This window comes from Mycobacterium gordonae (genome assembly GCF_002101675.1).
GTDB classification, from domain to species: Bacteria; Actinomycetota; Actinomycetes; order Mycobacteriales; family Mycobacteriaceae; genus Mycobacterium; species Mycobacterium gordonae.
This window is the reverse complement of sequence record NZ_LQOY01000019.1, coordinates 1-114,047: the sequence shown is the minus strand read 5'-3', so window position 1 is coordinate 114,047 and position 114,047 is coordinate 1. Positions and strand designations below refer to the sequence as shown.

106 protein-coding genes, 1 tRNA gene, 1 other RNA gene and 6 pseudogenes (1 of these 114 running past the window's edge) are annotated in these 114,047 nt (G+C 67.4%); 54 read left to right on the top strand and 60 right to left on the bottom strand.

Annotated elements, in window-relative coordinates; translation table 11 throughout:
• On the top strand, window positions 1–416 hold the 3' portion of the coding sequence (locus AWC08_RS03725; RefSeq protein ID WP_069434737.1) for an Rv0361 family membrane protein. 250 nt of this gene lie to the left of the window's left edge; only the last 416 of its 666 coding nucleotides appear in the window; its start codon lies off the left edge, out of view; it ends in the stop codon at window positions 414–416.
• A gap of 4 nt (window positions 417–420) precedes the next feature.
• Here the strand turns inward: AWC08_RS03725 and AWC08_RS03720 are convergent, their stop codons facing one another.
• Window positions 421–777, bottom strand: coding sequence for an iron-sulfur cluster assembly accessory protein (locus AWC08_RS03720; protein ID WP_065133487.1), 357 nt, complete (start codon window positions 775–777; stop codon window positions 421–423).
• Between the two features lie 88 nt (window positions 778–865).
• Entirely contained in the window at window positions 866–1,942 is a 1,077-nt protein-coding gene (locus AWC08_RS03715; RefSeq protein ID WP_167544930.1) for a glycerate kinase family protein, read from the bottom strand.
• 158 nt (window positions 1,943–2,100) lie between these two features.
• Here AWC08_RS03715 and AWC08_RS03710 point away from each other — a divergent pair, with 158 nt between their 5' ends.
• Genes AWC08_RS03710 through AWC08_RS03695 form a run of 4 tightly spaced genes read left to right on the top strand, consistent with a single transcriptional unit; the run spans window position 2,101 to window position 5,121 of the window.
• Window positions 2,101–2,775, top strand: coding sequence for a DUF3043 domain-containing protein (locus tag AWC08_RS03710; protein WP_065133486.1), 675 nt, complete (start codon window positions 2,101–2,103; stop codon window positions 2,773–2,775).
• A 14-nt stretch (window positions 2,776–2,789) separates the two neighbouring features.
• Window positions 2,790–3,323, top strand: coding sequence for a bifunctional adenosylcobinamide kinase/adenosylcobinamide-phosphate guanylyltransferase (locus AWC08_RS03705; RefSeq protein ID WP_069434735.1), 534 nt, complete (start codon window positions 2,790–2,792; stop codon window positions 3,321–3,323).
• A complete protein-coding gene (cobT, locus tag AWC08_RS03700) occupies window positions 3,320–4,387 on the top strand; it encodes a nicotinate-nucleotide--dimethylbenzimidazole phosphoribosyltransferase (protein ID WP_069434734.1) in 1,068 nt (355 codons plus the stop codon). The genes AWC08_RS03705 and cobT overlap by 4 nt, the downstream gene beginning before the upstream one ends.
• Window positions 4,384–5,121, top strand: a complete 738-nt coding sequence (locus tag AWC08_RS03695) for an adenosylcobinamide-GDP ribazoletransferase (protein WP_069434733.1) — start codon at window positions 4,384–4,386, stop codon at window positions 5,119–5,121. The genes cobT and AWC08_RS03695 overlap by 4 nt, the downstream gene beginning before the upstream one ends.
• Window positions 5,122–5,148: 27 nt before the next feature.
• Here the strand turns inward: AWC08_RS03695 and AWC08_RS03690 are convergent, their stop codons facing one another.
• Together AWC08_RS03690 and gcvT are read right to left on the bottom strand one after the other, a co-directional pair.
• On the bottom strand, window positions 5,149–6,255 hold the full coding sequence (locus AWC08_RS03690; protein ID WP_069434732.1) for a branched-chain amino acid aminotransferase: 1,107 nt from the start codon (window positions 6,253–6,255) through the stop codon (window positions 5,149–5,151).
• A 53-nt stretch (window positions 6,256–6,308) separates the two neighbouring features.
• Window positions 6,309–7,412: a glycine cleavage system aminomethyltransferase GcvT gene (gcvT, locus tag AWC08_RS03685; RefSeq protein ID WP_069434731.1), complete on the bottom strand. Its 1,104-nt coding sequence runs from the start codon at window positions 7,410–7,412 to the stop codon at window positions 6,309–6,311.
• A 62-nt stretch (window positions 7,413–7,474) separates the two neighbouring features.
• On the opposite strand from gcvT, the gene AWC08_RS03680 reads away from it, so the two are divergent.
• Complete coding sequence (locus tag AWC08_RS03680; RefSeq protein WP_083271310.1) at window positions 7,475–8,575, top strand: adenylate/guanylate cyclase domain-containing protein; 1,101 nt, start codon at window positions 7,475–7,477, stop codon at window positions 8,573–8,575.
• A 31-nt stretch (window positions 8,576–8,606) separates the two neighbouring features.
• Window positions 8,607–10,157, top strand: coding sequence for a leucyl aminopeptidase (locus tag AWC08_RS03675; RefSeq protein ID WP_069434742.1), 1,551 nt, complete (start codon window positions 8,607–8,609; stop codon window positions 10,155–10,157).
• Between the two features lie 12 nt (window positions 10,158–10,169).
• Here AWC08_RS03675 and AWC08_RS03670 read toward each other — a convergent pair whose 3' ends face one another.
• Complete coding sequence (locus tag AWC08_RS03670; RefSeq protein WP_065136504.1) at window positions 10,170–11,765, bottom strand: phytoene desaturase family protein; 1,596 nt, start codon at window positions 11,763–11,765, stop codon at window positions 10,170–10,172.
• A 2-nt stretch (window positions 11,766–11,767) separates the two neighbouring features.
• Entirely contained in the window at window positions 11,768–12,232 is a 465-nt protein-coding gene (locus AWC08_RS03665) for an SRPBCC family protein (RefSeq protein ID WP_069434741.1), read from the bottom strand.
• Between the two features lie 162 nt (window positions 12,233–12,394).
• Between AWC08_RS03665 and AWC08_RS03660 the strand changes: the two genes are divergently transcribed.
• Window positions 12,395–12,739, top strand: coding sequence for an aminopeptidase (locus AWC08_RS03660; RefSeq protein WP_065136505.1), 345 nt, complete (start codon window positions 12,395–12,397; stop codon window positions 12,737–12,739).
• Here the strand turns inward: AWC08_RS03660 and AWC08_RS03655 are convergent.
• Window positions 12,736–14,517 (bottom strand): SDR family oxidoreductase, encoded by a 1,782-nt coding sequence (locus AWC08_RS03655; protein ID WP_069435335.1) that lies wholly within the window; start codon window positions 14,515–14,517, stop codon window positions 12,736–12,738. The genes AWC08_RS03660 and AWC08_RS03655 overlap by 4 nt on opposite strands.
• Window positions 14,518–14,747: 230 nt before the next feature.
• Between AWC08_RS03655 and sucB the strand changes: the two genes are divergently transcribed.
• From sucB to AWC08_RS03625, 6 genes are all read left to right on the top strand, one after another.
• On the top strand, window positions 14,748–16,574 hold the full coding sequence (gene sucB / locus AWC08_RS03650; protein WP_069435336.1) for a 2-oxoglutarate dehydrogenase, E2 component, dihydrolipoamide succinyltransferase: 1,827 nt from the start codon (window positions 14,748–14,750) through the stop codon (window positions 16,572–16,574).
• A 15-nt stretch (window positions 16,575–16,589) separates the two neighbouring features.
• On the top strand, window positions 16,590–17,501 hold the full coding sequence (locus AWC08_RS03645; RefSeq protein ID WP_065136508.1) for a TIGR01777 family oxidoreductase: 912 nt from the start codon (window positions 16,590–16,592) through the stop codon (window positions 17,499–17,501).
• A gap of 86 nt (window positions 17,502–17,587) precedes the next feature.
• Window positions 17,588–18,340, top strand: a complete 753-nt coding sequence (locus AWC08_RS03640; RefSeq protein ID WP_069435337.1) for a flavodoxin family protein — start codon at window positions 17,588–17,590, stop codon at window positions 18,338–18,340.
• Between the two features lie 27 nt (window positions 18,341–18,367).
• A complete protein-coding gene (locus AWC08_RS03635; RefSeq protein ID WP_069435338.1) occupies window positions 18,368–19,219 on the top strand; it encodes a hypothetical protein in 852 nt (283 codons plus the stop codon).
• A gap of 16 nt (window positions 19,220–19,235) precedes the next feature.
• A complete protein-coding gene (locus AWC08_RS03630; RefSeq protein WP_065136511.1) occupies window positions 19,236–19,895 on the top strand; it encodes an RraA family protein in 660 nt (219 codons plus the stop codon).
• Window positions 19,892–21,559 (top strand): acetolactate synthase large subunit, encoded by a 1,668-nt coding sequence (locus AWC08_RS03625; protein WP_069435339.1) that lies wholly within the window; start codon window positions 19,892–19,894, stop codon window positions 21,557–21,559. Before AWC08_RS03630 ends, AWC08_RS03625 begins: the two co-directional genes overlap by 4 nt.
• A 1-nt stretch (window position 21,560) precedes the next feature.
• On the opposite strand, the gene AWC08_RS03620 is transcribed toward AWC08_RS03625, so the two are convergent.
• A complete protein-coding gene (locus tag AWC08_RS03620) occupies window positions 21,561–21,917 on the bottom strand; it encodes a DUF1622 domain-containing protein (RefSeq protein ID WP_065136513.1) in 357 nt (118 codons plus the stop codon).
• A 60-nt stretch (window positions 21,918–21,977) separates the two neighbouring features.
• Here AWC08_RS03620 and lipB point away from each other — a divergent pair, with 60 nt between their 5' ends.
• From lipB to AWC08_RS03600, 4 genes are all read left to right on the top strand, one after another.
• Complete coding sequence (lipB, locus tag AWC08_RS03615; protein WP_069435569.1) at window positions 21,978–22,667, top strand: lipoyl(octanoyl) transferase LipB; 690 nt, start codon at window positions 21,978–21,980, stop codon at window positions 22,665–22,667.
• On the top strand, window positions 22,664–23,599 hold the full coding sequence (gene lipA, locus AWC08_RS03610) for a lipoyl synthase (protein WP_065136515.1): 936 nt from the start codon (window positions 22,664–22,666) through the stop codon (window positions 23,597–23,599). The genes lipB and lipA overlap by 4 nt, the downstream gene beginning before the upstream one ends.
• A 26-nt stretch (window positions 23,600–23,625) precedes the next feature.
• Window positions 23,626–24,378 carry a DUF4191 domain-containing protein gene (locus tag AWC08_RS03605; protein ID WP_069435568.1) on the top strand — a complete coding sequence of 251 codons (753 nt, stop codon included), beginning with the start codon at window positions 23,626–23,628 and terminating at the stop codon, window positions 24,376–24,378.
• Between the two features lie 380 nt (window positions 24,379–24,758).
• On the top strand, window positions 24,759–27,095 hold the full coding sequence (locus AWC08_RS03600; protein ID WP_085087377.1) for a PE family protein: 2,337 nt from the start codon (window positions 24,759–24,761) through the stop codon (window positions 27,093–27,095).
• Between the two features lie 3 nt (window positions 27,096–27,098).
• Here AWC08_RS03600 and AWC08_RS03595 read toward each other — a convergent pair whose 3' ends face one another.
• Window positions 27,099–27,521 (bottom strand): RDD family protein, encoded by a 423-nt coding sequence (locus tag AWC08_RS03595; RefSeq protein ID WP_065136518.1) that lies wholly within the window; start codon window positions 27,519–27,521, stop codon window positions 27,099–27,101.
• Window positions 27,522–27,749: 228 nt separating this feature from the next.
• Between AWC08_RS03595 and glnA the strand changes: the two genes are divergently transcribed.
• The 4 genes from glnA to AWC08_RS03575 all read left to right on the top strand — a co-directional run bounded on the left by glnA (window position 27,750) and on the right by AWC08_RS03575 (window position 34,406).
• Window positions 27,750–29,186, top strand: coding sequence for a type I glutamate--ammonia ligase (gene glnA / locus AWC08_RS03590; protein WP_065136519.1), 1,437 nt, complete (start codon window positions 27,750–27,752; stop codon window positions 29,184–29,186).
• A 139-nt stretch (window positions 29,187–29,325) separates the two neighbouring features.
• A complete protein-coding gene (locus AWC08_RS03585) occupies window positions 29,326–31,998 on the top strand; it encodes an ATP-binding protein (RefSeq protein ID WP_232007897.1) in 2,673 nt (890 codons plus the stop codon).
• 121 nt (window positions 31,999–32,119) lie between these two features.
• A complete protein-coding gene (locus AWC08_RS03580; protein ID WP_142283391.1) occupies window positions 32,120–33,703 on the top strand; it encodes a protein kinase family protein in 1,584 nt (527 codons plus the stop codon).
• A gap of 211 nt (window positions 33,704–33,914) precedes the next feature.
• Window positions 33,915–34,406 (top strand): DUF2231 domain-containing protein, encoded by a 492-nt coding sequence (locus AWC08_RS03575; protein ID WP_069433908.1) that lies wholly within the window; start codon window positions 33,915–33,917, stop codon window positions 34,404–34,406.
• Here the strand turns inward: AWC08_RS03575 and pdxR are convergent.
• A complete protein-coding gene (pdxR, locus tag AWC08_RS03570; protein WP_083271177.1) occupies window positions 34,396–35,766 on the bottom strand; it encodes a MocR-like pyridoxine biosynthesis transcription factor PdxR in 1,371 nt (456 codons plus the stop codon). The genes AWC08_RS03575 and pdxR overlap by 11 nt on opposite strands.
• Window positions 35,767–35,846: 80 nt before the next feature.
• Between pdxR and AWC08_RS03565 the strand changes: the two genes are divergently transcribed.
• Window positions 35,847–36,740: a class I SAM-dependent methyltransferase gene (locus AWC08_RS03565; protein ID WP_085087374.1), complete on the top strand. Its 894-nt coding sequence runs from the start codon at window positions 35,847–35,849 to the stop codon at window positions 36,738–36,740.
• A gap of 12 nt (window positions 36,741–36,752) precedes the next feature.
• Here AWC08_RS03565 and AWC08_RS03560 read toward each other — a convergent pair whose 3' ends face one another.
• The 7 genes from AWC08_RS03560 to AWC08_RS03530 all read right to left on the bottom strand — a co-directional run bounded on the left by AWC08_RS03560 (window position 36,753) and on the right by AWC08_RS03530 (window position 47,587).
• Window positions 36,753–37,613 (bottom strand): TIGR03619 family F420-dependent LLM class oxidoreductase, encoded by an 861-nt coding sequence (locus tag AWC08_RS03560; protein WP_069433905.1) that lies wholly within the window; start codon window positions 37,611–37,613, stop codon window positions 36,753–36,755.
• Entirely contained in the window at window positions 37,610–38,263 is a 654-nt protein-coding gene (locus tag AWC08_RS03555) for a PaaI family thioesterase (RefSeq protein ID WP_069433904.1), read from the bottom strand. Before AWC08_RS03555 ends, AWC08_RS03560 begins: the two co-directional genes overlap by 4 nt.
• Window positions 38,260–41,259: a bifunctional [glutamine synthetase] adenylyltransferase/[glutamine synthetase]-adenylyl-L-tyrosine phosphorylase gene (locus AWC08_RS03550; protein WP_069433903.1), complete on the bottom strand. Its 3,000-nt coding sequence runs from the start codon at window positions 41,257–41,259 to the stop codon at window positions 38,260–38,262. The genes AWC08_RS03555 and AWC08_RS03550 overlap by 4 nt, the downstream gene beginning before the upstream one ends.
• Window positions 41,260–41,423: 164 nt before the next feature.
• Window positions 41,424–42,764, bottom strand: coding sequence for a glutamine synthetase family protein (locus AWC08_RS03545; RefSeq protein ID WP_065133989.1), 1,341 nt, complete (start codon window positions 42,762–42,764; stop codon window positions 41,424–41,426).
• Between the two features lie 67 nt (window positions 42,765–42,831).
• The gene (locus AWC08_RS03540; RefSeq protein WP_142283390.1) at window positions 42,832–44,397 is read right to left on the bottom strand and encodes an alpha/beta hydrolase; all 1,566 of its coding nucleotides are present in this window, start codon (window positions 44,395–44,397) and stop codon (window positions 42,832–42,834) included.
• 139 nt (window positions 44,398–44,536) lie between these two features.
• Window positions 44,537–46,096, bottom strand: a complete 1,560-nt coding sequence (locus AWC08_RS03535) for an alpha/beta hydrolase (RefSeq protein WP_069433902.1) — start codon at window positions 46,094–46,096, stop codon at window positions 44,537–44,539.
• 99 nt (window positions 46,097–46,195) lie between these two features.
• A complete protein-coding gene (locus AWC08_RS03530) occupies window positions 46,196–47,587 on the bottom strand; it encodes a WS/DGAT/MGAT family O-acyltransferase (RefSeq protein ID WP_069433901.1) in 1,392 nt (463 codons plus the stop codon).
• A 131-nt stretch (window positions 47,588–47,718) separates the two neighbouring features.
• Between AWC08_RS03530 and panB the strand changes: the two genes are divergently transcribed.
• On the top strand, window positions 47,719–48,564 hold the full coding sequence (panB, locus tag AWC08_RS03525) for a 3-methyl-2-oxobutanoate hydroxymethyltransferase (RefSeq protein ID WP_065135839.1): 846 nt from the start codon (window positions 47,719–47,721) through the stop codon (window positions 48,562–48,564).
• A 111-nt stretch (window positions 48,565–48,675) separates the two neighbouring features.
• Here the strand turns inward: panB and AWC08_RS03520 are convergent, their stop codons facing one another.
• Complete coding sequence (locus AWC08_RS03520; RefSeq protein ID WP_065133742.1) at window positions 48,676–49,035, bottom strand: heme-binding protein; 360 nt, start codon at window positions 49,033–49,035, stop codon at window positions 48,676–48,678.
• A gap of 198 nt (window positions 49,036–49,233) precedes the next feature.
• Here AWC08_RS03520 and AWC08_RS03515 point away from each other — a divergent pair, with 198 nt between their 5' ends.
• The 4 genes from AWC08_RS03515 to AWC08_RS38925 all read left to right on the top strand — a co-directional run bounded on the left by AWC08_RS03515 (window position 49,234) and on the right by AWC08_RS38925 (window position 53,967).
• On the top strand, window positions 49,234–50,769 hold the full coding sequence (locus AWC08_RS03515; RefSeq protein WP_069433900.1) for a CYTH and CHAD domain-containing protein: 1,536 nt from the start codon (window positions 49,234–49,236) through the stop codon (window positions 50,767–50,769).
• Window positions 50,770–51,019: 250 nt separating this feature from the next.
• Window positions 51,020–52,192 carry an MFS transporter gene (locus AWC08_RS03510; RefSeq protein WP_065136794.1) on the top strand — a complete coding sequence of 391 codons (1,173 nt, stop codon included), beginning with the start codon at window positions 51,020–51,022 and terminating at the stop codon, window positions 52,190–52,192.
• Window positions 52,189–52,614, top strand: a complete 426-nt coding sequence (locus AWC08_RS03505) for a hypothetical protein (protein WP_159459958.1) — start codon at window positions 52,189–52,191, stop codon at window positions 52,612–52,614. Before AWC08_RS03510 ends, AWC08_RS03505 begins: the two co-directional genes overlap by 4 nt.
• A gap of 18 nt (window positions 52,615–52,632) precedes the next feature.
• The gene (locus tag AWC08_RS38925; protein WP_065136792.1) at window positions 52,633–53,967 is read left to right on the top strand and encodes a PE family protein; all 1,335 of its coding nucleotides are present in this window, start codon (window positions 52,633–52,635) and stop codon (window positions 53,965–53,967) included.
• A 43-nt stretch (window positions 53,968–54,010) separates the two neighbouring features.
• Here the strand turns inward: AWC08_RS38925 and rnpB are convergent.
• Window positions 54,011–54,429, bottom strand: an RNA gene (gene rnpB, locus AWC08_RS03495) — RNase P RNA component class A.
• Between the two features lie 104 nt (window positions 54,430–54,533).
• Between rnpB and AWC08_RS03490 the strand changes: the two genes are divergently transcribed.
• Complete coding sequence (locus AWC08_RS03490) at window positions 54,534–55,244, top strand: 2OG-Fe(II) oxygenase (protein WP_065136791.1); 711 nt, start codon at window positions 54,534–54,536, stop codon at window positions 55,242–55,244.
• Window position 55,245: 1 nt separating this feature from the next.
• Here the strand turns inward: AWC08_RS03490 and AWC08_RS03485 are convergent, their stop codons facing one another.
• Complete coding sequence (locus tag AWC08_RS03485; protein ID WP_065136790.1) at window positions 55,246–55,674, bottom strand: MarR family winged helix-turn-helix transcriptional regulator; 429 nt, start codon at window positions 55,672–55,674, stop codon at window positions 55,246–55,248.
• 67 nt (window positions 55,675–55,741) lie between these two features.
• Between AWC08_RS03485 and AWC08_RS03480 the strand changes: the two genes are divergently transcribed.
• Window positions 55,742–56,173 (top strand): DUF1398 family protein, encoded by a 432-nt coding sequence (locus AWC08_RS03480; RefSeq protein WP_065136796.1) that lies wholly within the window; start codon window positions 55,742–55,744, stop codon window positions 56,171–56,173.
• Here AWC08_RS03480 and AWC08_RS03475 read toward each other — a convergent pair.
• Genes AWC08_RS03475 through AWC08_RS03455 form a run of 5 tightly spaced genes read right to left on the bottom strand, consistent with a single transcriptional unit; the run spans window position 56,164 to window position 61,949 of the window.
• The gene (locus AWC08_RS03475) at window positions 56,164–57,294 is read right to left on the bottom strand and encodes a bifunctional RNase H/acid phosphatase (protein WP_065136789.1); all 1,131 of its coding nucleotides are present in this window, start codon (window positions 57,292–57,294) and stop codon (window positions 56,164–56,166) included. The two genes, AWC08_RS03480 and AWC08_RS03475, sit on opposite strands and share 10 nt — an antisense overlap.
• The gene (locus AWC08_RS03470) at window positions 57,291–58,028 is read right to left on the bottom strand and encodes a zinc ribbon domain-containing protein (protein WP_069433898.1); all 738 of its coding nucleotides are present in this window, start codon (window positions 58,026–58,028) and stop codon (window positions 57,291–57,293) included. Before AWC08_RS03470 ends, AWC08_RS03475 begins: the two co-directional genes overlap by 4 nt.
• Window positions 58,029–58,050: 22 nt before the next feature.
• The gene (locus AWC08_RS03465) at window positions 58,051–59,172 is read right to left on the bottom strand and encodes a Nif3-like dinuclear metal center hexameric protein (RefSeq protein ID WP_069433897.1); all 1,122 of its coding nucleotides are present in this window, start codon (window positions 59,170–59,172) and stop codon (window positions 58,051–58,053) included.
• Entirely contained in the window at window positions 59,169–60,239 is a 1,071-nt protein-coding gene (gene cobC / locus AWC08_RS03460; RefSeq protein ID WP_069433896.1) for an Rv2231c family histidinol phosphate aminotransferase CobC, read from the bottom strand. Before cobC ends, AWC08_RS03465 begins: the two co-directional genes overlap by 4 nt.
• Window positions 60,240–60,293: 54 nt before the next feature.
• Window positions 60,294–61,949 (bottom strand): PE family protein, encoded by a 1,656-nt coding sequence (locus AWC08_RS03455; protein WP_085087371.1) that lies wholly within the window; start codon window positions 61,947–61,949, stop codon window positions 60,294–60,296.
• A 124-nt stretch (window positions 61,950–62,073) separates the two neighbouring features.
• On the opposite strand from AWC08_RS03455, the gene AWC08_RS03450 reads away from it, so the two are divergent.
• Genes AWC08_RS03450 through AWC08_RS03440 form a run of 3 tightly spaced genes read left to right on the top strand, consistent with a single transcriptional unit; the run spans window position 62,074 to window position 64,056 of the window.
• Window positions 62,074–62,742, top strand: a complete 669-nt coding sequence (locus AWC08_RS03450) for an HAD-IA family hydrolase (RefSeq protein ID WP_174900752.1) — start codon at window positions 62,074–62,076, stop codon at window positions 62,740–62,742.
• Entirely contained in the window at window positions 62,735–63,229 is a 495-nt protein-coding gene (locus tag AWC08_RS03445) for a low molecular weight protein-tyrosine-phosphatase (protein ID WP_065133761.1), read from the top strand. Before AWC08_RS03450 ends, AWC08_RS03445 begins: the two co-directional genes overlap by 8 nt.
• Window positions 63,230–63,231: 2 nt before the next feature.
• A complete protein-coding gene (locus AWC08_RS03440) occupies window positions 63,232–64,056 on the top strand; it encodes an SURF1 family cytochrome oxidase biogenesis protein (RefSeq protein WP_142283393.1) in 825 nt (274 codons plus the stop codon).
• Here AWC08_RS03440 and AWC08_RS03435 read toward each other — a convergent pair.
• From AWC08_RS03435 to AWC08_RS03430, 3 genes are all read right to left on the bottom strand, one after another.
• Window positions 64,038–64,976, bottom strand: coding sequence for a cobalamin biosynthesis protein (locus tag AWC08_RS03435; RefSeq protein WP_065133762.1), 939 nt, complete (start codon window positions 64,974–64,976; stop codon window positions 64,038–64,040). The two genes, AWC08_RS03440 and AWC08_RS03435, sit on opposite strands and share 19 nt — an antisense overlap.
• 31 nt (window positions 64,977–65,007) lie before the next feature.
• Complete coding sequence (locus tag AWC08_RS36270) at window positions 65,008–65,181, bottom strand: hypothetical protein (protein WP_156781216.1); 174 nt, start codon at window positions 65,179–65,181, stop codon at window positions 65,008–65,010.
• Window positions 65,182–65,302: 121 nt separating this feature from the next.
• Window positions 65,303–65,812: a nuclear transport factor 2 family protein gene (locus AWC08_RS03430; protein WP_156781217.1), complete on the bottom strand. Its 510-nt coding sequence runs from the start codon at window positions 65,810–65,812 to the stop codon at window positions 65,303–65,305.
• Window positions 65,813–65,996: 184 nt separating this feature from the next.
• Here AWC08_RS03430 and AWC08_RS03425 point away from each other — a divergent pair, with 184 nt between their 5' ends.
• Window positions 65,997–66,812, top strand: a complete 816-nt coding sequence (locus tag AWC08_RS03425) for an oxygenase MpaB family protein (RefSeq protein ID WP_065133765.1) — start codon at window positions 65,997–65,999, stop codon at window positions 66,810–66,812.
• Between the two features lie 149 nt (window positions 66,813–66,961).
• Here AWC08_RS03425 and AWC08_RS03420 read toward each other — a convergent pair whose 3' ends face one another.
• From AWC08_RS03420 to AWC08_RS03405, 4 genes and pseudogenes are all read right to left on the bottom strand, one after another.
• Window positions 66,962–68,086 carry an epoxide hydrolase family protein gene (locus tag AWC08_RS03420; protein ID WP_069433864.1) on the bottom strand — a complete coding sequence of 375 codons (1,125 nt, stop codon included), beginning with the start codon at window positions 68,084–68,086 and terminating at the stop codon, window positions 66,962–66,964.
• A 9-nt stretch (window positions 68,087–68,095) separates the two neighbouring features.
• On the bottom strand, window positions 68,096–68,290 hold the full coding sequence (locus tag AWC08_RS03415) for a hypothetical protein (protein ID WP_055577209.1): 195 nt from the start codon (window positions 68,288–68,290) through the stop codon (window positions 68,096–68,098).
• A 109-nt stretch (window positions 68,291–68,399) separates the two neighbouring features.
• A pseudogene (locus AWC08_RS39815) lies at window positions 68,400–68,520 on the bottom strand (lycopene cyclase family protein); the annotation flags it as partial.
• Window positions 68,521–68,554: 34 nt separating this feature from the next.
• Window positions 68,555–69,301: an esterase/lipase family protein gene (locus AWC08_RS03405; protein ID WP_232007892.1), complete on the bottom strand. Its 747-nt coding sequence runs from the start codon at window positions 69,299–69,301 to the stop codon at window positions 68,555–68,557.
• A gap of 312 nt (window positions 69,302–69,613) precedes the next feature.
• Between AWC08_RS03405 and AWC08_RS34875 the strand changes: the two genes are divergently transcribed.
• The 3 genes and pseudogenes from AWC08_RS34875 to AWC08_RS03390 form a co-directional block, all read left to right on the top strand.
• Entirely contained in the window at window positions 69,614–69,859 is a 246-nt protein-coding gene (locus tag AWC08_RS34875; RefSeq protein ID WP_063892936.1) for a type II toxin-antitoxin system Phd/YefM family antitoxin, read from the top strand.
• 10 nt (window positions 69,860–69,869) lie between these two features.
• Complete coding sequence (locus AWC08_RS03395) at window positions 69,870–70,235, top strand: PIN domain-containing protein (RefSeq protein ID WP_082986546.1); 366 nt, start codon at window positions 69,870–69,872, stop codon at window positions 70,233–70,235.
• A 14-nt stretch (window positions 70,236–70,249) separates the two neighbouring features.
• Window positions 70,250–70,387, top strand: a pseudogene (locus AWC08_RS03390) (DUF5131 family protein); the annotation flags it as partial.
• 44 nt (window positions 70,388–70,431) lie between these two features.
• Here AWC08_RS03390 and AWC08_RS03385 read toward each other — a convergent pair.
• Together AWC08_RS03385 and AWC08_RS03380 are read right to left on the bottom strand one after the other, a co-directional pair.
• Window positions 70,432–71,028 (bottom strand): annotated as a pseudogene (locus AWC08_RS03385) (DUF5131 family protein); the annotation flags it as partial.
• A gap of 750 nt (window positions 71,029–71,778) precedes the next feature.
• Entirely contained in the window at window positions 71,779–72,501 is a 723-nt protein-coding gene (locus AWC08_RS03380) for a peroxiredoxin (RefSeq protein WP_172835052.1), read from the bottom strand.
• 228 nt (window positions 72,502–72,729) lie between these two features.
• Here AWC08_RS03380 and AWC08_RS37555 point away from each other — a divergent pair, with 228 nt between their 5' ends.
• On the top strand, window positions 72,730–72,945 hold the full coding sequence (locus tag AWC08_RS37555) for a hypothetical protein (RefSeq protein ID WP_197522004.1): 216 nt from the start codon (window positions 72,730–72,732) through the stop codon (window positions 72,943–72,945).
• A 995-nt stretch (window positions 72,946–73,940) separates the two neighbouring features.
• Here AWC08_RS37555 and AWC08_RS03370 read toward each other — a convergent pair.
• A complete protein-coding gene (locus AWC08_RS03370; protein WP_055580838.1) occupies window positions 73,941–75,911 on the bottom strand; it encodes a heavy metal translocating P-type ATPase in 1,971 nt (656 codons plus the stop codon).
• Window positions 75,908–76,321, bottom strand: coding sequence for an ArsR/SmtB family transcription factor (locus tag AWC08_RS03365; protein ID WP_063892938.1), 414 nt, complete (start codon window positions 76,319–76,321; stop codon window positions 75,908–75,910). Before AWC08_RS03365 ends, AWC08_RS03370 begins: the two co-directional genes overlap by 4 nt.
• 156 nt (window positions 76,322–76,477) lie before the next feature.
• Here AWC08_RS03365 and AWC08_RS03360 point away from each other — a divergent pair, with 156 nt between their 5' ends.
• From AWC08_RS03360 to AWC08_RS03340, 4 genes are all read left to right on the top strand, one after another.
• Window positions 76,478–76,744 (top strand): hypothetical protein, encoded by a 267-nt coding sequence (locus AWC08_RS03360; protein WP_256101437.1) that lies wholly within the window; start codon window positions 76,478–76,480, stop codon window positions 76,742–76,744.
• Between the two features lie 27 nt (window positions 76,745–76,771).
• On the top strand, window positions 76,772–77,380 hold the full coding sequence (locus AWC08_RS03355) for a class I SAM-dependent methyltransferase (protein WP_055580846.1): 609 nt from the start codon (window positions 76,772–76,774) through the stop codon (window positions 77,378–77,380).
• Between the two features lie 17 nt (window positions 77,381–77,397).
• On the top strand, window positions 77,398–78,024 hold the full coding sequence (locus AWC08_RS03350; RefSeq protein WP_055580847.1) for a methyltransferase family protein: 627 nt from the start codon (window positions 77,398–77,400) through the stop codon (window positions 78,022–78,024).
• A gap of 320 nt (window positions 78,025–78,344) precedes the next feature.
• Window positions 78,345–78,740, top strand: a complete 396-nt coding sequence (locus AWC08_RS03340) for a YHS domain-containing protein (protein WP_065136434.1) — start codon at window positions 78,345–78,347, stop codon at window positions 78,738–78,740.
• Window positions 78,741–78,841: 101 nt separating this feature from the next.
• Here the strand turns inward: AWC08_RS03340 and AWC08_RS37855 are convergent.
• A pseudogene (locus tag AWC08_RS37855) lies at window positions 78,842–79,021 on the bottom strand (two-component sensor histidine kinase); the annotation flags it as partial.
• A gap of 126 nt (window positions 79,022–79,147) precedes the next feature.
• On the opposite strand from AWC08_RS37855, the gene AWC08_RS37850 reads away from it, so the two are divergent.
• Window positions 79,148–79,540: a methyltransferase domain-containing protein gene (locus tag AWC08_RS37850; protein WP_232007891.1), complete on the top strand. Its 393-nt coding sequence runs from the start codon at window positions 79,148–79,150 to the stop codon at window positions 79,538–79,540.
• Between the two features lie 92 nt (window positions 79,541–79,632).
• On the opposite strand, the gene AWC08_RS03325 is transcribed toward AWC08_RS37850, so the two are convergent.
• The 8 genes and pseudogenes from AWC08_RS03325 to AWC08_RS03285 form a co-directional block, all read right to left on the bottom strand.
• Window positions 79,633–80,256, bottom strand: coding sequence for a hypothetical protein (locus tag AWC08_RS03325; RefSeq protein WP_172835242.1), 624 nt, complete (start codon window positions 80,254–80,256; stop codon window positions 79,633–79,635).
• Between the two features lie 626 nt (window positions 80,257–80,882).
• Window positions 80,883–81,035: pseudogene (locus tag AWC08_RS39510) on the bottom strand (IS256 family transposase); the annotation flags it as partial.
• Between the two features lie 741 nt (window positions 81,036–81,776).
• Window positions 81,777–82,079: a hypothetical protein gene (locus AWC08_RS03310; protein ID WP_055580841.1), complete on the bottom strand. Its 303-nt coding sequence runs from the start codon at window positions 82,077–82,079 to the stop codon at window positions 81,777–81,779.
• Window positions 82,076–82,303 carry a ribbon-helix-helix protein, CopG family gene (locus AWC08_RS03305; protein WP_055580842.1) on the bottom strand — a complete coding sequence of 76 codons (228 nt, stop codon included), beginning with the start codon at window positions 82,301–82,303 and terminating at the stop codon, window positions 82,076–82,078. The genes AWC08_RS03310 and AWC08_RS03305 overlap by 4 nt, the downstream gene beginning before the upstream one ends.
• Window positions 82,304–82,841: 538 nt before the next feature.
• Window positions 82,842–83,525 carry an RES domain-containing protein gene (locus tag AWC08_RS03300; RefSeq protein WP_142283387.1) on the bottom strand — a complete coding sequence of 228 codons (684 nt, stop codon included), beginning with the start codon at window positions 83,523–83,525 and terminating at the stop codon, window positions 82,842–82,844.
• 44 nt (window positions 83,526–83,569) lie between these two features.
• Window positions 83,570–84,280 (bottom strand): hypothetical protein, encoded by a 711-nt coding sequence (locus tag AWC08_RS03295; protein WP_065136438.1) that lies wholly within the window; start codon window positions 84,278–84,280, stop codon window positions 83,570–83,572.
• A 735-nt stretch (window positions 84,281–85,015) separates the two neighbouring features.
• On the bottom strand, window positions 85,016–85,807 hold the full coding sequence (locus tag AWC08_RS03290) for a hypothetical protein (RefSeq protein WP_133438100.1): 792 nt from the start codon (window positions 85,805–85,807) through the stop codon (window positions 85,016–85,018).
• 648 nt (window positions 85,808–86,455) lie between these two features.
• A complete protein-coding gene (locus tag AWC08_RS03285; protein WP_069433862.1) occupies window positions 86,456–86,833 on the bottom strand; it encodes an STAS domain-containing protein in 378 nt (125 codons plus the stop codon).
• 1,174 nt (window positions 86,834–88,007) lie between these two features.
• Between AWC08_RS03285 and AWC08_RS03280 the strand changes: the two genes are divergently transcribed.
• Together AWC08_RS03280 and AWC08_RS39810 are read left to right on the top strand one after the other, a co-directional pair.
• Window positions 88,008–88,475 (top strand): hypothetical protein, encoded by a 468-nt coding sequence (locus AWC08_RS03280; protein WP_055576974.1) that lies wholly within the window; start codon window positions 88,008–88,010, stop codon window positions 88,473–88,475.
• A gap of 125 nt (window positions 88,476–88,600) precedes the next feature.
• Window positions 88,601–89,075 (top strand): annotated as a pseudogene (locus AWC08_RS39810) (IS110 family transposase); the annotation flags it as partial.
• 200 nt (window positions 89,076–89,275) lie between these two features.
• Here the strand turns inward: AWC08_RS39810 and AWC08_RS03270 are convergent.
• Window positions 89,276–89,851 (bottom strand): TetR/AcrR family transcriptional regulator, encoded by a 576-nt coding sequence (locus AWC08_RS03270; protein ID WP_232007890.1) that lies wholly within the window; start codon window positions 89,849–89,851, stop codon window positions 89,276–89,278.
• An 81-nt stretch (window positions 89,852–89,932) separates the two neighbouring features.
• Here AWC08_RS03270 and AWC08_RS03265 point away from each other — a divergent pair, with 81 nt between their 5' ends.
• On the top strand, window positions 89,933–91,120 hold the full coding sequence (locus AWC08_RS03265) for a cytochrome P450 (RefSeq protein WP_055576972.1): 1,188 nt from the start codon (window positions 89,933–89,935) through the stop codon (window positions 91,118–91,120).
• A 24-nt stretch (window positions 91,121–91,144) separates the two neighbouring features.
• On the opposite strand, the gene AWC08_RS37550 is transcribed toward AWC08_RS03265, so the two are convergent.
• Window positions 91,145–91,315 carry a hypothetical protein gene (locus AWC08_RS37550; protein ID WP_156781265.1) on the bottom strand — a complete coding sequence of 57 codons (171 nt, stop codon included), beginning with the start codon at window positions 91,313–91,315 and terminating at the stop codon, window positions 91,145–91,147.
• Window positions 91,316–91,520: 205 nt separating this feature from the next.
• Here AWC08_RS37550 and AWC08_RS36265 point away from each other — a divergent pair, with 205 nt between their 5' ends.
• Complete coding sequence (locus AWC08_RS36265) at window positions 91,521–91,661, top strand: hypothetical protein (RefSeq protein WP_159459957.1); 141 nt, start codon at window positions 91,521–91,523, stop codon at window positions 91,659–91,661.
• Window positions 91,658–92,059, top strand: coding sequence for an alcohol dehydrogenase catalytic domain-containing protein (locus AWC08_RS39505; protein WP_082658434.1), 402 nt, complete (start codon window positions 91,658–91,660; stop codon window positions 92,057–92,059). Before AWC08_RS36265 ends, AWC08_RS39505 begins: the two co-directional genes overlap by 4 nt.
• Window positions 92,060–92,296: 237 nt before the next feature.
• Here AWC08_RS39505 and AWC08_RS03255 read toward each other — a convergent pair whose 3' ends face one another.
• Complete coding sequence (locus AWC08_RS03255; RefSeq protein WP_055576978.1) at window positions 92,297–93,949, bottom strand: PPE family protein; 1,653 nt, start codon at window positions 93,947–93,949, stop codon at window positions 92,297–92,299.
• Between the two features lie 48 nt (window positions 93,950–93,997).
• Window positions 93,998–97,930 (bottom strand): PE family protein, encoded by a 3,933-nt coding sequence (locus AWC08_RS03250; RefSeq protein WP_085087368.1) that lies wholly within the window; start codon window positions 97,928–97,930, stop codon window positions 93,998–94,000.
• A 186-nt stretch (window positions 97,931–98,116) separates the two neighbouring features.
• Here AWC08_RS03250 and AWC08_RS03245 point away from each other — a divergent pair, with 186 nt between their 5' ends.
• Window positions 98,117–98,818: a C39 family peptidase gene (locus AWC08_RS03245; RefSeq protein WP_065137688.1), complete on the top strand. Its 702-nt coding sequence runs from the start codon at window positions 98,117–98,119 to the stop codon at window positions 98,816–98,818.
• Window positions 98,819–98,821: 3 nt separating this feature from the next.
• Here AWC08_RS03245 and AWC08_RS03240 read toward each other — a convergent pair whose 3' ends face one another.
• The 7 genes from AWC08_RS03240 to AWC08_RS03210 all read right to left on the bottom strand — a co-directional run bounded on the left by AWC08_RS03240 (window position 98,822) and on the right by AWC08_RS03210 (window position 106,674).
• Complete coding sequence (locus tag AWC08_RS03240) at window positions 98,822–99,661, bottom strand: class I SAM-dependent methyltransferase (protein WP_065137687.1); 840 nt, start codon at window positions 99,659–99,661, stop codon at window positions 98,822–98,824.
• A 28-nt stretch (window positions 99,662–99,689) separates the two neighbouring features.
• Window positions 99,690–101,483 carry a PE family protein gene (locus AWC08_RS03235; RefSeq protein ID WP_085087365.1) on the bottom strand — a complete coding sequence of 598 codons (1,794 nt, stop codon included), beginning with the start codon at window positions 101,481–101,483 and terminating at the stop codon, window positions 99,690–99,692.
• A gap of 134 nt (window positions 101,484–101,617) precedes the next feature.
• Complete coding sequence (gene wzm, locus AWC08_RS03230; RefSeq protein WP_069435033.1) at window positions 101,618–102,448, bottom strand: galactan export ABC transporter permease subunit Wzm/RfbD; 831 nt, start codon at window positions 102,446–102,448, stop codon at window positions 101,618–101,620.
• Window positions 102,445–103,359, bottom strand: coding sequence for a galactofuranosyltransferase GlfT1 (gene glfT1, locus AWC08_RS03225; RefSeq protein ID WP_069435032.1), 915 nt, complete (start codon window positions 103,357–103,359; stop codon window positions 102,445–102,447). Before glfT1 ends, wzm begins: the two co-directional genes overlap by 4 nt.
• Entirely contained in the window at window positions 103,352–104,149 is a 798-nt protein-coding gene (gene wzt / locus AWC08_RS03220) for a galactan export ABC transporter ATP-binding subunit Wzt/RfbE (protein WP_065046581.1), read from the bottom strand. Before wzt ends, glfT1 begins: the two co-directional genes overlap by 8 nt.
• A gap of 3 nt (window positions 104,150–104,152) precedes the next feature.
• Window positions 104,153–104,608: a bacterial proteasome activator family protein gene (locus AWC08_RS03215; RefSeq protein ID WP_065137692.1), complete on the bottom strand. Its 456-nt coding sequence runs from the start codon at window positions 104,606–104,608 to the stop codon at window positions 104,153–104,155.
• A gap of 98 nt (window positions 104,609–104,706) precedes the next feature.
• Window positions 104,707–106,674, bottom strand: a complete 1,968-nt coding sequence (locus tag AWC08_RS03210) for a DUF6541 family protein (protein WP_065137683.1) — start codon at window positions 106,672–106,674, stop codon at window positions 104,707–104,709.
• A 120-nt stretch (window positions 106,675–106,794) separates the two neighbouring features.
• On the opposite strand from AWC08_RS03210, the gene AWC08_RS03205 reads away from it, so the two are divergent.
• Entirely contained in the window at window positions 106,795–107,991 is a 1,197-nt protein-coding gene (locus AWC08_RS03205; RefSeq protein ID WP_069435031.1) for a cysteine desulfurase-like protein, read from the top strand.
• Window positions 107,992–108,077: 86 nt separating this feature from the next.
• Complete coding sequence (locus tag AWC08_RS03200) at window positions 108,078–108,527, top strand: PE family protein (RefSeq protein ID WP_069435030.1); 450 nt, start codon at window positions 108,078–108,080, stop codon at window positions 108,525–108,527.
• Here AWC08_RS03200 and AWC08_RS03195 read toward each other — a convergent pair.
• A complete protein-coding gene (locus AWC08_RS03195) occupies window positions 108,524–109,495 on the bottom strand; it encodes an NAD(P)H-quinone oxidoreductase (RefSeq protein WP_065137690.1) in 972 nt (323 codons plus the stop codon). The genes AWC08_RS03200 and AWC08_RS03195 overlap by 4 nt on opposite strands.
• 36 nt (window positions 109,496–109,531) lie before the next feature.
• On the opposite strand from AWC08_RS03195, the gene AWC08_RS03190 reads away from it, so the two are divergent.
• Window positions 109,532–109,618: transfer RNA gene (locus tag AWC08_RS03190), tRNA-Ser, on the top strand.
• A gap of 84 nt (window positions 109,619–109,702) precedes the next feature.
• On the opposite strand, the gene AWC08_RS03185 is transcribed toward AWC08_RS03190, so the two are convergent.
• Both AWC08_RS03185 and lipE read right to left on the bottom strand, forming a co-directional pair.
• Window positions 109,703–110,809, bottom strand: coding sequence for an Rv2629 family ribosome hibernation factor (locus AWC08_RS03185; protein WP_069435029.1), 1,107 nt, complete (start codon window positions 110,807–110,809; stop codon window positions 109,703–109,705).
• A gap of 36 nt (window positions 110,810–110,845) precedes the next feature.
• A complete protein-coding gene (lipE, locus tag AWC08_RS03180; RefSeq protein WP_069435028.1) occupies window positions 110,846–112,087 on the bottom strand; it encodes a lipase LipE in 1,242 nt (413 codons plus the stop codon).
• A 25-nt stretch (window positions 112,088–112,112) separates the two neighbouring features.
• Here lipE and AWC08_RS03175 point away from each other — a divergent pair, with 25 nt between their 5' ends.
• The gene (locus AWC08_RS03175) at window positions 112,113–112,499 is read left to right on the top strand and encodes a hypothetical protein (protein ID WP_065137679.1); all 387 of its coding nucleotides are present in this window, start codon (window positions 112,113–112,115) and stop codon (window positions 112,497–112,499) included.
• Here AWC08_RS03175 and AWC08_RS03170 read toward each other — a convergent pair.
• Window positions 112,486–113,310 carry a crotonase/enoyl-CoA hydratase family protein gene (locus AWC08_RS03170; RefSeq protein ID WP_069435027.1) on the bottom strand — a complete coding sequence of 275 codons (825 nt, stop codon included), beginning with the start codon at window positions 113,308–113,310 and terminating at the stop codon, window positions 112,486–112,488. The genes AWC08_RS03175 and AWC08_RS03170 overlap by 14 nt on opposite strands.
• 23 nt (window positions 113,311–113,333) lie before the next feature.
• Between AWC08_RS03170 and AWC08_RS03165 the strand changes: the two genes are divergently transcribed.
• Window positions 113,334–113,915: a TIGR03086 family metal-binding protein gene (locus tag AWC08_RS03165; protein WP_069435026.1), complete on the top strand. Its 582-nt coding sequence runs from the start codon at window positions 113,334–113,336 to the stop codon at window positions 113,913–113,915.
• The last annotated feature ends 132 nt before the right edge of the window (window positions 113,916–114,047 follow it).

The window sequence follows — 114,047 nt, the reverse complement described above, 5'->3', positions numbered from 1 at the left end:
TCGTCTACGGGGTGCGCACCAACGGCGCCAACACCGGCAGCGCTGTCTCGGAAGCCACGGCCAAGACCACGATCCAGAACTACCTCAACGCGCTGGCGCACAAAGACCTCGACAACATCATGCGCAACACGCTGTGCGGTCTCTATGACGCCGTCAAGGACAAGCGCTCCGACCAGGCCCTGGCGAAACTGAGCAGCGACGCGTTCCGCAAACAGTTCTCCGAGGTCGAGGTGACCTCCATCGACAAGATCGTCTACCTGTCCCAATATCAGGCGCAGGTGCTGTTCAGCATGCAGGTGACACCGGCGGCCGGCGGGCCGTCACGAGGGCAGGTGCAGGGCATCACCCAGCTGTTATTTCAGCGCGGACAGATCCTGGTGTGTTCCTACGTACTGCGCACCGCGGGTCAGTACTGACCGCTCAGTTGAACGAGTCGCCGCAGGCGCACGATCCCGTGGCGTTGGGGTTGTCGATGGTGAAACCCTGCTTCTCGATGGTGTCGACGAAGTCGATCGACGCGCCTTCCACGTAAGGGGCGCTCATCCGGTCGACGGTCAGGGTCACTCCGCCGAACTCGACGGTCAGGTCGCCGTCGAGAGTGCGGTCGTCGAAGAACAGGTTGTAACGCAGCCCCGCACATCCGCCCGGCTGCACGGCGATGCGCAGCGCCAGGTCGTCACGTCCCTCCTGGTCCAGCAGGGACTTCGCCTTCGCAGCGGCGGCCTCGGTCAGGATCACGCCGTGGGTCGCGGCGGTCGGCTCGTTCTGCACCGTCATTGCTTCTCCTACATGCTCATTGTCGGGTGGGCTTGTCCAGCTATAAGCCAGGGGTAAGTCGGGGGCGTGCTCTCAAGAACCCACTACGTCAACGGTACCCTGGCGGGCCGCTATTCCCGAGTCGCGCCGCAGTCTCCGAAGCGAGTCCCATCAGCTGATTGGCCGCGTCAGCCAGCGCCAACCGCACCGAACCCGCGTATTCACTCATGGCCAAAGCCGACATGATTCCGGCCACCCGGGTGGTGGACTTGTCCACGGACACCTGCCCGGCCAGCACGATCACCGGGATGCCGAGTGGGCGGGCCGCAGCCGCGATCTCGCCGACGACCTTCCCGTGCAGCGACTGCTCGTCGAAATGGCCCTCGCCGGTAACGATCATGTCGGCGTCTTCGAGATCCTCGGCGAAGTTGGTGAGTTCGGCGAAGATCGCCGCGCCGGATTCGCACCGGCCGCCCAGTGCGAGTAGTCCGGCCCCGATTCCGCCGGCGGCACCGGCGCCTGGTTCGGCGCTCACGTCCCGTCCCGCGACGGTGTCCAGCACCAACGCCCAGGCTTCCAGACGCTCTTCCAGTTTGGCGACCGTCGCCGTGTCGGCCCCTTTTTGCGGCGCGAACACCCGCGCTGCGCCCCAGGGCCCCAGCAGCGGATATTCCACGTCTGAGGCAGCGATCACATCGATCCCGGACAACCACTGCCGGGCCGTGTCCAGACCACCCAGCTCGTCGATCATCCCCTGGCCGCCGTCGGTGCACGCGCTTCCGCCCAATCCGACGACGATGCGCACCGCGCCGGCTTTAAGAGCGGCGGCGATGAGTTGGCCGACTCCCCTGCTGTGGGCCGCCATCGCGGTCTCCGGCGTGGGCGGTCCGTCCAGCAGTGCCAGACCGCAGGCCTGTGCGCATTCCAGGTACGCCGTCCGGGTCCGCTCGTCGAACACCCACTGGGCAGTGACCTCATCGTGCAGCGGTCCGGACACGCGCAGGCCCCGCAATCCCCCGATCCGGTTGGCGAGCACTTCGACGAACCCGGGGCCACCGTCGGACTGGGGCGCGACGATGAAGGAGTCACCGGGCCGCGACCGGGTCCAGCCGGTGGCAATGGCGGCGGCGGCCTCTACGGCCGACAGGCTGTCGCCGTAGCAGTCCGGCGCCACCAGCACCCGCATCGCGGGCAGCTGCAGTCTGCCGGGCCCGAAGCCTCCGGCAGCATCGCCCCCCGCCTGCGCCCCGTTCATCACAGGCCAGCGTAGGTGGACACGCAGTTCGCCGTGGGCAATACAGCCGCAATTAAGCAGGCTCACACAAGCGAAGTAACCTGACGACTGTGAAGCTGCTGGGCCGCAACAAGGGTCAAGACGAGGGTGACGACGCAGCCGCCGCGCCGGAGCAGGGTTCGGCGGCGGCGGAGGCGGCGGCTCGTGGGGCGCGGACCGGCCCCAAGGGCCGTCCGACTCCCAAGCGCAACGAAGCCCGGGGCCGTAAGGGTCCGGTCGCCCCGGCGCCGATGACGGCCGCCGAGGCACGGGCCCGACGCAAGTCAATGGCCGGACCGAAGCTCAGCCGCGAGGAACGCCGCGCCGACCGCACGGCCAGCCGGGCCCGGATGACGGAGCGCCGCGAACGGATGATGGCCGGCGAAGAGGGCTATCTGCTGCCGCGCGACCAGGGTCCGGTCCGCCGTTACGTGCGCGACGTGGTGGACGCCCGCCGCAACGTGCTGGGGCTGTTCATGCCGTCGGCCCTGGCGTTGCTCGCGTTTATGTTCGCGTTGCCGCAACTGCAGTTCTACATGTCCCCGATCATGCTGGCCCTGATGGCGCTGATGACGATCGACGGCATCATCCTGGGCCGCAAAGTGGGCAGGCTGGTGGACGAGAAATTCCCGAAAAACACCGAAAGTCATTGGAAACTGGGCATTTACGCCGCGGGCCGGGCCTCCCAGATGCGTCGCATGCGGGCACCCCGACCGCAGGTCGAGCGCGGCGCCCATGTCGAATGACCAGTTGATCTGACGTGCGCACGCTGGTACTTGGCGGCATCAGGTCGGGCAAGTCTCGGTGGGCGGAGGACGCAATCGTAAACGCACTGCCACCAGATCAACCGGTCCGTTATCTGGCTGCCGGGGCACTCAACGGCTCCGATCCGGACTGGTCAGCCCGCATCGCCTCTCATCGCACCCGCCGCCCCGCACATTGGACGACGGAGGAAACCGACGACGTTACCGGCGTGCTGCGGCGGCCTCCCGCGGTTCCGACCCTGGTCGACGACATGGGCACCTGGCTGACCGGCGCACTGGACCGCCATAACGGATGGGACGGCGGCTCGGTGGACGAGCCGGTCGAGCAGCTACTGGACGCCGTTGGCGCGTACGGATCGACGCTGGTACTGGTCAGTCCCGAGGTCGGGCTGACCGTGGTGCCCGCTTCCGCATCCGGACGCCGCTTCGCCGACGAACTGGGCAGCCTCAACCAGCGGATGGCCGTGCTGTGTGAGCGAGTGGTGCTGGTGGTGGCCGGCCAGCCGCTGACGATCAAGGCGCCGGCATGATCGGGTTCGCCCCGGTGTCGCCGCCCGACCCGGACGCGCAAGCCGCCGCCCGTGCCCGCCAGGACACCCTGACCAAGCCGCGCGGTGCGCTGGGCCGGCTGGAGGATCTGTCGGTGTGGGTCGCGGCCTGTCAGGGGCAGTGTCCGCCGCGGCAGTTCGAGCGGGCGCGGGTGGTTGTCTTCGCCGGTGACCACGGTGTGGCACGCTCCGGCGTTTCGGCGTATCCGCCGGAGGTGACGCGGCAGATGGTCGCCAACATCGCGGCCGGTGGCGCGGCGATCAACGCCCTTGCCGAGGTGGCGGGCGTGACAGTGCGGGTGGTCGACGTGGCGGTTGACTGCGACGAGCATCTCATCGCGGCTTCCGACAAGTTCAGCGACAAGATTCGTCGCGCCAGCGGCGACATCGCCGTCGAAGACGCACTGTCCGACGAGGAGAACGCGCGGGCGATCGTGGCCGGTCAACAGATCGCCGACGACGAGGTGGACGCGGGAGCCGACCTGCTCATCGCCGGTGACATGGGCATCGGCAACACCACCCCGGCCGCGGTTCTGGTGGCGGCGCTGACCACCACCGAACCGGTCGCGGTAATCGGTTTCGGTACCGGCGTCGACGACGCCGCCTGGTCACGCAAGACGGCCGCGGTGCGCGATGCCCTGTATCGGGCGCACCCGATCGCCGGGGACCCGGTGGCGCTGCTGCGCTGCTGCGGCGGTGCGGACTTCGCGGCGATGGCCGGGTTCCTGGGGCAGGCCGCGGTCCGGCGCACGCCGGTGTTGCTGGACGGCATGGCGGTGACGGCCGCGGCCCTGGTCGCCGAACGGCTGGCACCGGGCGCGCGGCAGTGGTGGCAGGCCGGCCATCGGTCCACCGAGCCCGGCCACACGCTGGCGCTGTCGGCCCTCGAGTTGGAGCCGATCGTGGACCTGCGCATGCGACTGGGCGAGGGCACCGGCGCCGCGGTGGCATTGACGGTGCTGCGCGCCGCGGTGGCCACCCTGTCCGCCATGTCGACGTTCGCTGAGGCGGGGGTATCGGGCGCGATCATCCCGCCGGGCACGTGATCCGTTCGCTGGCAACCGCTTTCGCGTTCGGCACGGTGCTACCGGTCGGCGGCTCGGCCGGTCCGATGGGTCGCGGCGCGCTGACCGCACTGCCGGTGGTCGGTGCCGCGCTCGGCGCGCTTGCCGCGGCCGTGACGTGGGGCGCCGCGGCGGCGTTCGGCCACGGCGCCCCGTTGCCGGGATTACTCGCGGTGACGACGCTGATTATGGCCACCCGCGGCCTGCACATCGACGGGGTGGCCGACACGGCCGACGGCCTGGGCTGCTACGGACCGCCGCAGCGGGCGCTGGCGGTGATGCGCGACGGTTCCTCCGGACCGTTCGGGGTGGCGGCCGTCGTGCTGGTGATCGGGTTACAGAGCGCCGCGTTCCCGGCGCTGAGTGCGCCGGCCATCATCCTGGCCGTCTTCGCGGGGCGGGTCAGCGCAGTGCTGGCCGGCCGGCGGTCGGTGCCGGCGGCCGACGGCAGCAAGTTGGGCGTGCAAGTCGCGGCCAGCCAGCCGGCGCTGGCGGTGACGGCGTGGCTGGCTGTGCTGCTGGCCGGCTCGGCACTGGTCGGTACGCGGCCCTGGCAGGGACCGGTGGCTGTGACGGTGGCGGTGTGCTGCGGGGCGGCCCTGGTCAGGCATTGCGTGCGCCGATTCGGCGGCATTACCGGCGATGTACTGGGCGCCACGATCGAAGTGACGACGACGGTGTGCGCGGTGCTGCTGGCGGGGCTGACGGCCCCGTGACGGACCGGTGAGGCTGGGCGGGCTGGACTAGCCCAGCCGGGACATCCACCCGTGCGTGTCGGCGAAGGTGCCACGCTGTATCCCGGTCAGCGTGTCCCGCAAGGCCATGGTGACCTCGCCGGATTTCCCGTCGGCGATGCTGAACTCGCCGTCGCCGAATTTGACCCGCGAGACCGGGGTGATGACGGCCGCGGTGCCGCAGGCGAACACCTCGGTGATCTCACCGGAGGCGGCCTTCTTCTCCCACTCCTCGATGTCGATCTTGCGTTCCTCGACCGCGAAACCGGCGTCAAGGGCCAACTGCAGCAACGAGTCTCGGGTGATCCCCGGCAGCAAGGAACCGGACAGCTCGGGCGTGACCAGCCGCGCCGAGCCGCCGCTGCCGAGCACGAAGAACAGGTTCATCCCACCCATCTCTTCGACGTAGCGGCGTTCCACTCCGTCCAGCCACACCACCTGATCGCAGCCGTGTTCGGCGGCTTGCGCCTGCGCCAGCAGCGAGGCGGCGTAGTTGCCACCGAACTTGGCCGCTCCGGTGCCGCCCGGGCTGGCCCGGACGTACTCCGTCGACACCCAGACCGTGACGGGGCTGACGCCGCCCTTGAAATACGCGCCGGCCGGCGAGCCGAACAGCAGGTAGCGGTACTCCTTCGCCGGCCGCACGCCCAGGCCGGGCTCGGTGGCGATCATGAAGGGCCGCAGATAAAGTGCCTCTTCCCCGCCGGCCTTCGGCACCCACTGGTTGTCCACGGCGATGAGCTGGCGTAACGACTCGAGGAACAGCTCGTCGGGCAACTCCGGCATGGCCAGCCGTCGCGCCGACGAGCGCATCCGGGCGGCGTTGGCGTCGGCCCGGAACGCGACGACCGAGCCGTCGGCCCAGCGATAGGCCTTGAGACCCTCGAACACTTCCTGCGCGTAGTGCAGCACGATGGCCGACGGGTCCAGCTCAATCGGGCCGTACCCGAGGACGCGAGCGTTGTGCCACCCCCGCCCCTCGACGTAATCGATGGAAACCATGTGGTCGGTGTGGTACCTGCCAAAACCGGGGTCTTCCAGGATCGCTACCCGCTCGGCCTCGGTGGCGGGGTTTGCCGCGCGCGAAACCGTGAACTCGAGGGGGCCGCTGGTCATGGGGCTGATTCTATAACCTTGCGCGAACGGGTTTTTGCCACGCGCATGGGTAGCTAGCGCGTTTTCAGCTCGACGAACGGCGGACGTACCACTTCGCACTGCACCGCGCGGCCGCGAACGTCGACGGTGATTTGCTGGCCGTCCTGCACCCCGGCGTCGGAGTCGATCAGCGCCAGCGCGATGCCCAACTGCAGGGTCGGCGAGAAGGTGCCCGATGTGGTGGTGCCGACGGGCCTGTCTGCGTCGAGCACCGTCAGCCCGGCCCGCAGCACCCCGCGGCCGGTGGTGCGCAGTCCACGCAACAGCCGACGCGGTCCGGCTTCCTTTTCGGCCAGCAGCGCGTCCCGGCCGAAGAAAGCCTCTTTCTTCCAGCCGATCGCCCAGCCACAGCGAGCCTGCAGCGGCGAAATGTCCAGCGACAGTTCGTGCCCGTGCAGCGGGTAGCCCATTTCGGTGCGCAGGGTGTCACGCGCGCCCAGACCGGCGGGCTGACCGCCGGCGTCGGCGACCGCGGCCACCAGGGCGTCGAACACCACCCCCGCGGAATCCCACGTCGGCAGCAGTTCATAGCCGTGCTCGCCGGTATAGCCGGTACGGCAGACCCGCACCGGCACACCCGAATACGTTGCATCCGCGTAGCCCATGTAGTCCATGTCGGTCGGCAGCCCGAGCGCGGTGAGCACCTCCGTGGAGCGGGGACCCTGCACGGCGAGCACCGCGTATTCGCGATGCAGGTTGGTGATGGACACGTCGGCCGGTGCGGCTGTCTGCAGCGCCTGCACCACCGCCGCGGTGTTGGCCGCGTTGGGCACCAGGAAGATCTCGTCGTCGTCGACGTAGTAGGCGATCAGATCATCGATGACGCCGCCGGATTCGGTGCAGCACAACGTGTATTGCGCCTTGCCGGGGCCGATGCGGCGCAGGTCGTTGGTGAGCGCGGAGTTCACGAACTGCGCCGCGCCCGGGCCGGCCACCAGGGCCTTGCCCAGGTGGCTCACGTCGAACAGCCCGACGGCGGTGCGGGTGGCGTTGTGCTCGCCGACGGTGCCGGCGTATGACACCGGCATCAGCCAGCCACCGAATTCGGCGAAACTCGCACCGAGCTCGCGGTGGCGGTCTTCCAATGGTCCCTTGAGCAGCTCCGGCGCATCGGTCACGGGCGTCACCCTAAACCAGTGCCGCTGCTGGCACACTTAGGCAGGTGTTCGATTGGGATGCGATGGAAGCCGCCGGGATCGCCCACCCGCGCGAGCGCGCCGACCTGATCAAGTACCTGGACGACCTCGGCTTCACCTTGGACCAGATGGTGGAGGCCGAACGCCGTGGCCGGTTGTTCGGGCTGGCCGGCGACGTGCTGCAGTGGTCGGGTCCCCCGACCTACACGGTGGCGGCCGCCGCCGAGCACCTCGGGTTGACCGCCGAGCAGGTCGCCCACGCGTGGGGGCTGCTGGGCCTGACGTTCGCCGGTCCCGACGTTCCGGCGCTGAGCCAGGCCGACGTCGACGCCCTGGCCACCTGGGTGGCGTTGAAGGCGGTGGTCGGCGAAGACGGCGCGCTGGGCCTGTTACGGGTCCTCGGCGCGGCGATGGCCCGGCTCGCCGAGGCTGAGTCGACACTGATCCGCACCGGTACGCCGGATATCCAGATGACGCACACCAACGACGAGTTCGCCACCGCTCAGGCCTACCGTGCGGTCGCCGAGTTCGTTCCGCGCATCGGGGCGTTGATCGACATCGTGCACCGCCACCACCTGACCAGCGCGCGCACCCACTTCGAGGGCGTCATCCGCGACGCGTCGTCGAGTGTGGTCTGCGGCATCGGTTTTGCCGACCTGTCGGGTTTCACCGCGCTCACTCAGGCGCTCACCCCCGCCCAGCTCTCGGAATTGCTCAACGAGTTCGCCGGTGCGGTGTCCGACGTCGTCCACGCCGACGGCGGGCGGGTGGTCAAGTTCATCGGGGACGAAGTGATGTGGGTGAGCGCGGCTCCCGAGCAGTTGGTCCAGGCCGCCGTCGATCTCGTCGAACATCCCCAGGCGCGCGAGGAGGGGCTGCAAGTGCGCGCCGGCCTTGCCTACGGCACGGTGCTGGCGATCAACGGCGATTATTTCGGCAACGCCGTCAATCTGGCCGCACGTCTGGTGGCCGTCGCGTCGCCGGGCCAGATTCTGATGGATGCGGCGCTGCACGAGCAGTTGCCGGACCGGCCCGCGCAGCCGTTTGGGCCGTTGCAGCTCAAGGGTTTTGACGACCCCGTACCGGCTTTCGAACTTCAGGCGGGCGGCGATACCGGCCAGGTTGTCCCCCGCTGCGGTAGGTAGCCCTGATCGTGGCCCGATAGGGTTGTTCGCCGTGACCACCACCTCTTCGGGCTACCAGGCTCCCACCGTCAACGTCGCGACATCCCTGCCCAAGCGGGGCGTAGGTTCCTCGGTCCTGCTGGTGCCGGTCGTCTCAACTGGCGACAAGGACGAACCGGGCGCCACCGTCGCCGCGGGCACTGCGCTGTTACCCGCCGAGGCGGTGGCCGAGATCGAGGCCGGCCTCCAGGCGCTCGGCGCCACGGGCGGGGCCGAGCAGGTGCACCGACTGGTGGTGTCGTCGCTGCCGGTGGCCAGCGTGCTCACGGTCGGCCTGGGCAAGCCACGCGAGAAGTGGCCGACCGATGTCGTGCGCCGCGCGGCCGGTGCCGCGGCTCGCTCGCTGGGCACCGCCGAGGCCGTGATCACCACGCTGTCCGAGCTGCCCGGTGAGGGAATCTGCGAAGCCGCGGTCGAGGGTCTGATCCTGGGCAGTTACCGATTCAGCGCCTTTCGCAGCGCCAAGACCGCGCCCAAAGACGCCGGGCTGCGCAAGATCACCGTGCTGTCCGCCGGTCGGGACGCCAAGAAGCAGAGCGCGCACGGCGCGGCCGTCGCCACCGCCGTGGCCACCGCGCGCGATTTCGTCAATACTCCGCCCAGCCACCTCTTTCCTGCTGAATTCGCTTCTCGTGCAAAGACTTTGGGAGAATCAGTGGGTCTGGAAGTCGAGGTGCTCGACGAAAAGGCGCTGAAGAAGGCAGGCTACGGCGGCCTGCTGGGAGTGGGCCAGGGTTCCTCGCGACTGCCCCGGCTGGTGCGACTGATCCACCGCGGGTCGCGGCTGGCCAAGAACCCGAAGCGGGTGAAGAAAGTTGCCCTGGTCGGCAAAGGCGTCACCTTCGACACCGGCGGTATCTCGATCAAGCCGGCCGCGTCCATGCACTACATGACCTCCGACATGGGCGGCGCGGCCGCAGTGATCGCGACGGTGACGCTCGCCGCGCAACTGCAGCTGCCGATCGACGTGATCGCCACGGTGCCGATGGCCGAAAACATGCCCTCCGGCACCGCGCAACGGCCCGGTGACGTGCTGACCCAGTACGGCGGGATCACCGTCGAGGTGCAGAACACCGATGCCGAGGGCCGGCTCATCCTGGCTGACGCCATCGTGCGGGCCTGCGAGGACAACCCGGACTATCTCATCGAGACGTCGACCCTGACCGGCGCGCAGACGGTGGCGCTCGGTGCCCGCATCCCCGGCGTGATGGGCAGCGAGGAGTTCCGCGACCGCGTCGCCGCGATCTCGCAGCGAGTCGGTGAGAACGGTTGGCCAATGCCGCTGCCCGACGAACTCAAGGACGACCTGAAGTCGACGGTGGCCGACCTGTCCAATGTCAGCGGGCAGCGGTTCGCCGGCATGCTGGTGGCCGGAGTGTTCCTTCGGGAGTTCGTCGCCGAGTCGGTGCAGTGGGCGCACATCGATGTTGCCGGTCCTGCCTACAACACCGGCAGCCCGTGGGGATGCACGCCGAAGGGCGCCACCGGCGTGCCGACGCGCACCATGTTCGCGGTTCTCGAAGACATCGTCAACAACGGGTAGGCCCAGGCCGCGTCAGGTCGTCAGCAACGACCGCACGACCCGATTGGCCTGGCGCCTCGGCCACCCGCTCCACCCGTCGGCCGCCAGCGCCGCGTTGGCCGCGTTGCGGCCGCAGGCGCCGTGCACCGAGCCGCCGGGCGTCGCCGACGCACTGCCCAGATAGAGGCGTTCGACCGGGGTTTCGGGCCGCCCCATGCCGGGTGCGGGACGGAAGATCAGCATCTGTTGCAACTGCGCGCTGCCGCCGTTGAGCGCACCCATGTGCAGGTTCGCGTCACTTGCCTCCAGGTCGGAGGGGCGCTGCACGAACCGGTGCCGGACCCGGGCCCCGAAGCCCGGCGCATGGTCCTCGATGACGTCGTCCATGGCCTTGGCCAGCTGCTCTGCCGAGTCGTCGTCGTAGACGTTGCGCGGCAAATGCGTATAGGCCCAAACACTTTCGGTGCCCTCGGGCGATCTGGTGGGATCGGCGGTGGTGGTCTGACCCAGCAGCATGAACGGACGCTGCGGCACCACCCGAGTGTTGATGTCAGCCATCCAGCGGACCAGTCCATGCCCGTCGGCGCCCAGGTGAACCGTGCCGACGCCGTGCAAGGTCTTCGCCCGCCACGGAACCAGCCCGTCCAGTGCGTAATTGACCTTCACCACCGGCGGATCCCACACGTAGTGCCGCAGATCGTCGAGCAGGGAACTCGGCAGCGCATCGGCGGGCAGCATGTCGCAGAACAACTGGGGCGCCGTCACGTCAGCGATGACCGCCCGCCGGGCGGTGACCGCGCGCCCGCCGTCGGTGTTCACCCCGACCGCCCGGCCGCCGCGCACCTGAATGCGAGACACGTTCTGCCCGTATTCGATTCGGGCGCCGGCCGATGTCGCGCGACTCACCAGGGCCGCGGTGAGCTGACCCGAACCGCCGACGGGCACCGGCCAACCGGTGTCCTGGGCGAGCATGCACATCAGGAAGCCCATCACGCCGCTGCCGGGTGCATCCAGCGGAATGTCGGCGTGCAACGCGTTGCCCAGCAACATGGTCTTCGGCGCCTCGCCGTCGAAGAGCCGATCGGCCATCGTATTGGCCGGTTGGACAAGCAGATTGGCCAGTCGAATCGCCTCGGCGGTACCCACCTTGGCCAGCAGTTGGGCCAGCGGCAGCATCGGCGGAAAAGGCGCCAGCAACGCCTTCATCAGCGGAGCCTTGATCTTGTCCCACAACTCCACCGCCCGGTGCCAGTTGTCGCCGTCCGCGGGCTGCCGCCGCGCGAATTCCGCCGCGGTGCGGGCCGGGTCGTGGTAGATGACCGGCGGGTCCTCATCCGCGCCGTTGAGCGGGTGACCCACCACCGCGGGTGCATGCGACCACCGCAGCCCGTGGTCTTCCAGGTGCAGGGCAGCGATGGCCGGTGAGGCCACCGTCATCGGATAGAAGGAGCTGAACAGATCGGTGATGTAGCCCGGCGTCAACTCGGCACTGCGCACAGCGCCGCCGGGCTCCTGCTGAGCTTCCAGCACCAGCACATCCCACCCGGCGTCGGCCAGCATCGACGCGGCGACCAGCCCGTGGTGTCCGGCTCCGATAACGACCGCGTCGACTGTGTCGGACGCAGCCACGGCTACTTGACCTGACTCGGCTTGAGGCGTTCGGCCAGGGCCCCGAGGCGCCACAGGCACTCACGATTGCGCGGGTAGACCGCCGCCAGCGCCATCCGGTTGGGCAGCAGGCTGGCCGGCCCGTTGACCGGCACCTCGATCATCTCGATCCGGCACCCGTCCGGCATATCGCTGAGCCGCAGCGTGATTCGCGCGGCACCGAGCAGCCCGACGCGCGCCTTCAGCACCAGTTCCTCACCCGGAGTACAGCTTTCGACCTCCGTCTTGTCATTGATCACCAGGGGCCACACCCCGACCGAATGCTTGATGGTCGAACCCGGCTCCGGCCAGTTCGCGTCGACGGCACGAGTCCGGCTGTTTCCGACCACCCACTGCGTGTACGTCCAGCCGTTGGCGATGACGTCCCACACGGCCTGGCGGGACGCCGAAACGTCCCGGATGGTGGTCAACTCCTTCGTCAAAGTCATGACAAGTCCTTCCGCGTTGGAATCACCCACGCGGAGTACCCCGGCGTTCGAAAAGTACCGCAAAGTGCCGAAAACATGTCCTGGCAAACACTGCGGGGTTTAGCTGAAAACCGCGGCGGCTACTACAGCAGCAACAAGATACTCCTCGGGAAAGGCCGAAAAGTGACTGTACGACGGTTAATCATCGCGGTGGGCGCCGTGCTGTTGGTGGCCGGCGTGATTGGCTTGCTGGTGCCCGTGCAAGTGTCCAACAGCAACGGCGGAACGGTGTCTTGCGGGAACGGGTTGGCCACCGACCTCTCCGGAGCCCGGGCGGCCAACGACCGCAACGGCGCCAACATCCCGATCCTCAACGAGATCATTCCGCACACCGACTTCGTGGCTCAGTGCGAGTCCGCCGTGTCGAGCCGGCGGATGTGGACGATCCCCCTGACGGTCATCGGCATCGTGGGTGTGGCCGGGGCGCTGCTGGTGCGGCGCACCAGGGGCGCGCCGGTCGACGTTTAGATCACCTTCATCCGCGCGGTACTGCGCAGCGCCTGCGGCAGCACGCGGGACACGCCGTACAGCGCGTAGGCCTCGAAGGTGACGGGCCGGATCGGCTTGTTCTTCTTTACCGCGGACACGATCGCGTTGGCCACCTTGTCCGGCCCGTAGCTGCGCAGATCGAACATCTTGTCCAGCTGACCACGCCGGCCGTCGACCTTGTCGTCGTCCGTCCCGCCGGCATGGAACTCGGTGGTGGCGATGATGTTGGTGTCGATAACGCCGGGACAGATCGTGGTCAGCCCGACGTCGGCGGCGTCGAGTTCGGCCCGCAGGCAGTCCGAGAACATGAACGTGGCCGCCTTCGACGTGCAGTACGCGCTGAGTGACTGCAGCGGGGCGTAGGCGGCCATCGAGGACACGTTGACGATGTGCCCGCCGGTCCCGCGCTCGGCCAGCCGCTTGCCGAACGCCCGGCAACCGTTGACCACGCCGCCGAGGTTGACGTCCAGCACGCGGTCGAACTGTTCGGCGGGGGTGTCCAGGAACGCGCCCGCCTGACCGATGCCGGCGTTGTTCACCACGATGTCGGGCAGACCGTGTTCCGCGCAGACCCGGTCGGCGAACGATTCGACCGCGTCGGCGTCGGACACGTCGAGCACGTAGGCGTGGGCGATGCCACCGCGCGCGGTGATCTGGGCGGCCGTCTCCTTGACGGTGGCCTCGTCGATGTCGCTGATCACCAGCTCGGCGCCTTCACGCGAGAACGCGATCGCGGTTTCGCGGCCGATGCCGCTGCCCGCCCCGGTCACCGACACCAGCGTGTCGCCGAAATACCCACGGGGGCGGCCGACCTGCGCCCGCAACATCGCCCGGCTCGGCTGCTTACCTTCGATCAGGTCGGTGAAGTCGTGCACCGCGGCCGCCATCACCTGTGGATGCGACATCGGCGAGAAATGACCGGCGCGTATGTCGCGTCGCCATAGCCGTGGTACCCAGCGAACCGTCTCGTCGTATCCGTGCGGGCGCACGTACTGATCTCTGGTGTTGACGATGAGCTGCACCGGCGTGTCGATGACGTGCACACCCTGGCGGCGGAACTTGCCGGAAAACGAGCGCCAATAGTTGGCGGGATAGGTCTTCACCGAGGTCGCCGCGTCACTGGGCATCTTGTCGGAGTGGTGAATCTGCTCGACGGGGATGTTGTCGACGATGCGGCGACGCATCGCCGCGCTCGACAACGCCAGCCGCAGCAGCAGCGGCGCCAGCACCGGGATCGAGAAGAAGGCCATGTAGGTCAGCCGCAGGACCTGGCTGATCGCCCGGCCGAGGCGCCGCACCCGCCACGGCTGGCGCAGGGCACCGAAGATGAAGCTGACCAGCTGGTCCTGGGCCGGGCCGGAGACCGAGGTGAAAGACGCGACGCGATCCGCCGCACCGGGCCGGCTCAGGTACTCCCAGACGGCCACCGAACCCCAGTCGTGGGCCAGCACGTGCACCGGCTGCCCCGGGCTCAACTCGCTGATCACCGCGGCGAAGTCATCGGCCATCCGGGCGGTGCTGTAGGCGGACACCGGTTTGGGCGCAGAGGACAAGCCGACACCGCGGTTGTCGAACCGCAGCACCCGGAACCGTTGCGCCAGCAGCGGAACCACGCCGTCCCACAACACGTGTGAGTCCGGCCAGCCGTGCATCAGCACGACGGTCGGCCCCTCGCGATTGCCCTCCTCGTAGACCGCGATCCGGACGCCGTCCGCGCTGTCGACGAACTGCTGGGGTGCATGTTGTGTTGCCGGCATGAAACCTCCGCCACCTGCGAATTGTCGTAGGGAACCAGTGGCCACACCGTAGCAACACCGACTGACACGACACGCACCCGAAGTCGCCGCGCCCTGAATGTGGGTAGCCGGTGGCAGAGTGAAAGGATAAGTTCTGACCTCGACATGGATTGCGCACCCGCTACCTGACGGTGTGGTAAGCCAGAGGTCGATCTGCGCCGATCCGACGACCGTTCGAGGAGTCAACTGAGATGGCCTTCTCCGTCCAGATGCCGGCACTTGGTGAAAGCGTCACCGAGGGAACGGTCACCCGGTGGCTCAAGCAGGAAGGCGACACGGTCGAAGTCGACGAACCACTCGTCGAAGTCTCGACCGACAAAGTTGACACCGAAATCCCGTCCCCGGCCGCCGGTGTGCTCACCAAGATCATCGCTCAGGAGGACGACACCGTAGAGGTCGGCGGCGAGCTGGCCATCATCGGCGACTCGGCCGACGATGCCGGTGACGACGGCGGCGGCCAGCAGGGCGGACAGGACGGCGGCCAGGACTCGTCGGAGGCGGCCGAGCAGGACACCGCTCAGGAGACTTCCGCGGCTGAGGAGCCGGCGCAGGAGGAGCCCGCCAGCGAACCGGAGCCCAAGCAGGAGGCCTCCGACGGTGGCGACGCGACGCCGGTGCTGATGCCGGAGTTGGGCGAGTCGGTGACCGAGGGCACCGTGACGCGGTGGCTCAAAAAGGTCGGCGACTCGGTCCAGGTGGACGAGCCGCTGGTGGAAGTGTCCACCGACAAGGTGGACACCGAGATCCCCTCGCCGGTGGCCGGCGTGCTGGTCAGCATCACCGCCGAAGAAGACGACGTGGTGCAGGTCGGCGGGGAGCTGGCCAAGGTCGGCAGCTCGGATTCGGGCGGGGGCTCGGCCCCCAAGCCGAAAGCCCAACCCAGTGAGGAAAGGGCCGAGGCCGAACCGGAGCCCGAGCCGGCGCCCGAACCGGAGCCGGCGCCCGAGCCCAAGCCCGAGCCCAAGCCCGAGCCCAAGCCCGAACCCAAACCCGAGCCCAAGCCGGAACCCAAACCCGAGCCCAAGCAAGAGTCCAAGCCCGAACCACAAGCCGACGCCGGTTCGGACGGCGGCCCCTATGTGACGCCGCTGGTGCGCAAACTGGCCGCGGAAAACGACGTCGACCTGGCCGAAGTGACCGGTACAGGCGTGGGCGGGCGGATCCGCAAGCAGGACGTTCTCGCCGCCGCAGAGAAGAAGCAGCAGCCCAAGGAGGAGGCCAAGCCGGCCGCCCAACCGTCGGCTCCGGCGGCGAAGCCGGCCGCTGCGGCCGCTCCGGCCTCGTCGCTGGCCCATCTGCGCGGAACCAAGCAGAAGGCCAGCCGGATCCGTCAGATCACCGCCGCCAAGACGCGCGAGTCCCTGCAGGCCACCGCGCAGCTCACCCAGACCCACGAGGTCGACATGACCAAGATCGTGGCGCTGCGCAACCGGGCCAAGACAGCGTTCGCCGAGCGCGAGGGCGTGAACCTGACCTTCCTGCCGTTCATCGCGCGGGCGGCCATCGACGCCCTGAAGATCCACCCGAACATCAACGCCAGCTACAACGAGGAAACCAAGGAGATCACCTACTACGACGCCGAACACCTCGGGTTCGCCGTCGACACCGAGCAGGGACTGCTCTCTCCGGTCATCCACAACGCCGGCGACCTGTCGCTGGCCGGTTTGGCCCGCGCGATTGCCGACATCGCCGCCCGCGCCCGCTCGGGGAACCTCAAACCCGACGAGTTGTCCGGTGGCACCTTCACCATCACCAACATCGGTAGCCAGGGCGCGCTGTTCGACACCCCGATCCTGGTGCCGCCGCAGGCCGCCATGCTGGGCACCGGGGCCATCGTCAAACGCCCTCGGGTGATCGTCGACGAATTCGGTAACGAGTCCATCGGTGTCCGGTCGATCAGCTACCTGCCGCTGACCTACGACCACCGGCTCATCGACGGCGCGGATGCCGGACGTTTCCTGACCACGATCAAGCACCGACTCGAAGAGGGGGCCTTCGAGGCCGACTTGGGGCTTTAAGGAGGACCCCGAACCGTGGCCAAAGCGGTGATCGCGATTGCGGGTTCGTCTGGCTTGATCGGTTCGGCGCTGACCGCTGCGCTGCGCGCGGCCGACCACGAAGTGCTGCGCATCGTGCGCCGTACCCCAGCGAACTCCGAAGAGCTGCACTGGAATCCGGAAAGCGGCGAATTCGATCCGGACGCGCTCACCGATGTCGACGTGGTCGTCAACTTGTGTGGCGTCAACATCGGCCAGCGCCGATGGTCGGGAGCGTTCAAGCAGAGCCTGCGCGACAGCCGGCTCGCGCCGACCGAAGTGCTGGCCGCCGCCGTCGCCGACGCAGGGGTCGGCACGCTGATCAACGCCAGCGCGGTGGGTTACTACGGCGACACCAGAGACCGCGTAGTCGACGAAACCGATGCCGCCGGGCGGGGCTTTTTGGCCCAACTGTGCGTGGACTGGGAGGCGGCCACCCTGCCCGCGCAGTACGAAGGCGTCCGGGTGGTGCTGGCCCGCACGGGTGTGGTGCTGGCCCCTTCGGGCGGCGCACTACGGATGATGCGACCGGTGTTCTCGGTAGGCCTGGGCGCGCGGCTCGGCAGCGGCCGTCAGTACATGTCGTGGATCAGCCTGGAAGACGAGGTCCGCGCCCTGCTGTTCGCCATTTCCCATCCCACGCTGTCCGGGCCGGTGAACCTGACCGGACCGGCGCCGGTGACCAACGCGGAGTTCACCACGGCCTTCGGCAGGGCGGTCAACCGCCCCACGCCGATGGCCGTGCCCGGGTTCGCGGTGCGCGCGGCCCTCGGGGAATTCGCCGACGAAGGACTGCTCACCGGTCAACGCGCCATCCCAACCGCTTTGGAGCAGGCGGGTTTCCAATTCCACCACAACACAATTGGCGAGGCGCTCGACTACGCCACGGCCCGTCGCGATCAGGACTGAATACTCCCTTATCTGTCGCGATTGCGGTATCTTGCTTCCGGCCCGTATCAGCCCGTATCAGCCGACCGGACGGACAATGGAGAAGCGTGACTGCCTCGGTTTTTCATGATCTGAAAAAGGAGGGGCCGCTGTATGCGCTCTTCCTGAACTGCACCCTGAAGAAGGGTCCGGAAATATCCAATACCGAGGCACTGTGCAACCTGCTCATCGAACGCCTCAAAGCCCATGAACCGGACATCGAAACCGAGATCGTCCGCGTCGTCGATTACAACGTCAAGCCCGGCATCGGAAACAATGAAGGCGAGGGCGACGAATGGCCGCTGATCCTGGAAAAAGTCAAGCGCTGCAACATCATCGTGCCCGCGATGCCGATTTGGATGGGGGTGCGCTCCTCGGTGATGCAACGGGTTATCGAGCGCCTGGACGGCACCACCAAGACGGTGATGTGCGAGCGCACCGGCCAGTTCCCGCTCTACGGCACCGCGGCCGGGTGTGTGGTGACCGGCAATGAGGACGGCAGCCACGACTGCGTCGCCAACACCTTCGCCAACCTGCTGCACTTCGGTGTCACGGTCCCGCCCAACACCGATCTCTACTGGGTCGGCGACGCCGGGCCGGGAGCCAGCTACATCGAGGCGGGCGGCGAGCTGTCGCCGTATGTGCGGCGCAACGCCGAACTGACCGCCATCAACCTGCTCTTCGCCGCCAAGCTGCTGCGCGAGAACCCCTACACCGTCAATATTGCGGAGCAGAACGCAAAGATGATGCGGCGCAACGAAGTCAAGATGGCCGCGATGAAGCTGGCCATCAACTACATGCGCGAGAACATGCCGGACTGATCGGCTCGTCGACCCATCGTCACAGCCATGCAGGGTGATCCGCTTCCCAGTGTCGGCGAGGCCGAAGCGACCGGGCACATCGCCGAACTCTACGAAGACATCCGCACGACGCTCGGGATGTCATTCGTCAACCTGGTGTGGCGCCACCTCGCCGCGATCCCGGGTGGCCTGGACTGGACCTGGGCGACGATGAAGCCGCTGTATGCCAACGGCGCCGTGTACTCCGAGGCCGACGCGCTGCGCGCCGCACCGCAGCTGCCGCCGGTCCCCCGGTTCCCCACCGCGGCCCTGCGCTCGATCGGCATCGACGCCGACCACGAGACGACGATCAGGGCAACGCTTTCCGGCTACGACCGGGGCAATCCGCTGAACACCGTGGCGTTCTGCGCGGTCCTGGCCCGCCTGCACGGAGCGACACCGCCGCCGTGCCCGCCGGTGCGGCCTCCGACGCGTCCGGCGTCAGCGCCGCCCGTGTTGAGCCCGCTGAATTTCGACCAGATGCCGGCCCATGTGGCGGAATTGGTCCGCAGCGTCAACCTGATCGGCGCCCGCGGACCGGGGCGAGCCTTGCAGGTCAGCCTGCCCAGGAATCTGGCCCGCTGGCCGGGCATGTTGGTGCTCTACTACGCGGCGCTGCAACCGTTGCACGACAGCGGATCACTGTTGACCGCCGTCGACTCCGTGGTGGCGGACGGCAGAAGGCGCGGGGCGGCGGTCAGTGGAGCGCTGGGCCGCACCGGCCTTCCCGACGCCGCGACGACGGCAGCAGTGCGAGCTTCGCTGGAACAGCTGATACCCCACGCGATGGGGCGCATGATTCCGGTTGTCAGCCTGCTGCTTCGGATGCTGCCCATTGGCCCACAAGGAAATACCGGTTGATTGGAAAGGTGAAGGCATGAAGCTGACCGAGTTGGTTGCGGGTCTGGGAGTCGCCGATGTGGTCGACGCGATGACGATGACGCATGCGCATCGCGCTCACATCATCGAACTCGACAGCCCGGATCCCAGCCGGGTACTCATCGGCCCGGCGGTGACGATTTCCTATCTGCCGGTTCGCAAGGACCTGATGGATCCGGAGAAGCACAGCCTGGGACCGGCCATCTACCGGGCCGTCGCCAAGCATGACCCCGCGGGAGCGGTGCTGGTGATGGCATCCAACGGCTACCCCCACACGTCACTGGGCGGGGGCACCAAGCTCAGCCGGGTGGAAAACCTGGGCATGGCAGGCATTCTCGCCGATGGCAAACTGCGCGACTACGAAGAGCTGAACACCTACCGGTTCGCCACCTACAGCCGGGGCGAAACGGTGCGCGCGGGCGGCAACGAAGTCCAGCCCTACCTGGCCGACGTCCCGATCTCCGTCGGCGGTGTGACCGTCGTACCCGGAGACGTCATCTTCGCCAAAGGTTCGACGGCCGTGGTGATCCCGGGTGGTGAGGCCGAAGCGATCCTGACCAAGGCGCGCAACATCATGCACAAGATGGATGCTGCCAAGGAAAGCCTGAAGAACGAAGACCCCGAGACGGTGCTGAGTCAGGGCAGCGGCGAGCTGTGAGCGCGCCGGCCAACACCAGCGAACAGTTGGTCAATGCCCTCGCCGACGAAGGCGTCGAGTACGTCTTTGGCATTCCGGGCGACGAGAACCTGCACTTCATGGAGGCACTGCGCAAAGACGGCCGGATCACCTTCGTCCTGTTCCGTCACGAGCAGGCCGCGGGTTTCGCCGCGGCCGCCTACGGACGGCTCACCGGCAAGCTTGCCGTCGCCATGTCGACGCTGGGGGCGGGTGCGATGAACCTGACGACACCGGTGGCGCACGCCTACCTGGCAGCCATGCCGATGCTGGTGATCACCGGCCAGAAAGCGGTGCGGGACAACAGGATGGGCCAGTACCAACTGGTCGACGTGGTTGACGTGATGCGCCCGATCACCAAGTTCGCCGCCAAGATCCCGTCCGGCCCGATGGCCGGATCACTGGTGCGCCAGGCGATGATGTCGGCGCTGGGCGGACGCCAGGGCCCGGCACACCTGGAGTTGCCCGACGACGTGGCCCGCGACACCGAGCTCGGCCCGTCGGTTCCGTGCCGGCACAGCGACATACCCGTCGCGACCCAGCAGAGCATCGACGTCGCGGCGGCGCTGATCCGCACCGCCGGCCGCCCTCTGATCATGGTGGGCGGCGGCACCCGGGCCAACCGGCCCGAGGTGGCGGCGGCCGCGCGCGCGCTGATCGACAAGACCCAGATCCCTTTTGTCGCAACGATGATGGGCAAGGGCGTCGCCGACGAGGATCATCCGCTCTACGTGGGCTGTTCGATCATGCCCGCCGACTATCCGAACTGCGCCATCCAGGCGGCCGATGTGATCCTCAACGTGGGCCACGACGTGATGGAAAAACCCACCCTGTTCATGCGGGCCGACGGCGCCCAGACCGTCATCCACCTCAATCCCTTCGCCGCCCAGGGCGACAACAGCTACTTCCCGCAAGCCCAGATCGTCGGCGAGATGGCCGACGCGCTGCGACGGCTCACCGCCCAGCTTGCCCCTAACCCCGACTGGGACCACGACGATTTCCACCGACTGGCCGAAGCGACGCGAAATAGCGTCGCCCGCTCGGCGACCGACACCTCTGCCCCGGCCAAACAGGGCCACCTCATCGCCACACTGCGCGACTTCATGGCCGACGACGACATCCTGTCCCTCGACAACGGCATCCACATGATGTGGGCGACAAGGAATTTCAATGCCCGCCAGCCCAACACCATGCTGATCGACCACGCGCTCGGATCGATGGGTATCAGTCTGCCCGCCGCGATCGCGGCCAAGCTCGTCCATCCCGAACGCAAGGTTGTGGTGTTGACCGGCGACGGCGGGTTCGCGATGAACATCCAGGATCTCGAGACCGCGGTGCGGCTGCGCCTGGACCTGATCGTGGTGGTGTTCAACGACAAGAGCCTGGGCATGATCGCGATGAAGCAGACCGCCGACGGCTACCCGCGGTACGGCGTCGATTTCGACAATCCCGACTTCGTGGGGTTGGCCCGCAGCTATGGCGCCACCGGGCACCGCCTCACAGACCCGGCGCGATTCCGTGCACTGCTCGACGAGGCTGCGGCGGCGGGCGGCGTGCACATCATCGACGCCCCGGTGGATCCGCACGCGAACATGGCGCTGATGCAGGAGATGCGGTCGGTCGACTGTTCGCGCGGCGACCGTTAGCTCACGCGGCCTCCGCCTTCGAATCCGCTTCCCGCCAGGGCCATTTGCCGGTCATCTCGACGGTCAGCGACAGGCTCAGAAAGGTGCGGATCGCCACGACGCCGGCCAGTGCGGCAACGTGCTGGGTGTTGGGCGTGACGACGATAGTCTTGACGATGTCGCCGGCCACCAGGAATTCCAGGCCGATCAGGATCGCACGCCCCAGGTTGTTGCGCAGGTCGCGATAAGCCTGGTCGGGCTGGCGTGCCACCCGTGCGAGGAACAGCGAACAGGCGATCACGCAGCCGATCACGATCACCGAGACACCTGCGACATCGATGGCCGAGCCGACGTGGTCCACGATCTGCAGCAGATTCATGGCAGGCAGATTAGCGGCTGGTGGATCTGTCGGGCGGGTGCTTCGCGTAACGTCGCTGAGGTGAGGGCTTCAATCCGGTCCAGCCCCGCTCCCATTGAGGTACGGCAGCTCGACACGATCGATTACCAGGGTGCCTGGCAGTTGCAGCGCGAGCTGGCCGATGCCCGGTTCGCCGGCGGACCCGACACCCTTTTGCTGCTGCAACACCCGGCCGTCTACACCGCCGGCCGGCGCACCGAGGCGAACGAACGGCCCCTGGACGGCACCCCCGTCGTCGATACCGATCGCGGCGGGAAGATCACCTGGCACGGTCCCGGGCAGCTGGTCGGCTATCCGATCATCGGTCTGGCCGAACCGCTTGACGTAGTGAACTACGTGCGGCGTCTCGAAGAAGCCCTGATCAAGATCTGTGGCGCCCTCGGCCTGGAAGCGGGGCGAGTGGACGGACGCTCCGGTGTCTGGGTGCCGGGACGGCCCGCCCGCAAGGTCGCCGCGATCGGGGTGCGGGTTTCGCGTTCGACGACGCTGCACGGGTTCGCCCTGAACTGTGACTGCGACTTGGGGGCATTCAACGCGATCGTGCCGTGCGGCATCACCGACGCCGGTGTCACCTCGTTGTCCGCCGAACTCGGCCGTCACATCGCGGTGGACGACGTCAGAGCCGCGGTCGCCGAGGCCGTGTGTGACGCTTTGGACGGGGCTCTGCCGGTACGGGATCATTTGGCCGGCCGCGTAGCATCGACGCTGTGACTGTCGCTCCTCAGGGTCGGAAACTGCTGCGCCTTGAGGTGCGCAATGCCCAGACCCCGATCGAGCGCAAACCGCCGTGGATCAAGACCCGGGCCCGGATGGGACCGGAGTACACCGAGCTCAAGAGCCTGGTCCGGCGCGAGGGCCTGCACACCGTCTGCGAAGAGGCCGGCTGCCCCAACATCTTCGAATGCTGGGAGGACCGCGAGGCGACCTTCCTGATCGGCGGCGACCAGTGCACCCGCCGCTGCGATTTCTGCCAGATCGACACCGGCAAGCCCGCCGAACTGGACCGCGACGAGCCCCGGCGAGTGGCCGAGAGCGTGCAGACGATGGGCCTGCGCTACGCGACGATCACCGGCGTCGCCCGCGACGACTTGCCCGACGGCGGCGCCTGGCTGTACGCCGAGACGGTGCGCGCCATCAAGGAGCTCAACCCGTCCACCGGCGTCGAACTACTGGTCCCGGACTTCAACGGCGAGCCCGCCCGGCTCGCCGAGGTCTTCGAGTCCCGGCCGGAAGTGTTGGCGCACAACGTCGAAACCGTGCCGCGAATCTTCAAGCGGATCCGTCCGGCCTTCACCTACCAACGCAGCCTGGATGTGCTTACCGCTGCACGCGATTTCGGCCTGGTCACCAAGAGCAACCTGATCCTCGGTTTGGGCGAGACTCCCGATGAGGTGCACACCGCGCTAGCCGATCTGCACGCCGCCGGCTGCGAGATCGTCACCATCACCCAATACCTGCGACCCACGGCCCGCCACCATCCGGTGGAGCGATGGGTGACACCGGACGAGTTCGTCGAGTTCGCCCGGTTCGCCGAAGGGCTGGGCTTCGCCGGCGTTCTGGCCGGTCCGCTGGTCCGGTCCTCCTACCGGGCCGGCCGGCTCTACGAGCAGGCCCGCACGGCACGAACCTCCACGCCCGGATAACCGGCGCGTACGTATCCTTAGTGACTATGGCGAAATCCCGAACTGCTGCCGAGAACAAGGCTGCCAAGGCCGAGGCGGCGGCCGCCCGCAAGGCTGCTTCCAAACAACGGCGGGCTCAGCTGTGGCAGGCGTTCAACATGCAGCGCAAGCAGGACAAGCGCCTGCTGCCCTACATGATCGGCGCGTTCGTGCTGATCGTGGCGGCCAGCGTGGCGGTCGGGGTGTGGGCCGGTGGGCTGACCATGATCGTGATGATCCTGTTCGGGCTGCTGCTGGGCGCGCTGGTGGCGTTCATCATCTTCGGCCGACGGGCGCAGCGCAGCGTGTTCCAGCAGGCCGAGGGCCAGACCGGCGCCGCCGCCTGGGTGCTGGACAACCTGCGGGGCAAGTGGCGGGTGACCCCGGGCGTTGCCGCGACCGGACACTTCGACGCGGTGCACCGGGTGATCGGCCGGCCTGGCGTCATCCTGGTCGGTGAGGGTTCGGCGACTCGAGTCAAACCCCTGCTCGCACAAGAGAAGAAGCGCACGGCGCGAGTGGTCGGTGAAGTGCCCATCTACGACATCATCGTGGGCAACGGTGAGGGCGAGGTTGCGTTGGCAAAGTTGGAGCGCCACCTGAATCGCCTTCCCGCCAATATCACCGCAAAGAAGATGGATACCTTGGAATCCCGGCTGGCCGCGCTCGGTTCCCGGGCCGGTGCCGCGATGATGCCAAAAGGGCCGCTGCCCAACTCCGGCAAGATGCGCGGTGTGCAGCGTACGGTACGCCGCAAGTAATTCGTGCCGGCCGGCTCAGCCCAGCCGGCAATTCGCCAATTTGAATCCAATTCGCCGCGAATTCTTGTATTTCCTGGCCACGCCGCCGTCGCCGGTCGCGGCGCAGCCTCGCCCGTATCAGCCTCGTTCCCGCTGCCAGCACCTTCCGCAATGCCGGGAAAAGTTGCGTTGTAAAGCCATTTGACAAATTAGCTTCAATTTCCATTTTTTGACTGTTTGTATAAGCGCTTAACATTGACAGTACCGGCAATAAAGTACTTGATAACGTTTTGATAAATTAGCGCGAATCCAGCCACCATTACCCGTACGTTTGCGCCTGTTATTTCGGGCAATTCGAAGCGACCCGTCGGTAGCCGGGTCTCGACGGCGGGAGGACAGCAGTGTCGTTTGTGATCGTGTCGGCGGAGAGCGTGGCGGCGGCAGCGTCGAATCTGGCGGGTATCGGGTCGGCCGTCAGCGCGGCCAACCACGCGGCCGCGAGTTCGACAACAGAACTGTTGGCCGCCGGCGCCGACGAGGTGTCGGAAGCCATCGCCGAACTGTTCAACGGCCACGGCGAGATTTATCGCGCCGTCAGCGCCCAGGCGACGGCCTTCCACGACGAATTTGTGCGGGTCTTGACCGCGGGCGGGACCGCCTACGGCAGCGCGGACGCGGTGAACGCTTCCCTGCAGACGATTCAGCAGAACTTGCTCGGCGCGATCAACGCCCCGACTCAGACGCTGCTGGGCCGCCCGCTGATCGGCAACGGCGCCAACGGGTTGCCCGGTACCGGGCGCAGCGGCGGAGCCGGCGGGCTGTTGTTCGGTAACGGCGGCAACGGCGGGTCGGGCGCGGCCGGCCAGCAAGGCGGTAACGGCGGAGCCGCCGGCCTGTTCGGTAGTGGCGGTTCCGGCGGCGCCGGCGGCGCCGGCGCGAACGGCGGCGCGGGAGGCACCGGCGGGTGGCTGTACGGCAACGGCGGATCCGGGGGCATCGGCGGCCTGGGCCTCGGCGGGTCCGGCGGAGCCGGTGGCGCCGGCGGCAACGTCTTCGGGCTGATCGGCACCGGCGGGGCAGGTGGCACCGGAGGACTCGGCACTGTCGGAGGCGCGGGCGGCAGCGGCGGCAGCGGCGGCGTGCTCTTCGGGGTCGGTGGCAATGGCGGCGCCGGCGGAGTCGGTGCGGCTGGCGTCGGCGGAGCCGGCGGTAACGGTGGCAACGTCTTCGGGCTCATCGGCAACGGCGGGGCGGGCGGCGTCGGCGGGCAAACCGGTGACCCGCTTGCGGCGGCGCCTGCCGGCGGCAACGGCGGCACCGGCGGGTTGCTGTTCGGCAACGGCGGGGCCGGCGGTGCCGGCGGATACAACATCTTCGGTGGTCCCGGCGGCGCGGGCGGACAGGGCGGCGACGTACTCGGGCTCATCGGCGACGGCGGGGCCGGTGGCGCCGGCGGGTACACCACGACCGGCACTGCCGGGGCCGGCGGCGCCGGCGGCGGCAGCGGGCATTTGTTGGGCAACGGCGGTATCGGCGGGAATGGCGGCATAGCGACCGCCGCGGGCGGCACCGGCGGGGCCGGGGGGGCCGGCGGCAACGCGCTCACCGTAATCGGCAACGGCGGTGCCGGCGGTCTGGGCGGCAACGGTGTGGCCGGCGCCGGCGGGGCCGGCGGCAGCGGTGGCCACGGCGGCCTGGTGATCGGCTTCGGCGGCAATGGCGGAGCCGGCGGCGTCGGCGCTGCCGGGCTCGGTGGAATCGGTGGCAACGGCGGCAACGCAATCGGTCTGGTCGGTGACGGCGGAGCCGGCGGCGTCGGCGGGCAGAGCGCGTCGGCGGCCAACCAGGCAGCAGCCGGGGGCGGCGGCGGGACCGGTGGCTTGTTGTTCGGCAACGGTGGCGCCGGAGCCGCCGGCGGCTACAACACCCTCGGCGGCGCCGGCGGCGCCGGCGGTCGCGGCGGCAACGTGTTGGGGCTCATCGGCGATGGCGGGGCCGGCGGCGCCGGCGGGGCCACCACCAATGGGACGGGTGGCACCGGCGGGGCCGGCGGGGTCAGCGGGCGGCTGTTCGGCAACGGCGGTCTGGCCGGCAACGGCGGCACCGCCACCAGCCCCGGGGGCACCGGCGGGGCGGGCGGCACCGGCGGCAACGCGATCGCCCTGGTCGGCAACGGTGGAGCCGGTGGGGTGGGCGGCTACGGCGTGTTCGGCAACGGCGGGGCCGGCGGCAACGGCGGCACCAGCGGTCAACTGTTCGGCTTCGGCGGCAACGGCGGACTCGGCGGGATCGGCGGAGGCGCGGCCGGGGTCGGCGGGATCGGCGGCAACGGCGGCAGCGCGATCGGGCTCATCGGAAACGGCGGCAACGGCGGACTCGGCGGGTTCGGCTTCACCGGTGGCGCGCACGGCGGCAACGGCGGCAACGGCGGGGTGCTGTGGGGCAACGGCGGAGACGGCGGCAGCGGCGGCCAACTCGGCGGTGCCGGCGGCAACGGCGGCAACGCCGGGATGTGGTTCGGCAGCGGCGGCGCCGGTGGCGACGGCTATGCCGGCGACAACGGCGTCATCAAGGGCGGCAACGGCGGAAACGGCGGTCGGGCCGCCACCGGCATCGGCTTCGGAGGCAACGGCGGCAGCGGCGGGCTCAACGCGGGCGCCGGCGGCGGCACCGGAGGCGCCGGCGGCCAGGGCAGCGCGCTGCCGGGCACCGCCGGCAGCGGCGGCGCCAACGGGTGAGCGTCAGCGGCGTAGCACCGCGGTTCTGGTCAACCGGTCCTGCAGGCCTCGTCCATCGGTGTCGGTGAACAACGGCGGGACCACCAGGAAGATCAACAAGCCGCGGGCCAGGGCGCGGCCGATGCCGATCGGCAATCGGCCATCGGTCGCCGCCACCTGGATACGCAATGCCAGCTGGCCCGGGCTGAAGCCGAAGAGCCGCACGGACACCGCGCCGATCACCAGCCACACCACCGCTTGCACCGTCGACAACAACGTGTCGGAGATTGCGCCGAGCGTCAGTGCCAGCAGCGCCAGTCCGCCGGCGATCAACCAGTCGACCAGGAGCGCCAACAGGCGCCGTCCCATCGGCGCCATTGAACCTGGCCCCGTCCGCGGCAGGCCGAGGGTTTCGCCGGGGTAACCCGCCGGTGATTCCGCCGTCATCGACGGCGTCCGGTGACCTCGGCCGTCCGCCGCCGGGACAGCCCGTTCAGCATTGACGTCGGACCGGTTACGATCTTGCGGGCCATGGCCTTCACAATAGGGCCCGGCGGTCACCCGGGTGCTGTTGTCGCCGCCGTGGTACGTAACGTCTGCGCAACACGGGGTTGACTGACGGGCAACAACTGCTCCCTAGCGTCGGCCGCGAATCACCAAGTAAAGGAGCCTTCCGTGACGGATAAGACGCCCGACGACGTCTTCAAACTTGCCAAAGATGAAAACGTCGAGTTTGTCGACGTCCGTTTCTGCGATCTGCCCGGCATCATGCAGCACTTCACCATTCCGATCTCGTTCTTCGACGAGAGCGTGTTCGAGGACGGCCTGGCCTTCGACGGCTCGTCGATCCGTGGTTTCCAGTCAATCCACGAGTCCGACATGTTGCTGCTGCCGGACCCCGAAACCGCGCAGGTCGACCTGTTCACACAGGCCAAGACCCTGAATCTGAACTTCTTCGTGCACGACCCGTTCACCCTCGAGCCCTACTCCCGCGACCCCCGCAACGTCGCCCGCAAGGCCGAGAATTACCTAATCAGCACCGGCATTGCCGACACCGCGTACTTCGGCGCCGAGGCCGAGTTCTACATCTTCGACTCGGTGGCCTTCGACTCGCGCACCAACGGCTCGTTCTACGAGGTGGACGCCATCTCGGGTTGGTGGAACACCGGGGCGGCCAACGAGGCCGACGGCAGCCCCAACCGCGGGTACAAGGTTCGCCCCAAGGGCGGTTACTTCCCGGTGGCGCCCGTCGACCACTACGTCGATCTGCGCAGCAAGATGCTGCAGAACCTGATCGCGGCCGGGTTCAGCCTGGAGAAGGGCCACCACGAGGTGGGCACCGGCGGCCAGGCCGAGATCAACTACAAGTTCAACACGCTGTTGCACGCGGCCGACGACATGCAGCTCTACAAGTACATCGTCAAGAACACCGCGTGGGCCAACGGCAAGACCGTCACCTTCATGCCCAAGCCGCTGTTCGGCGACAACGGCTCCGGCATGCACACTCACCAGTCCCTGTGGAAGGACGGCAGCCCGCTGATGTACGACGAGACCGGGTACGCCGGCCTGTCGGACACCGCGCGCCACTACATCGGCGGCCTGCTGCACCACGCCCCGTCGCTGCTGGCATTCACCAACCCGACGGTGAACTCCTACAAGCGGCTGGTGCCCGGTTACGAGGCGCCGATCAACCTGGTGTACAGCCAGCGCAACCGGTCGGCGTGTGTCCGTATCCCGATCACCGGCAGCAACCCGAAGGCCAAGCGCCTGGAGTTCCGCTGCCCCGACTCCTCGGGTAACCCGTACCTGGCGTTCGCGGCGATGCTGATGGCCGGCCTGGACGGCATCAAGAACAAGATCGAGCCGCAGGCGCCGGTCGACAAGGACCTCTACGAGCTGCCCCCGGAGGAGGCTGCGAACATCCCGCAGGCTCCCACCCAGCTGTCCGCGGTGATCGACAAGCTCGAAGAGGACCACGAGTACCTCACCGAGGGCGGCGTGTTCACCCCTGACCTGATCGAGACCTGGATCAACTTCAAGCGGGAGAACGAGATCCTGCCGGTGCAGATCCGGCCTCACCCCTACGAGTTCGCGCTGTACTACGACGTCTAAAGGCTGACGTCTGAAGGCTGACGTCTAAATAGACGCCGGCCGTACCGCCTGACTCGACGACACCACCCGCGCTGCGATCGCATTTCCGATTGCCGCGCGGGTGGTGTCGTCTTGGTTCCGGTTGTGAGATTCTGCCGGTGTGTCCGCGGCGGCTGCTCCTTCGGGGGTGGTGACGTTTCTCTTCACCGATGTCGAGGGTTCTACCCGTCGGTGGGAGGCGGACGCCGAAGCGATGCGCTCCGCTCTGACCGCACACGACGAGGTGTTGCGCCAGGTGATCGAGGCGCACGGCGGCTTCCTGTTCAAGCACACCGGCGACGGCGTGTGTGCGGCTTTCGCCTCGCCTCGCTCGGCGGTGGATGCCGCGGTGGCTGCCCAACACAAGCTCGAGTTGCCGGTGCGGATGGGCTTGGCGACCGGTGAAGCCGAACTGCGCGAAGCCGACTACTTCGGGGCGGTGCTCAACCGTGCGGCGCGCGTAATGGCCGCCGGGCATGGCGGCCAGATCCTGCTGGCCGAGTCGACGGCAGGTCTGCTCAGCGGAGTGGATCTGGTCGAGCTGGGACCGCGGCGATTGCGGGATATTCCCGTGCCGCTCAGCCTGTTTCAGGTCCGGGCCGCGGGCTTGGCCACGGAGTTCCCGCCGCTGCGGGCGCTGGATACCAGTCCGGGAAATCTGCGGCCCGCGAGCACCAGCCTGATCGGGCGCGATACCGACGTCGCCGCCATCGCAGCGGCAATCAAGACGCATCAGGTGGTGACCCTCACCGGCGTGGGCGGAGTCGGCAAGACCCGTCTCGCGGTACAGGTGGCCACGGAACTGGCTGAGGTGTTCCCCGACGGGGTGTGGTTGTTCGAGCTGGCAACAGTCACCGATCCGGCGGCGGTGCCGGACGCGGTAGCGTCCGTTCTCGGCATCACCCAGCAACCGGGCAAAACCATCACCGAGTCGGTCGCCGTCGCGTTGGAGGGCCGACTCCGGCTGTTGGTTCTGGACAACTGTGAGCACGTTCTCGACGCCGCCGCCGACCTGATCGAAGCGCTCCTCGCGCACTCGTCCACCGTGCGCATCCTCGCCACCAGCCGCGAGGGGCTCGGCGTGCCCGACGAGCAGGTGCGACCGGTGCGGCCGTTGGATGCCGAAACCGGAATCGACTCCGCGGCAGTGTCTTTGTTCGTCGAACGCGCCCAAGGCATTACGTCGAACTTCTCTTTGGCCGACGCCGGTGAGGCCGCGGCCGTCACCGAGATTTGTCAACGCCTGGACGGGATTCCATTGGCCATAGAACTGGCGGCCTCCCGGATGGCGTCGATGACGGCCGGCGAGGTGCGCGACCGTCTCGATCACCGGTTCCGGCTGCTAGTCGGCTCGCGGCGCGGCCTGGAACGCCACCACACGCTGCGCCATGCGGTCGCGTGGTCCTATGACCTCCTGCACGACGCCGAAAAGGCTGTGCTTAACCATTGCTCGGTCTTCGCGGGCGGCTTCAACCTGCACAGCGCCTGCGCCATAGCCGGATCGGGCGACCTGGATGAGTACGGCATGCTCGAGGTACTTGACACGCTGGTACGTAAGTCGCTGCTCGTGGCCGACCGATCTGCCTCGCACACAAGGTTTTTCATGCTGGAAACGATCCGTCAGTTCGCCGAGGAGCAACTGGTCGCCGGCGGTTCGTCCGCCGACATTCGGGCCGCCCACTCGCGGTACTTCGCGGAGCTCGAGACCGACATCATGGACCTGTGGGACAGCCCGCGCCAGCGCGAGGCGTACGACTGGCTCACGGTCGAGTTCGCCAATCTGCGCACGGCGTTCCGATGGGCCGCCGAACACGGTGATCTGAACACGAGTGCCGCCATCGCGGCGTACGCAGCACTGCTTGGTCCATTCCTCGAGAATTACGAACCGATCATGTGGGCCGAAGAGCTGATTGAACCCCTCCGCGCCGTCCAACATCCGCGACTGGCCGCCGTCTGTGTGGGGGCGTCGCTCTGTGTGCTTGTGGGACGCCTCGACGAGGCTGTGCAATACAGCGAGATCGGCCAGGATGTCATCGCGACTGCCAGCGACACCGTGACGTACTTCGGTGAACCGTGGCTCGGCAGTGCATATCTGTTTGTCGGCCAGCCCGATCGGTATGTCGAGATGTGCCGCGCCCAGCTGTCCCGCAGTGCTGACGCCAATCCCATGGCTGAAGCGAACCTCGCGTTCGCCTTGGCCGTCGCCGGTTCGACGGACGAGGCCACAGTAGCCGCCGACGGTCTTTTCGACGCCTCCCGCGCGATCGGCAATCCGTGGGTGCTCGCGTTCACGCTCTTCGCCTGTGGGTATGCCTTTCGCGACACTGATCCCAACCGCTCGCTCGATGCGTTACGCCGCGCGGTGCTCGTCGCGCAGAACACCGGAAACCGCTTCTTCGAGACCCAGCTGGGGTACTGGATGTGCGGACTTGAGGCCGAGCAAGGAGATCCGCTGACGGCTTTGGATCGTCTTCACGCCGCCATCCGCAATAACCATGAATCGGGCAACATCGGCATGTTGCCCAACCCGCTGGCCATCCTGGCCCTTCTCCTCGACCGCCTCGGCCGCTACCAACCGGCGGCCATGATCACTGGTTTCGCTGCAGCCAAGCCAATGGCCGCGGTCACCTTGCCTGAACTCGGCGCATTGATCGCGCACTTACGCGAGGCCCTCGGTGAACAGGCCTACGAAACGCTCACCCATCAGGGGCAAACGATGACCACCACCGCCATGGTGACGTACGCCTGCGATCAAATCGACCAGGCCCGAACTGAACTCGGAGGCTCCACCTGAGCCGTTGCAGTCCGCGGGTTTGACTACGCCCCTGCGCGGTTATTTGATTGGCGACCAGTGTCAGCATCCGGTCGCGTCTGTGCCGATGCGGTCGGTGCTCTGCGGGGAGCGAGACGAAGTGATGACCGCCAACCAACCGATCGCGCCGGACGCCGCGACGGCACACATTCCCTATCTGTGGACGGAGCCGCGTTCGCCCAGCGGCGCAGCGCTCGTCGCCGGCGCCACCATCGCCAGCGGCCGCATTCGGCTGCTGTTGTTCTACGGCGAGTCGGCCCATCTACAGTTCTGGCAGGCCGCCGACACCGTGACCGGCCAACACCTGGCCATCACCGTCGTCGACCCGGAGAACGAACTGCCGACGGGGACCGTCGACGCGATCCTTTCCCGTACCGCACGTCTGCGCGGTATCGACTCGCCGTCGGTGGCGACGGTGATCGACGTGGGCCGCGATTACTGCGGCGGTGTGGTGGTGTCGGAGTGGATCCGCGGTGCCACGCTGAAAGAGGTGGCCAACACCAACCCGTCCCCCATCGGTGTCGCCGACGCAGTGCTTTCGCTGGCGGAGGCCACCGAGGCGGGTCACCGAGCCGGGTTGACACTGTCAGTCGACCATCCCGCCCGGATCAGGGTCAGCGTTGACGGGCGCGCGGTCCTCGCATTTCCGGGGACGCTGCCCGACGCCACACCGCCCGATGACCTGCGGGGCATCGGCGCGGTGATGTATGCGCTATTGGTAAACCGCTGGCCCTTCGAAAGCAAAGCAGTACAACAGGATTGGCACATCACGGCGACCGACGCGCAGGGACGCATCCAGGAACCCGCGGCCGCCAACCCGCGCATCCCGTTCCTGGTTTCCTCCACCGCCGCGGCCCTGGTCCGCGATGGCGAGAACATCCGCAGCGCGAAAACCATCACGACCCTGCTGCGCGAGGCCAGCGCGGACGCGAAGAACTCCGCAGGTCCCGGCCCGGGCCGCGAGCGACCCGCCCTGCCGCCCCCGGGCCACTACGCCGCCTTCGGCAATTTCGGGCCGGCCGAGCGGGCCGATTACGCCCGCCGACAGCTTCTCAAGACATGCCTCGGAACGGCGGCCGCAGTCGTACTGGTCCTATTGATCACCTTCGCCACCACCATCAGCGACGTGGTCGGCACGTTCGACACCCAGGCGGGGATGAACGGCGACAAACTCGGACTTCATCCGAGCGTGCCGCCCCCCGGTCCCTCGCTGGTGGCGGCGAATCCGGCACCGGTCAAGGTGCTCAAAGCATCGGTTTTCTCACCCGGCGGCGCGCCAGACAACCCCGGTTCGGCCGGATTGGCTACCGACGGCGATCCCGCCACCGCCTGGTCGACCGACACCTACTTCGACCCGGAACCGTTTCCGAAATTCAAGGACGGGGTCGGACTGCTGCTGCAGCTTGCCGAACCGACAACGCTGAGCGCGGTCACCGTCGACCTCAACAGCTCCGGCACCGTCGTACAGATCCGGGCAGCATCGAACGCGACGCCCGCGAAAGTCGGTGACACCACCGAACTCAGCCCGCCAGCCGCGCTGCAACCCGGCCACCACGTCATCCCCGTGACATCCTCTGCCGCAACCACTTTCGTGCTGTTTTGGATCGGAACTCTCGGGACCACCGGCGGGCGGAGTCATGCCGACATCTCCGAGCTGACAGTGCAGAGCGCAGTCCAGTTGAGATAGCGGCATCAAGCGGCCCATCGGAGCCTCGTCATCGCCGGAACGGACCCGCTCCATGCCTGAGGAGTCTGGGGCACTCGCTCAGCGGAGATCATGTGCTGGCGTTGGTCACGGACGTGGCCAAGGGTAATAAGACCCCCTCCACCCGCTCAGGCACCAGACAGCGACGGCTGACAGGATCGGACCGGAACCAGACCCTAGCGGAAGGACTCCGATGACCGTCTTCAGCGGTTTGCCAGCGCATGTCCTTTTCGTGCATTTCCTCGTCGTGCTGGTGCCGCTGACCGCGTTGCTCGAGATCGTCTGCGCTGCGTGGCCGGCTGTGCGTCGGGGGCAGATCGTGTGGCTCACGCTGGCGCTGGCGACCGTGGTCATGGTGTTGACCCCGATCACCGTCGAAGCCGGCGAGTGGCTCTACGATCTGCTCGCCAACTCAGACCCGATCCTGCAGGAGCACGCGGAACGCGGCGGTTGGATGACCTATTTGGCGGCGGCTCTGCTGGTGGTGGCGATCGCGCTGGCGGTACTGCATGTCGTCGAACGCCGCTCCGACGAGCCACGGCGGGTGGCTAAAGCCGTTGTCGCAGTGCTCGCAGTGGGGGTAGGTGTCGCATCGATGGTTCAGATCTACCGGATCGGTGACACCGGCGCCCGGTCGGTGTGGGGCAACGAAATCGCGCACCTGAGGCAGGTCCTTAAGAAGTGACGGTCCGCATCAACCGGCCGAGATGGTCGAGCGCATTGGCGTATTCATGTTCCGCCGGGCTCCCGTAGCCGACGACGATGCCCGCGGTGCGATCACCTGTCCCGTGCCAGAACGGGGCCAGACCGGTCAGGGCGATGTTGCGTTTGCGCGCCAGGTGGACAACGTGGGATTCGGTGCGGTCCTCGGGCAGCGAGACCACGGCGTGTAGTCCGGCGGAAATCCCCTGTACCGACACCGCGGGCGCGCAGCGATCCAAGGTCTCCACCAGCGCGTCTCGGCGATTGCGGTAGCGGCGGCGCATCTTCCGGACGTGCCGGTCCAGGGCTCCCGATTCGATCAGCTGCGCCAACGCCAACTGCGCCAGCACATCGGTGCCCCGGTCGGCCCGCCGCTTGGCTTCGATCACCTGCTCGACCAGCCCGCCGGGCAGAGCAAGCCAGCCGAGCCGCAGACCGGGAGCCAGGCTCTTGCTGGCACTGCCGGCGTAGATGACCTGTTCGGGCGCCAAGCCCTGCAGTGCGCCGACGGGGTGGCGGTCATACCGAAACTCCCCGTCGTAGTCGTCCTCGATCAGATACGCACCACGCGCTGCGGCGACGCGGGTGAATTCGGTGCGCCGGTCGGCATCCAGCGTCATGCCCAGCGGGGCTTGGTGCGCAGGGGTCAGGACCGCCGCCTGCGCCGAGGCCGGCCATCCGCCCGGCCGGGCGCCGCTGCCGTCGACGTCCAGCGGGTGGACGCTGAGCCCGGCGGCTTCGATGATCGCCCGGTGGTCGGGCAGACACGGATTCTCCACGGCCAGCGATCCGGCCCCACCTGCGGCCAGCGCGTCGCATACCAGCCGTAACCCCTGGGTGAAGCCGCTGCAGATCACGATGTGTTCACTGCTGGTGAGCACGCCGCGCACCCGGCCCAGATAGTCGGCAAGCACCGCCCGCAGGCGTGGCGAGCCGCGCGGATCGGCCGGTCCGAGCTCCGCATTTTCGGTGACGACCAACGCGCGTCGCAACGCGCGCAGCCATTCCTGGCGGGGAAACATGCTCAGGTCCGGCCGGCCCAGCCGGAAATCGGCGACGACCCGAGGCGGGGCGCTGCGCGCGCTCACCCGAGCCGGTGTCGAAAGCCCGTGCGCCACCTGGGTTGCCGCGCCCGGCCGGGTTCGAAGGTATCCCTCGGCCGCCAGCTGCGAGTACACCTCGACGACGGTTCCGCGCGCCACCTGGAACTGCGCGGCCAGCGCCCGCGACGACGGCAACCACTGCCCGGGAGCCAGTCGATTATCCCGAATGGCTTGTCGCAGTGCACTTTCTAGCGCCGCCCGGCGTCCTCTCCCGGGCGGCAGGTCCAGATGGAGATCCAGTCCACCGGACTCACTGGTCCATGAAACAACCATCGAATTGGACCTTATCGGTGAACTGCTCGCTTCGTAAGGTCGCAGGTATGACGGCACCCACCGCTACCCACCGGCGTCTTGACCGAACGGCGAGTTTGACGGCGCAGGTCAACGCCGCACAACGTGCCGCGGAATCCCTGCGCCCGCCGAGCCGCCGGCTCATCGATGACCCGCAGTCCCGCCACTTCGTCGAACACCCGGCACTGCGGGCGGTGTTGTCCCACCCACTCGCCGCGGACGCCGCGCTTCGGGTGTTCGACCGGATGTGGGGCGGACTGCACGCTCACATCGCACTGCGGGTGCGCTATGCCGACGACGCGTGTGCTGCAGCGACAACAGCGGGGGTCGACCAACTGGTGCTGCTTGGCGCCGGCTTCGACACCTCCAGCCTGCGGCTCACCGATCAGGGCTTGACGGTGTTCGAGATCGACGCGCCCGCCACCCAGGCACAGAAACGCCCGCTCGTAGAGCGGCTCCCCCCCGCCCGTCGAACCGTCTGGGTGCCATGCGATTTCGAGCGCGACCGGTTGCGCGACCGGCTGCTGGAGGGCGGCTTCGACCCGGCCCGGCCGAGCCTGATCATCTGGCTGGGCGTCACCATGTATCTCACCCGCGACGCCATCGACGCGACACTGAGTGACCTCGCGCAGTTGTGCGCGCCCGGTAGCCGCCTAGTGGTCGACTACATCCGGGACGGCGTGGTCGCGGCCGGCACACCATGGCCGGGCGCCAATCGCATCGCCCGGCTGGTGGCGCGGCGCGGGGAGCCCTATCGCAGCGACTTCACCGAACGGCGGCTCGACGCCGTGCTCACCGCGCACGGGTTCCAGCCCGGCGAACACCTGGGCGTCGCGGGATTGTTGCGCCGCTACGACCCGTCGAACACGAGCGGGCTGGCCGCCGACGATTGGCTGGCGGTGGCGAGCGCCGTTCGGGGGTGAACCCGAGCGGTCTCAGCCGTCGAGTTGGAGGTCCTTGCGGAATCGCCGCAGCCCGTCGATCTTCTCGGCCAGAGTCGCATCCGGCCCGGCGTAGAACATCCACGGCATGGTGATGATCCCGGTGATGCCCGCCTCCTCGGCACGCCGGTAATGGGCGACGGTGAAGGCGTCGGTCAACGGGGTCAGGATCGTGAAATTGTCCATGCTCAAGCCATTTTCGGCGCGCAGCTCCCGCAGCCGGCCCACCGCCTCGATCGCATGGTCGGTCTTGATCAGGTCCCCGATCCAGCCGTCGTAGCGGGCCGCGCGGCGTAGCGCGATGTCACTGAGCCCGCCCACGTACACCGGAATCGGAGGCGGAGTCGGCTGCATCTCCAGCCGCGGCGCCTGATAGAAGGAGCCGTCGAATTCGGTCCAGCCCGGCGACCACAGCTCACGCATCAGGTCGATCATTTCCTCGGTGCGCTTGCCGCGGGCCGCGAACTGCTCCCCCATCAACTCGAACTCCTCGCGGCACCAGCCCACGCCGATCCCGAGTTCGATGCGGCCCGAGGCCAGCAGGGCCGCGGTGCCGATCGCTTTCGCGGCCGAGTACGGGTTGCGCATTGCCGGAATGTAGACCGTGGTGACGAACTTCAGCCGGGTGGTGACCTGGGCGAGCGCCCCGACGAGCACCCATGGGTCGGGCCAGTCGGTGAACGGCTGCCACCGGCGTTGCCCGTCTTTGGTGTACGGGTAGGGAGTCTGCAGTGTCTCCAGGTTTACGACGTGGTCGGGAATCCCGAGGCCGTCGTACCCGAGTTCGTCTGCGGCCCTGGCGATCTCGATGATGTCGGGGGTGTTCAGGAAGGCGCTGCTGACGTAGAACTTCACTGCCCGTTCCCACCCTCGCGCACCCAGGACGGCTCGATGAAAACCCCTTCGGATTCCACCGTGATCCCGGCGTCATCCGAAATGAACCCGCGCGCAAACACTTTGCGGCCCTCCCTGCGGTCTATCCAGGCTTCGGAGCGCAACGGCCCCAGCGGGGTGCCGCGCAGGTACTTCACCGTGATCGTTCCGGTGAAGCGCGCCTTGGACAGCCCCTCGCTGGCGGCCTCGCCGAGCATGTGGTCGAGCACCAGCGCGCTGACGCCGCCGTGTACCAGCTTCGGCGGCCCCTCGTATGCCGACCCGAGCACGAAATCCGCCCAGCACCGTCCACCGCCGTCGTGGTGCACGACCAGCGGCGGGGCGATCGGATTGCATGCGCCGACAACCGCATTGCCCAGTGGTAGCGGACGGCCGTCGACGCGGTAGCTCACCCCGACGGGTCGGGTCCGTTGCCGCAGCGATTGGGTGACCGCCTCGATCGCGGCGCGCGCCTGCGCGACGGTGTCGTCGTCGACCTCGGTGCGCACGGTCGCATCGAGGAGATCGCGGACGGCATCTGCCAGCGGCGCGTACAGCGCGGTCACCCGGTCGGCTTCGGACGCGCTCAACACCTCGAACAGGGCGCCGAGCGCACCGGCATCCTGGGTCAACTTCCGAACACCTTGCGCACCACTGCTTTTGCCCGCCTCGTCACCCGTAGATAGTTGTCCAAGAACTCCCCGCCGTCATCGTTGTGCCAGCCGGCGGCGACCGCGACCGCGTTGAGCTGACGCCCCGGCCCGGGCAACTGGTCGGTGGGCTTACCGCGGACCAGCACTAGGGCGTTGCGGGCCCGGGTGGCGGTCAGCCACGCCTGGCGGAGCAGGTCGACCTCCTCCTGGTCCACCAGACCGTTTTCGGCGATGACGTCCAACGACTGCAGCGTCGAGGTGTTGTGCAGCGCCTGGATCTCGTGGGCATGCCGCAGCTGCAGCAACTGCACGGTCCACTCGATGTCGGCCAGTCCCCCGCGGCCCAGCTTGGTGTGGGTGTTGGGGTCGGCGCCGCGCGGCAGCCGCTCGGATTCGATGCGCGCCTTGATGCGGCGGATCTCGTGCACCGCCTCCGCCGAGACACCATCGGGCGGGTAGCGGGTCTTGTCGACCATCAGCAGGAAGCGCTCGCCCAGCACCGGGTCCCCGGCCACCGCGTGCGCGCGCAACAGCGCCTGGATCTCCCAGGGCTGCGCCCACTGCGCGTAGTAGGCCTCATAGGAGGCCAGCGTGCGTACCAGTGGGCCGTTACGCCCCTCCGGCCGCAGGTTCGCGTCGACCTCCAGCGGCGGGTCGACGCTGGGCTGTCCCAACTGCTTTCGTACCTGCTCGGCGATCATGTTCGCCCATTTCACCGCGTGGGCGTCTGCGGCGCCGTTGGCGGTCTCGCAGACGAACATCACATCGGCGTCCGAGCCATAGCCCAACTCGGCGCCGCCGAGGCGGCCCATGCCGATCACCGCGATCGCCGCCGGGGCGCGCCCGTCCTCCGGCAGATTGGCCCGGATCGTCGCGTCCAGCGCGGCTTGCAGTACGGCCACCCAGATGGAGGTCAGCGCCGCACACACGTCGATGACCTCGAGCATGCCGAGCAAATCCGCAGAGCCCACCCGCGCCAGTTCACGGCGGCGCAGGGTACGCGCCGCGGCGATGGCCCGGACCGGATCGGAGTGGCGCCCGGCCGACGCCACCAGTGCCCGGGCCACGGCGGCGGGTTCGGCCTCCAGCAGCATCGGCCCGGTCGGGCGGTCGCCGTAGTTCTGGATGACTTCCGGTGCCCGCATCAGCAAGTCCGGCACGTAGGCGGAGGTGCCCAGCACGTGCATGAGTCGCTTACCCACCGTCGGCTTGTCGCGCAGCGTCGCCAGATACCAGCTCTGCGAGGACAAGGCTTCACTGAGCCGGCGATAGGCCAGCAGCCCGGTGTCAGGATCGGGGGCATAGGACAGCCAATCCAGCAGCCGCGGCAGGAGTACCGCCTGTACGCGGCCACGCCGGCCACTGTGATTGACCAGCGCCGCCATGTGTTTCAACGCCGTCTGCGGCCCTTCGTACCCCAGCGCGGCCAGCTGACGTTCCGCCGCCTCCGGCGTCATGCGCCCGCCGACGAGCTGTAGCCCGGCGGGCCCGACCGACTCCAGCAGCGGCTGGTAGAAGAGCTTCGAGTGCAGGCGGGACACCCGGACGTTCTGGTGCTTGAGTTCCTCCCGCAATACCCCGGCCGCGTCGTGGCGGCCGTCGGGGCGAATGTGCGCGGCGCGCGCCAGCCAGCGCACGGCTTCCTCGTCGTCGGGCTCCGGCAGCAGGTGGGTGCGCTTGAGCCGCTGCAGCTGGAGTCGATGCTCGAGCAGTCGCAGGAACTCGTAGGAGGCGATCATGTTCGCCGCATCCTCGCGTCCGATATAACCGCCCTCGCCCAACGCGGACAGCGCATCGACCGTCGACGCGACGTGCAGCGACTCGTCACCGCGACCGTGCACGAGCTGCAGCAGCTGCGCGGCGAACTCGACGTCACGCAGGCCGCCGCTACCGAGTTTGAGTTCCCGCCCGCGGATGTCGGCCGGCACCAGCTGTTCGACGCGGCGACGCATGGCCTGCACCTCAGGCACGAAATCCTCGCGCTCACAAGCGGTCCAGACCATCGGCGTCAAAGCCTCGAGGTAGCGCTGCCCGAGTTCGGCATCACCGACCGCGGCCCGCGCCTTCATCAGCGCCTGGAACTCCCACGTCTTGGCCCACCGCTGGTAGTAGGCGACGTGCGATTCCACCGTGCGAACCAGTTCGCCGTGCCGGCCCTCCGGGCGCAGCGCCGCGTCCACCTCGAAGAAGGCCGATGAGGCCAGCCGCATCATCTCGCTGGCCACCCGGGTGGTGATCGCGTCGGCGCGCTCGCCGACGAAGATCACGTCGACGTCACTGACGTAGTTCAGTTCGCGCGCACCGCATTTGCCCATCGCGATGACTGCCAGCCGCGGCGGCGTGCGGTCACCGCACACCGACTCCTGCGCCACCCGTAACGCGGCCGCCAGCGCGGCGTCCGCGGTGTCGGCCAGCTGGGCGCCGACGGTGACGAACGGCAGTACCGGCTCGTCCTCGACCGTCGGAGCCAGATCCAGCGCTGCCAGCACCAGCAACTGGTCGCGGTACACCGCTTTGAGCCGGTGCACGATCGTTCCGGGAGCGCCGGAGCATTCCTCGACACACTGCGTGAAGGTCTGCCTCAGCTGCTCGCGGGTCGGCAGTGTGACCTTGCCCCGCAGCAACTTCCAGGAGTGGGGGTTGGCGATCAGGTGGTCGCCCAGCGCCAGCGAGGAACCCAGTACGGCGAAAAGCCGCCCGCGCAGACTGCGTTCGGTGAGTAGCGCGGCGTTCAGTTGGTCCCAGCCGGTGTCGGGGTTTTCCGACAACCGGACCAGCGCACGCAGCGCGGCGTCGGCGTCCGGGGCGCGAGACAGCGACCAGAGCAGGTCGACGTGCGCCTGGTCGTCGTGTCGATCCCAGCCCAGCTGGGCCAGCCGTTCCCCGGCCGGCGGATCCATCAAGCCGAGCCGGCCGACGCTGGGCAGCTTGGGTCGCTGCGTCGCGGGCTTGGTCACGACACGCGCCGACGACAACGCAGTGGGGACACCTCCGGCCGCGCAGCGGCGAGGGGGATGTATCGCGGAGAAGTGGCGCCCACGGTATTGCGCCGACGACGATGCATCGCGAAGCGATGAGGAGAAGTGGCGCCCACGGTATTGACGGTAGCGCAACCGCTCCGGCGCGCTGGCCGCCCGGGTTACAGCGACAGGTAGGAGCGCAGCTCGAAGGGCGTGACGTGGCTGCGGTAGTTCTCCCATTCGGTGCGCTTGTTGCGCAGGAAGAAGTCAAAGACGTGCTCTCCCAAAGCCTCCGCGACCAGCTCGGAAGATTCCATCACGCGCAGCGCGTTGTCCAGACTCGACGGCAGCTCGCGGTAGCCCATGGTGCGGCGTTCCTCGGGTGTCAGGTCCCAGACGTTGTCTTCGGCCTGCGGGCCCAGCACGTAACCCTTCTCCACCCCGCGCAGTCCCGCGGCCAGCAACACCGCGAAGGTCAGGTAGGGGTTGCACGCCGAGTCGGGACTGCGCACCTCGATGCGTCGCGAGGAGGTCTTGTGCGGTGTGTACATCGGCACCCGGACCAGCGCCGAGCGGTTGGCTGCACCCCACGACGCGGCGGTGGGCGCCTCGCCGCCGTGGACGAGCCGCTTGTAGGAGTTGACCCACTGATTGGTGACAGCGCTGATCTCCGAGGCGTGCTCGAGAATCCCGGCGATGAAGGACTTGCCGACTTCCGACAGCTGCAGCGGGTCGTCGTCGCTGTGGAAGGCGTTGACGTCGCCTTCGAACAGGCTCATATGGGTGTGCATCGCCGAGCCCGGGTGCTGGCCGAACGGTTTGGGCATGAACGTCGCCCGCACGCCTTCTTCCAGCGCGACCTCTTTCATGATGTACCGGAAGGTCATCACGTTGTCGGCCATCGACAGCGCGTCGGCGAACCGCAGGTCGATCTCCTGCTGCCCGGGCGCACCCTCGTGGTGGCTGAACTCCACCGAGATGCCCATGAACTCCAGCGCCTCGATGGCGTGGCGGCGGAACTTGGAGGCGGATTCGTGCACCGCCTGGTCGAAGTAGCCGGCGTTGTCTATCGGGACGGGCTCGGTGCCGTCTTCCGCGCCGGGCTTGAGCAGAAAGAACTCGATCTCGGGGTGCACGTAGCAGGAGAAGCCGAGGTCGTTGGCCTTCTGCAACTGACGCCGTAGCACGTGCCGTGGGTCCGCCCACGACGGCGAGCCGTCGGGCATGGTGATGTCGCAGAACATCCGTGCGGAGTGATGGTGGCCGGCTTTGGTGGCCCAGGGCAGCACCTGGAACGTCGACGGATCAGGGTGGGCGACGGTGTCGGATTCCGAGACCCGCGCGAAGCCCTCGATCGACGACCCGTCGAAGCCGATACCTTCCTCGAACGCGCCCTCGAGTTCGGCCGGCGCTATCGCGACCGACTTGAGGAATCCGAGCACATCCGTGAACCACAGCCGCACGAAACGGATGTCGCGCTCTTCGAGGGTGCGCAGGACGAATTCCTTCTGCCGATCCATACCCGCACACTAGGCACGCTCTGTTAAATCGGTGTTACCGATGCCACGCCAGGCACGTTGCGGATGCTCAGGCCTGGCACCGCAGGTTCGGCGGCGGCAGCGTCAAGTCCATGAAGTAGCGCACGATCGCCGTGTCCACGCACTGGTTGCCGTCGAAGGTAACGGTGTGCTGGGTGCCGTCGAAGGAGACCAGCGAGCCGCCCAACTGCCGGGCAAGGTCGACACCGGCTTGGTAGGGCGTGGCCGGATCGTGGGTGGTAGAGACCACGACGACCTTGCCCGGCGGAGCGGGCGAGGCGGCATGTGGCGTCGACGTGGCCGGCACCGGCCAGAGCGCGCAGATGTCGCGCGGGGCCGCTCCGGTGAACTGGCCGTAGCTCAGGAAGGGGGCCACCTGCCGGATCCGCTGATCGGCCGAAACCCACGACGCGGCGTCTGTCGGCGTCGGCGCGTCGACACATCGAATCGCGTTGAACGCATCCTGGCCGTTGTCGTAGTGGCCCTGTTTGTCACGCCCGTTGTAGTCGTCGGCCAGCAGCAGCAGGTCGCCCGCGTCGGTTCCGCGTTGCAGCCCCAGCAGCCCGCTGGTCAGGTACTTCCAGTGCTGCGGCGTGTAGAGCGCGTTGATGGTGCCGGTGGTCGCGTCGGCATAGCTCAATCCGCGCGGGTCTGATGTCTTGCCCGGCCGGGTAGCCAGGGGGTCGATCAGGGTGTGGTACCGGGTGATCCACTGGGCCGGGTCGGTGCCCAGCGGGCAGGCTGTCGACTTGGCGCAGTCGGCCGCGTAGTCGTTGAAAGCGGTTTGAAATCCGGCCATCTGGTTGACCGTCTCGTCGATCGGACCGATCGTCGGGTCGATCGCCCCGTCGAGCACCATGGCGCGCACGCGGGGTGCGAACCGCTCGATGTAGGCGGTTCCCAGCTCGGTGCCGTAGCTGTAGCCGAGGTAGTTGATCTGTTCGTCGCCGAGCGCCTGACGGATCATGTCCATGTCGCGCGCGGCCGACGCGGTGCCGGTGTTGGCCAGGAACGGCAACCCCATCCGGTCGGCGCAGTGCTGGGCGATTTCGCGGTACAGCTGCTCGATGTGGGCCACCCCGGCCGGGCTGTAGTCGACCATCGGGTCGCGCCGGTAGGCGTCGAACTCGGCGTCCGAGCGGCACCGCAACGCCGGCGTCGAGTGGCCTACCCCCCGGGGATCAAATCCCACCAGATCGAAGTGCTGGCTGATCTCGGAGTCCTTAAGATCGGGTGCCATCCCGGCGACCATGTCGACGGCCGACGCGCCGGGCCCGCCCGGGTTGACCAACAGGGAGCCGATCCGCTGACCGGTGGCTGGAACGCGGATCACCGCCAACTTCGCTTGTGGCCCAGTGGGTTTGCCGTAGTCAATGGGTACCGACACCATGGTGCAGCGGGCGGTCGGAATGTCGGCGGTGTCGCTGACGAATCCATTGCAGGCACCCCAGCTCTGCTGAGGCGTCGTGGCAGCCGCAGGGACCTGGGCTTGGCCGGTGCCGGTGTCGGGTTCGGGCGTCGCTGCGGCGAGCGGGAGTGCCACCGACTGCGCAAGCACCAGTCCGGACGACAACAGCGCCGAGCTCACCAGTCTCAGGCGCAACATGGCCGAAATCGTCTCACTTCAAATTGCCGGGTTGGACGCGGAACGATTACGCCTTGGTCACTAATCGATACGGTCGGCGCGTCGTACCGATTGTGAATCTCACGACGGGACACGCCGGAAAACCGTCGCAGAAGTCACAGTGGGCGGGTCAGCAGGTGGCGCCGCTGGGTGGCGTGGTCCCGTTGATCAGGTAGGACGTGATGTAGTCGTCGACGCAGTTCTCGCCCTGGAACACCACCGTGTGCTGAGTTCCGTTGTAGGTCAGCAGCGAGCCCTTCAGCTGGTTGGCGAGGTCGACCCCTGCCTTGTACGGCGTGGCGGGGTCGTGCGTTGTCGACACGACGACGGTCGGCGCCAGCCCCGGCGCGGAGACGGCGTGCGGCCGGCTGGTGGGTGGCACCGGCCAGAAAGCGCAGGTTCCGAGGGGGGCGTCGCCGGTGAACTTGCCGTAGCTCATGAACGGGGCCAGCTCGCGGGACCGGCGGTCTTCGTCGATGACCTTGGCGCGGTCGGTGATCGGCGGCTGGTCAACGCAGTTGATCGCCACGCGGGCGTCGGTGGAGTTGTTGTAGTGCCCCTTGGAATCGCGACGCATGTACATGTCGGCCAGCGCGAGCATGGTGTCGCCGCGGTGCTCGTCGGCCAGTTCTTTGAGGCCGTCGGTCAGGTGGTGCCACAGGTTCGGCGAATACAGCGCCATGATGGTGCCGACGATGGCGTCGCTGTAGCTCAGGCCGCGCGCGTCTTTGGTCTTCGCCGGCCTGCTCACGGCCAGGTTGTCGGGGTCGACCAGCGGATCAATCAGGTTGTGGTACGCCTCGACGGCCTTGTTCGGATCATTGCCCAGCGGGCAGCTCGAATCCTTGGCGCAGTCGGCGGCATAGTCGTTGAACGCGTCCTGAAATCCTTTGGCCTGCCGCAGGTCTGCCTCAATCGGGTCGGCATTGGGGTCCACCGCGCCGTCCAGGATCATCGACCGCACGTTCTGCGGGAAGGCCTCGGCGTAGGCCGAGCCGATGCGGGTTCCGTAGGAGTAGCCGAGGTAGGTCAGTTTCGCGTCACCGAGGGCCTTGCGGATGGCGTCGAGGTCCTTGGCGACGTTGACGGTTCCCACATTGGCCAGGAAGTTCTTGCCCATCTTGTCCACACAGCGCTGCACGAACTGCTTGGTCTCGTTTTCCATCCGGGCGACGCCGGCCTGGCTGTAGTCGACCTGCGGTTCGGCGCGCAGGCGGTCGTTGTCGGCGTCGGAGTTGCACCAGATCGCCGGCCGGGAGCTGGATACGCCGCGCGGGTCGAACCCGACCAGGTCGAACCTTTCGTGCACGCGCTTGGGCAGGCTCTGGAAGACGCCGAGGGCGGCCTCGATGCCGGACTCGCCCGGGCCGCCGGGGTTGATGACCAGCGAGCCGATCTTCTCGCCGCTGGCCGGGAACCGGATCAAGGCCAGCGACGCCACGTCGCCGTCGGGATGGTCATAGTCGACCGGAACGGCCAGCTTGCCGCACATGGCGTGCCCGGGAATCTTCGCGTTGGGATTGGAGCTGCGGCAGGGTGTCCACACCACCGGTTGGCCCAGGCGCGGCTCGGCCATCCGCGCCGCCCCGGCGACCACGCGCACACAGCCCGACAGGACCAGCACCACGGCGGACAGCGCGGTCCAGATCAACAACGTGCGCGCGAGCTTGTCGCGGCGAGTCAGGCACATGGCACCATATGCTGCCAGAGCGGACTCCAGACGCAGGTTAGCGGCCGATTACCGGGCCGCGATCCGCGTCACAGCTGGCCGGCGAGAGCCCCGAAGCGGCTACCCGGTCGCCGACAGCAATTCCGCCATCACAACCCCGAACTCGTCAGCAATCTCCCACAGATCCGGCACCAGTTCCGGGCACCCGGTGAGCCCGATGCACAGCTTGCCGGTCAGCGACATCACCGTGATGTTGAGCCCCGAACCGTGAAAGATCGGGCCCAGCGGATACATGGCCTTAACCTCACAGCCCAACATGTACAGGGGAATCTGCGGACCCGGGACATTGGAGACGACAAGGTTGTGCACGGGCAGGGTCTCGGTCAACCGGGTCATGGCATAGACCCGCATCGCGGCACCGAACACCGCGGGCGCGGCGAACTGCGACCAGTCCTGCAGCAGCGTGGCGCCGATGGCCGAACTATGTTGTTTGGCAACAGAATTCGCCTCCGCGATGGTCTTCAGCCGGTGCACCGGGTCGGCGATTTCGGTGTGCAGGCTGGCGAACATGGCCGAAACCTGATTGCGCCCTTCCCGAGGGGACTTGCCGTGCACCGAGACCGGTACCGACGCCACCAGTGACGTCTCCGGCAACACGTTGCGATCGGACAGGTACTGCCGCAGCACACCCGACACCAAAGCCATCACCACGTCGTTGACCTTGATGCCGAAGTGGTCCTTCACGGTTTTGACGTCGTCGAGGCCCAGCTCGGCGTAGGCGATGTTGCGACGGCCACTGATGGTGGCGTTGAACACGGTGCGCGGTGCGGCGAACGGACGGGCCATGGTCAGCCCGTCGCGCGCCCGCTGCAAGGTGTCGAGCACCGAGTTCACGGTGTCGGGCACCACGTTGGCCAACTGCAGCGGCCTGGTGGCGAACCGGAGCAATCCGCCTGCGACGATCTGCCACCCGCTGGCGTCACCCACCCCGCACACCGGTTCCGGCGCCGGGGCATCGGCCTCGGTGGTGCACAACTGCGACAACAGGCTGGCGCCGGTGACCCCGTCCACGCCGGCGTGGTGCACCTTGATCATCACGGCGAGGCGTCCGGCCTGGTGGCAGTCGGTGCCCGCGACTCCCTCGATGATCCACATCTCCCACAACGGTCGCCGTCGGTCCAGGGGCAAGGACGCGATGTGTCCGCAGATTTCCGAGAGTTCGGCACGGCCGCCCGGAGGCGGTAACCCGATGCGGTGCACATGACGATCGATGCTGAAGTTCTTGTCATCCACCCAGACCGGATGGTCGAGGTTCAGTGGGCTGTCAGCAAGCTTCTCGCGAAATTCCGGCATCGCGGCCAGGCGCAGCGCCAGAGCGTCGCGCAGCCGGTCAAAGGTGTAGCCGCCGGGCATCGTCGAGGTGTCCAGCTCCATGATCGAGCAAACATGCATCGGCTGGGAATCAGTCTCCAGGTACAGAAAGCTGGCGTCGAGTCCACTGAGCCGCTGCATCCGGAGATGGTATGTCCGTGGCGCACCACACGGTGCATCCGTGTGGACAAGATGGCAGACTGGATGGGTCAGACGAACCCGGGGACCCAGTTAAGGGCCACGAGGATCGACCCGACCATCACCAAGGGACAATGATGTCTGAGAACGTCTATGGTTCGAGCCCTGCCGCCGGATCGGCGCCGCGGCCCAAAATCCGCACCCATCACCTGCAGAAGTGGAAGGCCGAAGGCCACAAGTGGGGCATGCTGACGGCCTACGACTACTCGACCGCGCGCGTGTTCGACGATGCGGGCATTCCAGTGCTGCTGGTCGGCGATTCGGCCGCCAATGTCGTCTACGGCTACGACACCACGGTGCCGATCTCCATTGATGAGCTGATTCCGCTGGTCCGCGGCGTGGTGCGGGGCGCCCCGCACGCGCTGGTGGTAGCCGATCTGCCGTTCGGCAGCTACGAGGGGGGTCCCGCAGTCGCGCTGGCCTCCGCCACCCGGTTCATGAAGGAAGGCGGCGCCCACGCCGTCAAGCTGGAGGGCGGCGAGCGGGTCGCCGACCAGATCGCCTGCCTGAGCGCGGCCGGCATCCCGGTCATGGCGCACATCGGCTTCACTCCGCAGAGTGTGAACACCCTCGGCGGATTCAAGGTCCAGGGGCGCGGCGACGCCGCCGAGCAGACCATCGCCGACGCCATCGCCGTCGCCGAAGCCGGCGCGTTCGCCGTGGTGATGGAGATGGTGCCGGCCGAGCTGGCCACCCAGATCACCGGGAAGCTCACCATCCCGACGATCGGCATCGGCGCCGGACCCAACTGCGACGGCCAGGTTCTGGTGTGGCAGGACATGGCCGGGATGAGCGGCGGCAAGTCCGCCCGTTTCGTCAAGCGGTTCGCCGACGTGGGCGGCGAATTAGGCCGTGCGGCAAGGCAATACGCGGAGGAAGTCGCCACCGGGGCGTTCCCGGCCGAGGAACACTGCTTTTAGCGGGGACCGCAAGCCCGGCTAGCCGGGCGCAGCGGGTCGCCGCCATCGATCCAGCGGCGATCGCAAGCCCGGCTAGCCGGGCGCAGCGGGTCGCCGCCATCAAATCAGCGGTCAGGACGTCGGCGCAGGCGCCCCGCACCGGGCCCGGAAGTCCGCCACCGGTTGACGGATGCCCTGCAGATCGGCGTGCACCTGCGGGTTGGCGTCCATGTACTGCTGCAGCCGGTCGCGCATCTCTTCGCGGCTCAGACCCTTCAGACTGGTGAAGAAGTCGTTGACGTCGGGGTGGGCGAACAGATAAGCGGAGGTCGCGGCTGCCACGCCGGACGATATTCCGGCCAGATCGGCCGCGGTACAGTTCGGCGGCGCCGGTTCCGGGTCCGCCCCAGCGGGTGCTGCGGCACCGAAAAGCATTGCGCCACTTACCGCGCCCGCGGCAAGTGCACCGGCGATCACGCGGGTGTTCAACATGGACGACTCCTTCACAGTCCCAACCGGCGCCCCCAGAACCGGCACCACATCGCACACGATAGGTGGTGCGGTCGGCCCGTTTGATACAAACATGCCCAAGGCGGTCCGGTAACCCTGGTGTGGCAGGCTATAGGTAACTACCGTTCGGCGCCGACAACCCAGCATGCTCGGCAGCGACGCGCTCCCACGGAGAAGAAAATGCCTGCTAAAGCGCCAAAGACGGCGCGACATTTGGAGGTCGAGCGCAAGTTCGACGTGGTCGAGTCGACGGTGTCACCCTCGTTCGAGGGCATTGCGGCAGTGGCCCGCGTCGAGACGTCCCCCACCCAGGAGCTGGACGCGGTGTACTTCGACACCGCGACTCAGGACCTGGCGCGCAACCGCATCACCCTGCGGCGGCGCACCGGCGGACACGACGCGGGTTGGCACCTGAAATTGCCTGCCGGAGCCGACACCCGCACCGAGGTGCACGCCCCGATCGAGGTCTCCGACGACGCCGACACGGTGCCGGCCGAGTTGCTGGATGTGGTGCTCGCGATCGTCCGGGACCGCCCCGTCGAGCCGGTCGCACGCATCACCACTCGGCGCGAGACCCAGTTGCTCTACGACGCCGAGGGCACCGCACTCGCGGAGTTCGCCAACGACCACGTCACCGCTTGGGCGGCGTCCAACGGCTCCGACGCGGGCCCCGCCGAGCAGCGCTGGCGCGAGTGGGAGCTCGAGGTCCTCGACACCGACTCCGACAAGAAGCGCACCGCCAGTCATGACTTGCTGAACCGGCTGAGCAACCGGTTGCTGGACGCCGGCGCCTCGCCCGCCGGATACGGCTCGAAGCTGAGCAGGGTGCTGGACTCCGATGCTCCGGCCAAGCAGAGCGCCACTCCCCCGGCGGACCCGGTTCATCGGGCCGTGGCCCAGCAGGTCGAGGAGTTGTTGGTGTGGGACCGCGCGGTGCGCGCTGACGCCGATGACTCCGTGCACCAGATGCGGGTCACCACCCGTAAGCTGCGCAGCCTGCTCAAAGACTCCCAGGATTTATTCGGATTGGCCGACGGCGCATGGGTTCTCGACGAATTGCGGGAGCTCGCCGGGATCCTCGGGGTGGCGCGCGACGCGGAGGTCCTCGCCGAGCGTTATCAGCGGGAACTGAGCCAACTGGATCCTGAGTTGGTTCGCGGGCCGGTGACCGAGCGTCTGGTCAGCGGAGCCCAGCGCCGCTACCAGCTCGGCCATCGACGCTCGCTGGCCGCGATGCGGTCCAAGCGTTACTTCCGGCTGCTGGACGCGCTCGAGGCGATGGTCACCGAGCCACCGGTCGCCGCGTTCGGCCAGGAGCCGCGCCCGGTGACCATCGACGCGGCCTACCGGCGCGTCCGCAAGGCCGCCAAGGCCGCCAAGGCGGCGCACGACGCGCAGGCCGAGGATGCCGACGAGACGCTGCACGTGATCCGTAAGCGCGCCAAGCGGCTGCGCTACACGGCCGCGGCCACCGGTGCGAACCAGGTGGCCCAGCAGGCCAAGGCCATTCAGACGTTGCTTGGTGACCATCAGGACAGCGTGGTCAGCCGCGAACACCTCTTGGCCCAGGCCCACGCGGCGCACCTCGCCGGCGAAGACACCTTCACCTACGGCCTGCTCTACCAACAGGAGAGCGAAATCGCCGAAAACAGCCGCAGTCAGCTGGATTCAGCGCTGCGCAGCCTCGACAAGGCGGTGCGCGGCAGCCACCGCTGAAGCCGGCGGGCCGGCCGGCACCAAACGACCACACGGCTGAATTCCTCGTCGCCCCGAGCGGCTTCATAGCGAAACGCTCGGCTCTGCACGCCCGAAGTACCCCTATTTCCTCGATCGGCCGGCCTTCGCCGTCCGATGCAGCAACCGCGCAAAAAATTTGTTGACTGATTATATGTTCTAGAGTGAAGATATCATCACTTTCGTGATTCCGTCAGCCAGGCGGAGCCACACCCAACCCGAGGAGCTCAGGATGCGTAACGATCCCCGCGGTGTCGTGCTTGCCTGCTGCGGCGCGTTAGTGGTGGTCATGTCAGCGGTGGCGGGTGTCAACGTGGCACTGCCGGACATCGCGGTAGACCGAGGCGCCAGCGCCACCGATCTAACCTGGATCGCCGACGCCTACACGGTCGCGCTGGCGGCACTGGTACTGCCGGCCGGCGCCATCGGCGACGACTTCGGCCGCCGGCGGACGCTCATCGGCGGCACCTTGGTGTTCGGACTGGCCAATGCGGCCGCAGCAGCCGCGGGGTCAGCGTCAGCCATCATCATCGCCCGCATCGTCATGGGCATCGGCGCGGCGTTCATCATGCCCAGCACGCTGTCGACCATCACCGCCGTGGTCCACCCCGACCACAAGGGACGCGCTGTCGGAATCTGGACCGGCTTCGCCAGCGTCGGATCGATCATGGGCCTGCTGCTCAGCGGCTACCTGATGGAGCACTACACCTGGCGCGCCACTTTTATCGGCACCGCGGTGCTGGCCGCCGTGTCTCTGATCGTCGTTGCGCTGCTGGTGCCCAATACCAAGAGCGGCGAGGAACCCGCACCGGACCTGCCGGGTGGAGGCTTGAGCGCGATCGCCATCGGCACGCTGATCTACGGCATCATCGAGGGCGCCGACGAGGGCTGGACTCACTCCTCAGTGATCGCCGCGTTCGTTGCCGCTGTCTTGGCAATCATCCTGTTCGTGTTCCACGAGTTGCGCACCGCGCGTCCCATGCTGGACCCGCGGCTGTTCACCGACAGCGGCTTCTCCTCCGGCACCGCCGCTCTGGTCATCCAGTTCCTGGGCACGTTCGGCTTCTTCTTCGTTGGGCTGCAATACATCCAGCTGATGCTCGGTTACGCGCCGCTCAAGTCTTCGCTGGCGATGCTGCCGATGGCCTTCGTGGTACTTCCAGTTTCCGCGATTGTGCCAAAAATTGCTGCGCAACTTGGTAATCGGGTAGTTATCATCGCGGGACTGGGTTGCATGGTCGCCGGTTTCCTGCTGCTGGCCCGGCTCGAGACAAACTCCACTTATCGGACCTCTTGGTCGGCATGCTGGTCTTCAGCGGTGGCCTCGCCCTGTCGGCCACACCGGCGACGAACATCATCGTCAACTCGCTGCCGCCGGAGAAGCAGGGCGTGGCCTCGGCGATGAACGACGTCACTCGCGAGCTCGGCGCGGCACTGGGGATCGCGCTGCTCGGTTCGCTGTTCAGCGCCGGCTACCGCAATGCCCTCAAGCTGCCCGCCACGGTGCCGCAGGAAGCCGCCGGCACCATCCGGCAATCCCCTGCGGCGGGGATGCACGTCGCTGCCGACCCACACCTCGGCACCCTCGGCCCCAGCGTCAACGACGCCGTGCGCGACGCCTTCGTGATCGGCCTCTCGCACGCTTTCATCGGGGGAGCCGCCATCACCGGCTTGACTCTGATTATGTTGGTGCTCTTCCCCATACCGCGCCGAGGACGCCACCGCAAGGCGCGTCGCCTGCCCGCTCCGCCCAATCCATCGTGGTGGCTGCCGTTGCTGCGTGGACAACTCACGAAGGTTCCGAGCACTTCCGCGGCACGACAGTGATCTGACCGGAGCGGCGCGATGTCGTTTGTCAGCGCAGCACCTGCGATCATGTCAGCTGCGGCAACGCAGCTGACAGATCTGGCATCGGCGCTCAGTGCGGCTAATGCGACTGCTGCAATACGGACCACGACAGTTGCGGCAGCGGGTGCTGACGAGGTTTCCGCGGCCGTCGCGGCCTTGTTCGAGTCGTTCGGCCAGAGCTATCAGAGCTTCAGCGCCCAAGCGGACTCGTTCCATGTGCAGTTCGTCCGGGCGTTGAGCGCAAGTGCCGCATCGTATTCCGACACGGAGTCGATCGGCAGGGCGATCCTCGAGAACCCCCTGCACGCGCTGGACGCCCAGACGCGGGCGCTACTGGGCCGCCCGCTCATCGGCAACGGGGCCAACGGAGCACCGGGCCAGGACGGCGGCGACGGAGGCCTGCTATACGGCAACGGTGGTGCGGGCGGGTCTGGCACCAGCCAACACCCGGCAGGCGGTCGTGGCGGGTCTGCCGGGCTGATCGGCAACGGCGGGCCCGGCGGTGCCGGAGCCGATACCGGCGCCGGCGGTTTCGGTGGCCGCGGCGGGCTGCTGTTCGGCAATGGCGGTGCGGGTGGCTCCGGCGGGTCTTCCACCGCCAACGGTATCGCCGGCTTCGGCGGCAACGGTGGTGACGCCGGTTTGATCGGCAACGGCGGGCCGGCCGGATCCGGTGGCAACGGCGCCAACGGACTCAATGGCGGTGGCGACGGTGCAGCGGGCGGCAACGGCGGGCATGCCGGACTCTGGTACGGAAACGGCGGCCCCGCCGGAGCCGGTGGCAACGGCGGCAACGCCACCAATGGCACTGGCGGCAACGGCGCACCAGGGGGCAACGGGGGCGACACCGGGTGGATCGGCAACGGGGGGCCCGCCGGAGCCGGCGGCAACGGCGGGAACGGACAGACCGGCGGGCATGGGGCCACGGGTGGTTTCGGTGCGAACGGTGGCCTGCTGATCGGCCACGGCGGACCGGCAGGAAACGGCGGCAACGGCGGCAACAGCACCAGCGGTAGCGGTGGCAACGGAGCGGCCGGCGGAAACAGTGGGTTCGCCGGATTGTTCTACGGCAACGGCGGGCCGGCAGGAGCAGGCGGCAACGGTGGAAACAGCGTCGCGGGGCTCGGCGGCAATGGTGCACCAGGCGGCAGCGGGGGTGCCGCCGGGGCGATCGGTAACGGCGGCCCGGGTGGAGCCGGCGGCAACGGCGGCAACAGCTCCACCGGTGCAGGCGGCAACGGTGGGCAGGGCGGCCCGGGCGGGCAAGCGGGGCCGTTGATCGGCGACGACGGACCCAACGGATCCGACGGCAACCAGGGCAAGAGCGGTTAGCCGCCCTAGTCCAAGACTTTGACGGACGCCGGTCGGCGAGCGGCGGACGAGTTGGCCTGTAAGCCGGATTCTGTTCCCCACCGCCGCGGCTTTAATCCACGGCGGCACGGCGACGACCATCCATCTGGACACACCGTTGCCGGGTGCCTCGAGCGGCCTACCCGCAGACTCGGGCGAGCAGCCCTCAAACGTCTGCGCGGCCGCACTTTCGGTGCGGCCTTCTTGGCCTTGCTTCGGGTGGGGTTTGCCTAGCCACCCCGGTCACCCGGGATGCTGGTGCGCTCTTACCGCACCGTTTCACCCTTACCACCACACGGGTGGCGGTCTGTTTTCTGTGGCACTTTCCCGCGAGTCACCTCGGATTGCCGTTAGCAATCACCCTGCTCTGTGAAGTCCGGACTTTCCTCGACTCAAGTCGGCACCTCTCGGACCGACTCGGGCCGCGGCCGTCCAGCCAACTCGTCCGCGTCGAACACGGTACCCCCTGAACAGGGCGCAAGCCAGGTCCGGTCTTTTATCGTGGACAACGCGATTGACGATGCGCGAGACAACGGGAGGGCGGCCGAATGCCCCGGTGGGACACCCGCGTCGGTTCCGGAGACTGGGACGCCATCACCGCCGAGATCAACGACTACGGCGGCGCGATGCTGCCCCGGCTGGTGACGGCCGGCGAGGCGGCCCGGCTGCGCGCGCTCTACGCCGACGACAGCCTGTTCCGCAAGACGATCAACATGGCGCCCAAACGCTACGGCGCCGGGCAGTACCGCTACTTCCACGCTCCCTATCCCGAGGCGATCGAACAACTCAAACAGGCGCTCTACCCCCGGCTCCTGCCGATTGCCCGCGACTGGTGGACCAAGCTGGGCCGGCCCACTCCGTGGCCGGACAGCCTCGACGAGTGGCTGACGACCTGCCACAGCGCGGGCCAGACGCGCTCGACGGCGTTGATGTTGCGCTACGGCGCCGGCGACTGGAATGCACTGCATCAGGACCTCTACGGTGACTTGGTCTTTCCCCTCCAGGTGGTGATCAACCTGAGCGAGCCCGGGGTCGACTACACCGGCGGGGAGTTCCTGCTCGTCGAGCAGCGGTTCCGGGCGCAATCGCGCGGCACCGCGACACAGTTGCCGCAGGGGTACGGCTACGTCTTCACCACCCGCGACCGGCCGGTGCCCTCCAGCCGAGGATGGTCGGCCGCACCGGTGCGCCATGGCATCTCGAACGTTCGCTCCGGCGAGCGGTATGCGCTGGGCCTGATCTTCCACGACGCCAGCTAGCTCACTCGATCCGGCGGACCGCAGCTGTCAAGCGCTGCAACACATTTCGCGCGGCCTGGATGTCCTCGGCCGCGATGTCGGCGGTGAACGCCCGGTGCGCGGCCGAAGCACGGGCGGTGATGGCGGCCAAGGCCCGTTCGCCGGCGTCGGTCAGCCTCAACAGCGGCGAAGAGCGGTGGTCGGGATTGGGTTTCCATTGCGCCAGGCCGTCGTCGACCAGGTTGTTGGCGATGCGCTGCACGCCCTGGCGAGAAACCCCGAGTCGACGGGCGGCGCGGGGCACTGAGGTCCCGTCGTCAGAAATCGCACTGAGCAACTGCCAGCGGGCCTGGGTCTGGCCTTCGGTTTTCGCGACGGCGTCTCCGGACTTGCGCAGCGCACCGGCCGCTTCGTAGATGTCGGCAACCAGCAGGGCGATGTGGTCGGCCATCGGGCTCCTTTGACAATATGTTGTCACTTTAGCAATATGGTGTCATCTTAGATTGGAGCAACAGAACGTGAGTAGCGCAATCGCTAATCTTCAGGCCGCCCATGCACGGGCGGCAGCCGTCAGGCCCGCGGTCCACGGCTTCCCCTACCTCGCCGAGGTGCTGCGTCAGGCCGGAGTGAGCAGATACCACCACTCGATCCCTTCCGGCACCACGCTCTATGTGACCGACGCCGGGCCGGTGCTCATGCAGGACGACCCGGTTGTCGCCCCAGGCATGACCGATGTGGCGTCGTGGAACCGGGATGCCGTCGTCACCGCGCTCCGCACCGACCAGTCTGGCAACAGCAGCTATCCGCAGTTCGTCCGCTCGTGCTGGGCGGCAGGCGTCGTGCACTACGACGTCGACCTACAGAGCCGGACCTGCACCTACGCGGGCGCGGGCGGCGAGTGCTACGTCGAGTCGTATCCGCGCGTCGAGGTTGTCGACGGTCAGAGGTAGCCCGTCTGATTGACCAGGCGCACCGACGAGGCGCCGTCGGGATAGAACTCGGCAATACTCAGCGACGCCAGGTCCAGGTGCAGCCGGTACAGAATGCCCGACCCGGCGTCCAGCGCCATCCGCAGCATCAACTTGATCGGCGTGACGTGGGAGACCACCAGCACGTTGGCCCCCGGGTACTCGGCAATGATCCGGTCGCGGCCACGCCGAACCCGCCGCAGCACGTCGTCGAAGCTCTCACCGCCCGGCGGCAGCGCACCGGTGTCGTACAGCCAGCGGCGGTGCAGCTCCGGGTCGCGGGTGGCAGCCTCGCTGAAGGTGAGACCCTCCCACGCGCCGAAGTCGGTCTCGATCAGGTCCTCGTCGACGGTGACATCCAGGCCTAACGCGCGCGCCGCCGTCGTCGCCGTGTCATAAGCGCGCTGCAGTGGCGATGAGATCACCGCCGCGATACCGCGACGCTGGGTCAGATAACGTGCGGCCAAACCCGCCTGGCGCCAGCCGATTTCATTCAACGGCGGGTTACCTCGCCCGGAATAGCGGCGCTGCGCCGAAAGCTCGGTCTGCCCGTGGCGTAACAACAGCAGACGAGTCGGGGTGCCCAGTGCGCCGGTCCAACCCGGCCCCTTGTTGGCCTCGGACGGGGCCTCCTCGGTCGCGGCCTTCCGCGCGGAGGCGGAGACCGGCACCGCGACCTTGTCCACCCTGCGATCGGTCTGGGCCGCAGCGTCCATCGCATCGTTGGCCAGTCGGTCGGCGTAGGCGTTCTGCTCGCGCGGAATCCAGGAGAAACTGATCCGGCGAAACTGCGCCGCGAGCGTCCGCGCCTGGGCGTGCAACTCCACCAGATCGGGGTGCTTGACGCGCCAGCGCCCGGACATCTGCTCGATCACCAGCTTGGAGTCCATCAGCACCTGGACCTCGCCGGCACCCAAGGTCAAGGCGTCATCCAGCCCGGCGATCAGACCGCGATATTCGGCAACGTTGTTGGTGGCACGTCCGATGGCCTGTTTGGTCTCGGCCAGTACGGTCCGGCGGTCCGCGCTCCACACCACCGCTCCATAGCCGGCGGGCCCCGGGTTACCCCGGGACCCCCCGTCCGCCTCGACGACGACCTTCATTGCTTAAAGTCCTTGACGCGCAATAAGATCGCGCCACACTCCGGGCACCGCAGCACCTCGTCCTCAGCCGCGGCAGTGATCCGGGCCAACTCGCCGCGACCGATCTCGATCCGGCACGCGCCGCACCGGTGTCCCTGCAATTGCCCGGCCCCCGGCCCTCCCCCGGCGCGCAACCGTTCGTACAGCGCCGACAGGTCGGGGTTCAGCCCGGCGCTCAAGGCCTCCCGTCGCGACCCGTGCTCGGTGCGGGTGTTCTCCAGTTCTGCCAGTGCGGCGTCCAAAGCCTGCTGGGCAGTGGCCAGTTCGGCCTGTAACGCGTCGGTGGTCCCCGACTCGACCGCCTGCTGCGCCTGCAATTCCTCGCGGCGCTCCATCACCTCGAGCAGGGAATCCTCGAGGCTGGCCTGGCGGCGTTGCAACGTCTCCAGTTCGTGTTGCAGGTCGGCCTGATGCTTGGCGTCGGTGGCCCCCGAACTGAGCAACGAGCGGTCGCGGTCTTCACGCTTGCGCACCGCGTCGATCTCGGCCTCAAAGCGTGCTATCTGAGCATCCAGATCTTCCAACGTAATTCGCACGGCACTCAGCCGGTCGCTGGCGGCGGTGTGCTCGCCGCGCACCCGGTCGTATTCGGCGCGCTCGGCCAGATGCGCGCTCCGATGCGCGAGCCGGGACAGCTCAGCATCCAACTTCGCCAATTCCAGTAGCGAACGCTGCTGTGCTACGTCGGCCTTCATCGCTGATCTCCAGGTCTCTTTTTCAGCACTGTGTTCTCAGGTTCCACGGGTCGGTGCGGACGGTGGATACCCGCACGGGCAGCGATCCGAATCGGGACCGCAGTACATCGGCCGCCTGTGCGCACCACGGGAATTCGCTGGCCCAGTGGGCGACGTCGATCAACGCCACCGGTGAGGCCCGGCGATGCTCGTCGGCGGGATGGTGCCGCAGGTCGGAGGTGACGTAAGCCTGCACGTCCGCCGCGGCTACCGCACCCAAGAACGAGTCCCCCGCTCCGCCGCACACCGCCACCCGCGACACCGGCAAGTCGGGGTCGCCCGCGGCGCGCACCCCCCAGGACGTCTGCGGCAGGGCCGCGCTGACCCGGGCGACGAAGTCCCGCAACGGCTCGGGCGCCGGCAGTGCGCCGATGCGGCCCAGCCCGGTTCCGGGCGGGGGCGGCTGCAGCGCGAGGATGTCGAATGCCGGCTCTTCGTAGGGATGCGCGGCACGCATCGCCGCCAGTACCGAGGCCCGCGCCCGGGCGGGCGCGATGACCTCGACCCGGTCCTCGGGGACCTGCTCGACGGCGCCGACACTGCCTATCGCCGGAGCGGCGCCCTCGTGCGGCAGGAACTGGCCGGTGCCCTTGACGCTCCAGCTGCAGTGCGAGTAGTCGCCGATGTGTCCGGCACCGGCGGCAAAGACCGCGTCCCGCACGGCTTCCGCGTTCTCCACCGGGACGTAGACGACCCACTTGTCCAGATCGGAAACACTCGGCGAGCTGTCCAGCACGGCCTCGACGGTCAGGCCGAGCGTCTCCGCCAGCGCGTCGGACACCCCCGGTGCCGCCGAGTCTGCGTTGGTGTGGGCGGTGAACAGCGAGCGGCCGGAGCGAATCAGCCGGTGGATCAGCGCCCCCTTGGGGGTGCTGGCGGCGACCGTGTCGACGCCACGCAACAGCAACGGGTGATGGGCCAGCAGCAGCCCGTTATCGGGCACTTGGTCGACCACCTCGGCTGTCGCGTCGACCGCGATCGTGACCGATTCGACCGCGTCCGCGGGGTCACCGCACACCAGGCCCACCGAATCCCACGACTCGGCCAACCGCGGGGGGTACGCGGCGTCCAGCACCTCGATGACGTCGGCGAGCCGCACGCTCATCGCCGGCTCCCGCCGTGCGCACCCGCCAGCGCGATCGACGAGACCAGTTCCGGCCACTCGGGTCGCACCGCGGCGCGCAGATAGCACTCCTGCAGGCCGACGAAGGTATCGCAGCGCCTCACCGCAATAGCGTTGTCGCGCAACCTGTTCCGGATTGCCTCAGCATCGGGGCTGCGGAACAGCACGAAGGGGGCGCGGCCGTCGACCACCTCGAGTCCCACCGATTCCAAACCCGCAACCATGGCCTCGCGCAACCCCACCGACCGGGCCGCGTCCGCCGCCGCCTCCGCGACGGCCTGCGGGGTGCAACAGGCGGCGATGGCGGTCAGTTGCAGGGTGCCCACCGGCCAGTGCGCGCGCTGCGCGGTCAACCGGGCCAGCAAAGCCGGCGCCGCCAGGGCGTAGCCCACCCGCAACCCGGCCAGCCCCCATGTCTTGGTCAGGCTGCGCAGCACCAGCACGTCCGGCAGGGCGTCACCCGCCAGCGAGTGCGGCTCGCCGGGTATCGAGTCGGCGAACGCCTCGTCGACCACGAGGATCCGTCCGGGCCGGCGCAGCGCCAGCAGCTGCTCGCGAGTATGCAACACCGAGGTCGGATTGGTCGGGTTCCCGATCACCACCAGGTCCGCCTCGTCGGGCACCCCGTCGGCTCCCAGCACCGCATCCAGGGTGAACGGGGGTGGCAGGACGACGTGGTGCACCGCAATCCCGGCCGCGCTCAGCACCGCCTCGGGTTCGGTGAACGAAGGCGCGATGATCGCCGCGAGGCGTGGATGCAGATTGCTCAGCAACGCGAAACCCTCCGCCGCGCCGGCCAGCGGCAACACCTCGTTACGCGCGCGACGGTGCCGCAAGGCCACCGCGTCTTGTGCCGTGGCGACGTCGGCGGTACTCGGGTAGCGGGCCAGGTCCGGTAACCGCGCGTTCAACTGCTGCACCAGCCAGGACGGCGGATGGGGGCGACGGACGTTGACGGCGAAGTCCAGCATGCCGGGCATGACGTCCTGATCACCGTGATAACGCGCGTGGGCAACACGACTCGACGCGCTCGGATCAAGGCCTGCCATCACAGAAACACTAGTGCGCTCGGCTGTGGCGCCATCGACGACCACCGGTTGACATCAGGGCAGCAGGCTCTGGATATCCGTGAGGTTCAAATAGCCCGCTTCCACGATGGTGAGCACTTCCATCAGACCCGCCATCGTCAGCATTGCGGTGTTTGCCGCGATCGGGTCACCGATCGCATTGATCAGGCTGCCGTGCTCGATCCCGCTGACGAACAAGCCGGCGTCGTACGCCGGCAGGCTCAGCGTGACGGCGGTGAGGATGTCGGCGGTCGGAAGCAAGACCGCGTAGTCGGTCGAGATGATCTTCGCCACGGTGTTGACGACGTTCATCGGCGTTGGCGCCACCGGGGCCGGCGGCGGCCCGAGCAGCGCGGGCAACAGGTCGGGCCACAGCGGGGTGGGCGGGGACGGACTGAAGACGATGCCACGCAAATCCGCCACGAAGTCATGCACCCCCTGCTGTGCGCCCACCGCCAGGGCATGGAGAACCACACCCGGACTCACCTCCGGAAACAGCCCGAACGGGGTGGGCACGTTGGCCGCGGTCGTGGACCAGCCGTAGGCCGGATCGCCGTAGCCGAGGTTGACGATGACCCGCAGATCAGGCTGGAGCAGGTCGGCCAGTGGTTTGCCGAGTACCGGAATCGCGCGCACCGGATCCAACAGCGGCAGATTCGGGGTCGGAATCATCTTGTAGGTGGTCATCGTCGGGCCCTCGGTACCCAGCGTGACTGCCGAGTCGACCTGCTCGGTCGTCAGATGCGGGTAGCCGAAGTGCACCGCGCCGATGCCGAAGAAGGCGTTCAGGTCGGCGACGATGTTGAGCGGATACCGCGGAAAGTCGGCCAGCCCGTCGTATTCGCGGGTGTAGATGGTGGTCGGGTACAGGTTGTCCGGTGTCGCCCCGTACATGGTCAATCCGACCGACGGCAGGCTCAATCCGACGAAGCGTTGCAGCAGGCCGCCGTTGGGGTTCATCGGGTTACCGATCAGCACGAAGTCCAGATCGGCCGGGCTCGGGGCACCTGCGCCCAGCGCGGCGAGCTGCCGCATCTCCAGCGAGGCGATCTCCGCGCTCTGGGAATAGCCGAAGACGGTGACGTGGTTACCGTCGCCGAGTTGCTGCAGGATCGCGTCGTGCAGAATGGCCACGCCCTGCTGTACCGAGGTGTCGAACGGCAGGCTTCTGACGCCGGTCAGCGGGTACAGCTGCTCGGGTGTGAACAACACCTGTGGGCTGGCACCGACCTGCCTGATGTAGAGCTTGCTGACGGCGTCGACGTAGCTGCTCGGCGGGTTCGGGTCGCCGGTGCCGCCCATGATCAGCGCCACCAACGGCTGGCCCAGCAACGGCGTGGCGGGTCCGCCCGGCGCCTGGCCCGCGCCGCCGGCCGGAAGTCCGGTGAACAAGCCCGCCACCGCGGCGTCGTTGGCTGCCTCGGCGTCGAGGTAGGCGCCCGCGGCGGCGGTCAGCGCGGCGGCGAATCGGTCACCGAAGGCCGCCGCCTGCGCCAGGAGTGCCTGCGATTCGCGGGCGTATGCGCCGAACAACTCCGCGGCGGCCACCGACACCTCGTCGGCCGCCGCGGCGGCCAGTTCGGTGGTGGGACCGGCCACCAGCGCCCCGACGTCGCTGATCGCCGTGCCGATTGCGGCCACTTGGACCGTGGCTGCCGTGATCAGCTGCGGCTGCGCGGCGAGCAGTGTCATTGCAGCGAACCTCCACAAGCCGGCCCCCGCGTGTCGAGACACCGATTGTCACAAATCGCACCCTCGGGCGCCCCGTTTTTCGTCGGGTCGCCTCACAGTCGGTAGCTCAGCGCGATCAACGACAATGGACACCGTGACAGGCGGTGGCAAGGCGCAATTGGTGATCTTCGATCTGGACGGCACTTTGACGGATTCGGCGGCCGGCATCGTGGCCAGCTTCCGCCATGCGCTCACCCACATCGGTGCGGCGATTCCCGAGGGCGATCTGGCCGCCCAAATCGTCGGGCCGCCGATGGACGAGACATTCCACGCCATGGAACTCGACGGGCGCGCCGACGAGGCGTTCGCAGCCTTCCGGTCCGAGTACGGCAGCCGCGGCTGGGCGATGAACAGCCTGTTCGACGGCATTGCGCCACTGCTGGCCGATCTGCGGGCCGCCGGGGTGCGCCTGGCGGTGGCGACCTCCAAGCTGGAGCCCACGGCGCGACGCATCCTGGACCACTTCGGGCTCGACCAGTATTTCGAGGTGATCGCCGGCGCCAGTCCGGACGGCACCCGTAAGTCCAAGACGGACGTGCTGGCGCACGCACTGGCGCAATTGCAGCCGCTGCCCGAGCGCGTCCTGATGGTCGGCGACCGCAGCCACGATGTGCACGGGGCGGCCGCGCACGGCATTGACACGGTGGTGGTCGGCTGGGGGTACGGCCGGGGCGACTTCGCCGAACCGATCAGGTTGACCGGCGTGACCCACGTCGAGACGATCGGCGAACTGCGGAGGGCGTTAGGTGTCTGATCCGCTGCTGCACGTGACATTCGTCTGCTCGGGCAATATCTGCCGTTCGCCGATGGCCGAGAAGATGTTCGCCCACCAGATCGCCGAGCGGGGACTCGGCGACGTCGTCCGCGTCACCAGCGCCGGCACCGGTAACTGGCACGCCGGCGAGGGAGCGGACGTGCGGGCCAAGCGGGTACTCCGCGACCACGGCTACCCCACCGCTCACCGCGCGGCGCAGATCGACGAAGATCACCTGTCGGCCGACCTCGTCATCGCCCTCGGGCGCAACCACCAACGACTGCTGCGGCAACTCGGGGTCGAAGACGGCCGGCTGCGGATGCTGCGCTCGTTCGACCCCCGCTCGGGTGCCCACACCCCCGACGTCGAGGACCCCTACTACGGCGACCACCGCGACTTCGAGACGGCGTTCGTCGTCATCGAGGCCGCGCTACCCGGTCTGCACGACTGGGTCGACGAGAGACTCGCACAGAACGGGTACGGATGATGTTGCGGCGGTTGAGGTTTCTGCTGCGTCCGGGCTGGCTGGCGCTGATTCTGGTCTGCGTCGCGTTCACGTATCTGTGTTTCACCGTGCTCGCGCCATGGCAGCTGGGCAAGAACACCAGGACTTCGCGGGAGAATCAGCAGATCACCGATTCCCTGAACACCCCGCCGGTGGCGCTGAAAACGCTTCTGCCTCGCCAAGATTCGTCGGCGCCGGGGGCGCAGTGGCGTCAGGTCACGGCCACCGGGCACTACCTCGCGGAGGTGCGGGTACTGGCTCGGCTGCGGGTCGTGGACGGTGATCAGGCGTTCGAGGTGTTGATGCCGTTCGTGGTCGATGACGGCCCCACTGTGCTCGTCGACCGTGGCTGGGTGCGGCCCGAGCCGGGATCGCACGTACCGCCGATCCCCGCCGCGCCGACCCAGCAGGTCACCATCACGGCGCGCCTGCGCGACTCCGAGCCCACGGTGGCCGGCAAGGACCCGTTCACCAGAGACGGCTACCAGCAGGTGTATGCGGTGAGCACCGGCCAGGTCGCGGCGTTGACCGGGGTCCCCTTGGCCGGGTCATATCTGCAGTTGGTGGAGAACCAGCCCGGAGGACTCGGTGTCGTCGGGGTTCCGCACCTGGATGCCGGGCCGTATCTGTCCTATGGCATCCAGTGGTTGCTGTTCGGCGTCCTGGCGCCGATCGCCCTGGGATATTTCGTCTATTCCGAGGTTCGGGCGCGACGCCGCGACAAGCAGGGACCGCCGGCGGCCGCGGAGCCGGCCAGTCTCCCGACGGTGCAGGACAAGCTCGCCGACCGTTACGGCCGCCGGCGCTGACCGGCCTGCCAGGCCGGCCCCGCCGCCACCACAGCGGCACCGGCCTGCACCATCCGCGACAGCCGCACCGCCCGGCGCAGGTCGGCAACCATGGGTGTTCGCCCGTCGCCCAACGTCGGCCGGATCTGCAACTCGTGTCGGTACTGGGTAGGCCCGCCGAGGCGCACTCCGAGCGCTCCCGCGAATGCGGCCTCGACCACGCCCGCATTGGGGCTGGGATGCCGGTTGGCGTCGCGTCGCCACGCGCGCACCGCTGCACCAGGCGATCCGCCGATCAACGGCGCGCACACCACTACCAGGCCGGCGGTCACCCGCGCGCCGACATAATTCGCTAGATCGTCCAGTCGTGCTGCGGCCCAACCGAATCGGAGATACCGCGGCGATCGGTATCCCACCATCGCGTCCAAGGTGTTGATCGCCCGATATCCCAGCACCGCAGGAGCTCCCCCGATCGCGGCCCACAGCAGTGCCGCCACCTGGGCATCCGAGGTGTTCTCGGCCACCGACTCCAGCGCCGCGCGGGTCAGGCCCGCCGCATCCAGTGCGGCCGGATCGCGCCCGCACAACGACGGCAGCAGACGCCGCGCCGCGTCGATGTCCCCGTTGTCCAGCAGCTCGGCCATCCGGCTGCCGGTGCGGCTCAGCGAGGTTCCGCCTAGCGACACCCAGGTCGCCGCCGCGGTGGCCAGTGCCGAGCCGGTGCGACGCTGCACCGTGGCACCGAGCAGGCCGACGAGGCCGACCAGCAGGGCCACATGAGCCACCCCGGCGGCCCTGCTGTCTCGGTAGGTGCGCCGCTCCAGGCGTGCCGCCGCGGCGCCGAACAGGGCGACCGGATGTCCCCGGCTTGGGTCGGCCAGCGTGAAGTCAAGGAGATAACCGGCGACGACGCCCGCCACTCGGGCATCCCGTACAGACACCCCGGCAGCGTCTCACACCGGTGTTGAGCGGTTAGATCACCACCACGACGATGAGCAGCGTGACCAGGACGAGAAACTGCGCCGCAAGCATCCACCACATCTCGGGGACGTAGTCGACGGCGGCCTGCGAGCGCCCAATCTGAAACAGGTTCGTCAGCTTGGCCGCCGGTGCGTCGGGGCCGCCTGGTGGCGGTTCAATCGACATGTGTGCAAAATGCCCCTTTTGCCGCGTCCTAATCGCCATTCCCGGTGAGGTCGATCACAAGAACACAGCGGCCCTGCTCGCGCGATGTGATGCCGAACATCCATTGAGAATTTCCGCCTGATCAGGCGCCTCGCTTCATGAAGTTGCCATCGCTGGGCAGACCGGTCCGAGTCTGGTCCGCGGTGACAACCCACCGGTCGAGCCGCCACACACCTTGCTGCTTGGCGGCCGTGAAGTCGTAGCAGCCCGTCAGATCGGGCAACGGCGGACCGCCATCGCGAATGGCAAATACCTGCACATAACAATGCCCCGTCATTGTGTCGGGGGTTTGGCCGGTGATCCATAACGAGTTCAGCGCGTGGCGCCTTTTGTTGCGCTCGGCCCGGAACGCTGATTTCCTGGCCGCGAGTAGTTCCATGACAACGTTGATGTCCTCGGACAGCACCCGTCCTTCGTGCAAAAGGACGAGTTCTGGTGACTCGGTGAACAAGGCGCGGAAATCATCGAGTCGATCCTGGTCGTAGGTGTAGGCGTAGGCGCCCAACAAGTTCGCGACCGCAAGGCGATCTGCGACATCGAAGTGTGGGTCGCCGGGGTCCGTGCCGGCCGCCAGCGACTGTTCGTCGAACATCTTCACCCCAATCTCTCAAGAGCTATTGTCAACTATGGTTGACAGTTATGACGGTAGGCACGAGCGAGCACTGTGTCAACCTTGGTTGTCAAATCCCATAGCGCGGCAGACCAGCCGGCTCACCGTCGCCGCCCGAACACCCTCTCGCGCGTGGTCTACTCGATGACATGAGCCAGGATCTGCTATGAAGCGGCCGGTCACCAGGGTCGCCGACCTGCTGAACCCGGCGGCGCTGTTGCTGCCGGCAGCCAACGTCATCATGCAGCTGGCCCGGCCCGGGGTGGGCTACGGAGTTCTGGAAAGCCCGGTGGACAGCGGCAACGTCTACAAGCACCCCTTCAAGCGCGCCCGCACCACGGGCACCTACCTCGCGGTGGCCACCATCGGCACCGAATCCGATCGCACCGTCATGCGAAAAGCGGTCGACGTCGCCCACCGTCAGGTCCGGTCGAGGCCGTCGAGTCCGGTGGCCTATAACGCCTTCGACCCCGGGCTACAGCTGTGGGTCGCCGCCTGCCTCTACCGCTACTTCGTCGAGCAGCACGAGTACCTGCACGGGCCGCTCGACGATGTGGCCGCGGACGCCGTCTACCAGGACGCCAAGCGGCTGGGCACCACCCTGCAGGTGCCGGAGCGGATGTGGCCGGCCGACCGGGTCGCCTTCGACGAGTACTGGAAGCGCTCTTTGGACGAGCTGCGGATCGACCCGCCAGTGCGCGAGCACCTGCGCGGGGTGGCCTCGATGGCGTTTCTGCCGTGGCCGCTGCGGACCCTGGCCGGATCGTTCAACCTGTTTGCGACGACGGGGTTTCTGGCCCCGGAATTCCGGGCCATGATGCGGCTGGATTGGTCGGAGTCCCAACAGGCCCGGTTCGAGCTGCTGCTCTCGGCGCTGCGGGTTGCCGACCGGCTGATACCGCACCGGGCCTGGATCCTGGTCTATCAGATGTACCTGTGGGACATGAGATTTCGCGCACGCCGCGGCTGGCGGGTGGTCTGACGGGGGGCTAGCGTGCCGCCCTCCCCGCCCCCCTCCCCGCCGAGCGTGAAAGCCACGACCGATCAACGGCGTGTCGCGTCGTCAGATTCACGTTCGGCGGCAAGGCAACTCGGCGGCAAGGCGGCAAGGCAACTCGGCGGCAGAAAGACTCAGCGCACGGTCGCGAAGAACTCCCGAAGGTCCGCCACGAACAGCTCGGGTTGCTCGAATGCGGCGAAGTGGCCGCCGCGCGGCATGGTCGTCCAATGGGTGATGTTGAAGTTCGGCTCGCACCAGCGGCGCGGTGCGCGCAGGATCTCCTTCGGGAAAGACGCTACGCCCGTGGGCAATTCGACGCGGGTGGTGTCCCCCCACTTCTTGAAGCTCTCCCAGTACAGCCGCGCCGAGGACGCCGCGGTTTCGGTCACCCAGTACATCATCACGTTGTCCAGCAACTCATCTCGCGTCAGCACATTCTCGGGGTGTCCGTCGCAGTCCATCCAGGCCTGAAACTTCTCGACGATCCAGGCCAATTGGCCCACCGGCGAATCGACCAGCCCGTAACCCACCGTCTGCGGGCGCGTCGACTGCTGCTTGGAATACCCGGTGCCGTTCTTGCGGTGCTCGGCCAGTGCGGCCAGCGCCGCCTGCTCCTCGGGCGTGGGATTGGCCATCGTCTCGGCGGTCGGCATGCCCAGCGGCATGTTCAGGTGAATGGCCACGCAGTTGCCCTCGTTTCGGCCGATCTGGCTGGTGACGGCAGCGCCCCAGTCGCCACCCTGGGCGCCGTAGCGGTCATACCCGAGGCGCGTCATCAGCTCCTCCCAGACCAGCGCGATCTTCTCCACACCCCACCCGGTGCGGCCCGGTTTTCCGGAGAATCCGTAGCCGGGCAGCGACGGGCACACCACATGGAAGGCGTCCTCCGCGCGCCCGCCGTGCGCGGTGGGGTTCGTCAGCGGCTCGATCACCTTGTGGAACTCGACGATCGACCCCGGCCAGCCGTGGGTGATCAGCAGCGGAAAGGCGTCGTCGTGCGGGGAGCGCTGATGGATGAAGTGGATGTCTAGACCGTCGAACTGGTCGATGAAGTGGTCGAAGCGGTTCAGCGCTGTTTCCCGGGCCCGCCAGTCGTAGTCACCGGCCCAGTACGCGGCCAGGTCCCGGGTGTAGCGCAGCGGGATGCCCTGGCTCCAGTCGTCCACACATTCGGCTTCTGGCCACCGGATGCGCGCCAGCCGCGCGCGCAGGTCGTCGAGTACGTCCTCGGGGACGTCGATCCGAAACGGCTTCACCGCTCGACCCTACTTCTGCGTCGCATCCTTGATCAGCGTGCTGATCTGCTCGAGCAGCTCACGCATGTCGGCGCGCATGGCATCGACCGCGGCATACAGGTCGGCCTTGGTTGCCGGCTGCTGGTCCGACGACAACGGTCGCACCGGCGGCCCCGATGTCTTTCGTGCTGCGCTGTCGCTCTGAGAACCCGGAAGGTCACCCACGGTGTCGAGCGTGCCATACCGGGTCAAACACGTCCAAAAGGGGAGCTGCTGAGGGCGGCGGCCAGCGGGAAGCCGGCACATCGTTCACCGATCATGATCGCAGGCCGCGGCGACGAAGCGCCGGGCCGGCCTCGATCGGCAGGACGCGCCGACGACTGGTCGGCCAACCGTCCGGCGACCGCGCATCCGGCGGAGCCGGCCCCGATGACGACGAAGTCATAGGCGGGCACAGCGGCCCCTGGGCTAGTTGTCCGATGGGCTGGGTCAACTGGCTGGGCAGCCCTCACGGTTGGCCCTCTCGAGCGCCTTGGGCGCGTCCTCGATCGCCTGGTGCAGCACGTCCAACACGTGAGGGTCCCAAGTCAGCGCGGTGTTCCAGTCCAGACCGGCTTGGTTGGAGACATAGATGCTGTGGGTGTCGTCGAAGGTGTAACAGCGCCGATGCGGCAGCACCGGGTCGCCGACGTCCTTGGCCAACGCGCTTTGTAGCGCCACCAGACCGTCGTTGGGCCACACCGCGGGATTGGCCGGGCCGGGGGTGGTGAATTTCTTGCCGCCGATCAGGACGACCGGGACCTTGTCCAGCACACCGGACTGGAACTGGTTCCACCCGTTCTTGCCCATCAGGAACGCCTGGTTGACCTCACGACCGGAACCGGCCATCAGCCGCAGGACTTCGTCCTTGAATCCCTTCATCGCGTTCTCGCAGAATGTGTCGCCCAGGCAGTCGGTCAGGGGAACAATGCCGTTGGCGTAGTCGGACAGGTACGAACCCTGCCACGGGGTGCCGATCGTGGTCAGCGAGCGGACGTGCACCGGCGAGTTGGTGGTCGCGAGCACCCGGATCGCGGCGCGCGAGTACAGACCGCCCATCGAGTGGGCGACGAAGTCGACGTCGGTGACTCCCTTGTCGGTGTGCAGGTAATTGAGGAACCGGGCGAGGTGCTCACCGGCGGTGTCGATGCTTCCGGTAGGGCTCGCCGGCTGCTCGTCCTGGCAGTCGCACCGCACCGACTCGAGGCGCTGCGGGCCGTTCTAGACATGTCCTCCGTGACCGTCGAGTACCTCGTCGAATAAGGGTGACGAGCATCTTCGCAGTCCGCCGGTTGGTAAGCCCAATTTTCATGGATAATGACGATTATCCATCTACAGCCGAGAGCTGTTGCAGCGGTGGGGGATAGGGATGAAGTCTGGTCGCGGGGGATCTCCACGGCACATCGATCAGCACGCGCGCGTCGACATCGCTTGCGCTTCGTCCCGTGTACCTGGGTGAGCGCGAGCCACAATGTAGATCATGATCTACATTGTGGCTACACTGGCTGCATGACCGATGTAGGGATGCGAGAACTCAGACAGAATCCCGCCCCCGTTTTGCGTGAGGTCGAGGGCGGCGCCGAGGTGACGGTGCTGGTCAACGGCCGCGCGGTAGCCCGGATCGTGCCAATAGCGACACCCGCATGGGTGGCCGGGGAACAGGCAGCGCGGATCTACACGGCCGTGGATCCCGGTTGGGAGGACGAACTACGCGCCGCCCGCGAGGACGACACCGTTGACGACCCCTGGGCCTAGACAAGTCATCGTGGACACCAGCATCCTGGTCGCTCCCAAAGTCGACCTGTCGGGGCTGGTCTGCCAAATCAGCTCGGTGAGCTATGCAGAGCTTCATTTCGGTGTGCACTGCGCACCGGATGACAACGCCCGACTGAGTCGTCAGCACCGGTTGACCATGATCCAGTCCGTCTACGGCCACGGCATCGCCTTCACCGACACCACCGCCCACCACTACGGCCTGCTGTGCGCACGCCTACGGGCCCAAGGCCGCAGTCCGCGCGGTCGCGCCATGGACATTATGATTGCTGCCACCGCGCTGACCCTCGGAGTTGCGCTGGTCACCAGGAACACCAACGACGTCGACCGACTCGGCGTCGAACTACTGCAGCGTTGACCTACCCGGGGGCGCGCGGTATCCGCGACGCCTGCCGCGCCGAGGGAGTGCCGTTCTTCTTCAAACAGTGGGGCGGCCGGACCCCGAAGGCAGCCGGCCGCGAGCTCGACGGCCAACTGTGGGACGAGATGCCCACCGCGGCAACAGGTTAGACGACGGGGGCTACGATAAGGTTCTCGACCTTGGGGCAGGACAGCTCCATCGGCCGATACTTGGGGCCTGACTCGCCGCCGGCGATCACCCAGCCGATGCTGGTGAGGTCGATCCCGTCCAACGGACCGATTAGCGGCTCACAGGATAAGAAGCGCACCGCGGCCGGCACCTCGCGGAGATGGTCGACCCGGCTAAGAACGTCGGCGTTCTCCACCGAGACGCCGATCCACAGGTTGTCCGGCCAGTCAAGCTTTTCTGCGACGCGACTCAGCCGCCGACTCCGCTTGGTCAGGACCTGATAGGTGTGCTGCGGGGTGTCGCGACACACGTCGAACACGTCGCGGATGAAGCTGATCGGCACCTTGGCGTGGAACAGGTCGGCCATCGAGTTCACGAACACCACGCGGGGGGTGCGCCACCGCCGCGGCTCGTCCAGCGCTTGCGGGTGCACCGTGACACCGAAGCCGGGGCCGGATGTGCGCGGGTCGCCGTCGGCCTGGTACTTCTCCGACCCCATCGCCTTGAGTCGCCTTGCCAGAGTCATCGCGTAGCAGTGATCGCACCCGGTGGATACTCGATCGCACCCGGTGACGGGGTTCCAGGTGGCCTCGGTCCACTCGATCGCTGAACGGTCCGCCATCGGGGCTCCTCACCTGCGCTTTTCCTGCTCTAGTCTCACTCTAAGACCCACCACCGACGGAAGCCGCCAAGCAGTCAACCTGGTGCAGGTGTGTCGAATGGTGCCAGTGATACATGATCGGGTGAGTCAGACCGCATGTCGATCAACTACTTCCCGGAACGTCGCTAGGTTCACAACGGTGACCGCCGTGCCCCGTACCAAGAGCTGCTCTGGCCCGCTGTCCTCGCGATGCGGGATCTGGGCGACTCCGGGTCCATCGACGAGATCAACGAAAGCGTCCTTGAGCGGGAGAACTTCTTGGATGCGCAACAGGCAGCTCTGCACGGTGATGGACCCGGGACCGAGATCGCCCGCAGACTTGCGTGGGCGCGGTCAGCTCAAAGGCATGGGCCTCGCCGAGAATTCACGGCGCGGTGTCTGGAGCCTCAACGCGGAGGGTCGGACCTATCCGGTAGCGGAACTTCAAGAACATCAGCCGCCGATACGTCTCCGCCGTGCGCGGTGAGCCCTTACGAGTTGCCCGGTCGGCTTTACAACACACGAAACCACTACGAGTCGGCCGCCACCACGCGGCGGTGGCCCCGACGGCGGCGGCTCGGCCCATTTGTTTCATGTATACATCAGTTACCCATGGTTAGTATCGCCGTTTTCGTCTGGTGAATCACGGATACGGTGCTTGCGGTGATGGCCACCTTGCTCGGATGACGAAAACTGGTGTAGATCTGTGGATTGTGCTGTGGCGCGAACCCTTCAGACGGTTCGGATGGCGGATTCGACTTCGTCGGCGCTGATCTGTTTGGTGCAGAAGAACCAGTCTTCGCACTCGATGCCGTCGATGTGCCCGTCCATGCGTTGCTTGGCGGTGCTGCAGGAGCCTGCGGGGGGCACGATGACCGGCTCGCCGGGTCGCCAGTCGGCCGGTGTGGCAACGGCGAAGTGTTCGGCTGTTTGGAGGGCTTTGATGACGCGCAGCAGCTCGTCGAAGTTGCGGCCGAGGCTTAGCGGGTAATAGATGACGGCGCGGATCACGCCCGTGGGGTCGATGACAAAAACCGCCCGCACCGCCTTGGTGGAGTCCTCGCCGGGCATGATCATCCCGTATTTCTGGGCGATCTCCATGGTGATGTCTTCGATGAGCGGGAAGTTGACCTCGACGTTCTTCATGTCGCGGAAGGTGATTTTGTCCTTGATCGTGCGTAGCCACGCGATGTGGCTGTAGAGGCCGTCGACCGATAGGCCGACGAGTTCGGTGTTGTAGGCCGCGAATTGGTTCTGCATCGCGGCGAAGGTGATGAACTCGCTGGTGCAGACCGGGGTGAAGTCGGCGGGGTGGGAGAACAGGATGACCCACTTGCCGGCGTAGTCGGCGGGGAAGTTGATCTCGCCCTGCGTGGTGGTGGCGGTGAAGGCCGGGGCCGGGTCTCCGATACGCGGCATGCTCGTCACGGGGGCGGGGGTCTCGGTGGTTGTCATTGCAGTCCTTCCTCTTCGGGTGTCCCTAAGTTAGACGCGATACCACCAGGGGTATATTCCCGGGAGCGCTGGGTCCGCGGGTCGTGCAACGATTAGGCGTGTGCTGTCGATGAGACCGGTCGCTTGGACGGGACCGTCGGGTATTCCGCGCGTCTGGTAGGCCGCTGGTGGCGGATCGAGCCAGAGAACTCCGTTTGGCGCGGTTGCTGGTGTCGGCTCAGGTCACGCGTGGGGACGGCGGGGGTATCTCGCGCGGTTCCGCCGGGGGTAGGAGGACGCGACGACCTGCCCTTCGGCGCAGGCGCGACACCGGGTGACGGCGATGACCCGGTTGACGTCGACGGTCGCCCGGCAGAGTTGAGGCGTGGTGCTCTCGGCGCGGTGTGGCACGCGGTGTCTGGGGTGATGGAGCTGGTGCCGCACGTGCTGCACACCTGGGTTTAATCGCGGGGGCCCGTCCTGGTTACCGGTGTCGGGGCAATCTGTTGTTCGCGGCCCTGGGCGGGATTTTCTCGATCCCGTTGCTGCGCAGACTGTATCGGCGATTTCACCCTTGGAAGGCGGCCGGTGATCGCGCTTGCGGTGTTTGCCGTGATGTTCTCGTTGTCTGAGTGGGTCGTGGTGGGTTGCGACGGCAGCCAGACCCGGCTGGCGACCGGCGCCGACCAGCCACCACCGTCGCCCGTACGCGGCCCACACCACGGTGGTTGACACGTGCGCGGGATTCGCGGTGGTTGGTGGCGTCAAGGGACCTGTCGCGGGGCGCGGGCCCGCACGGGGACGCGGATGGTTCTGCCGCCCTGACCGTGGGCCACGCGGCTGCGCCGCCTCACCGATCGGATTGCTGGCGGTCAACGGGAGAACCGGCGTGCCCGGCGGGTAGAGCCGAGTTCGGTTGTATTGGTTGCGAACTCGGGTGAGGGTGCCGTGAAGGTGGCGACCGGTTGCGGGCTGGACCGAAAGTCGATGTCGACCTGCCACCAACCCGTCTCCGAATTGGATGTAGCAGGTGGCTTGGCCGAGGTACTTTCCGGCTGGGGGTGTCCGTGTAGCTGGCCGGTGATGTTGGCGGCCACCGTGCGGGCGGCCCGTTCGGCGAAGCAATCACCGATCGCGTAGTAGGCGGCCAGTGCATGGAAGGTGACGGCGATCGCGCGCAGCGCGGGCCGCTGGCGCGCGTGGCGACGGCGCGTAGCTGCCAGATCACCACGCGGCGAAAAGACCTCGATTGCCGAGTTCGATTCCCAAGCCGACCAGCGCGATGGAGCCTGCGGACAGCCGACGGTGACCTCGATGACGCCGCCGACGACGTCCTAGACCATGAATCACGAGCGCCAGCCCCCGCCGGAACGAGGGTGTGTCAGGTTGCGTGTTGAACCGGTGGTCGGGATGATGCGCTTTGGCCGGGTTGCTTCGCCTCGGGTGGTCAATGCTCGGGATCACGTAGACGCCGCCGCTGTGGCTGTGCGTGGTGATGATGCCGGGTGGCCGGCCGGTGCTACGGCCAGTGGCTTGGCGCGGCCGGCGCGTACCCCGTTGGCGATGACTACAACCTCGGCGATCTCGTGCACTAGCACTACGGCGGCCAGGCCCAGGATGCCCAACAGCGCCAGCGGGATCAGCGCGGTGATCAGCACCAGGGACAGGCCGACGTTTTGCAGCATGATACGTCGGGCGCGGCGGGCGTGGCGGAACGCCTGTGGCAGGTGGCGCAGGTCTTCACCCATCAGCGCCACGTCGGCGGTTTCGATGGCCACGTCGGTACCCATCGCGCCCATCGCGATACCCAGGTCGGCGGTCGCCAAGGCGGGGGCGTCGTTGACGCCGTCGCCGACCATGGCGGTGCGGCGTTGGGCGCGTAGCTGTTCGATCAGGTTCGCCTTGTCTTCTGGGCGCAGCTCGGCGTGCACCGTCTCGATGCCAACCTCGGCGGCCAAAGCAGCGGCGGTGGTGTGGTTGTCGCCGGTGAGCATGGCCACCTGGTAGCCGTCGCCGCGCAGCTGGTCCACGGCCTCGGCGGCCTCGGGGCGCAGTTCGTCGCGCACGGCGACCGCGCCGATCACGTGGCCGTTGTCTTCGACGAGCACGGCGGTGGCACCGGCCTGCTGCATGCGTGCTACGTCGCCGGTTAGCGCTCCGGGGTTGAGCCAGCCGGGGCGGCCCAGCCGGATGGTGTGTCCATTGCGGTGGCCGATGAGTCCGGCGCCGGTGACGGCTTGCACGTCGCTGGCGGGGTTGATCTGGCCGGCGGCGGCCAGGATGGCCGAGGCCAGCGGGTGTTCGCTGCGTGCTTCCAGCGCCGCGGCCAGGTCGAGCACCTGGTCGCGAGTGGCGCCGTTGGTGGTGGCGACGTCGATGACGGTGGGGCGGTTGGCGGTCAGGGTGCCGGTCTTGTCCAGGGCGACACCGCGCACCGCGCCGAGAGCTTCTAGCGCCGCGCCGCCTTTGACCAAAGCGCCGAGTTTGCTGGCTGCGCCGATCGCGGCCACCACGGTGACCGGCACCGAGATCGCCAGGGCGCACGGCGAGGCGGCGACCAGCACCACCAGGGCGCGTTGGATCCAGGTGAGCGGGTCATCGAACACGCTGCCCACCACCGCAATAACGGCGGCGGCGACCATGATGGCCGGCACCAGGGGTTGAGCGATGCGGTCGGCCAGCCGTTGGGAGGCGCCCTTGCGGGCCTGTTCGGCCTCCACGATGCGCACGATGCGGGCCAGTGAGTTGTCCGCGGCGGTGGTGCTGACCTCCACCTCGAGTGAACCGGTGCCGTTGATCGACCCGGCGAACACCGCGTCACCGGGTCCGGCCTCGACGGGCACCGATTCCCCGGTGATGGCCGAGACGTCCAGCGCGGTGCGCCCGTGGCGGATGATGCCGTCGGTGGCGATCCGCTCGCCGGGTTTGACCAGCATCGCATCGCCGACCACCAGTTCGGTGGGTGCCACGATGATTTCGGCGCCGTCGCGCAGCACGGTGGCCCGATCAGGAACCAGCGACAGCAGGGCGCGCAGGCCGCGGCGGGTGCGGGCCAGCGAGTACTCCTCCAGGCCCTCGCTGATGGAGAACAAGAACGCCAACGTGGCGGCCTCGCCGACCTCGCCCAGGATCACCGCGCCGACAGCGGCGATGGTCATCAGGGTGGCCACCCCGATCTTGCCCTTGGCCAGCCGCCGCAGCGTGGACGGGACGAAGGTGTAGGCGCCCACCACGAGCGCTACCGCTTCCAGCGTGAGGATCACCGGCCGGGCCGCACCGGCCCAGCCCGCGAGGAGCGCGGCCAACAGCAACACACCCGACAGGGCGGCGAACTGCAGTTCACTGACCTGCCAGAGCCGGTCCGGCTCGTGCTCCTCGCTGCGCTCGTCAGCATCGGGTTCGTCGTGGCCGCAGCCGCACGCCTCGCTCATCGGTTACTCACCTTCGCCTTACTCGTCTCACTCTTGTTGCTCGTCGCCGCGGCGCGGGCGGTGCCGTAGTTGGGGCACAGCGCCACTGCGTTGCCGGTGGCAGCCAGCAGCGTCTCGGCCGAGGCCAGCAGGTCCATCAGCTCCGGGCGGGTCAGCGAGTAGAACACCTGCCGACCCTCGGGACGGCCAACCACCAGGCCACAGTCGCGCAGGCAGGCCAGATGCGCCGACACGGTCGACTGCGCCGTCCCCAGCAAGCCGGTCAGATCCACCACCCGGGCTTCCCCTTCGGTGAGCCGCTGCAGAATCGCCAGCCGGGTCGGGTCGGACAAACCGTGAAACAGCGCCACCGCCGGCGCCACGTCATGGGTCGGGCGCGGCGCCGGCCGCTTCCCACTTGTCATCGCCATAACGCGATGATAGCGTCACCCATATATCAATTGTCAAACCATGGTGATAGCGATCTCAGGCGTTGATTCGGGAGGTCCGGGTGCTCGGGTCCCACGCCAGGTGCTGGTGGGCCCTGGCGGGCTTGCTGATCGCGGTGAGCACCGTCGGGTTGGAACATCACGATTATGACCGCGGCGCTGCCGACGATCGCCGCCGATTTGGTGGTCGGCGCCAGTGTGCTGCAGTGGATGGCCAACGTCTACGTGTTGGTGCCGGCCGCTCCGATGCTGGTCTGCGGGACACCGGGGGATCGCTACGGGCGGCGTCAGCTGCTGCTGATTGGGCTGGGTCTGTTCGCCGCGCAGCCCACCCGCACTGGACCGAAAAGCCCGTCGGCGCACTACAGCCGGCCGCGGAAGCGACGGGGTGACGTGCGCGGCTAAATGGTGGAAAGGCAGATCCCTATGTTGATGAACCGGGCCGAGACGTCACTGGTGAACTCCCCGCCGCGGCGCTGGCTGCAACGTTTCTATGAGGTGCCGGTGCTGCTGCGGTTCGGCGGCCGGCTGATCCCGGGGGCCCGGGCGGTGGAAATCGGGTGCGGGTCCGGGTACGGCTGTCGGCTGATCTTGGAGCGGTTCGGCGCCGCCGCCGTGGACGGCGTGGACTTGGATCCGGCGATGATCGGCCGGGCCGGGCGGCGCCTGGCCTGCTACGGCGATCGGGTGCGGCTCGCTCAGGGCAGTGCCACCGACCTGCGCACCGCGCTGGATGCCGACGACGACAGTTACAGCGCGGTGTTCGATTTCGGCATTGTGCACCACATCCCGGACTGGCGTGCAGCGCTGGCCGAGGTCGCCCGGGTGCTCGCCCCGGGTGGGCGGTTCTATTTCGACGAGGTGACCGCGCACGCCCTGGCCCGCCCCAGCTACCGGCGGCTGTTTGACCACCCGACCGAAGACCGGTTCAGCGCCGGGCAGTTCCTCGATGAGCTGGCCCGCGACGGCCTGGTGGTGCTCGGATCGGTGACCCGCATCCGCGGCGATTATCTGCTGGGGGTGGCCGCCAAACCGATCTGAACGGAAGGTGACACATGATGGCTATCGCTGCGCTGGTCTTGTTCGCGGTGATGATGCTGCTCGACGGCGCGCTGCGCCGGCACATTCAGCTGGCCCGCACCGGCGACAGCGGCAACCGGCGCACCTGGCGCCCGGATGGCTCGCTGGAGTGGTGGGCGCTGGCCGGCACCGACCTTGGTTACCTGACGGTCGGTGTTGGCGCCCCGTTGGCCGATCTGGCCGGGTTGGCGCCGCTGGCTGTGGCCGATCACCCGGTGGTGCGCGGTGTCGGTATCGCGGTCGCAGTGCTGGGCATCGCGTTGGCGCTGGCCGCTCAGCTGTCGCTCGGCGCGTCCTGGCGCATCGGCATCGACGAGGCCGAACACACGACCCTCGTCACCACCGGCGCGTTCCGGGTGTGCCGCAACCCGATCTTCTCCGCGGTGATCGTCGCGTTCGGCGGCTTGGCGTTGATGGTGCCCAACCCGGTAGCCCTGGCGGGCGTGGTGATCACCGTGACCGGTATCCAGGTGCAGGTGCGCCTGGCCGAAGAGCCCTACCTGGACCGGGTGCACGGACCGGCCTACACCGACTACGCCGCCCGCGTCGGCCGGTTCCTGCCCGGCGTCGGCCGGCTGCAGCCCGAACACCAGCACCGGAGCTGACCATGCAACATGGAACCCGTGCTGGTGCTCATGGCGCTGCTCGCCGGCCGCTCCGGCCTGGGCGCTCTTGCCGAGCCCGAAACCGGCTGCGGCAGCGTCGGATTCGCCGTGGCAGTCGTTTCCCGACAGCAACGCAACACCGCGGGTGACAAAGGAGCTCACCGGCGAATGCTCGAAAATCTGCCGCCGTGCTGCGATGACCCCGGCCTGCGGCCATATGCTGAGCCCGTCGAAGGGCGCCCAGCGAGTCTGGCGGCTGGTGGGGATCATCGCAGCCACGCTTATGCCGAAAAGGGGCCGGCATTCACCACGGCACCGCGGTGCGCCGCAACGATGACTACTTCGGCCACGACGTGAACGCGGCGGCTCGGATCACCGCGCTGGCCGACGCGGGGCAAGCCGTGATCACCGAACCCGTCGGGCAGGTGTGCACCCGGCTTGGGCTCGCCCCAGATCCGTTGGGCGCCCAACAGCTCCACAATATCGCCACACCGGTGGAGGTGTATACGGTGGCGTTGGCGGCGGCGCGGTATCCCACCGACCCGGTGTGCCTGGTGCGCGTGGACCCGCGCACCGCCGCGAGCCATCTGCGCCGCGCTGGCCGGGATTGGTGGTTCTGCTTATCGGAATGCGCGCAACGATTCGCCGCCGCACCAGCCCACTACACCGGTGAGGAGCACAGCGTTGCTCGCCCGGCGGCGCGGGGATCAGCATAACCGGCCACGTAGCGCCTCGTGCGGCGCGGCGCCCATTGCGTGACACCGCGGACGGGCCGCTCACGCACTGGGTGTTCCTACCAGCAAACGGTGGGGCGTGATCACCGGTGAACCGCTTGATGCAATGCATTCAGAGTCGACGCTGGTCGACGCCACGAAGGCCGTTCGGGCTCAATTGGTTTCAGCGGCAACGGGCTTGTCGTCACCTCGTGGCCGCGCACCAGCGGCAGGCTGGCCGGAAGCAGGCGCCCTTTGCCGGGTTCGCCCCACGCCTCAAACCGGCAACGGGCTGAACTTTGGCCATTACCCCGACACGGTCGCCGAATTCGTGGCCGTCGAGCCCGACCACACATTGCGCATGATGGCCGAGGCTGGCGCCGACCGGGCCCCGCGTGCGCGTTCGGGTGGTGGCAGGACATGCGATCGCTCTACCCGCCGACGATGCCAGCTTTGACGCGGCGGTGGCGTCGTTGGTGCTGTGTTCGGTATCCGACGTTGGCGGGGCGTTGGCAGAGATCCAGCGCGTGCTCAAGCCGGCGGCAAATTGGGGTTCTTCGAACATGTGCGCTCCGACCGCACACACCAAGCGGTGGCTAGTGCCGGAACGAGACGGCAAAGCCTACCGGTATTGGCCAACGTTGACTCGCGAGCAGCACAGTGCCCGGCTCATGCGTGAGGTGCTCGACTCGGGGGGTCGCTCGGACCTGGTGCTTAGCCACTTCCTCGAACAGATCAGCCCCGAGGAGTCCGCGCGGCGCGCTGCCTTGCAGCGGCCGGCCAGACGAACCCGCTGCAAGTAACTGTTCCAGGGCCACCAGGTGTTCCCCTGCGGCGCATCGAAGCGCCTGGGTTGAAGGGATATTTGTCGATGTGGGTTGGCGGTCGCCGGTGGCTACGGTGGTCCCATCATGCCGCCGGGTCCCATCATGCCGCCGGGTCCCATCATGCCGCCGGGTCCCATCATGCCGCCGGGTCCCATCATGCCGCCCGACCCGCCCATCATGCCCTGCATCATCGCGGGCATCCCGTCGCGCACAAAGCCGCTCACCTCACGGGCGTGAGCACGGATGGTGTCGGTTAAAGCGGGATCATCGGAGGTTTCCTCGGCGATGACACCTCTGGGCGTCAAGGTCAACTGGCGGCGGTAGCCGCCGGCGTTGCGGAATAGCGTCGGCAGGCTCGAGCTCATACACATGACCTCGGAGCCTTGGTCAAGATGGGAGTACATGCTCGACACGTGCCCGTGCAGTTGGGCAGTAAGGTCCGGCGAGTTTGACTCGGTAGTGGTGCGAACCCCGCCGGGAATCTCCTCGACCGTGCGGCTGATTTCGGTATGGCGACGGAACATCTCCATGTAACCGCTCATGTCGGCCGCACTGGCGCCCATCATGCCGCCGTCGGTCAAACGGATCCGTAGCATCGGCGGGCGCAGCGCGCCACCCAGCGCATACCCCAGACTGGCCACCGCGCCGGCGCCGAGTGCCGCCAGCGCCGCACGCCGAGTCAACCTAGCCACTCCTGACCTCCCGCTCATCTAAAACCTTTGCCTTACTCAACGATTGGCCGTGCTGTGGCGCGGTTTGTGCCGTGGTCAGAGAATCGATCGCCGCCTGCAGCTTCCCGGTGACTTGGATGGCGACGTCGTTCAGCGCCGGCTCACCGGTCACCTCGACCAGCAGCTTGGGTTCATGCGTAACGTAGATTATCTATGGACACACTAAATATATTGGGCCGCAGCGTGATTAGCCTTCAATGCGTCACAGTGACGTATCGTTGTCCAACAGAATAGGCCGGAGCGACAGCGGACCCGGGTTTCTTGATCGGTCGGCCAGATGCAGGTATCTGAGTCCGCCGGCGAGCGTGGTCGGGCCAGCGCCGACCAGGCCGATACGCTTCCACCGTGCACGGTGAGCGCTCAGGAGTGCCTGGTCGGCCAAAGCCATCCCACTGTGGCGGGTGGCGGAGGCGGCTCAGCGGGCAACATGGTTCATGCATAATAACAGGCGCCGCAACAGTCACACAAGGCAACCTACGCACCACCGGGGCGAATCTGGGGGGCGTCCGGAATCCGGTGTAAATGGGCCTACGTAGCTTCTGGCTTCGGTGGGTGATGTTACGCCGTTGGCTGATGGCTTCGGTGGTGCTGCCCGCAGAGTTTGGGGCGTGCTGGGGCCGTAGTTGTCGCGGCGGGTGCAGCAGGGCGCGGCGTAGGTCTTGGAGCTGGCGTACCCCGGCCGGGGTCATGGCGAATCCGCGCCAGCCGCGAGATGCGCGGTCCAGTACGGCCCAGGCGATGCACCCCTTTTACACCGGCTTTAGGACGCGACGCGAATCTGCGCCAACTAAACTGAGCGTGTCGCGGGCAAGTGTGTCAACTAAAGTGAGCGCACTCTGGCAGATGCGCCAACTAAAGTGAGCCGATCACAGATTGACTGAGCAGGGACAACACGGCGGTAGCCCCAACGGAGGCGGCTCAGCGGTGCCGTGTTTCATGTATAATATCAGTTATGCATGGATAACAGTCGCTGCCGTGTTCACCTTTGCTACCACCGGTCGTAAACCCACGTTCACATGCCGTGCGGCCCCAGCCTCCCCATACGGGCTAGACTGCCCGAAGTCGACGGCTCCAATCCGCAACCCAGGCAAGGTGCTTGGCATTCACGCCGAGCTTTTTCGCGACGGCGGCGACACCGCCGTTCACCTCGACCAGACGGCCGAACAGGCTGTCCGCACCCGACCACCATCCCGTTGCCGGCAAGCTGACCTGACGGTCGTTGGCGAGCTATAGGGCAAGATGTTCGCGCACGTCGGACAGGTCGAGCGGTTCCAATTCGAGCACGCGGCGCCAAATAAGCCTCGTCGACCTCTATGCCGGAATCGGCTGCCGCGGCGAGAACGGCAACTACGAGATCGTCGCCCTCGGGCGCCTTCGTCGCGGTGCTGATGACGTCGTGAGCGGTGAGATATTCCGACCGTGGTCCATATCCGGCATTCTCAAGGCGGTGACGGCGACACCGGGTCGGTCTTTGCGCTGAATCAGGAAACGAGGGCCGCGATGGTTGCCGTCGTGTCGGCGAGGGCTGCTGCGCCGATGTTGCCGATGGATTCGTCGAGCGCTACCGCGGGAAGCCACTGAACTAGCTCGGGCAGGACAACGCCCTTGGGTTGCTGCACAGATACAATCATCGCCATTGTGCCACTGGGGATTTCACCGGGAATGAACGGGCAGGTGATCACGCGCCCGGTTGCAGCGGCGAGGTGTATCGCGTTGGAGAGTACGACAACATACAGCTCGTGTCCGGTGTCGCGGCGCGGCCTGACGTCGCCGGGGGTGATCACAGGCCTGCGGCCCGGTTGGCCTGGTAGACCGTCTGCGCGTAGGCGTCGATATCCAACGCCGGAACGGTGTGCGCGGTGTAGTGGTCCAGCGAGATCCGGAGATGCTCGTGGTGCAGGGCCCGCTCGATCATCTCGGAACGATTTAAGCCGACCGCCTGGGCATCCGCATCGGCCGCCGCAAGCACAGCCTGATCTATCGTCACCGACACCTTCGCCTTTGTCATACTTATTATCCTACCTTAAGGAGGATAAGCGTCCTGCTTGGTCCAACCGTCGCCTGCATTCCTCAGTTCTGTTCTCCAATGCAAGCATCACCCTCCGGCATCCGATCCACGTGCACGGCACAGGCGCACGGTCGCCGATCGCTGGACGCCGCTCGCCGCCTCGCTCCGAACGACTTGAGCGGCCCGCCCCGCGACCCGCGCTCAACACTAAATGTCGGTGATTGGTCTCACCTGGGCCGCCATCACGGCGCACAAGAAAGCCTGCCGCTCACGGCGACTCATCAGCCTGCCGGACCACGACGGCCCACCCGCTTTCCCGGTGCACTGTTTATCGCGTCGAACGCCAGGCATCCTGCCTGGTCGACCAACCATGCCCAACGTCAAACTTGACTGCCAGCGCGAAAGCTAGACCTACACATCACGACCCCACTGGCGCCCAAAATTCGGTCTTGACAATGCGCCTGCCTGCCGGTGTCAACGAACTTTTGCCCACATCGCCGTCGTGGATAAAGTTGCTACCTTCCGGCCACGACTGCGCCTACGCCTTATCCGTCTCAATCAGCGCACGCAATTCTTCGGCGATCTCTTCGACGAGTAGTCGCCCTGGCCCTTCGTAGAGGTTTTGCGAGCCGGGTCCGGACCGCTGCCAGGAACCCCGCTTCGGCGGGTACCTTTCCCCAAACAGGACGATTACTTCTTCGGGCGGCTTGTTGATCAACTCGGCTTGACGAGAATGCCAGATCAGTCCCTGAAGCGGCGGATCATGTTTCTGTGCAAGAGCTGCGATCGCCAGGCGCCGGGTGCATGCATAGTGCTCGGCCGGACTCGAGATCACTTGGCTGCGCTTGAGGTTTAGCCGCGTCAGCTGCGGATCGCGAAGGTCGCCCAGCGCAGCATCGACCGGCAACTCGATGTGCGCCAACAGCTTCTCGTGCAGATGGGCGTCGTAGGCGATCATGCTGCCCAACTGGTGGACATCGTGAAAGACCGACTCGAGCAGGACCCCGGTAGGCGATTCACCCACATACATGTTCGACAACCGCTTTCCGGTGATGGGGTCGTCGATCGGGGCAAAGCGGGTGTCGCCCCAGCCTGCATTGAATTCGTCATATCCCCACTTACCGTCGTACACGCGGTAGAGCATGCGGCCTTTTTCGAGGGGCACTGCATTCAATGTGGGCAACGTCGCGACTACACCACAGCCCGCCGGGTGGGGGCACACCAGATCCTGGGGCGGAGGCGTAGCGGTCACGTCGAGCCGGTGTTCTAGGCGGCCGCACCCGCGGCGAAGCGCTGGGCTGCGCGCAGCGCACGCGCTGGATCAGTCGTTGCGGTGCGCTCTGGTACCTCGCCGGAGAGAAAACTCGTCGGGCTGGTAAGCCACGTCCACAAGGACCAGTCCCGCACTCCCCCATTGGCAAGCGCTGCCAGGATCGGCGCCAACTCGGCGCGCAGCTTGCCGTGCTCATCGAATTGAAACGCCGGTATCAAGGTCCTGCCGCCATGGTCAACGGTGAATAGTTGATGCGCTTGTCGACGTCGCGCCACCCACGTTCTGGTGTTGGACTCCGACGAATTGCGCTGCTCACTCAGCGATTTGTAGGTGTGGAAAGGCGTCGCGAGCAGCGCGTTGCGGTGGGCGGCCAAACGCTTCGACTGCGACAGGGTCGCGGCGGGCGTCAGACTAACGCCATGGCCCATCAGCACGCGAAGCAGCTCTTCGCGCGACGCTTCCACATGCTCGGCTTGCAGCGTGCGAATAGCCTTGAACACCTCAATGAACTCGCGGATGTGTGCACCACCCTGCGGGTCATGCACGAGCGCGTTGCGTAGTTGTAGCAGGGCGATTGCCTCGTGTGGGCCCTCGGTTCCTCCGAAGAAATTGAGGAGCTGAAGCGCCTCGGTGAGCTCCCCTCGGGTAACGCCACGGACCTCCAGTCCATCGTCCACCTCGGCGATAACATAGTCCGACATCATGTAGCAATCGTAGCACTTGCTGCGATCGGCGTCAGTTCGCTACAAACCCAAATCGACGCACACGGCACGGCGGACGCCCACGGTTGGGACGGTGTTCCATCGCGGGTGATCGTGCCGACCGCTGAGCCTCAGGCGTCGATCTTTGCGTGGACAAGCGACACCGTCATTGGCGTCAGAGCGCTAAGCCTGATCATCTGTTGAATCAATCGCTTTCACTCGCTCCAATCGACTGCGGTGAAAAGCCCTTCATGAGTACGAATTGCGCAAGTTATCGCCAGTGTAGACAATTGCGAAATGCACTGCGGCGAAACATGTTAGAGAATATCGCGACCTTGATCGGATCGGCGGTATCAACATCGGTCGAATTCTCTGGCATTTTGCTAGTTGGGCCGCGGTTGCCGGATGCATCCAAGAGATCGAGGTCCTGCAAGTTGGCGCTCTCGAGTAGTCGAACCATGACCTTGCGACGGTGAACCGCCGGTTGGGCAGTACGACGCGGCCTATGGGTGGAGGTCTGAGTCGACCTTCGTCGGCGCCACTTCCGGGCTCTTGGCCCCTGGCTTGAGCATACGGGCTGATCAAGTTTTCGGCGATTGACTCGGGCTGTGAAATAATCTGCGCTGCAACAGGATAGGGAATAAGGGCTCGTTCTACGTTCTACTGATAACCCGCCGTATTCGCATCCGCTATATTCCTCACTCGACGGAAGTTGTGGGGCAGACGTGACGGCCACGATCATTCCTCGTCGTCATTGACGCCTCCGGCCACCCGCGCCCTCAGGTGGTCGATGTAGTCGGAACGGATCACTCGGTTACACCGGGGGCGTTTGCCGCCGTTGACGTCCTCGACGTACTTGGCCAGCAATGCCGGGTTCTTCCCGGACCAACCGTGGGCAAGCGCCCATCCCTGCATCGCGTCGCCGTCCATTGGGATGCCGGCATCGTGGACTTCGAGGAGCACACTCACGACGTCGTCCTTCTCGTAGCCAGCCGCGATTGTGTTGTTGTGGTTGATCGTTAACGTGAGACTGTTCATCGCCTCGATCACCACGGGGTCTAGCTTCGGCGTGAGGTCCTCCCACTCCGAACCGTTGCCGAGGATATCCGGTCGCATCTGCGTTACCCACGGCCGAATCCGGTTGGCGTTCCAAGTGATCACACACAACCCCCGGATCATGTGATTGCTGAATCGGACCAGTTCGCCGATGTCGTCCATGCCTGGCCAGGCCATCAGCACCGGGCCGTGGCCACGCACGTATGCGCCTCCTCTGCCGGTCACGTGCTCGACGTCGGAGTGGCGGATGACCAGTCGGTTCAACATGTCGCAGTTGCGCAGGTTGGACTTCAGCTTGGTCCAGACAGTGAGGGTGTCGCCCTTCTCCATGTGAGACGTGCACCAGCGGATGGCTTCAGCCACACCGCCGTCGTCATAGCTTGCCACGGCGGTGGGGTAATTCACCTCATCATCGAACATCGACGGCTCCTGCTTCATCCCGGCAGTCACTACCTTAGCCACCAGCGCCGACAAAGTTTTGGCGAAAGCGCCTGTGACCCAACTCGTGTCATTGTGGTGGGTTCGGCCTGACGAAGGGCGATCTGCGGGCGATCCGGCCCCAGCGACACCAACGCGGCAGCAATAGCAAATCCAGCCGCAGCCGGGCACTGTCGGGTTGGGCAGCATATGGCACCAGACTTGCCCGAGCACGTTTGAAATCGTGCGCCGCACACGTCTCACAAGGGTCCGAAGCACCACCACGGCGAACGGCGTCGGCCACGCTGAGGAAAAGCGCCCGACGTGCGTGGGCTCTGACCGGGCTGAAGTGCCCGCATCGAATATGGTCGCCACTCACCTAGCCGCCTTGGCCGACCGGCTTTTCCGCGGAACCACCCCGGGCCGCGCTGGGCCGCCCAACTCTCGAAACGACGGCGGAGACGAAAGAACCGGTACCAGTGCCACTCTTCGTACTCCGCGGTCTCCAGATCCGTGCCGTGCAGATTTCGGCGGAGGTCAAGTGTCCAAGGACGTGGTGTACGTCGTCGTGTGTTTCTTCGGGGTGATGGTTCAGGCGGTCAGTGCCGCCGGGGGAAAACCCCTTTTCGGTGCGTTTGCTAGCGTCGTCCTGACCGACAGTGACCGAGGCATGGTCAGTGTGGATGAGCGCCAACGCCCGGCCCTTCATGGTGGCTCTGCGCTGGGTGGCGGTGCTGTCCTTAAGCCTTTGCGGGCCTCGGCCACGCTCGGATAGATCGCGATGACGGTGTGAAGGCCGGTCAGCCGCAGCGGTCTAGCTGTGGCCGGGCCGTCAGCGACCACTGCATAAGCCGTAGTGTCGGTGGCGTGGTGAGCCTGGACAAGCACGTCGATGCCCACCGCACTCATGAATTCGACGTGGGACAAATCGATGATGAGCGCGGCGGGCCGTTGTTTGAGAACCTCGTTGACGCGGTGAGCAAAGTGTGGCGTGGTCGCGAGGTCAATAACTCCCGATGCCGACAGCACGAGAACTGCTCCGTCATATGATACTAAAAGACGAAGTCCGTGAGAGGAATTCACCGTATCCGGTGACCCCGCTGGCTGGTATCGGCGTGCCTTAAGGCTGCTGGCTGCCGCCGGAACTCGTCAGTGTCGTTGAGCGTTCGATGTGCGTCTGCGCGAAATCTGATGTGGATGACGCCTCTTGCTCGGCGCGCGATGATAGCGGAAGGGTGTCCCCCAATTGGCGCGTAGCAGCGATCAGCGCGGAGGCCCGTCCAGTTAGGTGTGCCCGGCCGGTACATCGGGCATCGGCCGACGGTCGCGTATACCCCATACCCCCGGACGGTACCATATGTGGCCAATCTCGCCCCACAACCGACATGGGTTGCTCTGCGGTGACGGCTTGACCCGAGGCCACCGAGCAGGCGGTCAGTCAAAATGCGGGCAGTTACTGCGAGGAAAGTGCTCCAAGCGGTGAACCGCGAGCCTTCAACTTTGGACCAACACAGGGGTCGGGTGGCCTGCCGGCGCCGAAGGTCCCCCGGGCACAGCGTGCCATGCACCAGAAAGGTGTTCGACGGGCCTTTCGTAACCTTCCCGCTCCTTGTCACACGCGCCACCTGCTCGTACCCTCAGGGGGTATGGGGTACTTGTCGGCACGGACGAAAGCGATGTTCCATGGCCGCCTGTCGTCAGCACGGCACAGGGCGCGCTGCTACCCTCCAATTATTGCGCAAAGTCGCCGTCATCGTGCTGCCCAACCAGAAACTCACTGCTGTGCTGATCGCCGATAACCCAGGATCCTCGGTCATCACGGCTAGCACCTGGAAGCCGGGATGATGACCATTCTGAACTACACCGCTTATCGACCTGACACAGCCGGAAGGCAGATGACGCTGCAAGTGCCCCCTAGGACAGTTAATGGCCGGTGCACGAGTTCTAAACATTGGGTGTGCCGGGCATACCGTTGTTGACAAATCCGATCAAGAAAATGGTGCGTCTAAATATGCTTGCCCTCTTGCACTATTACGATAATCCACGTGGGACAGCGCCAGCATTGAGAGGCTCGCTTAAATTCACCGTCCCCTCAATTAAAGTTTTGGCACTCCGACAAGATGTGCTCATCCGGTGATCCGCGGCAGACGCACGTTCGTCAGAAGTCCCGCAGTGGCCAAGTGGGGGTCACACTGATGACCAGCAGGGACATGAACCTCGCCATTGATAGCGGTAAGACAAGAGAACGGAAACACGCATGAGAATGTGGCCTCCGCCCGCAGCGATTGCGGTGTTGTTCGGAGTGGGGCTTGGCGCGGCCGCACCGCAGGCCAAGGCGGAACCTCCGGCGATGGACGGTGTCTATCTCTACGCCGACGACGACGGCGGTACGGGGACGTGGACTGTCAGTACGACATGCAATCCGGACTGCATCGCGCACGTGACGACTGCGCTGGGGTCGAGTTTCGACGCTCCACTAAAAGATGGCCAATACGTCAATTCGCGGACTATCCCCGATGGTCTGAAGTGTCCGTTATATGTGATGGGCGACTTTTTATTCGATGGCGGATACCATCCGGTGAGCGTAGTCCAGTGGTGGGACCCTGTTACGCTCAACGGGGAAGTGCACTTCACGCCCTACACTAAGGTGGACATCCCACACGTCCCACCGAACTGCTACATCGTTGACCACCATCAATTATTTTCCCTGACCAAAGTCGGCTGATATAGATCGGCTTGGTCCTTCTCAAAATGCCTCCGGAGGTGTCAGGAAGGGATCTGTAACTGATTCCTTCCGGGGTCCGCGTGTTGACGCACGTTGACCTCGTGACACGCCCCGGAGGTGTTGTTGTGTCTGTGCATGCAGCTCCAGTCACGTCGTCCACGATCGTCGTGGCCGTTGATGTCGGCAAGACTTCGGCATTGTTTTCGATGACCGACGCGACGCGTCATCGGCTGGTCGGTCCGTCGAGTTCGCGATGACCGGGTTGGGTCTGACCGCAGCGGCGGCGCGGGCCACGGCTGTGGTGCCGCCGGCAGGTCGGGTGAAGGTTGGCGTGGAAGCCGCCGGCCACTACCACCGCCCGGTGCTCGACCATCGGTGGCCGGACGGCTGGGAAGTGTTGGAGCTCAATCCCGCTCAGGTCGCCGAGCAGCGTCGCGTGCAGGGCCGACGGCGGGTCAAGGCTGACGTGATCGACTTGGAGGCGATCACCGAGCTGGTGCTGGCCGGATACGGACACCCGGTGACCGATCGCGATGTCGTGTGATCGGTGAGCTGAACGCCTGGGCCCAACACCGGAGTCGCAGCTTGGCAGGACACACTTTCAACCATCGGCTTATACCCTTGGTCTTTGCCCGACGCAGGCCAGGCAGACGGGTCTCTCCCTTCCAACCAGACTGTGTGCACCTGCCGCTCTGGCCGGGATTGTGCCGACGATGTTGTGTTGACAGCGCAAACTGGCTGCGTCACCGCGTCCGATAACGGCTTGCGAATGTGGTCGTCGTCAGTGTGCTATTGCCAGATCAGCGGGGTTGGGCGGCATGGATTACGGCGTCGACGATACGACGGATGCGCGCGGCGGCCTGATCGGGGTCGGGCCGGCCGGCGTCAAGCCAGGCGATCACGGCGTCCATTGTGACGGTAGGTAATAGGTGCGCTGCCCAGCTCCGCCACCGCTCGTCGGCGATGCCCGCAAGGTAGCGGCGCGTGATCTCAGTCCCGTTGTCCAGAGCTCGTTCTATTACGTCACAGAATTCGGGTTCGCGGGCAGCATAGCGAAACAGCAGTCGGAAGGCCTCCGGATCAGCAGCGGCTGCACGTACTAGCGCGGGGATGCTGCCATCATCGAATTCGTCCGCCCCGGTGGCCTCGCGGAGCCGGCGGTAACCGTAGTCGAGCACTTCACGATAGAGGTCAGCCTTCGAGGCGAAGTGCCGATACAGGATCACCGGGGTGACACCGGCTTCTGCGGCAACGGCATCAAGTCCGGTGTCAGCAAAGCCTGCCCGGGCAAAGGCGCGGGTTGCGGCGTCGAGGATCTGTTCGCGGCGCCGCTCGCGCGGCAGCCGTCGAGTCGGCTCAGCTCGGCTGACACTCACCACAACCCCCTCTTGTTTACGGGTTACTTTACAACTAGCCTTGTCTAAGGCATCTTATACAAGAGTTTCTTTCCTTAGAGGATGCCCGTGACCACACCAATTCAGCTGCCATTGACGCGGGCGCATCCGCTCCAAGCCTCGCCTGAACTGCGCGCGTTGCAGTCGCAGGCCACGATTCACCCGGTCCGCACGCCCGTGGGCGATGATGCGTGGCTGGTCACTGGCTATGCAGCGGTACGGCGTTTGCTTGACGACCACCGACTGGGTCGCGGGCATCCTGAGCCCAACACCGCCGCGCGCATCGGGGAATCGGCATTGTTCGGCGGCCCGTTAGGCAACTTCAACACCGAGGAGGCCGACCACGCCCGGATGCGTGGCCTACTGCAGCCGCACTTCTCGCCCAAGCATTTGCGGACCCTGCAACCGAGGGTCGAAGCGCTTACCAGCGGACTGCTGAACGAACTCGCGGAAGAGGGTCCGCCGGCCGACCTGTACGCGAAATTGGCTGTGCCGCTGCCGATTCTGGTCATTTGCGAGCTCCTTGGTGTGCCGTACTCCGATCGTGACCAGTTTCGTGGGTGGACTCAGGACGCGGCCAATGTGCGCGATCACTCCCGCTCCGAGCATGGCCTGGCCGAATTGTTCAGCTATAGCATGAAATTGGTCGAGCACAAACGCGCCCACCCCGGCGACGACATCATATCCCGTTTGTGTGCAACTGACGGCGTCTCCGACGAGGAGGCCGCCACGTTGTCGATGTTCCTGCTATTCGCCGGGCACGAGACCACGGTAGTCGCCATCGGATACGGGGCATTGCTGCTGCTGACCAATCCCAATCAACGGCAGGCGATGCTGGCTGACCCTACGGTTATTCCGATCGCAGTCGAAGAGCTATTGCGGGCAGCCGCCTTCGGCGGCGGCGTCGTCGGCATTCCGCGGTATGCGCGCACCGACTTCGACATCAATGGTGTTGCAATCCATTCCGGAGACTTGGTCCTGCTTGACATCGAATCGGCTAACCACGACCCGACGGTGTTCGCCGAGCCGGACCGTCTGGGTATCTCCCGGCGGGACGCCACCCACCTCACCTTCGGATACGGCGCGCGGTACTGCATCGGGGCGCCGTTAGCACGTATGGAGCTAAAGACGGTTTTCACCCAGCTCTTTCCGCAGTTTCCTGCCATGCACCTGACGGTGGATCCCGCGATGCTTACCGCGCGTAGCGACGTGCTCGCCGGCGGGCTTGTCGACCTACCGGTCTCGTGGTGAACCAACCCGTCCTAACTCCCCTGCTCAATCTCGGCCAGCTTCTTCGAAGATGCCGTTATGGCGAATGGCGACACTGCGCTCATCGACCGTGGTCACCGGACGCTCCCAGGGTTCAGCCGTAGGCACCCGAGCCCGCCCAACAACCGCGCAGGACTGCTCGGTCAGGAGGCCACCTGCCGAGGTGGCTTGGGTCATCGCACTCTTCTTCGAGGCGACGCTTCCGTGGCGGGGCACTGCGGCGGCGGCTTCAGGCCTGGATTTGCGGCTACGGGCGCCGAGTCCCCAACGGAGATTGAGGAAAAGCTCCCCCACGGCGACGTTGCGGCGCCAGCGAGTTCGGTTCCGTGGAGATTATCAATGGAGGCGAGGCGCACTTCGTGCCTCGAGTTAAAGTTCGCAGATGAAGCGGGTAGTGGTATCACGCTACGGAGGGCCAGAGGTCCTCAGCGTCATCGAGGAGGACGAACACGTCCTGGGTCCCGACCAAGTTTGCGGGCTGCCACTATCTGCAGCCGACGTGGTTCGACGTGACACCAAGTGAGTGGCCTCGTGTTGTCCGCGGGCGTGTCCTTCACGGACACGCTGCTTCGAGCCGGAACCTATCCAGGTCGTCCCAAGCCGCCCTTTACCCCTGGGTATGAGTTCGTTGGTGTTGTGGAGCAGGTCGGTTCGCGATGCTCGACGCTGGTGCCCGGGGTGACCGTGTCGCCGCGCGAGTGGTTTGGGGTGGCTACGCCGAGTGGTCTGTGTCGCAGAGTCCTTGGCGGTGAAGGTGCCAGACGATGTGGATCCGGCCGTGCTTGTCAGCGTGATTTTCCCATACATGACCGCCTACCAGCCCATCCATCGCGCGGCGAAAGCGCGGCCTGTGGCAACGAATTCCTCAATGTCAGGCTTGAAAGTTACGGGTTGTTCGGATTACCTACTGGTGAGCGGTGACCAGTCAGGCGTCGGCGGGCTCATCGACCCCTCCCTGCTGGTGTCGCCGACGAGGTTGCAGCCTCGCACTGTTCGCGGGATGCGTTGGCCTCGTCAACACCGGAGATCAAGGACCGGTAGAACAGCAGATCCAACCCCGATACGTGAGTCGAGCGGTCAGCAACACGGTCGCATCTACGTCTGCGACCGAATCCGGCACATCATGAATCGCCCTTGATAATGAGCCCCGTGCTGACGTCACGGCAATTGTCGACGGATGCTGAACAATCCGGACAGGCCGGTGCCCACATTGAAAAAGCCCGAGCCTAATCCGCTGGTGGTGGCGGAGCTGAGGGGGCCTGGTATGCCGGTGTTCCCGAAGCCGGACAGGCGGCCGTTGGCCAACGGGTGGCCGCTGGCGGTGTTGCCGAAGCCGGAAATGTTCGCTGCGTTGCTGCCGACGGCGGCGTTACCGAACCCGGAAATGGAGCTTCCCGCGTTGCCGAAGCCGGAATTGACCAGGCCGGTGTTGGTGGTTGCGCCGAAGCCGGTGTTGACGTTGCCCGAATGCCACGAACCGGTGTTGACGTTCCCCGAATTGCCGCTGCCGGTGTTGGTGTCACCGGAATTCCAGAAGCCGGTGTTGTATGAGCCTGCGTTGCCGAAGCCGGTGTTCTCGCTGCCCGAGTTGCCGAAGCCGGTGTTCAATATTCCCGCGTTGCCGATGCCGGTGTTCAGCAAACCGGCGTTTCCGATGCCGATGTTGCCGTAGCCCGAGTTGCCGAAACCGATGCTGTTCAGCTGGCCTGGCTGCAGGGGGTTGATGCCGGTGTTGAAAATGCCGACGTTGTGATCACCCGAATTGAAGAAGCCGATGTTATTGGTGCCGGAGTTGCCGATGCCGATGTTGCCGGAGCCCGAATTCAGCAGACCGGCCAGGTTGATGCCCACCTGATTGTTGCCGGTGAGGCCGATGCCGATGTTGTTGTTGCCGGTGTTGCCGAAACCGAAATTGTTGTTACCGGTATTGCCACCGCCGATGTTCGCATTGCCGACGTTCCCGCCGCCGGTATTGGCTTCACCGTTGTTTCCGAAGCCGATGTTGTTGTTGCCGCGGTTGCCCATGCCGATGTTGTGGCCCGGGTCCGCGCTGGTGGCGATTCTGCCGATGTTTCCTAGGCCGATGTTGCCGTTGCGAAAGTTCCCAATGCCGACGTTGCCGTTGCCCAGGTTGCCGTTGCCGATGTTGTCGTTGCCGATATTGCCGCCGCCCAGATTGGAACTGCCTCGGTTCCCTTCCCCGACGTTGCCGCTGCCCGTGTTGCCGCTGCCGACGTTGGCGTTGCCCTTATTGCCCACGCCCAGGCTGGGCAGGCCCTGCAGCAGCTGCTGCAGATTGCTGGGCAGCGAGACCAGCTGGGCCGCCGCCGCCGAGGCCCCCGAATGGTATCCGAGCATGGCGGCCACGTCTTGGGTCCACATCTGCTCATAGATGCCTTCCGCCGCCGCGATCGCGGGCGCGTTCTGGCCGAACAGGTTCGTCATCACCAACTGCACGAACGCGTTTCGGTTGGCCGCCACCGCCGCCGGAGGAATGGTCGCCGCGCGGGCCGCCTCGAACGCCGAAGCGACAGACTTGGCTTGTCCGGCCGCCGCGGCCGCCTGAGCCGTGGCTGCGCTCAAGAACCGCTGATAGGGTGCCGCGGCGGCCGCCATCGCCGCCGCCGCCGACCCCTGCCACGCCTGGCCCGTCAACCCCGCGGTCACCGCGGTAAACGCGTGGGCGGCCGACTCCAACTCCGCGGACAGCCCCTCCCAGGCCACCGCGGCCTGCAGCATCGGCGCGGAACCGGCACCGGCAAACATCCGCCACGAATTGATCTCCGGCGGCAACACAGCAAAATTGGTCATGGTGATCTCCAAGGAAAAGTGGACCGAATTGGATGACAGCGGCCAGGGCTAACCCGGACGGCCATTGGCACCGTCGGCACCCTTCAAGCCAGGGTTACCCGGATTGCCCGACGGAGCCTGGAACGGGGGGGCGAAGCCATAGCCGGGTCCGCCCGCGCCGCCAGTGCCGCCGGCCCCGCCTGTGCCGCCGGCGCCGCCGGTGGCGGCGGCACCCCCGCCGCCGGTGCCACCGGAGCCGCCATATCCCACCGAAGACGGTGCGTTGGTGTTTGTGGCGGTGCCGCCCTTGCCGCCGGTGCCGCCGGTGGCGCCGCCACCCCCTGCGCCGCCGGTACCGCCGGTGCCGACATTGCCACCGCCGCCGCCGGCGCCGCCGCCGCCACCGCCGCCGCCGTAAATGTTGTCGAAGGTGGACGATGTGCTGCCACCGTCGCCGCCGGCGCCGCCCTTGCCGCCGGTGCCACCGCTGCCGTTGGTTGCGGTGCCGCTGGAGTTGCCACCGTCGCCGCCGGCCCCGCCTCGGCCACCGTTGCCACCCTGGCCGCCGAAGTGATTCCCGCCCGCGCCCTGGCCCTGGCCGCCGCCGCCGCCGGCACCACCAGCGCCGCCGGTGCCGCCGAGACCGCTAGCGCCGCCGTCGGTACCTACTCCGCCGGTGCCGCCCGCCCCCCCGGTGCCGCCGTTACCACCGGTGCCGCCGTTGTTCACGGTGCCGTCAGCGCCGGTGCCGCCACCGCCGCCGGCACCACCGGCGCCGCCTTGGCCGCCGGCGCCACCACCGGTGCCACCGATGCCGGCTCCGCCAGCCCCGCCGGTGCCGCCCTTGGCGCCATTGCCGCCGCCGAGGCCGGGATCCCCGTCGCTGCTGCCGGCCGCGCCGGTGGCCCCTGCGCCGCCCGTGCCGCCTTTGCCGCCGGCCCCGCCGGTGCCGTTGGCGCCGGCGCTGCCCGCGATGTCGCCACCGGTGCCGGCGAGGCCACCTAGGCCGGCCTTGCCGCCGCTGCCGCCGGTGCCGCCGTCGGTCGCGTCGTTGGTGCCGTCGTCGGCCCAGCCGGTGCCGCCCTGCCCGCCTTGTCCGCCGGTGCCGCCGGTCCCGCCGGAGCCGCTGGTCCCGCCCTTGCCGGAGGAGCCGCCCTGCCCGCCTTGGCCGCCTGCCGCGCCGTCGCTGCCCTTGCCGCCGGTCTCGATGTTGCTGATAGCGGCGGCGCCTTGGGCGCCGGTGCCGCCGGTGCCGCCCTGGCCGCCTTTGCCGCCGGTGCCGTGGGCTCCGTCGCTGCCACCTGTGCCGCCGGTGCCGGCCAGGCCGCCTGCGCCGGCTGCGCCGCCCTGACCGCCGGTGCCGCCGTCGGTGGCGCCGGTGCCGGTATCGGTCCAACCCGTGCCGCCCTTGCCGCCGACGCCTCCGGTACCGCCGACCCCGCCGGAGCCGTTGGTGCCGCCGTTGCCGGCGCCACCTTGACCGCCCTGCCCGCCGGCCCCGCCGAAGCCCCCGCTGCCGCCGGTTTGGCTGCTGTTCGCGGCATTGACGCCGCTCCCGCCGTTCCCGCCATTGCCACCGAGACCGCCGGTACCGCCGGCGCCGGTGCTGCCCGCAGTGCCCGCGCCGAACAGACCGGTGCCTGCGGCGCCGGGCGTGCCGGTGGCGCCGCCTTGGCCGCCGTTGCCACCGGTGGCACCCGTTGCACCGCTGCTGACAGTTGCAGCTATGCCGTTCCCCCCGACCCCGCCCTTGCCGCCGCTGCCGGCGGCTCCGGCGCTGCCACCCTGTCCGAGCAGCGTGGCATTGGCGCCGGTGCCGCCGCTGCCACCGGCTCCGCCCACCCCGCCGGTGCCGCCGTTGCCGCCCCCGGCGCCGCCGTTGATGCCGCCGTTACCGCCTTTGCCGCCGGTGCCGCCGGTGCCACCGCCGCCTGCGCTTCCGCCGTTGCCGATAAATTGCCCGCTCTGACCGCCGGAACCACCGGCACCGCCTGCGCCACCCGCGCCACCGGCACCGCCGACGCCGCCTTGAGTCACACCAGTGCCCTTGGTGCCCAATTGGCCGATGCCGCCGCCACCGCCGGCACCGCCGCTGCCCGCGTTTCCGCCGTTGCCGAATAGCCCGGCGTTGCCGCCGTTGGCCCCAGCACCGCCCTTGCCTCCGCCGCCGCCGGCAACACCGTTGTGGTTGCTGCCGCTATTTGTTTGCGTGTTGCTGCCGCCAGCCCCGCCGTTCCCACCGGCGCCGGCATTGCCGAACAGCGACCCGCCGTTCCCGCCGACTGCGCCGTTCCCGCCGGCGCCACCGGTCGCACCGGATTCCAGTCCGGCGGTGTTTCCGCCGGCGCCGCCGCTGCCGCCTTGACCCCCCGCACCGATCAGCCGCGCGCTTCCACCGGCCCCACCGTGCCCAGCTGCGCCGCCGGTGCTATTGGTGCCGCCGTTAGTGTTTGCCCCGCCGGCCCCGCCGGCCCCGCCGTCTCCGCCGTTGCCGTACACCCAACCACCGGTGCCGCCGGCCCCGCCCTGGCCGCCGGCGGCGCCGTGGCCTTGACCACCGGTTTGGTTCCCTCCGGCCCCGCCGGCTCCGCCGTGCCCGCCGGCGCCGATCAGCCCCGCATTGCCGCCTGCTGCACCGTTGCCAGCGGCACCAGCGACTCCACTGGCCGAGTTCTGTCCGCCCGCGCCCCCGGCGCCCCCGGCGCCGCCGTTGCCGTAGACCAACGCCGCGGCCCCGCCGGCACCGCCGTGGCCGCCGAGGCCGGCGGCGGAGCCACCGCCCGCGTTGTTGAGGCCGCCGGCTCCGCCGGCGCCGCCCGCGCCGCCGGGCGCCCCACCCGCGGCGCCGTCCCCGCCGTTGCCGCCGGTGGCCGTCACAGTGCTGGGGTAGCTGCTGGTGTTGCTGCTCGTCGCGAACGCGTTGCCGCCCGCGCCGCCCGCCCCGCCTGCGCCGCCGGCTCCGGCGGTGCCCCCGTGGCCGCCCTGACCGGCCGTGGCGGTGATGGTGTTCTGACCGGTCGGGTCGGTGCTGGTGGCTGCGGCGTTGCCGCCCTGACCGCCGGTGCCACCGGCCCAGCCCGCACCCCCGGTGCCGCCGGTGCCGCCGGTGGAGCCCGTGGCGAACGCGTCGTTGTTGGTGGTCACCGCGCTGGAGGTGCCGGGCGTTCCGGTCGGCGCCGTGGCCCCGTTGGTGGCGGGATTGGCTCCATTCGCGCCTGTTGTTCCGGCACCGCCCTGTCCGCCGTTGCCGCCGTCGCCCCACAGACCGGCGTAGCCGCCGTCGCCGCCTCGCCCGGCGTTACCGCCGTTGATGCCAGCCGAGGCGTGGCCGCCCGCTCCGCCGTCGCCGCCGTTACCGATGAGGACGGCGTTGCCGCCGAGTCCGCCCGCGGCACCCGCTCCGCCGATGCCGCCGGCGCCACCACCGCCGCACAGCAGACCACCGTTTCCGCCGTTGCCGCCCACCGCTCCCGCGCCGCCCGCTCCACCGGCTCCGCCCTGACCCCACAGGCCGGCCGAGCCGCCGGCCCCGCCGGCTTGACCCGCTGCGCCCGCGGCGCCGGCACCGCCGTTGCCGTACAACAGCCCGCCCGCGCCGCCGGCTTGGCCGGGGGCGGTCCCGTCGGTGCCGTTGCCGATCAGCGGCCGTCCCAGCAGAGTCTGGGTGGGAGCATTGACGACGCTGGACGCCGTCTGCTCAAGGGTCTGTAGCGGCGAGGTATTCGTCGCCTCGGCACGTGCGTACGACTGGCCACTCGTATTCAGCGTTTCGACGAAACGGCGGTGGAACTCCGCAGCCTGCCCGCTGAGCACCTGGTAGGCCCGGCCATGGGCACTGAAGATCGCGGCGATGTGCTCCGAGACCTCGTCGGCCGCCGCCACCGCGAGTGCCGTCGTCCGGGCCGCCGCCGCCGCGTTCGCCGATCTCACGGACGCACCGACGTTTTCCAGTTCCGCTGCTGCACCCGCCAGTGCTTCCGGACTGGCCAACATGAACGACATAGCGTGGTCCCCTCGACGCGAGTTGGTTGCCGAGCCGATTGCTCCGGCTCCCACCTTCGGTCACCTGGCACCGCACGCGCCTCGGTCAGCTGGACCATGTGCGGGATGAAGTTCGCTCCTCCTATCGGGGGAGAGCCCCAAGAATTTGCAAAGCTTCTCAATAGACCGGCGCCCGAGCCTTCTCTCATGCGCACCATCAAGAACGTTCGCGGCTCCGCCCTCAAGCTGACCCTGGCCATCGCCGGCGTCGCTGTGACGCTGGGCCTGGCGACCGGGCTGGCCCACGCCGCCGCATCCGCGCCGCGCAGCGAGGCGCGTCAGATGTACGGCGACCCGGCTGCGGCCGGCCAGTACTGGCGCAAGCAGTCCTTCGACGACTGCGCTCTGATGGCGGCCGCGGACGTGATCGGTGAGCTGACCGGTCGCCAGCCGTCCGAGAACGAGATCATCGCCGTGGCACAGCAACTGCGCAGTCGCGTCCACCCCGGGCCGACGTACAGCGCGGGCAACGGCACCGACCCGGGCGACATTCCGGTGTTGCTGGCGCAATACGGCATCTACGGGGTAGCCACCAGCCAGGACGAGGCTCCCGCCACCGGCCTCGATTCCGGCATGGAGGCCCTGGAGCGCTACCTGGCCGACGGCCACAAAGTGATCGCCGGGGTCAACGCCGAGATGATCTGGGGCCTGCCGATTCAGACGAAAGACAACCGCGGCAACCCGATGAGCGACCACGCCGTCGTCGTCACCGGCGTCGACCTCGCCAACGGCACGGTCCATCTCAACGACAGCGGAACCCGCGCCGACGAGGTGGTGTCACTCGAGGTCTTCCAGCGCGCCTGGGCCACCGGCAACGACGAGCTGGTGGTTACCCGGGAAACCCGCTGAGCGTCAACCGAATTCGAGCAGAGTGTAGGCGCCGCGGAACTCCTTGAGCGGCGGGAACTGCCACAGCGCGGGATAGGCACGCCCGAAGAACCAGCCGCGTCCGGCGGGTATCGGCACGTCGTGCACCGCGCGGATGCCGGGGACGGTGTGCGCGAGGTCGGCCAGTTGGCGTGGGGAGAGGCTGAATGGCATCGGCGGCACGCGATAGTGCTTGGATGAACGCATCCCCTTGCGTGCCACCTTCTTGACGATGGTCGGCGGTACGTCGAAGAACATCTCGCCGCCGCTGAATCGCTTGGCGCACTGTGTGATCAGTCCCATCGACTCGGCCGGCTGCAGGTACATCAGCAGCCCCTCGGCGGTGATGAACACGCCGTCGCAGGTATCGATCTGATCCATCCAGCTGTAGTCGAGCGCGGACTGCGCGATCTCGGTGATCCGCGGCGAACGCGGGAGCAGCCGTCGTCGCAGCTCGATCACCGGTGGCAAATCAATTGACACCCAGTGGAATTCGGGATCGGGCACGGTGCTGCTCAGTCGCCAGAAGCTGGTCTGGAAACCTTCGGCGAGCGCGACGACGGTAGCCTTGGGATGGTCGGCGAGATACGCCAGCGCGCACTTGTCGACAGCCAAGGCGCGCAGCGCCATCTCCTGGCCGTTGCGGCGACCGAACTTGGCGAAATCGAAGTCGATGGACTCGACGAGCTTGATCGCCATCGGGTCGTCGATGATCGCGTCCGGCAGAGCGGCCTGGTGAGCCCTGCCGCGGAGAGTGAACAAGGCTGTCTCTGAGACCCCGGTCAGCAAGCTGGCGTCGACTTTGTCGGGGCCCGGAACGCTCATTGCGCCAACCTACCGGCCGGCGGGCGGCCTAGCCGGGTGTGCCGCCGGGACCCTTGGCCCCCGCGGCGCCGGAGCCGCCGACGGCGCCGCTCGCCCCGGGTCCACCGCCGAGGACGCCACTGGCGCCGCCGCTGCCGCCGCTGCCACCGGCTCCGGCGGCGCCGCCACTGCCGCCGTCTCCCGCATCGCCCCCTAGGCCGATTGACCCGCCGGTGCCGCCGCTGGCGCCGCCATGCCCACCGTTACCGCCCTGACCGCCGCCGCCACCAGCGCCACCCAAGCCGCCTGCGCCGCCGACACCGCCAGAGCCCATCAGTAGCCCCCCGCCGCCGCCTTGGCCGCCGGTCCCACCGGCGCCGCCGTCTCCGCCGACACCGCCGTCGGCCCCGTCGCCACCAGCGCCTCCATCGCCGGGATGAGGGTTGCTGCTGCCCGTGCTGCTTCCGCCGGTGCCACCGGCTCCACCGGCACCGCCGGTGTCACCGATACCGCCGCCGCCGCCGGTTCCCCCCGCACCGCCGATGCCGCCGTTGCCGACGAGAAGCCCGCCGTGACCGCCGTTCCCGCCGCCGCCTCCTGTTCCGCCCGCGCCGCCTGCGGCACCGGTCGCGCCGACACCGCCGGCACCACCCTTGCCGCCGTAGGCGTCGGCGTAGTAGTTGCTGACTTGGGCTAATGCCGCACCACCGTTGCCGCCGGCACCGCCGGCGCCGCCGGTTGCCCCGCCGGGCGCACCGAATCCGCCGTTGCCCGCGAATGCTCCCGCATAACCGCCGGTGCCTGTCGAGTCAGAGACCCACGCATTGCCGCCGTTGCCCCCGGCACCACCAGTCGCGCCGGCACCTGCGGCGCCTCCGTTGCCGCCGGGACCGCCCGAAGCGATGGGCACGTTTGCTCCGGTGCCTTCGCCACCCGCCCGAGCCAAGCCGCCATCACCCCCGGTGCCGCCGGCCACGCCCGGGCCACCCGCGGCCCCCGTGCCACCCGTGCCACTGCTGGCCTGCACGAAACCTGGGCCGGACACATTGTTCTCCGCCCCGGCATTTCCCTGCGCCGCTGAGGTCCCGGTGGAAATCGGATTGATCCCATTCGTCCCTGCGAGCCCGGTGCCGCCCTGCCCACCGCTGCCCCCGTTGCCGAACCAGATGGCACTGCCGCCGTCGCCGCCACGCCCGGCATTGCCGCCGTTGATGCCGGCCAGGGCCGCCCCACCGATACCGCCGCCACCACCGCTGCCATACAACAGGCCGCCCGTGCCGCCGACCCCACCGTTGCCGCCCGCACCGCCCTGACCACCGGCGCCGCCATTACCGAGTAATCCTGCGCTGCCACCGACACCGCCGGCCGCGCCCGCAACGGTGCTGGCCCCGCCCGGGCCGCCATCACCGAACAGCAGACCGCCGGCACCGCCGGGCTGGCCGATGCCGTTGACCGTCCCACCGGCGGCACCGTTTCCGATCAGCGGCCGGCCCAGCAAGGTCTGGGTCGGCGCATTGATGACGCCGAGCACCCCCTGCTCCACGATCTGCAAGGGCGAGGCGTTAGCCGCCTCGGCGCCCGCGTAGGAAACACCCGCATCGTTGAGAGCCTGCAGGAATTGTTGATGGAATGTGGCCGCCCGGGCGCTGATCGCTTGGTATCCGTGAGCATGGGCGCCGAACACCGTCGCGATCTCCTGGGAGATCTCATCGGCCGCCGCCGCCAGCACGCCGGTAGTGGGGGCTGCCGCGGATGCGTTCGCGGCACGCAGCGCAGAACCGATGTGCGCCAGTTGGTTTGCCGTGGCGGCGAGTAGGTCGGGAGACGCGGCGAGGAACGACAAGGGGAACCTCCCAAGAACGGGCGCAGGCCAACCGCATCCGCAGCAGCGATCGACGGCCGATCGTATCCCGCCCGGTACAACGCGTTCGCTAAATGGACCGAATTGTCAACCGCGTCAGGCGGGCGGAGTTACGGCTAAACCCAGTACGGCACGCGAGCGCGATACTGGCGCATCGCGAACGCCGCCATCACCCAGCCGACGATCGTCAGCACCACGACCACCGCCCAGTGCCGCAATTCCTGCGGCGCGCCAAGCAGCGGCGCGCGGACGATGTCCAGATAGTGCAGCAGCGGGTTGAGTTCGACGATCTTCGACCAGCGCCCGGCGCCCTGCTGCCGCAGTGTGTTGTCGTTCCAGATGATCGGCGTCATGAAGAACAGCAACTGCACCACCGAATTGAGCAGCGGCCCGATGTCGCGGTAGCGGGTGGCCAGGATGCCGAAGCACAGCGACACCCAGATGCAATTGAGCATGATCAGCGCCAGCGCGGGCAGCACCGACAGGTCCGCCCAGGACCACGGCTTGGGATAGATGATCGCGATGACGAGGTAGATCACGATGTTGTGCGCGAACAGGATCATCTGCCGCCACACCAGCCGGTAGACGTGCACGCTCAGCGGCGTCGGCAGTTGCTTGATCAGGCCCTCGTTGTGCACGAAGACGTCGGCGCCTTCCAGAATGGCGGCGTTGATCAGGTTCCACACGATCAATCCGAGCGTGACGTAGGGCAGGTGCTCGGACAGGTCGAGATGGAACAGCTTGGAGTACAGCCCGCCCATCGCCACGGCGGTGGTCCCCGTTGCGATCGTGATCCAGAACGGTCCCAGCACCGAACGGCGATAGCGCTGTTTGATGTCCTGCCAGCCCAGGTGCAGCCACAGTTCGTGCCGCCGAAACCCGGCGGTGAGATCGCCCCACGCTCGGGCGAACGTCTTGGATTCGGCTGCAGCGTCAACGAACGTCATCGCGAACCTCCCGGCCGTGCGAACTTCTCCTGCCGTCCCAGCCGGCGCAGCCGCACCCACTCCAACAGCCCCTTGGGGTCGCGGCGGGTCACCAGGAAGAACCAGCCGAACCGCACCCATTCCTGGAACAGCAACTTGCGCAGCCCCGGCTGGGACAGCACGTAACCGCGGTTGCGGTAGGTGAAGAACCGCTTGCTGGTGTCGTCGGGGTACTGCGTGTGCATGCGCCCGCCCAGAATCGGCTTGAACTCCTCCGAGCCGCACGGATGCAGATACACCGCATCCAGACAGGTTCCGAACGGCAGATCGGAGCGCACCAGCCGCCGGTGCATCTCCACCTCGTCGCCGCGGATGAACAGCCGCAGATCCGGGACCCCGACGGCCTCCAGCGTCGACGCGCGGAACAGTGCGCCGTTGAACAGTGACGCGATGCCGGGCAGCAGATCCTGGTTTGTCTCGGTGCGCAGTTCGCTGACCCGCCGCCGCCACACCAGTCCGCGGCGCAGCGGAAACGCCAGTGCCTCGGGGTCGTCGATGTTGCAGACCATCGGGGACACCTCGGCCAGGCCGTGCTTCTCGGCACAGGCCATCAGCGTCGCCAGTACGTCGGTGTCCGCGGCGCGCCCGTCGTCGTCGGCCAGCCAGATCCAGTCCGCCCCGTGCGCCAGTGCCAGCAGCATGCCCAGGGCGAAACCGCCGGCGCCGCCCAGGTTCCGCCGTGAGTTCAGATAGATCGACGGAACCTCTTGTGCCGCAACCAGATAATGCACCCGGCTGTCACCGGTGTCGTCGTTGTCGATGACGATGAGCCGGTCCGGGGGTCGGGTCTGGGTGGACAGCATCTCCAGCGAGCGGGCAAGTTCCTCGGGGCGCCGGTGGGTCACCACGACGGCGAAGACGTAATCACTCACGCGCGGTCTCGGCGAGTACTTCGCGAACGTGCCGGGCCGCGTCGTCGCCCTCGTAGGCGCGGACCACGTCTTCGATCCCGCCGCTCTGGCGGATCACGCCGTGGTCGATCCACATCGCCGTCTTGCAAAGCCGGGCCAGGAATTCGTTGGAGTGGCTGGCGAAAACCAGGATCCCGGAGCGTTCCACCAGGCTCTGCAGCCGCGACTGCGCCTTCTTCAAGAACTCGGCGTCCACCGCGCCGATGCCCTCGTCGAGCAGCAGGATCTCCGGATCGATGCTGGTGACCACGCCCATCGCCAGCCGCACCCGCATGCCGGTGGAGTAGGTGCGCAGCGGCATCGACAGGTAGTCGCCCAACTCGGTGAACTCGGCGATCTCGTCGACCTTGGCCAGCATCTGCTTGCGGGTCTGCCCGAGAAACAGGCCCCGGATGATGATGTTCTCGTAGCCGGAGATCTCGGGGTCCATGCCGATGCCGAGGTCGAACACGGGCGCCACCCGGCCGGTCACCTTCGCCCACCCGCGCGTCGGCTCGTAGATACCTGAAAGCAGCCGCAGCAGAGTTGATTTGCCGGCGCCGTTGTGGCCCACCAGCCCGACGCGGTCGCCGAGCTCCAGCGACATGGTGATGTCGCGCAACGCCTCGATGACCACCACATTGGAGGCGTTGCGGCCGATCGCGCCGCCGGCCTTGCCGAGGAAGGCCTTCTTCAGCGACCGCGACTTGGCGTCGAAGATCGGGAACTCGACCCACGCGTCGCGGGTCTCGATGTGGGGACCGCTCGACACGGCTTACAGGTACTGTCCGGTGCCGTGCCCGTGCGGGCCCGGCTTGCCGATCCCCGGCGGCAGCGCGCCCTGCCGCATCTGCTCCAGCTGGGCCCGGGCTGCCATCTGCTGAGCGAACAGCGCGGTCTGGATGCCGTGGAAGAGCCCCTCGAGCCAGCCGACCAGTTGCGCTTGGGCGATCCGCAACTCGGCGTCCGACGGTGCGGTGTCCTCGTTGAAGGGCAGGGTGAGTCGTTCCAGTTCTTCCCGCAGTTCCGGTGCCAGGCCCTCTTCGAGTTCGCGAATGCTGGTGGCGTGGATGTCGCGGAGCCGGGTGCGGCTGGCTTCGTCCAGCGGCGCGGCGCGCACCTCTTCGAGCAGCTGCTTGATCATGGTGCCGATACGCATCACCTTCGCCGGCTGTTCGACCAGGTCCGTCAGAGCGCGCTCTTCTGAATCATCCTCTTCGCGCAACGCCATCAGACGCGGATCGACGCCGCCGATGACCTCGATGCCGTCACTGTCGTCGGCCTGGTCGTCATTGCCGTTACCCACGCAATCACCGTCCTCGTGTGTGTCTAGGGGTGCACCGGAGTGTCGCCGTGCCACTCGTAAATCTGGGCGCCGCCGTTGTCGTAGATCAGGGTCCAGTACGGCGACTTGTCCAGAAAATATAGTCCTTCGGGAACTTTGAACCCCCGGATCGTCGGACCGCTGGCCAGGACGTAGCGAATGTTGAGGGCCTTGATCGCCTCCACTACCCGCGGATCGGAGTCGCCCTTCTTCGCGTATGCCCAGAAGATGTAGCGGTGATAACCCGGACCCATCTGCACCGGGTAGTCGTAGTGGGTCCACAACGGATGCAGACCCGCCACCGCGTACATCCACGAGGTGCCGTCGACGTTGGAGTCGCCGATCATCGTGTCGTGGGCACCGGGCAGCTTCGCCAGGTATGCCATGGCGTCGAGGTCGCGTTGGTCGACGATGATCGAGTCGTACTTGTCGCCGAACAGGAAGCGGTGCCGCGGGAAGTAGTGCGCCGCAAGGCCGACGCTGATACCGACCAGCAGCACCGCGGTGGCCGTGGCCCAGACGCGCGACGGCATGGGCTTGCGGGGTTGGACCAAGCGCTTGGCCAGGGCGACGGCGCCCGCCACCAGAGTGACCAGCGCGATCGCCGCCATCAGGTTGAACAACGGGGTTGTGGCAGCGGCGATGCGGCGCGGGTCCTTGTAGAAGAACTCGCCGAAGGCTCCCGCGACCCGGCCCAGCGGACCCCATAGCGGAGTGCCCGCGTCGACGTTGATCACGATGAACAGCAGCCACACCGCCAGCGGCCACCACAGCTTCTTGACCAGCATGATGAAGCCGCCGACAGCGCACAGGAAGCTCAGCCCCCACTGATAGGGGAAGTCGTTGAGATGCCGGGAGTGCATGAACACCGCGTCGAACAGGCCGTGCCTCATGCTGAGGTAAGTCAGGAATGAGTGCCCGGCGATGATGTCTTCCTGCTTGGTGACGGTCAGGAACTGCGGCAGCAGGATCAAACCTGCCGCAATCCCCACGCCGGCCAGTACGGCGAAGTCACGTGCGCGGCCCCGGACCGGGTGCCGGAGTGCTTCGAAGAGCCACCAGGCGCCCACCAGCAGCACCGTGATGATGCCGCCGGTGATGTGCACCGAGAAGACGCCGACGAGCCCCAGCACGGCCACCGGGATGCGGTCGCGATGCTGCAGCGTCGAGGTGATCAAGGCCATGGCCGGGATAGCGACCCCGTAGGCCGCGAGGTTGGGCATCGCGGCCGTGTCGAACTCGACGTACGGCACGGCGGTGAAGGACGCCGAGAGCGCTGCGGCGGTGGCGGCGGTGACCGCGGTGCGCCACTCGGTGGTGTGGGTGCGTAGTGCCCGCCAGGTGAGCACGGCCGCGCTCACCGGGAACAGCCAGATCGCCGCAGCCAAGGAGTTCAGCGTGTAGCCGGTGGCGGCCGCCGCGCCGGTCAACTGGCAGAACACGGCGGTCAGCGCGTGGAAGACCGATGGGTAGTAGAGCACCGCATGGGTCTCCACGTTGCGCAGCTCGCCCATGTGGGTGGACGATGCCTGGCCTACGTCGAGGATCCAGCGCACCTCGTTCGCGTGCCACACCGCGTCCCAGGTGCTGGGGATCGATTGCCAGTGCGGGATACCGGCGAAGGCGGCCCACCCGATGAGCACGGCGCCCAACAGCACACCGGCCGCGACGACGATCGCCGGGCCGGGGTTCATGGCGCGCGCTTCGGCCTGTTTATCCCGGAAGCGGGCAAGCAGCAGTTGCAGCACCAGCGTCAGCAGGCAGACGACGGCCAGCGCCGCCAGCGCCGTCCAACCGTTCCAGGGGATGCCGAGCGCACCGTAAGGGATGATCGCCAGTGCCACTACGCCGTACGTCAGCGCTGGCCCGGCCGCGATGGCGATCGGCCAACTCAACTGCGCGATACGTGCGACGATGGCACCCGGGGCGATCAGCACGACCAATGCGATCAGCGTTCCGAACCACAAGCTCACTCGACTAGTATGGCTGCCCGGGTGAGTTGACTCGGGAGGCCGGTAACGGCTGGAACGTCTATGGCGCACCCGCTACCGACACCCATTTGTGGAAATTGCGTTAGCTCTAAGGTGGCTGGCATGGCCTACGACGTCGCCCGGGTGCGCGGACTGCACCCGTCGCTTGGTGACGGATGGGTGCACTTCGATGCTCCGACGGGCATGCTCATTCCGGATTCCGTGGCGACCACCGTGTCGACGGCGTTCCGCAGGTCGGGCGCGAGCACAGCCGGGTCGCACCCCTCCGCGCGGCGCAGCGCTGCCGTGCTGGAGGCGGCGCGCGAGGCGGTAGCCGATCTCGTCAACGCCGATCCCAACGGTGTCGTGCTAGGGGCCGACCGCGCCGTGCTGCTGGCGTCGCTGGCCGAGGCCTCGTCCGCCCGCGCCGGGCTGGGTTATGAGGTGGTCGTCAGCCGCCTGGACGACGAGGCCAACATCGCGCCGTGGCTGCGCGCGTCGCATCGCTACGGTGCCAAAGTCAAGTGGGCCGAGGTCGACATCGAGACCGGGGAGCTGCCGACCTGGCAGTGGGAGAGCTTGATCAACAAGTCCACGAGGCTGGTCGCGGTGACGTCGGCCTCGGGTACTTTGGGCGCCGTCACCGATCTGCGGGCCATGACCAAACTGGCGCATGACGTGGGTGCTCTGGTGGTGGTCGACCACTCCGCGGCCGCGCCGTACCGGCTGATGGACATCAAGGAAACCGAAGCCGATGTAGTGGCGGTGAACGCCGTGGGTTGGGGCGGACCGCCGATCGGGGCGATGGTGTTCCGGGAGCCGGCGCTGATCAACACCTTCAGCTCGGTCTCGACCAATCCGTATGCCACCGGGCCCGAGCGGCTGGAGGTGGGCGGCCACCAGTTCGGATTGCTGGCCGGCGTCGTCGCCAGCATCGAATACCTCGCCTCACTCGATGAGTCGGCCCGCGGCAGCAGGCGGGAACGGCTGTCGGTATCGATGCAGTCGGCTTCGGCGTACCTGAACCGGATCTACGACTACCTGATGGTCTCGCTGCGATCGCTGCCGCTGGTCATCATGCTGGGCCGGCCGGAATCACGGATTCCGGTGATCAGCTTCGCCGTCAACGAGGTCCCGGCCGACCGCGTGGTGCAGCGGTTGGCCGACAACGGCATCCTGGCCATCGCCAACGCGAGTTCCCGGGTTCTCGACGTGCTGGGGGTCAACGACATCGGCGGCGCGGTCACCGTCGGCTTGGCGCACTACTCGACGATGGCCGAGGTCGACCAGTTGGTGCGGGCGCTGGCTTCACTGGGCTAGCGGGCTCGACCACCAGCCCATTTCACAATCCGTCAACCTTTGCGCAGCTGCCTTCCGTCAGCGTTTGCTGAACGGAAGGGGAAGCGATGTCATTCGGACCTCTCGGCGGTCGCGGCGGGGTCGATGCGGCCGCTCACACCGCCCTGACCCCGACAACCCAATTGCTGGCTGCGGCCCAGGACGAGGTGTCGGCGGACATCGCCGCCTTGTTCAGCGCCCACGGTCGACATTTCCAGCTGGCCACCGCCCAGGTGGGTGCCCTGCAGGGGCAGTTCATCCACGTCCTGGAGGCCGGCGCGACGTCCTATGCCGCTGCGGATGCCGCCGGTGTCGAGCAGTTGCTGCTCGATGTGCTCAACGCGCCCACGCGGGCGCTGGTAGGCCGCCCGCTGATCGGCGACGGAGCCAACGGGGCGCCGGCGGAGCGGGAATCAGCGGCGCGCCCGGGACCCCCGGCACTTCCAATGTGGGCGGCTCAGCCGGCGACGGCGGGACGGGCGGCGGTGGTGGTGCGGGCGGACCCGCCTAGCCGCTAGAGCGTCAGCAAAATCTTCCCGAACGTCTCGCCCGACTGCAGCAGACGGTGGGCTTCGGCCGCGTCCTGGATCGGCAGCCGTCTGCCGATGATCGGCCGGACCCGCTGGCTGGCGAACATCGGCCAGACCGACGTCGTCACCGCGTCGACGATGGCGCTTTTGCTGTTCGGCCCGCTGACCGGCCGGGCGCGCAGGGTGGTGCCGATGACGCGGGCCCGTTTGGCCATGAGTTTGCCGATGTTCAGTTCGGCCTTCACCCCGCCCTGCATGCCGATGATGACCAGCTGACCGTCGGTGGCCAGCGCGTCGATATTGCGGTCCAGGTAAGCGGCCCCCATGATGTCGAGGATGACGTCGGCGCCCTTCGTCTCCTGCATCAGCCGCGCGACGAAGTCCTCGTCGCGATAGGAGATGGCGATGTCAGCGCCCAACTCCCGGCACAGTTCAAGCTTCTCCGCGGAGCCGGCGGTGACCGCGACGCGGGCCCCCAACGCGCGCGCCACCTGAATCGCGTGGCTGCCGATGCCGCTGGCCCCGCCGTGCAGCAGCACCAGTTGTCCGGGGCCCAGATGCGCCGTCATCACCAGATTCGACCAGACCGTGCAGGCCACTTCCGGGACGCCGGCGGCGTCTACGACGTCCAGCGGCGCGGGAATCGGCATCACCTGGCCGGCGGGAACGGCGACGTACTCGGCGTAGCCACCACCGGCCAGCAAGGCGCAAACATCTTGTCCGACAGTCCATCCGGTGACCTCGGCACCAACGTCGGAGATGGTCCCACTGACCTCCATGCCGATGATCTCGCTGGCGCCCGGCGGTGGCGGATACTTGCCGGCGGCTTGCAGCACGTCGGCGCGATTGACGCCGGCGGCTGCCACCTTGATCAGTACTTCACCCGGTCCGGCGGATGCGTCGGGAACGTCTTGCCAAAGCAGCTGCTCGGGGGACTCGGCGACGATGGCGCGCATGCTGGCCACGCTACAAGCACCGCTACCCTTATCTGCGGTGGCGTGGCAGAGCGGCCTAATGCACTCGCCTTGAAAGCGAGAGACGGCTAAAACCGTCCGGGGGTTCAAATCCCTCCGCCACCGCTCTGTGGTGACGTTGATCCTGCGCGCAGGGCGACTTCGTTCGAGTACCGACCGCCCTGATCGCAGACTCAACGCCGAAAGCCCTCAGTGCAGTGTCGGCGCGTACCGCAGCACCGCGGCGACACCGTCAGCCGGATCGATCCGCTCGTCGGTGCGCACCAGCGCCGCCCCGACCGATACCGCCCACATCGGCAGCGCCTCGTCGGCGCGCAGCGTCTTGGCAGGGGCGGCGCCCTGTTCGGAGAGCGCATTGGCGTTCGGTGCCACCGTCGTCATGCTTTCGTCGGCGACCACTGTGGCGTCCCCGATGTCGCCGACGATCAGCGTCTCCACGGCACCCTGCCGCAGGGCTGAGCAGACGGCGTCCAGACCCTCGGCGGCGCGTCCGGACTGTCTGCCCTTCTCGGCATCGAAACGCTGTGCGGCGTCGTCGATTTCGCGGAGTCGCCGTGTGGCGAACCAGGTGTCGATGTGCCCCTGCACCTCGGTGAGGTCGTGCCCGCTGTTGCGTGCTCCGACCTCCAGCGGCACCGCGCGCTCCTGCACCCGCTCAGCCAGAGCCTTGATCAAATCCGATCGTGAGCGCACCTCTCCCACCACGAACACCGCCTCGGCCCTCGTCCCGTCCACCAATTCGGCGATCCGGTCGGCCACCGCGCGGATGTTCTTTCGCGCGGCTTCATCGGTGCGTTGCTGAGGGTCGCCGTATCCGGCGGTTTCGGCGCCGGAGGCCTTATGCACCGGATAGCCGCCACCGTCGACGACTTCAGTCTCGAGGACGCCGTCGACGTGGATGGTGATGTCGGCGCCGGTGTGGTCCACCTCGACCAGCAGGTAGGCGGGCGTGACGAAGCCGTGTTCGACGATCGGGACGATGTAGGGCAGATCCGAGACCCGGACCACCGTCGTCGCGGTGGGACGCAGCAGGTGCTCGTTGACGACGACGCCATCGGCGCCGGCCACCACGCCCCGACCGCTCCAGCCGACGGGCGGGCGCAGATCCATCACCGCGCGCTCGATCTCGGTGGTCACCTCGTCGTCGACGCCCTCGTGCTGCAGCTGCTCACGTAACGCCCGCCATCGGAGCTCAAGCTGATCGTCGGCGTCGGGTGTGTTGTGCGTGTCTTCGAAGTACACCGACACGAACGGGCCGGGCGTGTCCAGGAGTTTTCGGAAGCGTTCGGAATCCATCCCCGGTGGTTGCCCGCGCAGTCCGGGGGCAAACGCTCAGACGCGCGGGATCGCCGCCGCGATCGTGTCCATCAACGCCTTATAGCGCTTGAGCTCCGGATCCTTGCCCGGCTTGCCGCTGCTGATCAATCCGGCGGCCATGCCCCGCGCTGGATCCGCCCAGATCGCGATGTTGGCCAGGCCGAGGTTGCCGAACGCCTGTGGCGCGTTGCGGCCGAACGGCCCGAACCGGTCGGTGCCGAGCATGTACCCGGTGCCCCAGCGGGCCGGCATCAGGCCGACCGCGACGTCGGGCCGTAGCCGACGGCATTCCTGCACCGCGCCGTACATCCGCTCCGGGCTCATGATGCGCACACCGTCCAGCTCGCCGCCGCGACGCCAGATCTCGGCGAACCGGGACAGTTCGTCGGCGGTGGAGATGGTGTTGGACGAGGGCACCACGGTGGACAGGAACGCCGGGGTATTCGTGTACGGGATGATCTCGTGCACCGTGCCGCCGATCGCCTTGCGGAAAATCGCCGCAATGGCCGGCGGCAGCGGCTTGCCGGTCGGGTGGCTGGGCGCGACCAGCGGAATGTCCTGGGGCGCAACGCCGAAATTGGTCCACCTGAAGTCCAGCGGGTCCAGGATTTCAGCGGCCAGGATCTCCCGGATGTCTTTGCCGGCGGCCGCATAGACGATCTCGCGCATCAGCGGTCCCCAGGTCAGCGCGTGGTACATGTGCAGCCGTCCCGGCGGGTACAGCGGCCGCAGTTTGCCGAGCTGTTCCTGCGCGTACTCGTGGTCGTCGGCGCGGCGCAGGTCGGGCTTGGGGCCGGTGGGGAACGGGACGCCTGCACTGTGGGTGAGTACATGGCGGATCGTCGTGCGGTCTTTGCCGTGGCTGGTGTAGCTGGGGATGTATTCGCAGACGCGGTCGTCGAGCGCGAAGACCCCCTGCTCTACCAGCATGTGCACCACGGTGGCGGTGATGCCCTTGGCCGCCGAGTAGACGCAGAACGGCGTGTCGGTGGTGACGGCAATCTTCTCGGCGTCGGGTTCGTCGGTGGGCGCGTTGCCCCAGCCGTGGCCGATGGCGCGGTTGAGCACGACCTTTCCGTTGCGCCGGATGCAGAGCTGGATGGCGGGGTGCATGCCCGCCTGATACCAGTGCCGGGCCGCCTGCCAGATCTTGTCGACGGCGGCGGCGTCGATCTCGGAGTGGTCTTCTTCGCTGATCGCCGTGACGGCGTCCAGGTCGGCGGGCACACGGATCCGGCCATCGGGTGTCGAGTTCATCAACGATCAGCCTAACTTTGAAGCCATGACAGGCCGTGCACGCTATGTCGAGGTGATCCTGCTCGTCTTCGGGTTCTATTCGGTTGGCCTCGGGTTGTTCATGATCGTGGCGCCAAGCGTCTTCTTCGACAGCCTCGGCGCGTTCGGCGTTCGCAACGACCACTACATTTTCGACAACGCCTCGTTCGAGTTGCCGCTGGGCCTGTTGCTGCTGGCGGCGCTGCGCTGGCCGTCCTGGCGAGTGCCTGCACTGGCGTTCGCCACCGCGCACTGGGCGCTGCACGCGTTGAGCCACCTCGTCGACACCGGGCACCGCGCCGGCGCGACGGTCGGGTGGCTGGAGTTCGCCGGACTGCTGATCTCGACGGGGTGGCTGGCCGCAGCGCTGTGGCTGAGCGCTACTCGCCGGTGAACTGTGGCGGACGCTTGGCGAACGTCGCCGAGATGCCCTCGGTCAGGTCCTTGGACGGGAGGAACGCCGCATTCCAGGCGGCGACGTAGCGCAGGCTTTCCGACACTGCCGAGATGCGCTGCTGGTCAAGTACGTCCTTGATGCCGTGCACGGTCAGTGGGGGGTTGGCGGCGATCTCGGCGGCGGTGGCGTGCGCCGCCGCCAAGGTGGCCTCGGCGTCGTCGTATACGTCATTGACCAGGCCGATCTTCTCGGCACGCTGGGCGTCGATGTCCTTGCCCGTCAAGGCGAGTTCGCGCAGGTGTCCGTCGTTGAGGATGAGCGGCAGCCGGGCCAGGCTGCCGACGTCGGCGACGATGGCCAGCTTGACCTCGCGGACGGAGAACTTGGCGTCGGCGCTGGCGTAGCGGATGTCGACCGCCGAAATCAGGTCGACGCCGCCGCCGATGCACCAGCCGTGCACCGAGGCGATGGTCGGGGTTCGGCAGTCGGCGATGGCGGTGATCGCAGCTTGCATGCGCTTGACCTCGCGGTGGAAGGCGGCGCGTGGCCCGGCCAGGGCGTCACCGGAAAGCAGGGGCGTGAACGCCCCGCCCATGGCCGGCACGTCCAGGCCGTAGCTGAAGTTCCGGCCCGACCCGGTGATCACGATGGCGCGGACGTCGGGGTCGGCGTCGAGCGTGGCGAACACGTCCGGCATCTCCGACCAGAAGGCGGGCCCCATCGCGTTGCCCTTGCCCGGGCCGATCAGCGTCACCTGAGCGACCTGGTCCTTGATCTCGACGGTGACCGATTCGTAGGTTTCGCCCATATCGAGACCGTAGCGTGGCTGGTATGCCCGATGACTTGGTACCCGGCCCCGAATCACCCCCTACCGACGAGCTGCGCAGCGCTGAACTGAGTCTGGGGGTGCTGCAGCAGGTGCTACACACCGTCGCCGGCTCGGACAAGTCGAAGCAGACGCCATGCTCGGAGTACAACGTCAAGGACCTGACCGGGCACCTGGTGAATTCGATCACCAGCCTGGGCGGCATGGCCGGTGCGGAGTTCGACGTGCACCCCGACACCGATTCGGTGGAACAGCTGGTGGTCACCGCCGCGAGGCAGGCGTTGGATGCCTGGCACAAGCGAGGTCTGGACGGTGAGGTCGCATTCGGATCGGGCTCGATGCCAGCCCGGGTGGCCGTCGCCGTTTTTTCCATCGAATTCTTGGTGCACGCCTGGGATTACGCCCGCGCCGTCGGACACGACGTCGACGCCCCGGATTCACTGGCCGAATACGTACTGGGATGGGCGCAGAAGGTAATCAAGCCGGAACAACGCGGCCCGGCCGGATTCGACGACCCGGTCTCGGTGCCCGACGACGCCGACCCGCTGACGCGGCTGATCGCGTTCACCGGCCGCAACCCCGCTTAGCTGGACCCCGGCGGCTCGGCTCTCGCCGAGCGTGAACACAGTGCGAAAAAACCGCCGGCAAATTCATACGGTCATTGCAACAACATGGATCTTAGGAGTTGCAATGCCAAGTGGTTACCCGCATCCGCCGGC

Excerpts from the sequence above, each read along its gene's own strand:
- AWC08_RS36270 (WP_156781216.1), bottom strand. The coding sequence starts at position 65,181 with ATGTCGATTGAACCGCCACCAGGCGGCCCCGACGCACCGGCGGCCAAG.
- AWC08_RS36265 (WP_159459957.1), top strand. The coding sequence starts at position 91,521 with ATGAAGCGGGTAGTGGTATCACGCTACGGAGGGCCAGAGGTCCTCAGC.
- AWC08_RS03350 (WP_055580847.1), top strand. The coding sequence starts at position 77,398 with ATGGCTATCGCTGCGCTGGTCTTGTTCGCGGTGATGATGCTGCTCGAC.
- AWC08_RS03430 (WP_156781217.1), bottom strand. The coding sequence starts at position 65,812 with ATGTTCGACGAACAGTCGCTGGCGGCCGGCACGGACCCCGGCGACCCA.
- AWC08_RS03565 (WP_085087374.1), top strand. The coding sequence starts at position 35,847 with ATGACGGCACCCACCGCTACCCACCGGCGTCTTGACCGAACGGCGAGT.
- AWC08_RS03530 (WP_069433901.1), bottom strand. The coding sequence starts at position 47,587 with ATGCAGCGGCTCAGTGGACTCGACGCCAGCTTTCTGTACCTGGAGACT.
- AWC08_RS03250 (WP_085087368.1), bottom strand. The coding sequence starts at position 97,930 with ATGTCGTTCATGTTGGCCAGTCCGGAAGCACTGGCGGGTGCAGCAGCG.
- AWC08_RS03535 (WP_069433902.1), bottom strand. The coding sequence starts at position 46,096 with ATGTGCCTGACTCGCCGCGACAAGCTCGCGCGCACGTTGTTGATCTGG.
- AWC08_RS37550 (WP_156781265.1), bottom strand. The coding sequence starts at position 91,315 with ATGACCCAAGCCACCTCGGCAGGTGGCCTCCTGACCGAGCAGTCCTGC.
- AWC08_RS03355 (WP_055580846.1), top strand. The coding sequence starts at position 76,772 with ATGAACCGGGCCGAGACGTCACTGGTGAACTCCCCGCCGCGGCGCTGG.
- AWC08_RS03280 (WP_055576974.1), top strand. The coding sequence starts at position 88,008 with ATGAGAATGTGGCCTCCGCCCGCAGCGATTGCGGTGTTGTTCGGAGTG.
- AWC08_RS03515 (WP_069433900.1), top strand. The coding sequence starts at position 49,234 with ATGCCTGCTAAAGCGCCAAAGACGGCGCGACATTTGGAGGTCGAGCGC.
- sucB (WP_069435336.1), top strand. The coding sequence starts at position 14,748 with ATGGCCTTCTCCGTCCAGATGCCGGCACTTGGTGAAAGCGTCACCGAG.
- AWC08_RS03505 (WP_159459958.1), top strand. The coding sequence starts at position 52,189 with ATGAACGACGTCACTCGCGAGCTCGGCGCGGCACTGGGGATCGCGCTG.
- AWC08_RS03690 (WP_069434732.1), bottom strand. The coding sequence starts at position 6,255 with ATGACCAGCGGCCCCCTCGAGTTCACGGTTTCGCGCGCGGCAAACCCC.
- AWC08_RS03630 (WP_065136511.1), top strand. The coding sequence starts at position 19,236 with ATGAAGCTGACCGAGTTGGTTGCGGGTCTGGGAGTCGCCGATGTGGTC.
- AWC08_RS03165 (WP_069435026.1), top strand. The coding sequence starts at position 113,334 with ATGCCCGATGACTTGGTACCCGGCCCCGAATCACCCCCTACCGACGAG.
- AWC08_RS03175 (WP_065137679.1), top strand. The coding sequence starts at position 112,113 with ATGACAGGCCGTGCACGCTATGTCGAGGTGATCCTGCTCGTCTTCGGG.
- AWC08_RS03580 (WP_142283391.1), top strand. The coding sequence starts at position 32,120 with ATGACCGCCAACCAACCGATCGCGCCGGACGCCGCGACGGCACACATT.
- AWC08_RS03255 (WP_055576978.1), bottom strand. The coding sequence starts at position 93,949 with ATGACCAATTTTGCTGTGTTGCCGCCGGAGATCAATTCGTGGCGGATG.
- AWC08_RS03200 (WP_069435030.1), top strand. The coding sequence starts at position 108,078 with ATGTCATTCGGACCTCTCGGCGGTCGCGGCGGGGTCGATGCGGCCGCT.
- cobC (WP_069433896.1), bottom strand. The coding sequence starts at position 60,239 with ATGGCAGGCCTTGATCCGAGCGCGTCGAGTCGTGTTGCCCACGCGCGT.
- AWC08_RS03470 (WP_069433898.1), bottom strand. The coding sequence starts at position 58,028 with ATGAAGGCCGACGTAGCACAGCAGCGTTCGCTACTGGAATTGGCGAAG.
- AWC08_RS03425 (WP_065133765.1), top strand. The coding sequence starts at position 65,997 with ATGAAGCGGCCGGTCACCAGGGTCGCCGACCTGCTGAACCCGGCGGCG.
- AWC08_RS03305 (WP_055580842.1), bottom strand. The coding sequence starts at position 82,303 with ATGACAAAGGCGAAGGTGTCGGTGACGATAGATCAGGCTGTGCTTGCG.
- AWC08_RS03715 (WP_167544930.1), bottom strand. The coding sequence starts at position 1,942 with ATGCGGGTGCTGGTGGCGCCGGACTGCTACGGCGACAGCCTGTCGGCC.
- AWC08_RS03465 (WP_069433897.1), bottom strand. The coding sequence starts at position 59,172 with ATGAGCGTGCGGCTCGCCGACGTCATCGAGGTGCTGGACGCCGCGTAC.
- AWC08_RS03655 (WP_069435335.1), bottom strand. The coding sequence starts at position 14,517 with ATGCCGGCAACACAACATGCACCCCAGCAGTTCGTCGACAGCGCGGAC.
- AWC08_RS03195 (WP_065137690.1), bottom strand. The coding sequence starts at position 109,495 with ATGCGCGCCATCGTCGCCGAGTCCCCCGAGCAGCTGCTTTGGCAAGAC.
- AWC08_RS03475 (WP_065136789.1), bottom strand. The coding sequence starts at position 57,294 with ATGAAGGTCGTCGTCGAGGCGGACGGGGGGTCCCGGGGTAACCCGGGG.
- AWC08_RS03635 (WP_069435338.1), top strand. The coding sequence starts at position 18,368 with ATGCAGGGTGATCCGCTTCCCAGTGTCGGCGAGGCCGAAGCGACCGGG.
- wzm (WP_069435033.1), bottom strand. The coding sequence starts at position 102,448 with ATGACGTTCGTTGACGCTGCAGCCGAATCCAAGACGTTCGCCCGAGCG.
- cobT (WP_069434734.1), top strand. The coding sequence starts at position 3,320 with ATGATCGGGTTCGCCCCGGTGTCGCCGCCCGACCCGGACGCGCAAGCC.
- AWC08_RS03380 (WP_172835052.1), bottom strand. The coding sequence starts at position 72,501 with ATGACAACCACCGAGACCCCCGCCCCCGTGACGAGCATGCCGCGTATC.
- AWC08_RS03595 (WP_065136518.1), bottom strand. The coding sequence starts at position 27,521 with ATGACGGCGGAATCACCGGCGGGTTACCCCGGCGAAACCCTCGGCCTG.
- AWC08_RS03370 (WP_055580838.1), bottom strand. The coding sequence starts at position 75,911 with ATGAGCGAGGCGTGCGGCTGCGGCCACGACGAACCCGATGCTGACGAG.
- AWC08_RS03240 (WP_065137687.1), bottom strand. The coding sequence starts at position 99,661 with ATGAGCGTTCCGGGCCCCGACAAAGTCGACGCCAGCTTGCTGACCGGG.
- AWC08_RS03185 (WP_069435029.1), bottom strand. The coding sequence starts at position 110,809 with ATGGATTCCGAACGCTTCCGAAAACTCCTGGACACGCCCGGCCCGTTC.
- AWC08_RS03490 (WP_065136791.1), top strand. The coding sequence starts at position 54,534 with ATGCCCCGGTGGGACACCCGCGTCGGTTCCGGAGACTGGGACGCCATC.
- panB (WP_065135839.1), top strand. The coding sequence starts at position 47,719 with ATGATGTCTGAGAACGTCTATGGTTCGAGCCCTGCCGCCGGATCGGCG.
- AWC08_RS03520 (WP_065133742.1), bottom strand. The coding sequence starts at position 49,035 with ATGTTGAACACCCGCGTGATCGCCGGTGCACTTGCCGCGGGCGCGGTA.
- AWC08_RS03205 (WP_069435031.1), top strand. The coding sequence starts at position 106,795 with ATGGCCTACGACGTCGCCCGGGTGCGCGGACTGCACCCGTCGCTTGGT.
- AWC08_RS03215 (WP_065137692.1), bottom strand. The coding sequence starts at position 104,608 with ATGGCGTTGCGCGAAGAGGATGATTCAGAAGAGCGCGCTCTGACGGAC.
- AWC08_RS03605 (WP_069435568.1), top strand. The coding sequence starts at position 23,626 with ATGGCGAAATCCCGAACTGCTGCCGAGAACAAGGCTGCCAAGGCCGAG.
- AWC08_RS03510 (WP_065136794.1), top strand. The coding sequence starts at position 51,020 with ATGCGTAACGATCCCCGCGGTGTCGTGCTTGCCTGCTGCGGCGCGTTA.
- lipE (WP_069435028.1), bottom strand. The coding sequence starts at position 112,087 with ATGAACTCGACACCCGATGGCCGGATCCGTGTGCCCGCCGACCTGGAC.
- AWC08_RS03265 (WP_055576972.1), top strand. The coding sequence starts at position 89,933 with ATGCCCGTGACCACACCAATTCAGCTGCCATTGACGCGGGCGCATCCG.
- AWC08_RS38925 (WP_065136792.1), top strand. The coding sequence starts at position 52,633 with ATGTCGTTTGTCAGCGCAGCACCTGCGATCATGTCAGCTGCGGCAACG.
- AWC08_RS03545 (WP_065133989.1), bottom strand. The coding sequence starts at position 42,764 with ATGGATCGGCAGAAGGAATTCGTCCTGCGCACCCTCGAAGAGCGCGAC.
- AWC08_RS03450 (WP_174900752.1), top strand. The coding sequence starts at position 62,074 with ATGGACACCGTGACAGGCGGTGGCAAGGCGCAATTGGTGATCTTCGAT.
- AWC08_RS03620 (WP_065136513.1), bottom strand. The coding sequence starts at position 21,917 with ATGAATCTGCTGCAGATCGTGGACCACGTCGGCTCGGCCATCGATGTC.
- AWC08_RS03365 (WP_063892938.1), bottom strand. The coding sequence starts at position 76,321 with ATGGCGATGACAAGTGGGAAGCGGCCGGCGCCGCGCCCGACCCATGAC.
- AWC08_RS03455 (WP_085087371.1), bottom strand. The coding sequence starts at position 61,949 with ATGACACTGCTCGCCGCGCAGCCGCAGCTGATCACGGCAGCCACGGTC.
- AWC08_RS03665 (WP_069434741.1), bottom strand. The coding sequence starts at position 12,232 with ATGACTTTGACGAAGGAGTTGACCACCATCCGGGACGTTTCGGCGTCC.
- AWC08_RS03170 (WP_069435027.1), bottom strand. The coding sequence starts at position 113,310 with ATGGGCGAAACCTACGAATCGGTCACCGTCGAGATCAAGGACCAGGTC.
- AWC08_RS34875 (WP_063892936.1), top strand. The coding sequence starts at position 69,614 with ATGACCGATGTAGGGATGCGAGAACTCAGACAGAATCCCGCCCCCGTT.
- AWC08_RS03295 (WP_065136438.1), bottom strand. The coding sequence starts at position 84,280 with ATGATGTCGGACTATGTTATCGCCGAGGTGGACGATGGACTGGAGGTC.
- AWC08_RS03245 (WP_065137688.1), top strand. The coding sequence starts at position 98,117 with ATGCGCACCATCAAGAACGTTCGCGGCTCCGCCCTCAAGCTGACCCTG.
- AWC08_RS03575 (WP_069433908.1), top strand. The coding sequence starts at position 33,915 with ATGACCGTCTTCAGCGGTTTGCCAGCGCATGTCCTTTTCGTGCATTTC.
- AWC08_RS03720 (WP_065133487.1), bottom strand. The coding sequence starts at position 777 with ATGACGGTGCAGAACGAGCCGACCGCCGCGACCCACGGCGTGATCCTG.
- AWC08_RS03485 (WP_065136790.1), bottom strand. The coding sequence starts at position 55,674 with ATGGCCGACCACATCGCCCTGCTGGTTGCCGACATCTACGAAGCGGCC.
- AWC08_RS03680 (WP_083271310.1), top strand. The coding sequence starts at position 7,475 with ATGGAAGCCGCCGGGATCGCCCACCCGCGCGAGCGCGCCGACCTGATC.